We start from the raw sequence: 111,745 nt of genomic DNA, 5'->3' as shown, positions 1-111,745 counted from the left end.
TCCGGCTCGCGCGCGCCGGACCACTCCCGGATCAGCCGCTCCACGAGCGCCGCGTCGTCCGCGACCAGCCGCCGCTCGGGCAGCCACGGGCGCTGGAAGCCCCACACGTACGAACCGGCGCGGGTCTGCGCGAAGTCGGAGAGCATCGCCGAGCGCCACCGCCGCGGGTGCGGCATCGACGAGACGGCCAGGCGCCGCACCAGCTTGGGCCGCATCACCGCGGCCGTCCACGCCAGGTAGCCGCCCAGGTCGTGGCCGACCAGCGCCGCGTCCGGCTCGCCCAGGGACCGTACGACGCCCGTGATGTCGAGCGCCAGGTTCGCCGGGTCGTAGCCGCGCGGCGTGCGGTCGCTGCCGCCCACGCCGCGCAGGTCCATCGCCACGGCCCGGAACCCCGCGTCGGCGAGCGCGGGCAGCTGGTGCCGCCAGGTCCACCAGAACTGCGGGAAGCCGTGGAGCAGCAGGACGAGCGGACCGTCGCCCATCTCCGCGATGTGGAACCGCGCCCCGTTGGCGGCCACGTCGCGGTGCGTCCACGGGCCGTCGATCCGGACGGGGCCGCCGGGGGCGCCGGTACTGCTCTCAGGGACGGTCATACGGACGAGCGTGCCACAGCCGCGGCCTTCTCCTGGACGGCGGAAGTGTCGGGACGGGGGTGCGGCTTGACGTTCTGCAGCACCGCGGCGGTCTGCTTCACGGACGCCGCGGTCTTCTGCGGGCCCTTGCCGCGCTTCGCCTTCTTCGCGAACACGGCGCCGACGAGCCCCAGCAGGGCGGCCACGACGACGTTCACGCCGAAGGACAGCAGGAAGCACACCGACAGGTGCCAGCCGGTCCACGCGTGGAAGCCGTACGCGAGCGCGAAGCTCAGCATCGGCAGCGAGAAGAGCAGCACCAGCCCGGCCGCCCCGAACCCCAGGCCGCTGACGGCGCCGCGCTTGACGTCCTGTCGCAGCTGGGACTTGGCCAGCGCGATCTCGTCGTGCACGAGCGCGGACATCTCGGCGGTCGCGGAGGCGACCAACTGACCGAGACTGGGTTCTGCACCGTTCCCGGCGATACCGGTCCTCCCGGCGGGGTCGCTCATCGTCTCGCTCCCTCTCTCCCTCTACGGTCCGACCTCAGATCATGCCGGACGGTCGCCGTTCCCGCGCGCTGCCCCCGCCTGTTCGGCCCGGCGGCGGTGTTCCGCGGCCTTCCGCTCGTAGATCTCGGCGAGGCGGCGGTGGTGCTCGGGGTCGTCGACCTCGTAGACGTCGGGGACGCCGCTCAGGTCCTCGTCGCGCTCCTCCAGCTCGACCAGGGCCCGGTACTTGCGGACGCGGAGCTTCAGCAGGACCGTGGCGATCAGGGCGGCGATCAGCGACCCGGCGAGGACGGCCGCCTTGACCTCGTCGGTCAGCCTCGCGTCGCCCTCGAACGCCAGCTCGCCGATCAGCAGGGAGACGGTGAAGCCGATGCCGGCGAGGGTGGCGACGGCGAACAGGTCCGCCCAGGCCAGGTCCTCGTTGAGCTCGGCGCGGGTGAAGCGGGCGGTCAGCCAGGTGCCGCCGAAGATGCCGATCGCCTTGCCGACCACCAGGCCGAGGACCACACCCAGCGTCTCCGGCTGGGTGAAGACGTCGCCCAGTGCGTCGCCGGACACCGCGACACCGGCCGAGAACAGGGCGAACATCGGTACGGCGAAGCCGGCCGACAGGGGGCGCACCTGGTGCTCGATGCGCTCACCGGGGGAGTGGGCCTCGCCCTCGCGGCGGGTGCAGCGCAGCATCAGGCCCATGGCGACGCCGGCGATGGTGGCGTGGACGCCGCTGTTGTACATCAGGCCCCAGACGACCACGGCGAGCGGCACGTACACGTACCAGCCCCGGACGCCCCTGCGGAGGAGGAACCAGAAGAGGAGCAACCCGACGAGGGCCCCGCCGAGCGCGACGAAGTTCAGGTCGCTGGTGAAGAACACCGCGATGATCAGGATGGCGAAGAGGTCGTCGACGACGGCCAGCGTGAGCAGGAAGGCCCGGAGCGCGGACGGCAGCGACGTGCCGATGACGGCCAGCACGGCGAGCGCGAAGGCGATGTCGGTGGCGGTCGGGACGGCCCAGCCGTCGAAGGAGCCGCCGCCGGTGGCGTTGACCACCAGGTAGACGAGGGCCGGGGCGACCATGCCGCAGAGCGCGGCGACCACGGGCAGCGCGGCGGCCTTGGGGTCGCGCAGCTCGCCCGCGACCATCTCGCGCTTGAGTTCGACGCCTGCGACGAAGAAGAAGATCGCGAGGAGACCGTCGGCGGCCCAGTGCTCGATCGAGAGGTTCAGCCCGAGCGAGGAGGGCCCCACGTGGAACTCGCGGACCGTCTCGTAGCTGTGGCTCAGTGGGGTGTTCGCCCAGACGAGGGCCGCGACGGCGGCGAGGAGCAGCAGGACGCCACCGACGGTCTCGGTGCGGAGCGCGTCCAGAACGAAGGACCGCTCGGGGAGGGGCAGGAGGCCGAGGACCCTCCGCCCGGTGGTGCTGGTTCCGGCGTTGGTGCTGCCGGTGCTGCCGGTGCTGCCGGTGCTGCCGGTGCTGTTGGGGGTGGTGCCGTTGGTGTCAGGCGTCTTGGGCGCGGCCACGGTACGGAGACCTCCGGTGGTGTCGGCGGACATGGCGAATCACATGCCGACCAGACTTCCCGGCGCCCCTTTGGATTCTTATCGCTTTATTGGTGCGACGCACACCCTACAGGGAGGGCGCGGGGGCTTGTCCGACCATCATCACTTTAAGCGCGGAAAGGGCACCCGGCGCGTCGTCGCCGGGTGCCCTCCGCCGTGGCCGTGGCCGTGGTTGTCGCTGTGGCCGTCGCTGTGATCTGGTCGTAGCTGTGGCCGTGGAGCCGGCGGTCGGTCCTCTCGACCGGCGACCGGCCGGCCGGCTGTCCAGCCGACTGGCCGGCCGACCGACCGGCTGGCCTGCCTCAGTCCTCGCTGGGAGCGGCCGGCAGCTTGGCCTGGATGAGGTCCATAACGGACGAATCGGTCAGCGTCGTGACATCACCGAGCTGCCGGTTCTCGGCGACATCCCGCAGCAGCCGCCGCATGATCTTGCCGGAGCGGGTCTTGGGCAGCTCCGCTACCGGCAGGACGCGCTTCGGCTTGGCGATCGGCCCGAGCGTGGCACCGACGTGGTTGCGCAGGTCCGCGACGAGCGCGTCGGTGTCCGCCTCGGCCTCCGCCGCCACGTTGCCGCGCAGGATCACGAACGCCACGATGGCCTGGCCGGTCGTCTCGTCGGCGGCCCCCACGACGGCGGCTTCGGCGACCTTCGGGTGCGACACGAGCGCGGACTCGACCTCCGTGGTGGAGATGTTGTGGCCCGACACGAGCATCACGTCGTCGACACGGCCGAGCAGCCAGATGTCACCGTCCTCGTCCTTCTTGGCTCCGTCGCCCGCGAAGTACTTGCCCTCGAAGCGGGACCAGTACGTGTCGATGAACCGCTGGTCGTCACCCCAGATGGTGCGCAGCATCGACGGCCACGGCTCCGTGAGGACGAGGTAGCCGCCCCCGCCGTCGGGCACCTCGTTCGCCTCGTCGTCGACGACGGTCGCCGCGATGCCGGGCAGCGGCCGCTGCGCCGAACCGGGCTTGGTCTCCGTCACGCCCGGCAGCGGCGAGATCATCATCGCGCCGGTCTCGGTCTGCCACCACGTGTCGACGATCGGGCAGCGGCCCCCGCCGATGTGCTCCCGGTACCAGACCCACGCCTCCGGGTTGATCGGCTCGCCCACCGAGCCGAGGACGCGCAGGCTCGACAGGTCGAACTTGGCGGGGATGTCGTCGCCCCACTTCATGAACGTCCGGATCGCGGTCGGCGCCGTGTAGAGGATCGTGACGCCGTACTTCTGCACGATCTCCCAGAACCGGCCCTGGTGCGGCGTGTCCGGCGTGCCCTCGTACATGACCTGCGTCGCGCCGTTGGCCAGCGGTCCGTACACGATGTACGAGTGGCCGGTGACCCAGCCGATGTCGGCGGTGCACCAGTAGACGTCGGTCTCCGGCTTCAGGTCGAAGACGGCGTGGTGCGTGTACGCCGCCTGCGTGAGGTAGCCGCCGGAGGTGTGGAGGATGCCCTTCGGCTTACCGGTGGTGCCGGAGGTGTAGAGGATGAACAGCGGGTGCTCCGCCTCGAACGCCTCGGGCGCGTGCTCGGCGCTCTGCCGGTCGACGATCTCGTGCCACCAGACGTCCCGCCCCTCGGTCCAGGCCACGTCCTGTCCGGTGCGGCGCACCACGAGCACGCGCTCGACCCCGTCGACCCGGCCCAGGGCCTCGTCGACGGCGGGCTTCAGGGCGGAGGGCTTGCCGCGCCGGTAACCGCCGTCGGCCGTGATGACCACCTTGGCGTCGGCATCCTGGATGCGGGCCGCGATGGCGTCCGCCGAGAAGCCGCCGAACACGACGGAGTGCGCCGCGCCGATCCGCGCGCACGCCAGCATGGCCACGGCCGCCTCGGGGATCATCGGCATGTAGACCGCGACCCGGTCGCCCTTGCGGACCCCGAGCTCCGTCAGCGCGTGGGCGGCCCGGCTCACCTCGTCCTTGAGCTGGGCGTACGTGATGGCCCGGCTGTCGCCCGGCTCGCCCTCGAAGTGGATGGCGACCCGGTCGCCGAGTCCCGCCTCCACATGGCGGTCCACGCAGTTGTACGCCACGTTGAGCTTGCCGTCGGCGAACCACTTGGCGAAGGGCGGGTTCGACCAGTCGAGCGTCTCGGTGGGCTCGGTGGCCCAGCTGAGACGGCGCGCCTGCTCGGCCCAGAAGCCGAGCCTGTCCGCCGCCGCCTGCTCGTACGCGGCCGCCGTCACATTGGCCTGCGCGGCCAGCTCGGCGGGCGGGGCGAACCGCCGCTCCTCCTTCAGAAGGTTGGCCAAGCTGCTCTCGTTGCTCACGACATCTCCCATTCCCAGGGCGTCCGATGTGTCCCGGTCCATAGCTCACCAGCCGGATGCCCGGGTGACAAGGGTTTCCCGAGCATTGGTTTAGACCTCTCAGGCGGATGGGTGAGGGCGGGACGCGTCGGCCGACACGTGCGGTCAAGTGGCCTCCTCCCCCTCGGCGCCGGAAGGGCGGGGAGGAGAGGGCCACCCATCACCATCACGTCCCCACCCTGCCGCCGGTTCACCCCGGGAGCCTGTCCGGTGACACCCGGTCGGTCAGGCGCGGACCTCCTCCCGACGCGCCGATCCCTCACCGACCGGTGACACCGGACGGAAGACGTCGTCGGTTCCCTCCCGCTCCAGTAGGTACGCCTGCGCCTCCCCCACGTGGAAGTACATCCCGCGCAGCTCCAGCGTCCCCTCCGCGAGCCGCCTGGCGACCGCCTCGTGCTCCTTCAGGCGTTCCAACTGCTCCACCACGTTCGTCAGGCACAGCTGCTCCACCGTGTCGGCGAGCGGTCGCCCCGCCAGCCGCGGCGACACCCTCCCCTCGCCGCGCATCCGCTCCAGGCTCGGCAGCCCGTGCCGGAGCCACCGCCGCAGCGGGGACTGCGGCGGCCGCGCGGACGGCGACGGGTCGGTGGCGAGCAGCGCCTGCATCGCGCCGCAACCGGAGTGCCCGCACACCGTGATCGACCCCACTCGCAGCACGTCCACGGCGTACTCGATCGCGGCGGCCACCGAGTCGTCGCCGCTCTCCGCCCCGGGGAGGGGTACGAGGTTGCCGATGTTCCGCACGGTGAACAGGTCGCCCGGGCCGCTCGCCGTGATCATGCCGGTCACCAGCCGGGAGTCCGCGCAGGCCAGGAAGAGCTGCGGAGGCCGCTGCCCCTCGCGGGCCGGCTCGTCCCGTACGCGCGGCGCGGTGATCCGCAGGAGCGAGCTCAACCCGCTCGCCAGTCGACTCCCCTTCACCGCGCCGCTCTCCACCGGAAGCTCTCCGCGCAGGTGATTGCGCCAGGACGCCCGGGGCCGGCAGCACGTGTGCCCCTCGGCGGCCGGATCCGCGGTGCACGTACCGGACCGGTCGGTCAGCTCCGCATGGCCGCCGTGTGCCGACTGCGATGCCTGCCAGTCGTGCAGGGTCTCGTACGCGGCGTGGTCCATGAAGGACCCGTCCAGCTCGACCACCACCCGCGCGTCCGCCGGGATCTGGTGCAGCGTCCGGCTCAGCCGGGGCACGGCCAGGAACGTCAGTTGCCCCCGCACCCGCACGTGCTCCACGCCGTCCCGCTGCTCACGGGTGATCCGCGTCCCGGTCAGCCGGTGGAGGGCCGTCCCCGTCGCCACGGCGATCCCGATGGCCACGCCCTCGAGGACCCCGAGCAGGACGACACCCGCCACGGTCGCCGCGTACACCAGCACCTCGCGGTGGTGGGTGATCTTCCGTACGTGGGTGATGTTCACCATCTGGATGCCGACCACCATCACCAGCGCGGCCAGCGCCGGCAGCGGGATCAGCTCCAGCACGGGGACGAGCAGCAGGGTCGCCAGGACCACCCAGAAGCCGTGCAACATCGTGGAGTTCCGGCTGACCGCCCCCGACGCGACGTTGGCGGAGCTGCGGACGGCGACCCCGGTGATCGGCAGCCCGCCGAGGGAGCCCGACACGATGTTCCCGATGCCCTGTCCGGCGAGCTCCCGGTCGAGCCGCGCGCGCGGAACCGGTACCGACGGCTGCTTGCGGGCCGCGACCAGCTTGTCCACGGCCACCGCCGACAGCAGTGACTCGACGCTGGCGACCAGGGTGATGGTGAGCACACCGGCGATCAGCCCCAGCACCGGCCCCTCGGGCAGCCCCGGCAGCGCGTGGCTGTGCCACGAGGGCAGGTCCACCCTCGGCAGGGCCAGTCCCGCGAGGGACGCCGTCATCGCCGCGGTGGCGACCGCGACCAGCGCGGCCGGCACCACGCGCACGGCCTTTCCCCAGCGCCCCGGAAGCCGCGGCCACATGAGCAGCACCGCGATCGTGAGGGCGCTGACCGACAGCGAGGCCGGGTGCGGGTCCGCCAACTGGAGGGGGAGCTCCAGGGCGTTGTCGACGGCCGAGCTCTGCGGCGTACCGCCGAGGACGATGTGGAGCTGGGCGAGGGCGATCGTCACGCCGATGCCGGCCAGCATCCCGTGCACGATGGCGGGCGAGACGGCGAGTGCCGAGCGTGCCACGCGCAGGGCGGACAGGGCGAGTTGGGTGAGCCCGGCCAGAGCGGTGATCGCGCAGGTGGTGCGCCATCCGTACTGCTGGATCAGCTCGGCCGTCACCACGGTCAGCCCGGCCGCCGGACCGCTGACCTGGATCGGCGCGCCGCCGAACCGGCCGACGACGATGCCGCCGACGGCCGCGGCCACGAGCCCCGCCTGGAGCGGGGCGCCGGTGGCGAGCGCGATGCCGAGGGAGAGGGGCAGGGCGATCAGGAACACCGCGATGGACGCGGACAGGTCGGAACCCGCGATCCGGAAGCTCCGGCGGGTCGGCGGAAGGCCGTGCTCTTCGGGAAGGTCGGAGCCACCGGCTGGTCGGTCGGCCGGAGGGTCGGCGTCGTTCGTGCGCGGAGTGGTGTAAGAGCTCACGGTTCCCGTCTCCTCATGGACTTGAGTGGTCGCTGGACGTCCGAGACAACGTGGGGAACAAGGCCGCGGCGGATGCGCCGACAGGCGAGGCCAACTCAGGAGATTGCCAACTCTCGGTAAACGAACAGTAATGCAGAGTAAAGAAAAAGGCATTAAATTCCGGGCGAACGGAGCAAAGTTTCACCCGGTGAGGTGATTAGTCGTTCTATACGGCTCGTCATACCGTCCGTGCCCGGCTTCCGATGCGACGTTGGCGGCGCTCGCACAGGAACCCGGCGAAACGGAAGGGTGGGCCGATGAGGGCTGTCAGGAAGAGGATCACTGTCGGCGCCGTCGCGGCGGCGCTGATCACCGGTTTGGCGGGGTGCGGTGGCTCCGACGAGCCGTCCGGGGCCGGCGCCCGGGGACCCGAGAAGGGGGCCGGACCGCCCCAGAACCGCGTTCGGCTGATCGGTGACGGCTCCACCGCCTACACCGGTGCCCAGCCGGGCCTCAGCAAGCCCACCCGCCTGGTACCGGGCCAACGACCCCCGCAGTTCGTCGTCTTCTCGTGGGACGGCGCAGGAGAGGACAGTCAGAAGCTGTTCTCCCACTTCCGCGGCGTCGGCAAGCGGTACGGCGCGACGATGACGTACTTCCTCAGCGGCGTGTACCTCCTCCCCGAGGAGAAGGCCGCCCTCTACAGCCCGCCCGGCCACGCCCCCGGCCGCTCCGACATCGGCTTCAACGACACCGAGGGCATCCGCGACACCGTGCGCGAGCTCCGTGGGGCCTGGCTGGAGGGCAACGAGATCGGGACGCACTTCAACGGGCACTTCTGCGGCCCGGAGGGGGGCGTCGGAACCTGGTCCGTCGAGGACTGGAAGAGCGAGATCGCCCAGGCCAAGTCCTTCGTGAAGAACTGGAAGACCAACTCCGGCCTGGTGAACGAGAAGCCGCTCCCCTTCGACTACGACAAGGAGCTCATCGGGGCCCGGACCCCCTGCCTCGAGGGCCGTGACAACTTCGTGCGCGCCGCGAGCGAACTGGGCTTCCGCTACGACACCAGCGGCGTCAACAACCAGGTCTGGCCCAAGAAGGACGGGTCCCTGTGGGACCTGTCCATGCATCTCGTCCCCATCCCCGGACGGGACTTCGAGACGCTGTCCATGGACTACAACTTCATGGTCAACCAGTCCGGCACCGCCAAGGGCGACCCCGCCATGCACCGGTTCTGGGGCAACCAGATGCGGGACGGCCTGATCCAGGCGTTCAACCGCTCGTACCAGGGCAACCGCGCGCCCCTGATCATCGGGAACCACTTCGAGTCCTGGAACGGCGGCACGTACATGCGCGCCATTGAGGAAACGATTGCTCACGTCTGCGTGAAGCCCGAGGTCCGCTGCGTGTCGTTCCGTCAGCTCGCCGACTGGCTGGACGTTCAGGACCCGACCGTCCTCGCCAAGCTGCGGACGCTGAAGGTGGGACAGGCGCCGGCCGAGGGCTGGGGCCGCTTCCTCGCCGCCCCGCCGGCGAAGGCCTCGCCGTCGCCCGGCGGCGGGACCGCGGGACAGGCGGCCGCCCGCGTGACGGCGCCGTCCGGTACGCGCCGGGACGGCTAGACCGGCAGCCGCGTCACCGCTTCCCCCAGCACGAAGGCGGGGTCGACCTGCGCGGCCAGGTCGGCACCCGTCTTCGCGTTGCCCCAGCTCTCGGCGTTCTTCAGGTGGAAGTGCACCATCTGGCGCGTGTACCGCTCCCAGTCACGCAGCCCGTACGTCGCGTCGACGGCGTCCCGCAGTACGCGCAGGGCCTCCCGGTTCTCCGGCTCCAGTGCCCCGAACGGGCCGGACCGCCCCTTCTCCATGGACCGCACCCAATTCGACTGCCCGACCGCCACCAGCAGGTCGTCCCCCACCTCGTCCCGCAGGAACTCCAGGTCGTCCCGGCTCTGGACCTTGTTGCCGACGACCTTCAGCGCGACCCCGAAGTCCCGTGCGTACTCGGTGTACTGGCGGTAGACCGAGACGCCCCGCCGCGTCGGTTCGGCCACCAGGAACGTCATGTCGAAGCGGGTGAACAGCCCGGACGCGAACGAGTCCGAACCGGCCGTCATGTCGACGACGACGTACTCGTCGGGACCGTCGACCAGGTGGTTGAGGAACAACTCCACCGCGCCGACCTTCGAGTGGTAGCAGGCCACCCCCAGGTCCGCCTCGGTGAACAGCCCCGTCGCCATGAGCCGGATCACGCCGCCGTCCAGCCGCAGTGGACGGGCGCACGCCTCGTACACCGGGTTGTCCTCGCGGACGCGCAGCAGCCGTGAACCCTCACCGGGCGGTGTCGTCTTGATCATCGTGTCGACGGAACTGATCCGCGGATTGCTGCCGCGCAGGTACTGCTTGATCAGCGGCAGGTGCGCGCCCATCGAGGGGAGCGCCGCCGCCTCGTCCTCACCGAGACCGAGCGCGGCCCCGAGGTGCTGGTTGATGTCGGCGTCCACCGCGACCACGGGGGCCTCGGTGCTCGCCAGGTGGCGAATGAAAAGCGAGGACAGCGTCGTCTTGCCGCTGCCGCCCTTCCCAACGAAAGCGATCTTCATGTTCACCTACCGTAGTGGTTCGATGGCGTTGTGTTGCCTTCCCTTATGAGGAACGCCACTGGGGGTGGGTCGGTGTCGCGGGTGCGCGTAGCCTCGCTACTTATGAGTACGCATGCCGCCGACCCACTGGCCGCCCTCGCCGCGCTGCCGGGTGTCCCCGACGCCGTGGACTCCGTGCGCAAGGCCGTCGACCGGGTGTACGGGCACCGCGTGATGCGGCGCCGGAGCAATGAGATCTCCTCGGAAGCCGCCCTGCGCGGTGCGCGCGCCTCGGCGGCGCTGTCCGGCGCGGACTGGGCCCTGGAGGAGGTCCGCAGGCGCAGTGACTTCGGTGCGGACGCGGAGGCGCGAACGGTCGGCGCGGCGCTGAGGCTCGGTGTCGAGGTCGGACAGTTGCTCTCCATCTGGCGACAGTCGCCCCTCCGGGTCCTGGCCAGGCTGCACCTGGTGGCGGCCGGTGACGCGGCGGAGTCCGTGGGCCGGCCGCGGCAGGCCGGTGAGGCGGTCGACGAGCCGCTGGTCGAGGCCCCCCTGCCGGACGCGGCCGAGGTGGCCGCCCGGCTGGACGGCCTCGCGGAGCTGGTCGTCGCGGGCACGTCCGCCCCGGCGCTCGTCACGGCCTCCGTGGTGCACGGTGAACTGCTGGCGCTGCGGCCCTTCACCTCGTACAGCGGTCTGGTGGCGCGGGCCGCCGAGCGCCTGGTGCTGATCGGCAGCGGCCTCGACCCCAAGGCGATCTGCCCGGCCGAGGTCGGCCACGCCGAACTGGGCCGCGCCGCGTACGTCGCCGCCTTCGACGGCTACCTGTCCGGGACGCCGGAGGGCATGGCCCGGTGGATCGCCCACTGCGGCCGGGCCGTGGAACTCGGCGTCCGGGAGTCGACGGCCGTGTGCGAGGCGCTCCAGCGCGGCGCCGCCTGAGGCGGACGGCGACGCGTCCGGCGTTTTCGGCGGGCGCCGTACCGGCCCCGGTCGAAGGCGAGTGCCGAGCTCCGACAGGGTTGCGGCGGTACCGGTTCCGGTACCGCCGCTGGCACTTCCGCCGAGTTACCATGCGTCCTCGTTATGTGCCCATCAGGCGGGGAACTCTGCCCTACGCCTGGTGCGGCTGGCCCGTAATCGACGGGTCGACGTCGCGTGGGTGCTCAGTTTCCGTGCTGTTCGGTCCGTGGGGCCTTCCTGCTCAACAGATGATCCTCTCGGATGTCCTCGGTCTCGCGGGCCGTAACTCCTTTGTACTACCGGGGCCCGTGAAGCGAAAGACTTGACCGAATATCTTTACTTTTGCCTTCAAATACGGACAAGTCTCATGGAGGGCCCGGTTTTCATCGATGCCGACTGGCGGCGCCTGCTCGCGTACCAGACGAGCCCTGCCGTGGCCGCCGCGGCGCCGATCGCCGCGGCGGCCATCAGTGCCGGCCGCGGCGGCATCCGGAACGAGGGGAACCGCTGCTTCAGTCGGACGGGACGGTTGAAGACGAGGACCGGCCACTCCCGTGCCACCGCCTCCCGGCGCAGCACCCGGTCCGGGTTCACCGCGTGCGGGTGCCCGACCGCCTCCAGCATCGGCAGGTCCGTCGCCGAGTCGCTGTACGCGTAGCACCGCGACAGGTCGTACCCCTCCGACGCGGCCAGCTCCCGCACCGCCTCGGCCTTGGTGGGGCCGTAGGCGTAGTACTCCACCTCCCCCGTGAAGCAGCCGTCGTCACCGACCACCATTCGGGTGGCGACCACGCGGTCCGCGCCCAGCATCTCGCCGATCGGCTCCACCACCTCGGCGCCGGAAGTGGAGACGATCACCACGTCCCGGCCGGCGGCGTGGTGCTCCTCGATGAGTGAGGCGGCCTCGTCGTAGATGATCGGATCGATCAGCTCGTGCAGCGTCTCGGCCACCAGCTCTCTGACCTGCTGGACGTTCCAGCCCTTGCAGAGCCTGGAGAGGTAGGCGCGCATCCGCTCCATCTGGTCGTGGTCGGCGCCGCCCGCGAGGAAGACGAACTGCGTGTACGCGGTGCGCAGCGCGTCGCGGCGGTTGATCAGGCCGCCCTGGTAGAAGGACTTGCCGAAGGTCAGCGTCGATGACTTCGCAATGACCGTCTTGTCCAGGTCGAAGAAGGCCGCCGTGCGAGGCGAGGAGTGGTTTTCCACAAGCCAGAGCATAGGTGCCCGCCATTCGGCGTACGCTGGGGCGTGTGGGTTTGCCTGAGAAGGCTCTCGGGTACACCATGGAAGTCACGGATCGTTCGCGACCGTGCTAACCCGGACCGGCTCCTCCCCCCCCCCGAGTCGGCCGGAGAGACGACCCCCGCTCTCCCCCCCGGCGGGGGTCGTCGCATGTCCAAAGGGGTTTTCGCCCGCCGGTCCCGCTTCGGCATCCCCATCTCGTCTCCTTCGCGCTTCTGTGGCACCGGCCCCGGCCCGCCACTCGTCATCACTCAGAGTAGTCGAAGTGCTGCTCTATGGAAGTCGCTGGTATGGGTGATCGAGATATTCACAAGCGGTGGGTTGTCCACAGTTTTTGAACAAGATCCACTTTATTTCCAGAACCCCGTCACTGTGTTTCCGGCCGCGAAGCCGTGACGCGGAATCGCAGATCTCCCCGTCACGCCGGTGCGGCGCGACTCGGCGCCCGTGCGCGCCGAAAGCCGCGCGACCGCCGTGTGGACGGCGCGTGCGCACGACACGCGGGACGAAGTGCGGACACGGCGCCGGACGGGCGCCGTGGACAAGCGGAAGAGGGGGGCGGAGACCATGGCGGACTCCAGGACGTGTGACCGGACGCCGGACGTAGAGGGCCGACGGGCGGAGCCACTGATCGTGACCGAGGACGTCGAACTGCTCGACGACCTGCTCAGGCTGTGCGCCGCCGCGGGCTGCCAACCCGTGGTGCACCACGGGCCACCGGACCGCAAGACCGTGTGGGACGCGGCACCGCTGGTCATCGTCGGCGACGATGCGGCGGCACGCTGCCGGGGGATGTCACGCCGATCGGGTGTGCTGCTCGTGGGCCGGGACCAGGACGACGCCGGCGTGTGGCGGCGGGCCGTGGAGATCGGAGCGGACTGCGTCCTGCGGCTCCCGGACGCGGAGAGCTGGCTCGTCGACCGGATCGCCGATGTCGTCGAGGGCGTCGGACAGCAGGCGCTGACCGTCGGTGTGCTGGGCGGTCGCGGAGGGGCGGGAGCGTCGACCCTGGCGTGCGCCCTGGCCGTCAGCGCCGCCCGCGGTGGGCACCGCGCGATGCTCGTCGACGGCGACCCGCTCGGAGGCGGACTCGACGTCCTCCTCGGAGCCGAACGGGAGGAAGGGCTGCGCTGGCCGGATTTCGCCGCTTCCAAGGGGCGGGTCGCCGGCGCGGCGCTCGAGGAGTCCCTGCCGTCGCCGCGCGGCCTGCGCGTGCTGAGCTGGGACCGGGGCGACACCGCGGTGGTCCCACCCGAAGCCATGCGGTCCGTGCTCGCGGCGGCGCGCCGACGGGGCGGTGTCGTGGTGGTCGACCTGCCGCGCCGGGTCGACGACGCCACCGTCGAGGCGCTCGCCCAGGTCGACATGGGGCTGCTCGTCGTGCCGGGAGAGTTGAGGGCGGTCGCCGCGGCGAAGCGGGTGGCGTCCATGGTGGGCATGGTCCTCGACGACCTGCGCGTGGTGGCGCGCGGCCCGTACGCCGCCGGGGTCGACGAGGCGTGGATCGCCCAGGTGCTGGGGTTGCCGCTCGCCGGGGAACTGCCCGAGGAACCGCGGCTCCGGGCGACGCTGGACGGCGGAACCCCGCCCGGCGGCAGCGCCTCCGGTCCACTGGGGCGGTTCTGCTCCGCGTTCTGGGAGCGGGTGCTCGCCCCGGAGGCCGTGTCGTGACCGTCGGACTGCTGGAGGCCGTACGGCAGCGGCTCGCCGAGAGCGGCACCGAACCGACACCGGCCGGGGTGGCGGCGGCACTACGGGCCCAGGGAAGGCTCCTGGGCGACACCCAGGTCCTGGGTACGGCGGAGGAACTGCGCTGCGAACTGGTGGGCACCGGGCCGCTGGAGCCGCTGCTCGCCGACCCCGCGGTCACCGACGTGCTGGTGTCCGCGCCGGACCGCGTGTGGGTGGACCGGGGCGACGGCCTGGAACTGTCCGGCGTCTCGTTCCCCGACGCCGAGGCCGTACGCCGGCTCGCACAGCGGCTCGCGGCGGTGGCGGGCCGGCGCCTCGACGACGCCCGCCCCTGGGTCGACGCCCGGCTGCCGGACGGTACGCGGATGCACGCGGTGCTGCCGCCGATCGCGGTCGGTTCGACGTGCCTGTCCCTGCGCGTGGTACGGCCACGCGCCTTCACCCTCACCGAACTCGTCCGTGCCGGGACGGTGCCGCCACGCGGCGACCACGTCCTGCGGGCACTCGTCGAGAACCGCGTGTCGTACCTGGTCAGCGGTGGCACGGGAACGGGGAAGACGACGCTGCTGTCCACGCTCCTCGGGCTCGTCGGGGGACGCGAGCGGATCATCCTGGCAGAGGACTCGGCGGAACTGCGTCCCGACCACCCGCACGTGGTACGGCTGGAGGCCCGCCCACCGAACCAGGAGGGTGCCGGCCGGGTGACCCTTCGCGACCTGGTGCGCCAAGCACTGCGGATGCGACCGGACCGCCTCGTCGTCGGCGAAGTGCGGGGCGCGGAGGTCGCCGACCTGCTCGCCGCCCTGAACACGGGCCACGAAGGCGGGTGCGGGACGGTGCACGCCAACACTGCGGCGGACGTCCCCGCGCGCCTGGAGGCCCTCGGAACGGCCGCGGGGCTCGACCGGGCCGCGCTACACAGCCAGTTGGCCGCCGGCCTGTCCGCCGTGGTGCACCTGGTGCGCGCGCCGGGCGGTCGGCGGCGGGTCGCGGAGGTCCATGTGCTGGAGCGGGGGGCCGACGGGCTGGTCGCCACCGTGCCCGCGCTGCGGTGGGCGCCGACCGGCTTCACCGAGGAACGGGGCTGGGAACGGCTGCGCGCCCTGATCGGGGACGCGCGATGGTGACGGGCCGGCCGGTGCACGCGGCGGCGCTGTACGCGGGCCTGGCGGCGCGGCTCGGCGCGGGACGAGGCCGGGGGCCGCGCCGCGGGAGGCTGCTGTTCGAGGCCGGTGCTGCCCGCGTCGGTCCGCCACCGGCCGGTTGGTGGCCGGGGCGGTCGGCGTCACGGCTCCGGCCGGAGTGGCTGTGCCTCGCGGCCTCGTTCGTACCGGCCCTGCTGGGAGAGTCCCTGTTGCCGCTGCTCGCGGGCGTGGCCGCCGTGCCCCTGGTCGGCGGGCGGCTGCGCGCGCGGGCCCGTGCCCGGGAGCGGGATCGGCGTGCCGACGCTGTGATCGAACTGTGCGCCGCGGTCGCGGCGGAGCTGCGCGCCGGCAGCCAGCCCGCCCAGGCGCTGCGTTTCGCCGCCCGCGCCACCGGGGCGCTGGGAGGTGAAGAGCCCGCCGTCCTGGCCGCCGCGCGGTTCGGCGGTGACGTGCCCGAGGCGCTGCGCTGCGCGGCGAGGGCCGAGGGCGCCGACGGGCTGGCCGGTCTCGGGGCGTGCTGGCAGGTCGCCGTGGACGGTGGTGCGGGACTGGCCGCCGGACTCGACCGGCTGGAGGCGGCGCTGCGCGAGCGACGGGAGCAGCGGGAGCGGCTCCGTGCCCAGTTGTCCGGCGCGTGGGCCACCGTCGTCCTCCTCGCCCTGCTGCCCGTCGCGGGCCTCGCCATGGGAGCCGCCCTCGGCGCCGATCCGCTGGGGGTCCTCTTGCACACCCCGGCCGGTCTCGCCTGCCTCGCGGTCGGCGGGGCCCTGGAAGCGGCGGGGCTGTGGTGGGCCGGGCGGATCGTCAGGGCGGGGGAGGAACCGTGACCGGGGAGACCGGAGAGGTTGTCCACCACCTGTGGACGGCGCTCGTGTTGCTCGCGGGCATCCTGTGGACGGCGTGGGCGGTGGCCCGCGCACGGCGGGTCCGTCGGACACGCGGACGGCTCGCGGCCCTGGTGGCGGCCGAGTGCCCTCGCCGCCCCCGCCCTCGGTGGGCGGGCCGCGTCGCGGCCGTGACACGCCGGTGGGCGGGTCCGGTTGCGGCGGTGACGGCCGGGTGGGTGCTGTTCGGCGGGATCGTCGGCTGCGCGGTCGGAACCGCCGGGGCGTACGCCGTATGGAAGTGGCGCCGCCGCCCCCGCCCCCCGGCCATCGATGCCGAGGCAGCGGGCCGGCTTCCGCTCGCCGCGGAACTGCTCGCGGCGTGCCTCTCGGCCGGGGCCGGGCCCCGTGAAGCGGCGGAGGCGGTCGGCCGGTCGATGGGGGGTCCCGTGGGCGAGCAGCTCATACGGACCGCGGCGGAACTGGCGCTGGGCGGTGACCCGGGAGAGGCGTGGGGGCGGTTCGGCGGCATCCCGGGTGCGCGGCCACTGGCCCGCTGCCTGGAGCGGGCGGCCACCTCAGGGGCCCCGGCGGCGGCACCGGTGTCCCGGCTGGCCGCGGGACTGCGCGCCGACCGGGCCAGGGCCGCCGCGGCCCGGGCCCAGCGGGCGCAGGTGCTGATCACCGCGCCGGTGGGGCTGTGCTTCCTGCCCGCTTTCCTCGCGGTCGGCGTCGCGCCGGTCGTGATCGGGCTGGCCGGCCGGCTGCTGTGAGGGACACCGGCCCCTGGAGCCGGTGGCAAGGACACGAGTGGTACGAGACGAGGAGGTCGCCGTGTGGCACCGGATGGCGGAATGGACGAAGCGGCGCTGGACGAAGGCCCAGACGGGCATGCGACGGGACGCCGGCATGAACACGGCCGAGTACGCGATGGGCACGATCGCCGCGTGCGGCTTCGCGGCCGTGCTGTACAAGGTCGTGACGAGCGACGTCGTGTCGTCAGGACTGCGGTCGACGATCGAGAGGGCGCTCGATGCCCCGTTCTGAGAGGCCCCGCTCTGGGACGAAGCCCCGCTCTGGGACGAGGTCCCGCTCTGGGACGAGGTCCCGGCTCCCGGTGGCGCGCGGACCGGGGCTCGGTGACGGCGGAGGCGGCCCTGGCCGTGCCCGCGCTGGTGGTGTTCACGACGGCGCTGCTCTGGGGGCTCGTCGCGGCGGCCGCGCAGATCCAGTGCGTGGACGCGGCGCGCGCCGGGGCGCGGGCGGTGGCCCGGTCGGAGCCGGAGGCGTCGGCGGTGGAAGCGGCCCGGGCGGCCGCACCGGAGGGGGCGCGGGTGGCGGTGGAACGCGTGGGCGACCTGTGGCGGGTACGGGTCGAGGCGCCCGCGCCGGGGCCCGCAGCCTGGGGACTGGCCCTCCGCGCCGAGGCGGCCGCCCTCGCGGAGGACGCGGTGGGCGACACGGCCACGCGGGACGGTCCCTGAGGCGCGGCGACCGGGGCTCCGCGAGCGTGTGGACGGCCATGGCGGCGGGCGCGCTGTGTGCCGTGTTCGCCGCCGTACTCGCCCTGGGCCAGGCTGTGGCGGCCCGGCACCGGGCGGGCGGCGCGGCCGACCTGGCGGCCCTCGCGGCGGCCGATCACGCCCTGCGGGGCGCCGGAGCCGCCTGCGACGCCGCCGTCCGGGTCGCCCGGGCGCAGCGGGCGGAGGTGGTGCGGTGCACCCTGCGGGGAGAGATCGCGGAGGTGGCGGCGCAGGCGAGGTTCGGCCCGTACGCCCCGGTGGTCAGGTCACGGGCGGGCCCTCCGGAGGCGTGGCCGGCCCCGGCGGGTCCTGCGGAGCCCCCCGGAGGAGCTCGGTGAGGAGACGCACGGCGGCGCGCTTGTGCAACGGGTCGTTGCCGTTGCCGCACTTGGGTGACTGGATGCACGACGGGCAGCCCGCGTCGCACTCGCACGACGCGATCGCCTCACGGGTCGCGTCCAGCCAGGCGCGGGCGGTGTGGAAGGCCCGCTCGGCGAACCCGGCACCGCCCGGATGGCCGTCGTAGACGAACACCGTCGGCAGCAGCGTGTCGGGGTGGAGCGGGACGGACACTCCGCCGATGTCCCAGCGGTCACAGGTGGCGAACAGCGGCAGCAGACCGATCGAGGCGTGCTCGGCGGCGTGGAGCGCCCCGCCCAACTGCTCCGGGTTCACCCGGGCCGCGTCCAGCTGGTCCTCGGTGACCGTCCACCACACCGCCCGGGTGCGCAGGGTGCGCGGCGGCAGGTCGAGCTTGGTCTCACCGAGGACCTCGCCGGTCAACAGACGGCGGCGGAGGAAGGAGACGACCTGGTTGGTGACCTCGACGGAGCCGTAGCAGAGACGGCCGCTCCCCCACGGGATCCCGGTGTCGGTCTCCAGGACGGAGATGGAGGTGGTGTCGCGGGCGGTGGTGGAGTACGGCGGGTCGGCCTGTTCGACGAGGGCGACCGACTCCTCCAGATCGAGGTGGCGCACCAGGTACGTGCGGCCCTGGTGGAGGTGGACGGCTCCCTCGTGGACGGTGGTGTGAGCGGCCGAGGCGTCCACGGTGCCGAGGAGGCGCCCCGTGCCCTCCTCGACGATCTGGACGGGGCTGCGGCCCTCGCCCCGGATGTCGGCGAGGTCGGCGGCCCGCTCGCGGCGCGTCCAGTACCAGCCGGAGGCCCGCCGCCGCAGCAGCCCCGCGGCCTCCAGCTGTGGCAGCAGCTCCGGGGCGGACGGGCCGAACAGCGCCAGGTCGTCGTCGGAGAGCGGCGACTCGGCCGCCGCCGCGCACAGGTGCGGGGCCAGGACGTAGGGGTTGTCGGGGTCCAGGACGGTGGACTCCACCGGGCGGCGGAACAGTGCCTCCGGGTGGTGGACGAGGTAGGTGTCCAGGGGGTCGTCGCGGGCGACCAGCACCGCCAGGGCGCCCTCGCCAGACCGTCCGGCGCGACCCGCCTGCTGCCACAGGGAGGCGCGGGTGCCCGGGTAGCCGGCGATGAGGACCGCGTCCAGCCCCGACACGTCGATGCCCAGTTCCAGGGCGGTGGTCGCGGCGAGGCCGAGGAGCTCGCCGGAGTGCAGCGCCCGCTCCAGGGCGCGGCGCTCCTCGGGGAGGTAGCCGCCCCGGTAGGCGGCGACCCTGCGGGCGAGGGAGCGGTCGACCTCGGCGAGCCGCTCCTGCGCGATGACCGAGATCAGCTCGGCGCCCCGCCGGGAGCGGACGAAGGCGACCGAGCGGACGCCCTGCACCGCCAGGTCGGCCAGAAGGTCGGCGGTCTCGGCCGTCGCGGTGCGCCGGACGGGGGCACCGTTCTCGCCCTCCAGTTCGGTGAGCGGTGGTTCCCACAGGGCGAAGACGAGCTCACCGCGCGGTGACGCGTCGTCGGCCACCTCGCGGACGGGCAGGCCGGTGAGGCGGCTCGCGGCGACGGCCGGTTCGGCGGCGGTGGCCGAGGCGAGGAGGAACACCGGGTCGGAGCCGTACCGGGCGCACAGGCGGCGCAGCCGCCGCAGCACCTGTGCGACATGGGAGCCGAAGACCCCCCGGTACGTGTGGCATTCGTCGATCACGACGTAGCGCAGCGCGCGCAGGAAGGAGGCCCAGCGCGGATGGGACGGGAGTATGCCCCGGTGGAGCATGTCGGGGTTGGTCAGCACGTAGTTCGCGTACTGGCGGACCCACTCGCGCTCTTCGACCGGCGTGTCCCCGTCGTACACGGCCGGGCGGATCCGATTGCCGAGCGGGGCCGAGAGGGACCGCACGGCGCGCCGCTGGTCGGCGGCCAGCGCCTTGGTGGGGGACAGGTACAACGCGGTGGTGCCCCGGCCGTTCGCCGCCTCGGAGCCGTCCAGGAGCGTCGTCAGGACGGGCGCGAGGTAGGCGAGGGACTTCCCGGACGCCGTGCCCGTGGCGATCACCACCGACTCGCCGTCCAGGGCGTGCTCGGCGGCGGTCGCCTGGTGGGTCCACGGATGGCCGACACCGGCCTGGTGAATGGCATCGATCACTTCCGGCCGGACGCGATCCGGCCAGACGGCATGGCGTCCCTCTCTCGGGGGCAGGTGCTCCGTATGAGTGATGCGCGCAGCCCGGTTCGCCCGCGCGGCGAGCCGGTCGAGGACCGTACCGGGGGAGGGGCGGGCGTCCCCGTTCTCGGGGGAACGACTGGGGCGGTGATTCCTGGCCATCGGCACCGAGTGTGTCACCGGCGTGACGGACAATGCTCCCAAGGCGTCGTGCATGGTTGCTGGTAAGTGATTGAATGCCATCGCGGCTGGCGATCCGTCCCCTGACTCCGTCGGGGAGACCCGGGGGCGACCGCTCGATAGCAAGGTGCTGGAGGATCCGTGGACCTGTCCCTGTCGACTCGCAATGTGTCCGGCCCTGGTGGCGACCGTACGGTCGTCGAGGTCGGTGGCGAGATTGATGTGTATACCGCGCCCAAGCTGCGCGAGCAGTTGGTCGAGTTGGTGAACGACGGCAGCTACCACCTGGTCGTCGACATGGAGGGCGTGGACTTCCTGGACTCGACCGGCCTCGGCGTCCTGGTCGGCGGGCTGAAGCGCGTACGTGCCCACGAGGGCTCGCTGCGCCTGGTCTGCAACCAGGAGCGCATCCTGAAGATCTTCCGGATCACGGGTCTGACCAAGGTGTTCCCGATCCACACCACGGTCGACGAGGCCGTCGCCGCCACCGACTGACCAGGGCGACGACGCCCGGCCCCGCGCGGGCCGGACGCCGCCGCGTGTCGTCCACCGCGCCCGGGCCGCCCCTGCGGCGCCCGAGCGGCGGTGACCGGCGACACCGCGGGGCCGGGCCGGTGCCCGGTGCCTCGGTGGCCGGGGTGCCGCGCCGTCCCGAAGCCCGTGAAGCCCGCGGGCTTCACGGGCCCTGCCGGGTCCCGTCCGGGCGCTCCGGCGGCCCGGTGCCCCGGCGACGGCGGACGCCCGGGAGCCCGCGGACCGGATGCCCGAAGTCGCGGCGGCTACGCGCCGTCGCAGGCCCGCGCCGGGCTCCCGCCAGGGCCCGGTGCCGGGACCGCGACACCTCGCGCCCTTCCCGGTGAGGGAACGACGCGGAGCCGGAAACGGGCCCACAAGCCCCCTGGGCGGGGCGTGAAGGCCCGCTCGCAGGGCACATGACCTGTGGGAGGGCGCCGGGACCGCGCGGCTCCAGGACGCGCCGGAGGCGATACCGCCGCTGGTGGCCCCGCGCCCCCAGCGGTGCGGACGTGCCGGACGGACCCGGGACGTCCGGTGGAACGGCAGGGGTGCCGGGCAGCCGGCCCGGACCGCTGAGACGCACGCTCGTACGCCCGAGGGGGACCGCATGGCCACCGTTGAACTCCGCTTCAGCGCCCAGCCCGAGCACGTCAGGACCGCCCGCCTGGTGGCGGCCGCCGTCGCACGCCGGGCAGGGGTCGACGACGCCGTGCTGGACGAGGTCAGGCTCGCCGTCGGCGAGGCGTGTTCCCGCGCTGTCGGACTGCACCGCAGCAACGGTGTCACCGCGCCCGTCAAGGTGCGGCTGACCGAGGAGGAGAAGGCGTTCTCCATCGAGGTCGGCGACGAGGTGCCCGGTGCCGGTGTCGCGGCAGCCGACGCGGCCGGCGTGCCCGGCTCGCGCAGCGGCGCGCCGACCGGGGGCTTCGACGACGCGGAGGGCGAGGACCAGATGGGGCTCGCGGTGATCAGCGGGCTCGTCGACGACGTCGAGGTGTCCGCGGGGGAGCACGGCGGACTCATTCGGATGAGCTGGCCCAGGCCGGGTTCCGCGGAAGTCCTCTGAAAAGCCCGCCCGCCCCGTAATCCCCGTAAAGGCCCTGCTGAACAGGGCCTTTTTTCCTTTTCCGGCATCTTCCGGAGCCGTCCCTCCGGAGCCGGTTCCGCCACCCCGTCACCGCGCCCGGGTGGATTTCGGAAACGGATCATTTGCCGTCCGGTGGGACACGGTCGATCCTGTTCTTCGGCGCCCCGCACCGATCGGGTTCCGCTCGCTACGAGCCGTCCATGTCCTGAGCCGACGTCGAGGAGGACGCATGGCGGGGCTCCTCGACCCACAGCGGTTCCAGGACCCGGTGCCGCTCGCCGCCGCGGTTCTCACCGCGGGGAACCGGATCATCGTGGTCGTGATCGCCCTCGTGGCGCTGATCGCCCTGGTCGTCGCCCAGTTGCTCGTCCGCCAGGTGCTGGCCGCCGGCGAAGGCACCGAATCCATGAAAAGGATCGCCGCCGCGATCCAGGAAGGCGCCAACGCCTATCTGGCACGGCAGTTGAGAACCGTGGCGGTGTTCGCGGCCGTCGTGTTCTTCCTCCTCATGCTGCTCCCGGCCGACGACTGGTCCCAGCGGGCGGGGCGTTCGCTGTTCTTCCTCGTCGGCGCGCTTTTCTCCGCGGTCACCGGATACACCGGCATGCGTCTCGCCGTACGGAGCAACGTGCGGGTGGCGGCGGCGGCGCGCGAGGCCGCCGCAGTGCCGGGCGAACAGGGGAGGGATCCGACGGCCGTCTCGCACCAGGCCATGAGGATCGCCTTCCGCACGGGCGGTGTGGTCGGCATGTTCACCGTCGGCCTCGGTCTGCTCGGCGTCTGCTGCGTCGTCCTCGTCTACGCGGCCGATGCGCCCAAGGTCCTGGAGGGCTTCGGTCTCGGCGCCGCCCTGATCGCCATGTTCATGCGTGTCGGCGGCGGCATCTTCACCAAGGCCGCCGACGTCGGCGCCGACCTGGTCGGCAAGGTCGAGCAGGGCATCCCCGAGGACGACCCGCGCAACGCCGCCACCATCGCCGACAACGTCGGGGACAACGTCGGCGACTGCGCCGGCATGGCCGCCGACCTCTTCGAGTCGTACGCCGTCACACTGGTCGCCGCGCTGATCCTCGGCAAGGCCGTCTTCGGCGATCTCGGCCTCGCCTTCCCCCTCATCGTCCCGGCGATCGGCGTCGTCACCGCGATGATCGGCATCTTCGCGGTCGCGCCCCGGCGCGCCGACCGCAGCGGCATGTCGGCGGTCAACCGCGGGTTCTTCCTCTCCGCGGCCGTCTCGCTGGTGCTCGTGGCGATCGCCGCGTTCGTCCACCTGCCGGCCTCGTTCGCGGAGCTGGAGGGCGTCACCGACACCGCCGTGCGGGCGCACGACGGCGATCCCCGCGTCCTGGCGTTCGTGGCCGTCGCCCTCGGCATCGTCCTCGCCGCGCTGATCCAGCAACTGACCGGGTACTTCACCGAGCCGGGCCGGCGGCCCGTGAAGGACGTCGGGAAGTCGTCACTGACCGGTCCCGCCACCGTCATCCTCGCAGGGGTCTCCCTCGGTCTGGAGTCCGCCGTCTACACGGCCCTGCTGATCGGACTGGCCGTCTACGGGGCGTTCCTGCTCGGCGGCGCCTCGATCATGCTCGCGCTGTTCGCCGTCGCGCTCGCCGGCACCGGCCTGCTCACCACCGTCGGCGTCATCGTCGCGATGGACACCTTCGGGCCCGTCTCCGACAACGCGCAGGGCATCGCCGAGATGTCCGGCGATGTCCGGGGTGCCGGCGCGCAGGTCCTCACCGACCTCGACGCGGTCGGCAACACCACCAAGGCGATCACGAAGGGCATCGCCATCGCCACGGCGGTCCTCGCGGCCTCGGCGCTGTTCGGCTCGTACCGGGAGGCCATCGCCACCGCCGTCGCCGACGTGGGCGCCAGGGCCACCGAGACGACCCTCAGCATGGACATCTCGCAGCCCAACAACCTCGTCGGCCTCGTCTTCGGCGCCGCGGTCGTCTTCCTCTTCTCGGGGCTGGCCATCAACGCGGTGTCCCGTTCGGCGGGATCGGTGGTGTACGAGGTGCGCCGCCAGTTCCGCGAGCACCCCGGGATCATGAACCGCACGGAGAAGCCGGAGTACGGGCGGGTCGTCGACATCTGCACCAAGGACGCCCTGCGCGAACTGGCGACGCCGGGCCTGCTGGCCGTGATGGCGCCCATCGCCGTCGGCTTCGCCCTCGGCGTGGGCGCGCTCGGCGCCTACCTCGCGGGCGCCATCGGCACCGGCCTCCTGATGGCGGTCTTCCTGGCGAACTCGGGCGGCGCCTGGGACAACGCCAAGAAGCTCGTCGAGGACGGCCACCACGGGGGCAAGGGCAGCGAGGCCCACGCCGCGACGGTGATCGGCGACACGGTCGGCGACCCGTTCAAGGACACCGCGGGGCCGGCGATCAACCCGCTGCTCAAGGTCATGAACCTGGTGGCGCTGCTCATCGCGCCCGCCGTCGTCCGGTTCGGCCACGGTCCCGACGCCAGCGCCGGTGTGCGGGCCGTGGTGGCGGCGGTCGCGATCGTCGTCGTCGTCGCGGCGGTGTACGCGTCCAAGCGCCGCTCGGTCGCCGGGGACGGCGAGGACACGCCCGGGCGCTTCACCGGCTCCCCGGACAAGACGGCCCCCGTACGGTGATGACTGACCGCGCCATGACATGACACCTGGTCAGGTGGGGGAGGGCGGGGTGCCGCAAGACCGCGGACACGTGGCTCCGGGCCGTCTCGGTGAGCCTTCTCTCCCTTGGTGCAAACGGTGCAAAAGCGCATGCAGTGGCCACCCGGCACGCGGTTGCCGCCCACGTGGCGTGTATGTTCCGGGGCCGAGAGCCTCGGAAGGGACCGATCCGGTGAACAAGAAGCTTGCAGCCGTGCTGTCCGGTGGTGCGGTGCTGGTACTCGCGCTGTCGGGCTGCAGCAGTGACGAAGGCGACGAAGGCAAGGTGGACGCCTGGGCGAAGACGTTCTGCGACCAGGCGAAGCCGCAGATCCAGAAGCGGGCCGACGCCCAGCAGACCATCATCTCGACGGCGGCGGACGGCAAGCCCGCCGACGTCCAGGCGGCGGACTCGAAGGCGTTCCAGGACATCGCGGACACGGACAAGGCGCTCGCCAAGGCGGTCGAGAGCGCCGGCGTCCCGCCCGTCGAGAACGGCGAGAAGCTCCAGCAGGACGCCGTCAAGGAGCTCACCGCCACCGCCACCGCCTACGAGGGGCTCAGGAAGCAGGTCGACGCCCTCGACCCCAAGGACCAGCAGAAGTTCGCCGACGGCCTGCAGGGTGTCGCGAACGGCCTGAAGCGCATCGAGAAGATGGACCAGGACGCGCTGGCCAAGCTCCAGTCCGGTGAGTTGGGCAAGGCCATGGCCAAGCAGCCCGGCTGCCAGAAGGCCCGGGCGTCCGTCGCGCCCACCTCGACCGGCGGCCCCGCGGCCGAGCCCGGCGACGCCGCGCCCGCCTCCCCGTCCGCCGCGGCCTCCGGCCGAGCGTCGGCGAAGCCCTCCGCCTCGGCGAAGCCCTCCGCGTCAGCGAGCGCCAAGTCCGAGTAGCGGTACGCGCCCCGCCCGTCCGGCCCGGTTGTCCACAGGGAAGCCGGGCCGTTCGTCATTGTCCGTGGCGCCGGTCACAATGAGCGTGTGAGTACGACCAGCCTGACCCCCAGCCTCCCGGTGCCCGACCACGCCGACCGCCTGCGCGCCGCCCTCCTCGACGCCGGCTTCACGGCGGACGGGCTCCTCGACCGGCTCGGCGCGCCCGCCTACGCCGCCCTCGCCCGCAGCGAGACGGTGCCCGCCCTGCGCGCCACCCGCGGGGACGGACCGCTGGACACCCTCGTCCGCCTGTTCCTGCTCCAGCAGCGGGTGCCGCACGCGTGGGCGCGTGCCGCCCTCCCGCTGGACGAGGCGCTCGCGGACGGCTGGGCGGTGAAGGACGGGGACGGCGTCCGGGCCACGGTCGACGTGCGCCCGTACGGCGGCCCCGACGGCGAGGACTGGTACATCGTCTCCGACCTCGGGTGCGCCGTGGGCGGCGCGAGCGGAGCCGGAGGCAGGGGCGAGGGCGTCGTCCTCGGCGTGGGCGGCGCGTCCACCACGCTCGCCGGGCTCACCGTACGGACGCCCGTCGCCTCCGCGCTGGACCTCGGCACCGGCTCCGGCATCCAGGCGCTGCACGCCACGCGGCACGCCACGCGGGTGACGGCGACGGACCTCAACCCGCGGGCGCTGGAGTTCACCCGGCTGACGCTCGCGCTGTCCGGCGCGCCGGAGGCCGACCTGCGGGCCGGGTCGCTGTTCGAGCCGGTCGCGTCGGAGACGTACGACCTGATCGTGTCGAACCCTCCGTTCGTCATCTCCCCGGGCGCCCGGCTCACCTACCGGGACGGCGGGATGGGCGGTGACGACCTGTGCCGCGCCCTCGTCCAGCAGGCCGGGGAGCGGCTCAACAAGGGGGGCCACGCGCAGTTCCTGGCCAACTGGCAGCACGTCGAGGGGGAGGACTGGAAGGACCGCGTCCGCTCGTGGGTGCCGCGCGGGTGCGACGCGTGGATCATCCAGCGGGAGGTCCAGGACGTCACCCAGTACACGGAGTTGTGGCTGCGGGACGCCGGGGACCACCGGGCCGCCCCGGAGGAGTACCGGGCGCGGTACGAGGCGTGGCTCGACGAGTTCGAGGCGCGCGCGACCAAGGCGGTCGGCTTCGGCTGGATCACGCTGCGGAAGTCCGGCACGGACGAGCCGTCCATCGTCGTCGAGGAGTGGCCGCACCCGGTGGAGCAGCCGCTGGGCGAGACCGTGAGGGCGCACTTCGCCCGTCAGGACTACCTCCGGGCGCGGGACGACGCGGCTCTGCTCGCCGACCACTTCGTGCTCGCGCCCGAGGTGGTGCAGGAGCAGGTCGGGCTGCCGGGCGCGGAGGACCCCGAGCACGTCATCCTGCGGCAGAACCGCGGGATGCGGCGGGCGACCAAGGTCGACACGGTCGGTGCCGGGTTCGCCGGCGTCTGCGACGGCACGCTCAGCGCGGGCCGCATCCTGGACGCCATCGCCCAGCTGATGGGCGAGGACCCGGTCGTGCTGCGGGACCGCACGCCGCAGGCGATCCGCCTCCTCGTGGGGGAGGGCTTCCTGGAGCCCGCGCGGCCGGACGGCCGGGGCTGACGCGGAGCCGACGCGGGACCGGCGCGGAGCCGACGCGGTGCCGGGCGGGTGAACGGCCCCGGGCCCCGCGCCGTTCACCCGTAATTCGCGCTTCCGACGCCCGGAGGTGTCAGCCTCCCCGGGGGCGCCCCGCAGCGCGGCCCAGGCTCACGGTCCCACGGGCACGCGGCCGGCCACCGCGCACGGCCCGCGGGGCCCCGGGGACTGGTACGACGAAACGGGGTACGGGCATGGAGAGCGGACCGGCCATCTTCGCCGGCACGGCGTTCACGGTCTTCGGCGCGGGACTGCTGGTGTGGACCGTGGCTCGTGTGACGCACCGTGCACCAGTGGCACACGGGGTGAGTCCGGCCACAGCCGCCGCTTTCGCCGTCGGAGCCGGAGCGGCGTTCCTGGCCCTCGGCGTGTGGTGCTTCGGCCGGATCTGACCGGCATCGCCCCGGCCGGCTCCCGCAGCCACCGCGACCGGTACCGCCACGACCGGGGGCGTACACCCGCTGAGCAGGCCGAATCGGGTCAGGGCCGGCGATCGGCAGGGCCGGGCGGAAGACCGGGACGGACCGGTGGGGAGCCGGTCGCGCGGCGTGGGGCACCCCCGGTCGGAACGTGACCCTCCGCGTCATGACGGGAGTCCGGGCGGCAGGAATGCCAGAAGTCGGGTTACCGTTCGAGTGGCCGTTGCGGGCTTTCGCCGTTTGACACGGGGGCGGGTTGTACCGTCACACTCCGCAGCGACAGCAGCGTCACAGCCGTGGCGCAGTGCCCGCAGTGCCCGCGGTGCTCCCCAGGCGGGGCCGCACCGCGCCGTACACGCACCGAGCGCCGACCGGAGAGAAGAGCGAAGAGTTGTCCCCGACACGCGAGACCGCACAGGGCGGCCGCCGACTCGTCATCGTCGAGTCCCCTGCCAAGGCGAAGACGATCAAGGGCTACCTCGGCCCCGGCTACGTCGTCGAGGCGAGCGTCGGGCACATCCGCGACCTTCCGAACGGTGCCGCGGAGGTGCCCGAGAAGTACACCGGCGAGGTGCGCCGGCTCGGCGTCGACGTCGAGCACGACTTCCAGCCGATCTACGTCGTGAACGCCGACAAAAAAGCCCAGGTCAGGAAGTTGAAGGAGCAGCTCGCCGAGTCCGACGAGCTCTACCTGGCCACCGATGAGGACCGCGAGGGCGAGGCCATCGCGTGGCACCTCCTGGAGGTCCTCAAGCCCAAGGTCCCCGTCCACCGGATGGTCTTCCACGAGATCACCAAGGACGCGATCCAGCAGGCCGTCGCCAACCCCCGCGAGCTGAACAAGCGGATGGTCGACGCCCAGGAGACCCGCCGCATCCTGGACCGGTTGTACGGCTACGAGGTCTCGCCGGTCCTGTGGAAGAAGGTCATGCCCCGGCTGTCGGCCGGCCGCGTGCAGTCCGTCGCCACCCGGCTCGTCGTCGAGCGGGAGCGCGAGCGCATCGCCTTCCGCTCCGCCGAGTACTGGGACCTCACCGGCACCTTCGGCACCGGCCGCGCCGGCGACCCCTCCGACCCGTCGGTCCTGACGGCCCGCCTCGCCTCGGTCGACGGCCGCCGCGTCGCCCAGGGCCGCGACTTCGGCGCGGACGGCCGCCTCAAGGGCGACCAGGTCCTCCACCTCGACGAGGCGAACGCCCGCGCCCTGGCCGCCGCGCTCGCCGACACGCGGTTCGCCGTCCGCGCGGTCGAGTCCAAGCCGTACCGCCGCTCCCCGTACGCGCCGTTCCGCACCACCACCCTCCAGCAGGAGGCGAGCCGCAAGCTCGGCTTCGGTGCGAAGGCCACGATGCAGGTCGCGCAGAAGCTGTACGAGAACGGCTTCATCACCTACATGCGCACGGACTCCACGACGCTGTCCGACACGGCCGTCGCCGCCGCCCGCGCGCAGGTCACGCAGTTGTACGGCGCCGACTACCTGCCGGACGCGCCGCGCACGTACGCCGGGAAGGTCAAGAACGCGCAGGAGGCGCACGAGGCGATCCGCCCCTCGGGGGACCGTTTCCGCACGCCCGCCGAGACCGGACTGACCGGCGACCAGTTCAGGTTGTACGAGCTGATCTGGAAGCGGACCGTCGCCTCCCAGATGAAGGACGCGGTCGGCAACTCCGTCACCGTCAGGATCGGCGGCCGGTCCGCGGACGGCCGCGACGCCGAGTTCAGCGCCTCCGGCAAGACGATCACCTTCCACGGCTTCATGAAGGCGTACGTGGAGGGGGCCGACGACCCGAACGCCGAGCTCGACGACCGCGAGCGCCGCCTCCCGCAGGTCGCCGAGGGCGACCCCCTGACCGCCGAGGAGGTCACGGCGGACGGCCACGCGACCAAGCCGCCGGCCCGCTACACCGAGGCGTCCCTGGTCAAGGAGCTGGAGGAGCGCGAGATCGGCCGCCCGTCGACGTACGCGTCGATCATCGGCACGATCCTGGAGCGCGGCTACGTCTTCAAGAAGGGCACGGCGCTCGTCCCGTCGTTCCTCTCCTTCGCCGTCGTCAACCTGCTGGAGAAGCACTTCGGCCGGCTCGTCGACTACGACTTCACCGCGCGGATGGAGGACGACCTCGACCGCATCGCGCGCGGCGAGGCCCAGGCCGTGCCGTGGCTGAAGCGGTTCTACTTCGGCGAGACGGTGCCCGACAGCGGCTTCGCCGCCGGGGGCGCGGGCGGCGCGGCCGACGCGGGCAACGGCGACGGCGACCACCTCGGCGGCCTGAAGGAGCTGGTCACGGACCTGGGCGCGATCGACGCCCGGGAGATCTCCTCCTTCCCCGTCGGCAACGGCATCGTGCTGCGCGTCGGCCGCTACGGCCCGTACGTCGAGCGCGGCGTGAAGGACGAGGAGGGCCACCAGCGCGCGGACGTCCCCGCCGACCTGGCGCCCGACGAGCTGTCCGTGGAGTACGCGGAGGAGCTGCTCGCCAAGCCGAGCGGCGAGTTCGAGCTGGGCACCGACCCGGCGACCGGCCACACGATCGTCGCCAAGGACGGCCGCTACGGCCCGTACGTCACGGAGATCCTGCCCGAGGGCACCCCGAAGAGCGGCAAGAACGCGGTGAAGCCGCGCACGGCCTCCCTCTTCAAGTCGATGTCCATCGACACGGTGACCCTGGAGGACGCGCTCAGGTTGATGTCGCTGCCGCGCGTCGTCGGCAAGGACTCCGAGGGCGTCGAGATCACCGCGCAGAACGGCCGCTACGGCCCGTACCTGAAGAAGGGCACGGACTCGCGTTCCCTGGAGAGCGAGGAGCAGCTCTTCACGATCACGCTGGAAGAAGCCCTCGCGATCTACGCCCAGCCGAAGGCGCGCGGCCGCGCCGCCGCCAAGCCGCCGCTGAAGGAGCTGGGCACCGACCCGGTGAGCGAGCGCCCCGTCGTCGTCAAGGACGGCCGCTTCGGCCCGTACGTGACGGATGGCGAGACGAACGCGACGCTGCGCAGCGGCGACAGCGTGGAGACGATCACGCCGGAGCGGGGCTTCGAGCTGCTCGCCGAGAAGCGGGCGAAGGCCCCGGCGAAGAAGACCGCCAAGAAGGCGGCGGCCAAGAAGACCGCCGCGAAGAAGACCACCGCCGCGAAGAAGACGACGGCGAAGACGACGACGGCGAAGAAGACCGCGGCGAAGAAGACGGCCACCAAGACCGCCACGGCCAAGAAGGCGACGGCGAAGACGACGACGGCCGCCAAGGCCGGCGCCTCCGACGAGTAGGCGCCGGGGGAGGCGGGACGGACGGTCCCACAGGCCCGCCGGCGGACCCGCCGGGCGCGCCCGTGCCCTTCCCGGGACCCCGCCCGCGCCCTCCGGGCCGGTCCGCGCCCTTCCGACCGGTCCGCGCCCGGCCCCGTACCGCGACAGCGCGGCGCGGGGCGGGGCGGCGCGCGCCGTACCGGGGGCCGGCCGCCGTGTGATCGCGCGGCCGGTCGGGGCGTATGAGTGTCGGCCTGGGCGGATAGGCTGAGGGGATGACGCGAGCCGAGCAGCCAACGGCCCTGGGCCCCACCTCAGACCCCGAAGTCTCCGACGCCGCACTCGCCGCGGACTCCCGCGAGCGCGCCGTACGGGCGCTGCTGCGCAACCCACGGCTGCGCCGGTTGTGGAGCGCGTCGCTCGTCGGCGGCGTCGCCGACGCCCTCGCCCTGCTCGTCCTGGTCCTCCTCACCGTGCGGGCGACCGTCGCGGAGGAGACGCTCGGCGGCGGGGTGCGCGGCGCGGCCTTCGCGGTCGCCGCCGTCCTCGGCGCCCGCGCGCTGTCCACGCTGCTCCTCGGTGCCGTGCTGCTCGGCCCGATGAGCGGCCTCGTCGCGTCCGACGGCCCCCTCGACCGCCGCTGGACCATGATCGCCGCGGATGGTGTGCGGGTCGCGCTGCTGGTCGCCGCCCCGCTCTGGATCGTCTGGACGCCCGACCAGGCCGTCCTCCTGCTCCTGATCACCGCCTTCCTGGCCGGTGCCGCCGAGCGGTTCTGGACGATCGCCCAGGAGAGCGCAGCCCCCGCTCTGCTGCCCGCCCCGCCCGCCGGGGGCGCCGCCGTGCGGCCCCTGCCGGACCACTTGGGCACGCTGCGCCGGCTCTCGCTGCGCACCGGGTTCGCCGCCATTCCGGCGGCGGCCGCCGCCCTGCTGGTCACGGCCCTCGCCGGCAAGCTGCTGGCGCTCGGCGTCGACTGGTTCGCGACGCACCAGGCGGCGCTCGGCTCGTACGCGGCGGCCGGGCTGTTCGCCGGGTCCCTGTCGATCCTGTACTTCCTCCAGCTTCCCGACACGCAGACGCCGCGCCCCCGCTCCCCGCTGGAGGGCCTGCGCCGGCCGTCGACGGGCGCGGGAGCGGAGAAGGGCCGCACGGGCGCCATACCGCTGCTCGTCCTCGCCTGCGCCGCCGTCGCCGGAGCGGTCGCCTCCGCCGCGGCCGTCGCCGTACTGCACGCCGCCGAGCTGGGCGGCGGCCCCGTCGCGTACGCGCTGCTCGTCCTCGCCCTGACCGGGGGGACGGGCCTGGGCGTCCGCGCCGCCCGCGCCGTCCTGCCCGCCCTGTCCCGGCGCCGGCTCCTCGCCCTCGCGACCGCCGTCACCGGGATCCTCCTGCTCGTGATGGGCCTCGTGCCCGACACGGCGACCGTCCTGTTCCTCGCGCTCGCCGCGGGCCTGTCGGCCGGCGTCGCCGCGAACGTCGGGCACACGCTGATCGACCAGGAGACGGAGGAGTTCCGCCGGCCGCGCCTGACCGAGCACCTCCAAGCCGCCGTGCGGGTCGCCATCGCGCTCGGCGCGCTCGCGGCGCCCCTGCTCGCCGCGGCCATCGGCCCGCACCGCCTCGCCGACGGGGACGGCGTCTTCGCGCACGGCGGCGCCGCCTTCACGCTGATGCTGGTCGGCGCGCTGCTGCTGCCCGTCGCCGCGCTCGTCCTCGCCAAGACCGACGACCGGTCGGGCGTACCGCTCCGCCGCGATCTGCGCGACGCGCTGCGGGGCGCCGATCCGGCGCAGGCCCCGGCCCCCACCGGATTCTTCATCGCCATCGAGGGCGGCGACGGCGCCGGGAAGTCCACGCAGGTCGCGGCGCTCGCCGAGTGGATCCGCGCGAAGGGCCACGAGGTGGTCGTCACCCGCGAGCCGGGCGCCACGCCCATCGGCAAGCGGCTCCGCTCCATCCTGCTGGACGTCTCGTCCGCCGGCCTCTCCCACCGCGCGGAGGCGCTGCTGTACGCCGCCGACCGCGCCGAGCACGTCGACTCGCTGGTCCGCCCCGCCCTGGAGCGCGGCGCCGTCGTCATCTCCGACCGGTACATCGACTCGTCCGTCGCCTACCAGGGCGCCGGCCGGGACCTGTCCCCGACGGAGATCGCCCGCATCTCCCGCTGGGCGACCGGCGGGCTCGTCCCGAACCTGACCGTGCTGCTGGACGTGCCGCCGGAGACGGCACGCGAGCGGTTCACGGAGGCGCCGGACCGGCTGGAGTCGGAGCCGGCCGAGTTCCACGCGCGCGTACGGGCCGGTTTCCTCACGCTCGCGGCCGCCGACCCCGCCCGGTACCTCGTCGTGGACGCCGGGCAGGAGCCGGAGGCCGTCACCACCGTCGTACGCCACCGGCTCGACCAGCTGCTGCCGCTGTCCGAGGCCGAGATGAAGGCCCTGGAGGAGGCGCGGAAGGCCGCCGAGGAGGAGGCCCGCCGCAAGGCCGAGGAGGAGGCCCGGCGGAAGGCCGAGGAGGAGCGCCTGGAGCGGGAGCGCCAGGAGCAGCTCGCCCGGCTGCGCGCCGAAGAGGAGGAGCGCAAGCGCCGCGAGGAGGAAGAGGCGCGGCGCCGCGAGGCCGAGCGGCAGGCCGAGGAGGCCCGCCAGCGCGCGGCCGAGGCCCGGCGGCTCGCCGAGGAGGAGCGGCGGCGGCGCGAGGCCGAGGAGAAGGCTCGCCGCGAGGAGCAGGAGCGGCTGCGCAAGCGTGCCGAGGAGGAGGCCCGGCTGCGCGCCGAGGCCGAGGAGCGGCGCCGCGAGAAGCAGCGCAAGGCCGAGGAGGCCCTGCTGCGCGCGGAGGAGGCCCGCCGCCGGGCGGCGGCCGAGGCCGAGGCGGCAGCCGCAGCCGCCGCCGCTGCCGCCGCGGCGGCCCGGCCGGCCGTCTCGCCGCACGACGTGACGGTGCCGACCCCGGTCGTACGGCCCGACGAGATCACGCAGCCCCTGCCCGCGGCCCGCATCGACCTGCGCAAGGACGACGACGAGACGCAGCGCATCAGCATGCGCAAGGACGACCCGGCCCCGGACGTCGCCGAGACGGCGGTCCTGCCGTCCGTACGGGACGAGCGGCCGGACGACCGCGTGCCGCCCGGCTTCTTCCGCGACGAGGTCCGGCCCGGTGCGGCGCCCGAGCCGCCCGGCGCCAACGAGCGGACCCGCGAGCTGCCCCAGGTCGACGAGCAGGGCAGGCCGCGGCGCGGCCGTCCCGACTGGGCGGAGGAGACCCCGCTGGACGACCTGCCGTCCCTGGCCGACGAACTGCTCGGGGGCCAGGACGACGAGGGCGACGGCCGGGGCGGACGCCGCCGCTGAGGCCCGCCGCGCCCCGCTGGGGCGCGGACGCCGCGGCCGGACGTCGCCCGTACGTGGTGGTCGGATGTCGTGGCCGGGCCGTAGCAGAGGGCGCCGTGGTGGGACACCGAGGCCGGGCCGTGGCCGAACGTCCCGCCCGTACGCGGTGGTCGGATGTCGTGGCCGTACGCCGCCGTCGGACCGCGGCGCCGCCCGTGCCGCCGGAGCGGGCGGCGTTGTCAGAGGGCTCCGTCACAATGGGTGGCGCCGGTGGAAGGGCCGCGGCGTGAGGAGAAGGTGGTGACCCGTGCCCGTATGGGATGACCTGGTGGGCCAGGAGCGCGTCCAGGCGCAGCTCGCCGCCGCCGCGCGGGACGCGGACGCCCTCGTCACCGCCGAGGCGCAGGGCGCCGCGCCGCCCGACGCGGCGAAGTCGAAGATGACGCACGCCTGGCTGTTCACCGGCCCGCCCGGCGCCGGCCGGGACACCGCCGCCCGCTGCTTCGCAGCCGCCCTCCAGTGCGTCAGCCCCGACCGGGCGCTCGGCGGGGAGCCCGGCTGCGGTTTCTGCGACGGCTGCCACACGGCCCTGATCGGCACGCACGCCGACGTGGAGGTCATCCGCACGGACCTGCTGTCCATCGGCGTCAAGGAGACCCGCGAGCTCGTCCGGCGCGCGCAGCTCTCCCCGGCCGGCGGTCGCTGGCAGGTCATCGTCCTGGAGGACGCCGACCGCCTCACGGAGGGCGCGGGGAACGTCCTGCTGAAAGCCGTCGAGGAGCCCGCGCCCCGCACGGTCTGGCTGCTGTGCGCCCCGTCCCTGGAGGACGTGCTGCCCACGATCCGCTCCCGCTGCCGCCACCTCACGCTGCGCACGCCGCCGGTGGACGCCGTCGCCGACGTGCTCGTACGGCGCGACGGCGTCGACCCGGAGACGGCCGCCGCCGCCGCGCGCGCCACCCAGGGCCACATCGACCGCGCCCGCCGCCTCGCCACCGACGAGGGTGCCCGCGCCCGCCGTGCCGCCGTCCTCAAGCTGCCCCTGCGCGTGCAGGACGTGGGCGGGTGCCTCAAGGCCGCCCAGGAGCTGATCGACGCCGCGGGGGAGGACGCCAAGCAACTCGCCGAGGAGACCGACGTCAAGGAGACCGAGGAGCTGAAGACGGCCCTTGGCGCGGCTCAGGGGGGCCGCATGCCGCGCGGTACGGCGGGCGTGATGAAGGAGCTGGAGGACAAGCAGAAGCGCCGCAGGACCCGCACGCAGCGCGACAGCCTGGACCTCGCCCTCAGCGACCTGACCGGTTTCTACCGGGACGTCCTCGCCCTCCAACTCGGCACGCGCGCGGCGATCGCCAACGAGGACGTGCACGACGCGCTCGACCGGATCGCCCGCGACAGCACGCCCGAGTCGACCCTGCGCCGCATAGAGGCCGTCCTCGCCTGCCGTGAGGCCCTCGACCGGAACGTGGCACCGCTGCTCGCCGTGGAGGCCATGACCATGGCCCTGCGCGCCGGTTAACCCGTACGGGTAGGACGCGCGCGAACACCGGGTCGCGCACCGTCACCGCGCCGCTACTCTCCGGTGAATGCACCCATGTCGTCCGCTCCGCACGTCCGTGTCCGCCGTCACGCTCGCCCTGCTCCTCGCGGTGGGCTGTGCCGGGAGCGGTGACCCCGCGGGCGCCTCGGCGCCGCGCGCCACCGCGCCCGCCGCTTCCGTCGCGTCCACCGCTCCCACCGCGTCCCTCCCGTCCGACCCGGCCGCGCTCCGCCCGTACTACGCCCAGCGGCTGAACTGGCGCGACTGCGGGGCGCCGGGCTTCCAGTGCGCCACGCTCAGGGCGCCCCTCGACTACGCGCGGCCGGGCGGCGCCCGGGTCGAGCTCGCCGTCGCCCGCGTCAGGGCCACCGGCCCCGGCGAGCGCCTCGGCTCCCTGCTGGTCAACCCGGGCGGCCCCGGCGGCTCGGCCATCGGCTACCTCCAGGGGTACGCCGGGCTCGCCTACCCCGCCCCCGTCCGCGCCCGGTACGACATGGTCGCCCTCGACCCGCGCGGCGTGGCCCGCAGCGAGCCGGTCCGGTGCCTCGACGGGCCGGCCATGGACGCGTACACGCAGGTCGACCAGACCCCGGACGACCAGCGGGAGACCGGCCTGCTCGCCACGTCCTTCAAGGGGTTCGCCTCGGCCTGCGCGAAGAGGTCCGGGCGGATCCTGCCGCACGTGTCCACCGTCGAGGCGGCCCGCGACATGGACGTCCTGCGCGCCGCGCTCGGCGACGAGAAGCTCAGCTACGTCGGCGCGTCGTACGGGACGTTCCTCGGCGCCACGTACGCCGAGCTGTTCCCCTCCCGCACCGGCCGCCTCGTCCTCGACGGCGCCATGGACCCGTCCCTCACCGCCGAGCAGCTGAACCTCGACCAGGCGACCGGTTTCGACACGGCGTTCCGCGCCTTCGCCGCCGACTGCCTGACCCACCCTGACTGCCCCCTCGGCACCGCGTCGGTACGGGACGCCACCGCCCGGATGAGGACGTTCCTCGCCGGACTGGACCGCGAGCCGGCCCCCACCGGCCAGGACCGGACCCTCGGCGAAGCCCTCGCCACGATCGGTGTGATCACCGCCATGTACGACGAGGCCGCCTGGCCCCGGCTCCGCACGGCCCTCACGCGCGCGATGGACGGCGAGGGCTCCGGCCTCCTCGCCCTCGCCGACAGCTACTACGAGCGCGACGGCGACGGCGGCTACTCCAACCTCATGTCCGCCAACGCCGCCGTGAACTGCCTGGACCAACCGCCCGCCTTCACCACCCCCGCCGCGGTCGCCGCCGCCGTACCGTCCTTCGAGAAGGCGTCCCCCGTCTTCGGCCGCAGCCTGGCCTGGGCGTCCCTGGCCTGCGCGTACTGGCCGGTGAAGGCCACCGGCACCCCGCACCGCATCACCGCCGCGGGCGCGCCCCCGATCGTCGTCGTCGGCACGACCCGCGACCCGGCCACCCCCTACAAGTGGGCCCGCTCCCTCGCCGCCCAGCTCTCCTCCGGCACCCTCCTCACCTACGACGGCGACGGCCACACCGCGTACGGCCGCGGCAACGACTGCGTCGACACCGCGATCAACACCTTCCTCCTGGAAGGCACACCCCCGCCCCCGGCCAAGCGCTGCCGCCGGCCGTAGGCCCCCGGAAAAGGGCGTGCATGAGCACCCCCTCCACCTGTGTAGACTTGTCCTCGCTGCTGCACCCCCCAGGGGAGCGCGCGGTGTGCCGCCTTAGCTCAGTTGGCCAGAGCAACGCACTCGTAATGCGTAGGTCTCGGGTTCGAATCCCGAAGGCGGCTCAGTCGAAAGCCCAGGTCAGTCTTTGCTGACCTGGGCTTTCTCGTTCAGATCACGCGGCGTCGCCGTCGTGCGCGCTCGGCGCGCCTGTCCCCGGTCTCAGTTCTGGTCTCAGACGATCCCTTCTGCGGCGGCAGGAAGGCGTCCCCGACCCGCCGCATCGCGTCCTTCGACAGAGCCGACCTGCCCTTGACGTAACGCCGAGTCTGGCTGATCTGCGTGTGCCGGAGAATCTCCATGATGGTGGGCATGTCCACCCCCAGCTCGTTCAGGATCGTGCCGGCGGTGTGGCGGCTCCCGTCGTACAGGCGACGGTCACTGATCCCGGCCTCCTCCAGCAGTTCCTTGAACTCCTCCCAGTCGGCCCGCGGGTCCAGCGGCCGGCCGTCCGGCCGGGCGAAGACCACGTCGTGCTCCTGCCACAGCTCACCCGCGGCGGCCCGGGCGTCCTCCTGCTGCTGCCGGTGCTCGCGCAGGAACGGAACGAACGGCGGCGGGATCGGCACCGGGTTCCGACTCTTCTTCGTCTTCGGGCGGGTGAACACCAACCCGCCGCCCCGGCGCTCCGGACACGCGCTGGCGTGCCGCACGCAGTCCGCCGGGCACGGCTCGGGGCATCCCCGCTTGTAGCCCCGGTGGGTGGCGCACCGCGGCGGACACGGTTCGAACCGGTGCAGGCGGGCACCGCAGGCGCGCGGGTCGACGCAGCCGTGGCGCCAGGTGAGCCGCTGGAGCTGCCAGCGCGGGTGGAACAGCTCGTTGTCCAGGTCGACGTACTTCCACCGCAGCCCCAGCGTCTCCCCCTGCCGGAAGCCCATGCCGACGCCGACCAGCCACCGCATGAAGGTGGGACGCTTCCCCGCCGCTAGCAGGAACGCCTTGGCCTCCTCCATCGTGAAGGGGTTCGCCTCGGTCTCGTCGACGGTCGGCGGGTCCACGAGCGTGGCGACGTTCTCCACGATGATCCGGCGACGGTGTGCGATCTTCAGGGCACGCGACAGGATGCGGTGCACCTTCAGGATGTGGGACGGGGCGTGTCCCTCGGCCAGCATGTCGGCGTACAGCCGCTCCAAGTGCTCCGGGGCCAGCTTGTCGAGCCGGTGCTGGCCAAGACCCGGGATGATGTCGTTGCGCGTCTTGGACCAGTAGTCGTCCAGCGAACGCGGCTTGAGCTTCAGGCTCGCGATCGTGTCGAGGTATGTCGTCATCCACGCCTCCACGGTCGGCTTCCTGCCGGCCACGGGCGCGCGCCCCTCGTCGCGCTGCTTCTCCAGCTCCTTCACCTTGCGCTTGACTTCGGCCTCGGTCTTGGCGCGGCGGTGGCGGCGGTCCGGGCTTCCGTCGTTCTTGACGCCCATCGTGACGCGGCCGTGCCACCAGCCGTCCGCGCCTAGGTAGATGGTCGACTCCATGTTGGCCTTGCGGGGGCTCATGCACTCCTCCAGAAGGAAGCGGCCCCAGGATGCCTGGGGCCGCTTCGGCTGTGCTGTGACGTCAGGCGGCGGCGGGCATCAGCCCGGCCACGTACCGCTCCAGGTCCGAACGCCGGATGCGGCGGCAGCGGCCCACCTTCACGTAGACCAGGACGCCGGCCGCCATCAGCTCGTACACGGTGGACCTGCCGAGGCCGAGGGCCTTGGCGGCCTCCTCGGGCTTGTACAGAAGAGGCTCGACGGGGTGCGTCGGGGTGCTCATCAGAACTTGCCTCCTACCGAGTGGACGTGAGGGCTTCCGCCCTCCCTCCGTCAGATCCGCAACGTCCGCCACGCCGCCACATCGCAGGTCAGGGCCTTGATCGTGTGGCGGATAGCGGTTTTGTGGCGGATGGGTGCCGCCACACCGGGATGGTGTGGCGGCACGGGGCTGGGCCGGTTCGGTCAGCCGGTGGTGGTGAGCTGTGTGGCGGTTTCCGCGGGCGTGTGGCGGATGGGTGTGGCGGTTGCCGCCACGGATTCACCCCCGCTGACCTGCGGTGTGGCGGACGTTGCGGATGTTGCGGATTCTGTGGGGGGCGGGGGGCAGTACCGCGTCCAGGCGTCGATCAGGTCCTCGGCGTAGTAGCCCTTCGGGGTGCCAGAGGGGGTGCGGATGCCGCGGGGCTTGATGGGCTTGTTGGCCGGGGTGACGTACTGGGCCAGCAGCCGCGCGAGGATGCGGGAGTTGATCGGCCTGTCGTCCAGGTCGGCCCAGGGGGCGTCGTCCATGGCGAGGAGACATTCGAGGATGACGGCGGTGGGCATCCGGTCGGCGCCGCAGAACACCTTGTCGCGCAGGTCGGTCAGCAGCCGAACGCCGAGGGAGGCTTCGTCGTTGTCGTGGGCGGCGTGGACCAGCTCCAGGCACGCGGCCCGCGCCCGCGCCGGCCAGCGGCCCCCGGCCGCGTCCGCGACGGCCAGGAGCGGTTCCCACACGTCGGCGGGCCGGTCGGTGACCCCTTCGGGCATCTCGGGCCAGGCGTTGGCGACCTGGTCGCGGACGGTGTCGGCCCACGCGGCGAGCTGATCCCGGAGGGCGTGGCCCTGCTTCTCGTGGATGCGCTGCCGGTAGGGCTCGACCTTCTCGTTCGGCGCCCGCTTGCGCATGCGGATGATGACCGAGCGGGTCAGGACGGTGTCGGGCAGGGACCCGAGCCCGGCCATGGCGACCGCGCAGTAGGAGCCGAACAGCTCCGCGTTCTGGTTGGAGCCTTCCCCCACGCAGCGCAGGGCGCCACCGATCCTGCGGTAGCCGGCGTTCAGGAACCCGCGCAGCGCCTCGTCGGCTCCGGCCTTGGGGCCGAAGATGGTGTCCACCTCGTCGAACAGGACGGTGGGCAACCCGGCGGCGGAGTCGACCAGCCGGTACAGGGCGTTCGCAGACGCCGAGACGGTACTGACCGGCCGGGGGGTGAGGAGTTCCACGATCTCCAGCGCCCGGGACTTGCCCGACCCCGGCTCGGGGGAGAGGAACGCGATCCTCGGCGTGGTCTCGAAGCACTCCACCAGGTGCGCGTGGGCGTCCCACAGGGCGACGGCGACGTAGGCGGCTTCGGTGGGGAAGACGTTGAAGCGACGGTGGAAGGCTTCCACCTCGTCCAGCAGGGCCGCCCCGTCGATGTGCTGCTGGGTCATGCGGCGGTCCTTTCAGCGTGGTGGCGCAGGGGGCAGGCGGTGCGGTGGGCGGCGTGCTCCTCGATCAAGGCCAGGACGCGGCGGTGACCGACGGCGGAGCGGTTGCGACCGCAGGCACAGACGGACGTGGCGGTGGGCACGGCGCCGCGGCCGGGCGCGGTGACGTGGAGCATCGCGACGATGCGCCGGCCGTCGCCCGGCTGCGGCTCAGAGCTGAAGAGGACGCCTTCGGCGGCGACCTTCGGCGCACCACTGCCGCCGCGGGCGGGGGCCGGTTCGGCGGGGTTCGGGTTGGTCGGGGGTGTGGGTTGGCCTTCCAAGCGGGGGGCGGTGGGGGTGGTCATGCTGCCTCCCGGGGGCGGGCGGTGCGCAGGGAGCTGTCCAGGGCGCTGCGGATCGTGGCGCGGCACTCGGCGGCGGTGAGGCCGGCCGCCTCGCCTGCTCCTTGGAAGGCGGCCTCTGCCACGTGGCGGGGGAGGTCGCCCCACGCGACGAACCGCCCCACCTTGAACGCGCTGCGGTTCAGCGTCGTGTTCCGCAGCCCGTCCGGGGCCGATGCCACTGCCGCGCATTCGGCTTTCAGCGCGGCCAGGGCGGCGCGGCTGCCGTCGACCGCAGGCAGCCGCAACGGGCCCGCAGGGCGCACGGGAGCCGGACAAAGGATGCTCAGCAGCCAGGAGGGCAGAGGAGCCGCCTGCGAGGCGCACAGGGCCTCGTACCGTCCCGCTGGGGTGGTGCTGCCGGCGGCGACGACGTAACCGCCCCACGCCCGGGTGTCGACCGAAGTGGCCACCGTGCCCGCCGTGTTGGGCAGCCGGATTCCGTCCGGGGCGGTGAAGTAGAGGTGGGTTCCGCCGCTCGCGGTCCGCACCCTGTAGGTGGGCGGGACGGCGTGTCCGGCGCGCTCGCAGAGCGCCTGAAAGGTCGCCGCGCCGTCAGGCGCGTCCCCATTGCCCTTGTGCTCCGGGGTGTCCAGGTCGACCACGAGCAGCCCGGACGGACCCGCCGCAAGGCCGACGTTGAACGGCGCGGACGACCACGCCGCCCGAATCCGGCCGGGGTCGGTCGTGGCGCGCTGCTCCCACTTCACGTGCCCGCCCGTACAAGGGCCGGTGCGGGTGCAGGACTTCTCGCCGTGCAGGGCCGGAACCTTGCTGCCGGGGCGGAGGGGGAAGACGTGCCAGCCGCGGGCGACCGCGTCCAGGGCGGCGTTCAGCAGCGACACTCGACGAGTGTCGGCGTGTTGGGTCATGCTGGGTGAACCTCCAGTTCGGTGGAACGTGCTGGGAGTGAGGGCGGCCCCGGATCTTGGCGGATGTGGGGGCCGCCCTCGTGCTGTTACTGGTCGGTGGTGCGGTGGGTGGCGGTGAGGTAGAGCCGGACGCGGCCGGGGGTGCGGGTGGGGTACTGGCGGGCCGGCCCGGTGGTGAACACCTTCGCGAGGGCGGCGTGGATGTGGTCGGTGTCGTCGGGGGCGCAGATGATGCGGATCTCGAACACGGGGCTCCTCGGACGGGGCTGGAATCCGGGCTTTGGCAGGGCCCAGCAGGGGTGGTCACGGCCCCCTTTACCGGCGCTACCTTGCAGGTCAGGGGCCTCTACCTGCCCCTTGACCGGGGTAGAGGGCCCCCGCTACTTCACCGGCCCTCCGGAAGGTGCGGGGAGGGCCGGGCGCAGGGGTGTGATCTTGGGGTGGGGTAGTGGGGTCCCCCTCTACCCGAGGAGGATCTCGGCGGGGACGGCGGCTTCGATGTCGCGCCGCTGGTACCCGGCCTTGTTCTCCCCGGCGATCTTCACCTGCTTGCTGGTGCGCTTGACGCCGGCGGCTTCCAGTTCATCGGCGAGGCGTGCGGCGTCGAAGTCGCCGTAGGTGTCCTCGTCGATGTTGACCAGCCCGTTGAGGAGGTCGGTGGTGAACATCCTCGGGGAGTGCCGCATGACCTCCAGGACGTCGGAGAGGACCGGCGGGACCTTGACGCCGTGTGCTTCGGCGGCGGCGGTGACGTCGCCGGCGGCGTCCCCGGTGAGCTGCCCGGCCAGCTCGCGCAGGGTGCGGCCTTTCTGGCAGAGCTGGGCGAAGCCGGGGCCGTCGAGGTAGTCGGCCCGCACGGTCACGAAGCTCGCGGGCCCGGTGACCAGGACGCCGGTGCCCTTGTGGTCCTCCGACAACACGGAGGCGTCGGCTCCCTGGGCGGCTTTGCCCTTGCCGAGGACCATGTCGGAGGAGGTGCGGTCGACGACCTGGGTGCAGTACCGGATGGTGATGATCTCCCGCAGCTTCGGCGGCACACTCTCGGCGTCCGGCCTCTGACTGGCGAAGTTGGAGACGAACCCGGCGGCCGGCCCCCTCCTCGCGATCCGGCACAGGTTGTTGATGACCTGCTCGCGGTCGTCCTTCTCCATCGCGGTGAAGTACTCCTGCAACTCGTCGATGGTGACGAAGATGACCGGCAGGTTGTACTTCTCGACGATCTGCGGGGTGAGCTTGCCCTCCGGGCAGATGCTCGTCGGGAGCTCCCGCAGGATCGCGAACCGCCGCTCCATCTCGACCAGCAGCTCATCCAGCATGGTCTTGAGGGCTTCGATCGCGTCGTCCTCGGCGCCCATGACCAGGCGGTGGGCGACGGCCCGCATGGGCATCCAGTCGGCGCCGCCCTTGCCGTCCGCGACGTAGTGCCGCACCCACGGGTCCAGCAGCCCGGCCGCCGTCATCAGCCGCTGCGTGAACGTCTTGCCCCGGCGGGGCAGGCCGCCGAAGAACATGGACTGCCACATGACCGGCACGCTGATGCGGGTGCCGCGGGCGTCCTGCCCGAAGGGGATCGGCTCCCACACACTGAACCGCTCCGCCTTCGCCAACGGCGACGGGTTCGGCGTGCCGAGATAGGGGTCGTCGTCCGCGACCCACATGGACACCCTGCCCGCGTTGCCGCCCTGCGCGGCGCGGACGCGGGACATGATGACCTGGATCTCGTCCACGCCCAGCTCCTGCGCGATGACCTCGCGCTTGGCCAGGACGTCGGAGGCGGTCTTGCCGCCGCCGCGGGGCAGGTCGAAGATCACCGACCAGCCGCGGCCGTCGCGCACCGGGCCCATGACGCACGCCACCCGCGGAGCATCCTTCTCGTCGTCACCGCTCTTGCCGCTTTTGAGGAGGCCAGCGGCGCGCAACGCGTCGTTGAGCTGCTGCGCGGACATGTCCACCCGCAGGGGCGGCGCCGCCTGATCCAGCAGCCGCGCATCCTCCCCGCGCCCCAGGTAGCCGAGCGGGACCGCGACGGCCGCGGTGGCGCCGGCGGCGAGGACCGGTGGGGCGAGGACGATGCCGAGGGTGGCGGCGGCGACCGCGGTGCCGGCGGCGCCCCAGCGCCAGCGCCGGGCGGTGGTGCGGGCCCGGTGCGCCATCTGGTGCCGCACCGCGAGTTCGGCGTCCTCGGGCCGTGCCTTGAGCTGCGCGGCCAGCGCCCGGACGGTGGCGGTGTGGTCCTTGGCCCACAACACCGGCCACAGGCCCTTGCAGGCCCGGTAGAAGCCGCGCGCCACCAGCCACGCGGCCTTGATCGCGTACTTCGGGGTGCGGATCGAGTGGTAGGCGGCGTGCCAGCCGACCAGCCGCCCGAACGCGACGGCGTTCGCACGAATCGACGCGGCCGAGCGGGCCCACGCGGGCAGCATCGGCACGTCCGGCACGGTCAGCCAATCCGCCAGCGGGTTGTCGGCCCGGTCGACCGCCTCCACACCCGGGGTGGTGCCCTCGGCGGTCGGCTCGTCCTTGACCAGGGAGACGGGGCCCGCGGCTTCGCGGGCGGCGCGGTGCTCGTCGAGGCTGTAGACCGGCGCCTCGGAGGCCGGATCAGTCATGATGGAACCCTCCTGCCTGCCCTTCGGGGCAGGCGGATAAGGCCCGGGGCGGCCGACGATCCTTGGCCGGGTGACGGCCGCCCCGGGGCATGGCTACTGCTGCTGGTCGGCCGACTCGGTGGGGTCGGTGTCCAGGGCGGTGATGGTCGGGCAGGGGTGGGCGACCGGGGCGCCGCCGCCGGCGTGGCCGGTGCAGTGGCCGCAGATGGTGCCCCCGTCGTGCTCGATGGGGGCGTGGAGGGTACGCACGCGGTCGATGGCGTCACGGAGGGCGCGGAGGCGTCGGTCGGCGCTGCGCTGGCCGAGTTGCCTGGCCGCGACCTCCCGCATGATCGACTGTCGACGGGTCATAGAGGCTCCTTCGTGGGGTGGGTGGTCAGTGGGTGGAGCGGGCGCGGGCGTAGTCGGCGGCCGTGCACCCGGCGGCCTCGGCCGCGTCGGCCGCCACGTCCGCGAGGTGGGCGGCGTGCTGGGCGATGTCGCTGGTGATGCCGTGCTCGGCGCCGATGCGGACCATGTCCCGCCCGGTGGCGACGGCGAGCGCGGCGAGCTGCTGCTTGCGGGTCATGCAGACCCCTTCTCTGTGGCGGGGCCGGACGGTCCGGCTCCCTCCCGCCGCCCGGCCGCGTGGGGCAGGCGGCGAGGGGCAGCCGTCAGATACGCCGCAACTCGTGGGTGTGGGCGAGGACCGGGGCGATCCAGAAGGCGATCCGGTCCACGGTCCAGCGGCCGTTGGTGAGCGGGCCGGGCGGGACTTCGTCCAGGACGCGGCCGGTCCTGCCGACCGCGCGGGGGTCGTCCTCGCAGGAGATGATCAAAACCTTGTCGCCAGCCTGGAAGGACATCTCAGGCCCTCCCGCTCTGCCACACGGAGCGCAGGACCAGCAGCGCCACGACCAGAGCCACGGCGGAGACCGCGACGGCGATGACCGACACGGCGAGCGAGACGGCCAGGAACGAGCCGCCCACTCCCAGTGCCAGCCACCGGCCGGGGTGGACGGTCGAGTGCGGGGCGTGCTGGCAGACGGGTGCCGGCGCCGGCTGCTGGGCGTGCTGGGCGGCCTGGACGGCGGCGAGGACCAGGGCGTAGGTCTCGGACTGCTGCGCGGCAGCGGCGGCTTCGATGGCCGCGTGGTCGACGGGATGGGGCTGGGGGATCACGGGGTCTCCTCGTTGGGGTAGGCGCAGGGCACGCACATGCCGAGCGACCGGGGGATGCAGTACCCGGCATCCCGCCGGCACTGCGGGCAGAGGCGCCGCGCCGCCATGGCGCGCTGAAGGGCGGCGGCGCGGCCGGGCGTCATCGGACGGACGGGCCGGGCGAGGTCGACGCGGTAGAGGTAGGCGACCAGCGGGCCGCTCCGCCGGCGCGGCCGTTCGAGCTGGGCGGCCACCGGCTGGCCGCCCGGCCGCAGTCCGCGGGCGCGCAGTTGGCGGCGGGTGGCCAGCCCGTCCGGGGCCAGGCGCCAACGGTAGGTGGGGATGGTGTTCATCGGGCGTTCCCGACCAGTGCGGTGACGGTGGTGCGGCGGGCGGTGTCGGCGGCTGCGACCCGTGCGGCGGTGCTGTAGCGGGGGGTGTCGCCCTTGCGCCGACGGGGCGGAGCCGAGCGCTTGCGCGGCGCCTTCTTCGGCGCGTCGGAAGCGGGGGGCATTTGGTTCGCGACCTGCGGTGATGTGCGCCGGATCGGCACCACGTCGGCGCCGGTGGGAAGCACCCACTCCGGGGGTCGCAGTCCGGCGGTGATGCGCTCGCGCAGTTCGGCGGCACTGGGCCGGCGGGCGGCGGCCAGCGCCGTGGTGGAGCGGACCGCACGGCGGTGCAGGTCCGGCGTCATCCCGGGCTCGGCGGCGCCGTGCACGATCTCCCACGCACGCGCCCACGCGTCCTCGGCGGACAGCTTGCCGAACGGGGCGGCGGAGATCAGCCGGTCCGCGAGCCGGGCGACCTTGCGGTGATCCCGGCGCCGGCGCCGGGCGTGCCGGCGGAGCTCCCGCTCGTCGCCCTCCCCGGTCGCGGCCGACAGGGTCGACACCCACTGGCGGACCTCGAAGACCAGCGGCCCGAGCAGCGACACAGCGGCGAGCCCGGCGCCGGCCACGGTCGCGTCAGCCTCGGACAGGCCCTCGATGTGGCGGCCGTAGCTCCAGTTGATGGCGGCGGCGAACGCGGCGGCGGCGGCGACCAGGGCGCGCAGCAGCCACCGCACCCACCCCGGGAGCCCGCGTTCGTCGGCGTGCGCGACCCCGGCCGCCATCACCCACGCCGCCCCCTCAATCGCGAGAGGGAGCGGCAGCAGCATCGGGGAGATACCGACGAAGTGCATCACCTGCGCCGGGAGAGCGGCAGCCGCGGACGCACCGACCAGAGCCAGCGTCCCGGTCCGGTAGACGTTCCCGGCCGTCAGGGACTGCGCCCGCCGGGCGGCCCGCTCAGCACGGCGCCGCGCCTTGTCCTGGCGGCGCTGCTCGGCTTCGACGCGCCGCTGCTCACGCAGTCGGGCGGCGCGTTCGTCGGCCTCCCGCTGCCGGGCGGCCCGCAGCTCCTCGGCGGCCACGGCGTCCTGCCGGCGCTGCCGGGCGGCAGCCGCGGCATCCCGCCGGCGCTCTGCACGGTAGTCGCTCACCGGCCCGCGCCCTTCCGTGTGGTGCGGGTGCACAGCGGGCAGCCCTGCGAAGCGCCGGCCGGGGCCGGGGACACGGTGGCCAGCGCCGCGAGCAGCACCAGAGCGAGCGCCCCGACCACGACCGCCACGACCAGGAGCCGGGAGGCGACGGCGACCAGAGCGGCGACGGCCAGGTAGACCAGCGTCTCGCCGCTGGTGGCCAGGTGGTGCGCGGCCAGCGCCAGGCGGCGGTAGAGGGTCCTCATCACGCGCCACCCCCGATCCGCCGGCCGACCCGCGTGCTGGCCGTGTTCCAGTGGCGGTAGCCGGTGGTGGGGTGCTCGACGAGGCGGGCTCGCAGGTAGTCCGCGGACCACCCGGGGTCGTCCCCGCGGTCGAGGACGTTGGTGAGGGCGATCTGCGCGTGCGTCACGCGCTCGGTGAGAACGCGGGCACGGGCCTGGTCGTCGCCCACGGTCGCGGCGTACGGGATGGCGATCGCCTCCCGCACGGCTTCCAGCAGGATGCGCAGTTCGGCGGCACTCACGCGGCACCCCCGTGAAGGCCTGTCTCGGCGGCGTGGTTGATCAGCGCGACCCGGGCGGCCAGCGCACGGCGCCGGGCCCGGCGGATGCGGCGCTCGTCCAGCTCGCTCGGCGTGCGGTCGAGGGTGACGATGTACGCGTCCAGCAGCTCGACGTCCGCCAGGATCACCGGCATCTCGCGCTCGATCGCGTCCAGCTCGACGGCCGTCGGCTCCATCCACGGAGCGAACGCGGTAACGGCGTCCTGAACAGTGACGATGTGCTCCATTGGGTCGTGGTTCCTTTCGCAGGTGGAACGGCCCGAACAGCGGCCCCGGTGGTAGGACACCGGGGCCGCGCGCCGTTTTGGGGTGTGGGGTCAGCGGGCGTGCTTGGGGGACCAGCGGCCCGACTTCAGGTCGGTGTACTCGTCCAGGTACTCGTCGGTGGCGCGGCGCATGTCCTCGGCCAGACGGTGCTGACCGGCGGCCTTCAGCTCGCGCTCGGCCTTGCGGGAGGACTTGATGTCGGCCGTGATGTCGGCGGCGACCTGCTCGTCGGACAAGACTTCGGAGCGGCGGAAGAAGTGACGGGCGGCACTCATGCGGATCTCCTGGGGTGTGGTGGGCTCGGGGCTGTCCCGGCTCCCAGCGGCCCCGGAAGCGAGTCCGGAGCCACGGGCAGCCGTTCAGGAGGAGGAACGGGTGCTCTGGGCGGCGACCACCGCGAGGGCCGCGGCCACCGTGTCGGTCAAGGTGGTGCACACCGGTACGCCATGACGACGAGCCACGTAGATCAGGTACCTGTTGCGTTCCGGGTTGGGGCAATCCGGCGGGCAGCCGAGGACCGCCCGGCCCGTCGTGACGTCCAGGCCAAATTCCACGTTGGTCGTCATCCCGGGAAGGGCACGCAGATCGCGGGGGATCCAGAAAAGGATCGCCGTGGCACGGCCGCGGGCGTTGGTCTCCCAGTCGACCTGGTCCTCGTAGCGCTTCGCGCGCTGGCCGTGGCGGGACTCCGGGCTCAGGATGTTCAGCGGCTGGTCGCCGTTCCACTGCTCGGCTAAGGCGCGGATGGCGTCGGGCCGCCAGGACGGGACCGGTGCCCTCTTGTCCGGGGTGGGGCCGGCAAGGAACACCGACGGCCCGGCCGGGAGGGGTTCACGAGCCATGATCAGGTTGATGGTCACCGGCGCGCTCCCTTCCCGGCGGAGGCGCGGGCCGCGTGCTGCGGGGTCCACGGCAGGGGCAGGTCGTCGTCAGCCCGGCGAGGCAGCAGGTGAACGTGAAGGTGGAAGACACTCTGAGTGGCCTCGGCGCCCTTCGAGGTGATCAGGTTCGCGGCGGGGAGCTTGGCCATCAGCTCAGCGGCGCGGCGCATCACCGCGGCGGTGACCTCCGGGTCGGTACCGGCGTCCTCCACATGAACGCGCGGCAGGACCATGACGTGGCCGGGGGTGCAGCCGCGCCGACCGTGTTCATCGGCACGGGGCAGGATCGCGATGGCGTCATCCCACTCACGGACGATCGTTGCCGGGGCCTCCCCGGCAACGATGGAACAAAAGACGCAGGTCATTGACGGACTCCTACGGAATCGGGAACGGGCCGTCCGGCTCCCCTCAACCCCGCCCGTACGGACACCCCTCGCAAAGGGGCCCGGACAGGCGGAGGAGGCAACCGGCCCGCAGCCAGGAGCTGCGGGGTGGCGAAGCGTTCTACGGCCCCAGAGGGGCCCGCGATCTTTGCCCTTGTCTCACCACGCGCACGGATCACTTGGCCGCCCCGCAAGGGCGGCCCTGGAGAAGGTGCTTGCTGCTCGCGCGGCAGGGCCTACAGCTTGTCGCAGATGCCTGAAACATCCTCTGTTGAGTTTTCAATGACCGGCAGCTACTCGATGAGCGCGGTAACCCTGGGGCTCCCGTCGAGACGGGACTCACCGAGCACTGATGGCGTCTTTCTGGCAGAGCTCACCGAATCGACCTGACCAACCTGGCTAGCCTGGCTCGGATGGGAATAACGTAGCCATCCTGGCTAGCCATGTCAACACCTGGCTATGTTGACTGCCCTAATCGGCAGGGGAGGCCGTAGCATCGACGGCATGACGTTCACGCCTGAACCCCTGGATCCGGACGACGACCGGCCGCCGTACGAGCAGGTGGCGAGCAGTTTGAGCGCCGCCATCCGCACCCGGAAGCTGGGCCCCGGCGACAAGATCCCGTCACAGAAGGAGCTCACGGAGGCATATGGGTTCGCCCGCGCCACGATCCAACGCGCCCTTCGCGAGCTGGAGGACGAAGGGCTGATCGTCTCCCGCAAGGGGAGCGGCGTATACGTACGGAACCGCACCGAGCGGCCGGCAGGGCTGCGGCCGTACGTCGAGCAGGCGTTCGCGCGACAGAACGTATCGATCGACTTCGCGGGGTTCTCCAGCGAGACGCTGCACGGGGCGCTTCAGGAGCCGATCGACAAGATTCGGATCGGACGCCTGACCCCGTCGACCATCAACATCCGGATTTTGGTTCCGGACATGTCAGTGCCTCAAGCCGCACCTGTCCGGCGCGAGGACGGAAGTGACGACCCGCGGCTTCGGGCCCGCATGCACGACATGATGGTCAGCTTCACCCGAAGCATCTCCAACACGATGCACGAACTCAGCGTGCTCGGGCTGGTCAGTGAGGCGAAGGTCAGCGTGCGCGTCCACAGCGGAACGCAGTTCTTCAAGCTCTACGTGATCAACCAAGAGGACGCCTTCTTCGGGTACTACCCGATCCGGCCGAACAAGGTCGTCACCCAGGGCGAAACCATAGAGATCTATGACCTCGTGGGCGCTGATGCCACCTTGTTCCACTACTCACTGAACGAGGGTGAGTCGTCCAGCGGCGCCCAGCAAGTGAGCCAGGCGCGCATGTGGTTCGACAGTGTGTGGGAGACGATCGGAAGGGACTTTGACCCGAATGGGAAGTAGCACCCTCTCGGAAGTTCTCGGAGCCACCCGAGCAGTCCTCTTCGACTTCGACGGGCCCATCTGCGATGTATTCGCGGGGCGCCCGGCTCCCGATGTCGCGCGCCACCTCGCGGAGACTTTGGCGGGGTATGACGCGACCCTAGGAAGCAAGGCGCACGGCACCGACGACCCAATGGAAGTCCTCCGCCTTGCCCCGCAGGGCGGAGAACCCGCCCTGCGGGCGATCGAGGAAGAGCTGACCAAAGCTGAGGTGACAGCCGTCCGGTTGGCGGGCCCGCCCATCCCGGGCGCTGTGGCCGCACTCGAAGCGGCCCATGCCTCTGGCCGGAAGATCGCCATCGTCAGCAACAACTCGACGGCGTGCGTCCGGGCCTTCCTGATGCTCCACGGACTCCGTCACCTGGTAGATGCAGTTGTTGGACGAGCCCCGTACTGGCCGGACGCGATGAAGCCTGACCCTCACTCGCTGCTACTGGCCTCCAGCGAACTGGAGACGCACCCACACGACTGCACACTCATCGGGGACTCGGTGACAGACGTAGAGGCCACCAAGGCGACCGGCGGACGCTCTATCGGCTTCGCCAACAAGCCCGGCAAAGAGCGCTCCCTGGGCGATGCGGGCGCTGATGTGGTCGTAACCGCCATGACCGCAGTGGCCGAAGCTCTGGGCTCCTCCTAAGCCGTGAGCGGGCCTCTCTGGCCAACCTGTGGCCAAAGAGGCCCGTCTCGGAGGGCCCGAATGAGAGAAAGGCGAGGTCGCAAGGCTGGGTGACCTTGGTTGTCGACCGGTCTTGAAAACCGTCGCCGCCGAGGACGGTAGAACTTTCTTCCCCTACTTGCTCAAGTGCCCGCGCAAGGCGCGGGCTGGCCCCTGGGGCCCGGCCCCCCACACGCCTTCGGCGCAGGGGCCGACCCCTGGGGCCGCAACGAATTACGGCCCATGAGTCGAGCACCGCATAGCGCGGCCCACGGTCAAGACGATGCCTCCGGCGGGGGACCGGCCGGCACCGGGATGGAGGGGGCGCCGCTTCCGGCCGCGGGTCCGTAGGGGCGTGCGCGGGGAAGCTTCCATCCCGTCCACCGTCGACCCAGGCAGAGCCGAGCAGACACGGCACCGGGCGTCCAGGTCGTTCGTCCAGTTGGGCGCTCCACCTAGACGCCCGGCACCGCGCCCGCTCCACGGAGTGTGGGTCGACGGCGGACGGGATGGAAGCTGGGTTAAGTGGTGGGTGTTGGAGGGCGACGACTTAACCATGCAATTGCTTGAGCCGTTCATGGAGCAGCGGATAGTCAGACACACGACGGATTGGCTCAGGTTCGGCACCATCCAGGTCGACGGGGGCAGGTTTCACGGCGGCCAAGACGTCTGCTACAAGCCTTTTGAGGTCCTCGTCATCGAGAGCAACGACGTAACCACGCCCGTCCCTGGCAGTGTCGCGGCAGCGGCGCAGGAAGAGGTCCTTGTCTTTGAATGAGCGGCAAGAAAGGATACCGAACTGGCCACGGAGCGTTGAAAACCGAGAGGAGAGTTGATCAAGCTCCGGGTTAGCGACGTCTTTGCCGTAGTTCTTGCACTCGACAAACACATACCGACTTTGAATCCTATGCCGAGTCAGGTACCGGAAGAATCCGTCCCTCGCGGTATTTGTGTATGTGATGTCGATCCGCTTGCGCCCATCATGGATCTCACTCTCCTTGTCCGACATAGAGAGTGAGGGGTAGAAGATCGCAGTCAGCAGGGCTTCGACGGCATCGTGGTAGCGCGTTGCATCCGGCTTGCCGGGCGGAACGTCTAGAACTGCTTGCAGTAGCTGCTCGTAGTCGGGCATTGGTGTGTCTGCCGTGTCAGACAGTTCCCTGTGGGACAGTGGCTGGGGGGCCACTTCCCTCTTAATGGCCCGGTAGTGCTCATACACGGATGGCCGCTTAAGTGTTTCGCGTGTGACGTCAGGCTTTGTGCTGCCGTACTTCTGCTTGATCTGCTTTTTGGTGACAATGACCCTGCCGCGGGAACGAACTGTATCCGCGAGACCCCTAAGGGCGGCCTTAGCCTCCTCTTCTTGGAGCACTGGCACCAGATGGTTCCGATAGTACTCGCTGCGGGACATATGCATGGAGCGGCGTACGATCATCTTGGGCACCAGGAGCAACTTATTTCCATCGGGGGTCGGCAGTTCCGTAAAGCCGTTCTCCCACTCCAAGGTGTTGGGGTTCCAAACCGGTCCGCTCACGACACCCTCCTCCAGAGGGATGTCGAAGAGTTCCGCCATCTGCTGGGTGTAGGTGATGAGAGGGCCGCGGATAATATTTGTCGTAACGTCGGAGACGATGTCCATGTCGACACCGTCGATAAAGAACGCTGTATCTTCGAGGTCTTGGATTAGCCCAGTTTTCGCAGCTTCACTTTCCGCAAGCTTCTGCGCGAACGCGGCCCCCATTTTGCTTCCGAAACCCCTGCCTGCACTCGGACCACGCGAGATGCCCAGGTGCGTCTCATTGGGTTCCCGAAGTTGGCTAAGCAGGTAAACCGTTCGCCGCTTATCGTTCGAGCGAACGGAATCAAGCACGCTATCGAAGAAGGTTTCGAGCATTTTGAGGCATTGCTTGCCCCAGTCGTCCTCAAGATACCGGATCAACCCAGGATCTACGTATACTCGAATGTCATTTACGGTGTCCACGTCTACAAAATCAAGCGTGCCCTGGGTTCGCCCCAACCTGTAGTACTCGGAGACGCGTGCCATGACTTCCCCCTGCTTTCGTTAGACTGCCCGCCCCTGCGTATTTTCTCCTGGCTGGCCCCGGCTGTACAGCACGCGTCTGCTGCAAGCATCTGCGTGCCACAGGGTCACCATCAAGTGATGCTACGGCCCGCCACTGACAATGGTCTGAGGACGCCATCAAAATGGATCAAAAGTTCGATGCGACCGCAGCGCTACGTGCTCCTCGCAGCCAGTGGTACAGCAACGAAGTACAGCGACCTCCGCAACCGCTCATGATCGACAGCCATTCCCAGGAGCCGAACGGTGCCCTCTATGACCTCCGCTGACCGATGTCTGTAGAGCTACGGATCAGAAGGTGCGGCCGTGGTGTGCGCACCACGGCCGCACCAGAAGTGCACCAGGTGGGGCGGAGAACAGCGGTCAACAGCGGTTTCGTGCAGGGGTGCGACCCTACGTCGATGACAGCCGTTTCAGCAGGTCACAGCCCCAAAGCGGCCGTAGGCACCAGTGATTCCCAAGCTCATGGTGCTGCCCCCTGGCCGACGCCGGCAGAGCTGAGGGTGACCGTTGAGGAGCGCCGGGCCGTGGCAGGCGGTGGCGCCGTAGGCATCGTGCGACCGCGGGCCGCAGAGCCGGAAGGCGCAGGCGTCAGACGGTCTCAGTCGTGGTCTCAGAAGGCGGGTCGTATGTAGCCGTCCGTCGACATCCGGCACCGTACGAGATGCGGCGTGAGCTGCTGTTTTGCCGAGAGGGCGGACCTTCGTGGATGCTGGCGGAACGAGGTCGGACAACTCGTAATGCGTAGGTCTCGGGTTCGAATCCCGAAGGCGGCTCCATGATGAACCCCAGGTCAAGCTTCTGACCTGGGGTTTCTTTTTTCTGGGCTTCTGCGATCCGGTCTCGTCGGACACCTGGGGTCCATGTATCGCAATGGGTGGATCTGAGGTTGTCGGCCAGTGGCCGTTCCGCGCCGAGAAGCCGAGAAGTTCTGTTCTGGGTCTTTTGCTCCTCTTGCTGTTCTGTGTCGGGGTGTTCAGTCCGTTCCGGTGGCCCATGCCTGCAGGGGCGAGCAGACGTTCCGCGTCAATGCCTTGAGTGAGCTGACGGCGCCGTAGACCGTCTTGACGGCGGCCTTTCCGATCTTGCGGGCGGTGCGCCGCCGCTTGGTCTGGATGGCCGGGCAAGCGTCGCGTCGCTGGTGGCCGCGGGTCCGATCGGGTCGACGGGGATGTCCAACAGCGGCTGGAAGGCTGAGCTCGTTCGCCCTTTCGCCGACAACCGACCGCACGAGGGCCAGTCGGTGGCGTACTCCAGGGCGGCGAGCAGGTGGTGGGCGTGCTCGCCGGTGACCTGAGGGCCTGGCTGCACCTCCTCACCTTGGACGCGGGCAGCGATTCGTCCGGCGTCGGTCGAGGGGAACGTGAGGTTGTTGGAGTCCGAGGTCGTAAGGGGAACCGCCTGGTGGGCGTTCCGGTCGAGCGAGTCCTCGGCCGGGAACGGGCACTTCGCACGAATCGAGCCCGTCGCGCGGTGCGAGCCGCCGGGAAAGGGTGTGATCGCGCGAACGGTGCGTGAGCGGACCGATCGGTACCTCCTGGGCCGGGCGTCACGGCGCCGAGGAGGGGTTGGTGATCGGCCGGGAACACCGGACCGAGGGCGGTTGCCGATCGCCGCTCGACGTGGTCCTGCCGGTGTTCGTCGTGCGTGGTCCCGGGTTCGGATGCCGGAGGCGGGTCAGTCGGAAGCCCGGGTCAGATTTTTCTGGCCCGGGCTTTCTCGTGGGGTGGGGGTGGGGAGCCGTGGGTGGGCCGGCTCAGTGGGCGGTGGTCGTCTCCCCGAGGAAGCCGGTGAGCAGGGCGGTGGTCTGGGCGGGGCGCTCCAGGCTGGGGAGGTGGCCCGCCCAGGGGAGTTCGAGGTGGCGGGCGCCGGGGACGCGCCGTGCGAGGGTGGCGGCGATCTCGCGGAAGTCCGGCAGGTCGTGGGCGCCCGAGACGACCAGGCAGGGGGCCGTGATCCGGGAGAGGTCGACCCGTGCCGCGGAGGGGGCGAAGTCCTCCTCCGCGGCGGCCTGGACCTCGAACGCGTGCCCCTGCATGCGGCGCACCCGTTCCCGGGTCTCGTCGTCGGCCTCCGGACCCAGCCACGTCTCCACGTTCAGTTCGACGGCCCCCGCGATGTCGCCCGCCTCGAACAGGGCCTCCTCCCGCTCGTCGAAGGAGCGCAGCGCGGCACCGGGCACGTGTCCGGGCATCCCCGAGCAGAGGAGGGCCAGGCCCGTGACGGTGTCCGGGCGGGTCGCCGCCAGTTCGAGGGCGACCGCGCCGCCGTACGAGGCGCCGATGAGCGCGGCGCTTTCGACGCCCAGGTGTGCGAGGAGGTCCGCGACGTCGGCGGCGTCGCTGTACGGGCGGTCCGCCACCGGGGACCCGCCGTACCCCCGGAAGTCGCACCGGACGACCCGGTATCCGGCGTCGGCGAGGACCGGCCACTGCGGGTCCCACATGCGGCGGTCGCACACCGAGGAGTGCAGCAGCACCACGGCGGGCCCGTCCCCCGTCATGTCGTGGGCAAGCGTGTCGTAGGCAAGCGTCATCAGGCGGACGCTACGGGAGCACGGGGGGCCGCGGTACCGAATTCACCGGATGCTCTCGATGATCCGGGCGAAGCCCTCCTTTCCGCGGCCCGCGTCGATCTGGCGCTGGATGAGCCGCTGGACCATGTCGACCACCTCGGTGCTGATGCCCTGGTCGGAACTGGCGGCCAGGATGTCGTCGAGGCTGGAGAACTCCAGGCTCTGCTGTCCTTCGACCGTGTAGTCCCCGCCGTCGACGACGGTGGCGAACCCCTCGAACTCACCCGTCATGGCGGTCAGCCACGGGGCGGCCATGGAAGCGAACTCGCGTGCCGTCACACCGGCCGGCGCGACCATGGCGGCGCCGTGCAGGAAACCGGCGAACATGACGTACATGCCCGCGAGCAGGGCGAGGTCGTACAGGGAGGCCAGGCCGGCGTCCTCGCCGAAGTAGGTGCTCGCCCCCCACAGGCCGAGCAGCGGCTCGTACTGGTGGAAGACGTCGGCCGATCCGCTGTAGAGGATCGACGCCCCGGGCCGGCCGATCATGTGCGGTACGGCCATGATGCCGCCGTCCAGGTACGCGATCCCGGCGTCGGCGGCCCACGCGGCCAGTTCCCGCGACTGGGCCGGCGACGTCGTGGTCAGGTTGATCAGGGTGCGTCCGGCCAGCTCACCGGAGAGCGGGTCGAGCACCTCGTGGACCGACGCGTGGTCCAGCAGGCACGCGATCACCAACCGACCGGCCCGGACGGCGTCCCCCGCCGTGTCGGCGGCCGTCGCACCCTGCGCGACGAGGCCGTCCGCCTTCCCCGGTGTGCGGTTCCAGACCGTGGTCGCGTGGCCGCCCTTCACCAGGGCCTCCGCCAGGGCGCTGCCCATCGCTCCCAGACCGAGAACGCTCACCTGGACACTGTTGTCCTTCGTCATTTCGGTACTCCCCCTCGGGTTCGTCCTTCGTTTCGATCCTCTCTGCCGCCGGTAGAGTTGACCAGTACGGACTAATTAGTGGGGTACGCACCTGCGGGTAAGTACCAGTGGGCCAGTGCCCGTGGCGGGTACCTGCGGGCGAGTGCCCTTCGGCGAGGGTTCCTTGGAGGAGCGGATGGGCGCATCGGCGCGGCGTGGACCCTACTTCTGCGGCATCGACGCGGCGATGGACGTCGTCGCCGGGAAGTGGAAGTCGCTGATCCTCTGGGAGTTGCACCAGCACGGCACCCGTCGGTTCGCCGAGTTGCGGCGCGGCCTGCCGGGCGTCAGCGAGAAGATGCTGATCCAGCACCTGCGGGAGATGGAGGAGGACGGCCTCGTCCACCGCGAGGTGTACCACCAGGTGCCGCCGAAGGTCGAGTACTCCCTGACGGAGGACGGCGTCTCGCTCAACGCCGCCCTGGCCCCGCTGGGGGAGTGGGGCACCGAACGCATGCGGCGGATCGGGGCCGGGAGGGTCCTGGTCGACGGCGCCGCCGCGACGGGCCGGTGAGGGAGAGCCGAGGCGGTGGTCGATGAGGGCCGGTCGCGGGGGTGGCCGGTGAGGACCGGCCATGGGGGTGGCCGGGGCGGGGGTCACGCTGTGACCTGGGCGTCCGGGGCGGAGCGGGCCAGGACGGCCAGGGTCCGCAGGGCCCGTGCGAGGGTTTCCCGGGAGGGCGAGACGAGGCCCAGGCGGACGGCGTTGGGGGCGCGGTGGGGGTCCGCCGTGAAGGCCGACGCCGGGGTCACCGCGATGCCGTGGCGGGACGCCGCCGCCACGAACAGGTCGGCGCGCCATGCCGGGGGCAGCTCCCACCAGCAGAAGCAGGAGCGCGGGTCCGTGCGCAGGGTGAAACCGGACAGGCCGTCGCGGGCGAGGAACTGGCGGTGTTCGACCTCCTGGCGCTTCGCGCGGACCAGGGCGTCCACCGTCCCGGCCGACTGCCAGCGCGTCGCCGCCTCCAGCGCGTAGCCCGGCGGTGACCAGCCGCCCGAGCGCACGGCCGCCTCGACGGCGGGGGCCAGGGCGTCCGGTACGACGGCGAAGCCCACGGTCAGGCCGGGGGCGAGGCGCTTGGACAGGCTGTCCACGACGACCGTCCGCTCGGGCGCCAGGGCGGCGAGCGGCGGCAGGTCGTCGTACAGGAAAGCCCAGATGGTGTCCTCGATCGCCGGCACGTCCAGCCGCCGCAGGGTCGCGGCGAGGTCGGCGCGGCGGCCGGGGGGCATGGTGAGGGAGAGCGGGTTGTGGAGTGCCGGCTGCACGTAGACGGCGTGCAGCGGTGCGGTGCGGTGGGCGGCGGCGATGGCCTCCGGCCGTACGCCGTCCTCGTCCATGGCCAGCGGGACCACGGTCACGCCGAGGCGGCCCGCGATGGACTTCAGCACCGGGTACGTCAGTTCCTCCGCGCCCAGCCGCCCGCCCGGCGGGACCAGCGCGGCGACGGCGGCCGAGATGGCCTGGCGGCCGTTGCCGGTGAACAGCACCCGGTCCGGGTGGGGCCGCCAGTCGGCGCGGGCCAGGAGGTGGGCGGCGGCCGTACGGGACCGGGGGGTGCCGGTCGCGCCCACCGGCCGCAGCGCCGCGTCCAGGACGTCGGCGCGGAGCAGGCCGTCCAGTCCCTCGGCCAGGAGGGCCGCTTGCTCGGGGACCACGGGGTAGTTCAGTTCGAGGTTGACCCGCTGGTCCGGCGGGTCGCTCAGGGCGGGTGCGGCGGACCGGTGCTCGGTCGCCCGGACGAACGTGCCCCGTCCGACCTCGCCCACCGTCAGGCCGCGGCGGGCCAGCTCCTGGTACACGCGGACGGCCGTGGACGCGGCGATGCCGCGGTCGCGGGCGAACCGCCGCTGGGGCGGCAGCCGGTCGCCCGGTCGGAGCCGGCCCGCCGCGATCTCCGCCGCCACCGCGTCCGCCACGCTCCGGTAGTCGCTCAACTCGGCCCGCTCCCTCTGTCACCGAACATTGCACCGAGAGCAATGTTTTTATTGCTCCGAGTTGTTGAGTGTCAATATGCTCGAACCCTCGGCGGCGGAAGTGGGCGGGGGAGGCACCGTGGTGGAAGGCAGCGCCCTGATGGGCGTGTTCGTGATCGCGCTCGGCATGGTGCTCACCCCCGGGCCGAACATGATCTACCTCGTCTCGCGGTCCCTCACCCAGGGCCGTCGCGCGGGGGCCGTCTCGCTCGGCGGGGTCGCCGTCGGATTCCTCGTCTACCTGGTGGCCACGAACCTCGGCCTGTCCGTGCTGTTCGTCGCGGTGCCGCAGCTGTACCTGGCCGTGAAGCTGGCCGGTGCCGCGTACCTGGGCTGGCTCGCCTGGTGTGCGCTGCGGCCCGGCGGGGTGTCCGTCTTCACCCCGCAGGACGTGCCGCCGGACCCGCCGCGCAGGCTGTTCGCCATGGGGTTGATGACGAGCCTGCTCAACCCCAAGATCGCCATCATGTACCTGTCGCTCATCCCGCAGTTCGTCGACGTCGAGGGCGGGCACGTGCTCGCCCAGGGGCTCGTCCTCGGTGCCGTGCAGGTCGTCGTCAGCGTCGGGGTGAACCTGGTGATCGTCACGGCCGCCGGAGCCGTCGCCGTGTTCCTCGCCCGCCGCCCCGGCTGGCTGCGGGTCCAGCGGTACGCCATGGGAGCCGTGCTGGGCGCGCTCGCCGTCGGCCTCGCCGCCGACACCTCGGCACCCCGCGCCGCCGCGCACTGACGGCCCCGCCCGGTCCCGTGCGGCGGCCCGCCCCGCCTGGCCGCCGTGGGGCGCCCCGCGCCGCCCGGTCGACGTGCGGCGACGTGTCCCACCCGGTCGACGTGCGGCGGTGCGTACCGTCCGGCCGCCGTGGGGCGGCTCGTACCGCCCCTCAGTCGCCCGTGAACACGGTCCGGCGCGACGGCGCCCCGTCGTCCCCCGCGCCGCCGTCGCCGTCGTGCGGCCCGCCGGGATGGCGCGTTCGCGGCCCCACGCGCGGACGTCCTCGATCTGCTCGGGGTTCGTCCGGCTCAGCGGGGTCGCGTCGGCGAACTGGTCCAGCACGAACGACGGCCTGAGCGCCCCCGCACGTCGTTCGCCGTCGCCACGACGACCGCCCGCGAACCGGACTCCTGGAGCCGGAAAAAGAAGTGGCCGATGATGCGCTGCGGCACGCCCGTGCCGTCGTTCTGGCCGGCCGGGCCCTTTTCGATCCCGTCGATCCGCAGCACGCACGACGCGACCCGATCGGCCGTCCGCAGCGTCTCGCGGGGCCTGCCCTCCGACTCGCCCAGGTACGTGCCGCGGATCGACGCCGTGTCCAGCCGGCTCAGCGGCAGCCGCCACTGTGCGGCGACGGCCTGCGCCGACAGCGACTCGCCGCACCTCGGTACGCCCACCAGCAGCACTCCGCGCGGCGGGCGCAGACGCGTGCCGCGCGGATCGGTGTGCATCGGCCCGTACGTCCGGCGCAGCCGGTCGCGCGGGTTCGGCGGCGGACCGGGCGACTTCCGGCCGGCGCCGGGTCGAACCGGTGTCAGCCGGTCCAGAAGTCCCACCAGCGGGTCAGGACGAGCATGCCGACGACCCCGAGGTGCAGGACGGGCGGGACCCAGGGGAGGTCGTCGAGGAGGCGCCGGACCCCGTGCGGCGCGGGCAGCCGGCCGTGCCGCACGTTCTCCGCGGTGACGTGCCAGAACATCACGATCGTCGCGGTCCAGGCGAGGCAGCACCACAGGCACAGGGCGTTGATCTCGTACAGGGACTGCCACATCAGCCAGGTGCAGAAGCCCACCCCGAACAGCGTCCCCGCGTGGAGGCCGAGCCAGAACCAGCGCCGGTGGCGGGCGCCCGCCAGCAGCCCGGCGCCGACCGCGACGACCATGCCGTACGCGACGAGGCCGAGCATCGGGTTGGGGAACCCGAACACCACCGCCTGCTCGCTCTTCATGACGCTGCCGCACGACACGACGGGGTTGAGGCTGCACCCGGGGGTGAAGTGCGGGTCCTCCAGCAGCCTGAACTTGTCGAGCGTGATGACCCACGAGGCGAGCACGCCCGCCGCGCCGGTCACCACCAGCAGCCAGGCGAAGGCGCGGCCCGCCCCCGTCCTGCCGTCCTCCGGTGCCGTCGTCGGCGGCGGCGCGGCGGGGTGTGCGTGGGCGGGCGCGGGCCGTGTGTGCGCGGGTCTCGTGTGCGCGCCGCGGATCGTCGTCATGCTCTCCACCGGTCCTCTCGGTGTCAGGTGCGCACGCGCAGGACGGGGAGGAGGCAGTGCGCGCTGCCCTCCAGGAACCCCTCACCGGACACGAAGGCGCGCAGCTCCTCCGGCGGGACCGCCCGGCCCGGCACGGCCCGCGGCCACGGTCGGACCGCGATGATCAGGTACACCTGCCCCTTGGCGTGCGCGGCGCGCTGCCACTCCGGCGGGACGGGGCACCGCACGCGCAGGAACGGCAGCGTGAGCACGGCCTGTTCGGCCTCCACGAGCAGCGAGGACGAGAAGCCGCTGTCGCGGCCGAGGTCCACGAGCCGCTCGCCGATCGGCAGGCCCAACTGGTCCAACTGGGCCCGCATCGCCTCCTCGCCGGCCTCCGGGCCGTCCCGGCCGTCACCGAGCGAGTACACCATCAGCAGCGGGTCGCCCGGGTCGTCGGCGGTCGGCTCGCTGCACCAGGGGATGACGGTGAGCGTCCCCAGCGGGGAACGCCGGCTGTCCGGGGACACGGCGGTGGAAGAGGTCATGAGGCCGGATGCTAATGGGGCGAAAGGGAGCGACCCGGTGGTTTTTCACCCGTTCGGGTGTTACTCGTTCGGCTCGTTTCGCCTTGACGTGTGCAATCCGGTCTCGCGCTCCGGAAGGGTTCACCGGTGGTGCCGTCGCGCCCGCTCCGGGGCGCGCCCGTGTCGGATCGGGCAGGGGGAAGCCCGCGGGCTCCGGGGCGCCGGCGCTGGGTGCGCCGGTGCCCGGCGGGGCCCGCGGGCGGTGACCACGCGGCGGGTCGCGGGGTGCGGCGGGTCTCCGGGGCACGCGTGACGGGCACGGGTGCTTTCCTCACCCTCCCGCTCCCGCACCACCCCGCCCGGGGCGCGGACGGGGTGGGTCGCCCGGGCCGGGGCCGCCGTACCGGCACGCGCGCGTCAGCCGCCGATCGGCAGTCCGCCGAGCAGCGGCGCGGCCTTCCGCTGGGCGTCGAGCTCGCCGGCGGTGTCCGCGACCTTGCCGACCAGCTCGTGGTTGGTGACCTGGTCGACCTCGTCGGAGGGGACCGCCTCGGCCAGACCCCGCTTGCCCAGCGTGTCGACCGCTCCGTTCAGGCTGGAGGGGGTGAGGGTGTCGGCGGCGAAGGCCGGCGCCGCCACGCCCATCGCCATCACTGAGCCGGCGAGAACCGCGGCAACCTTCATGGGCTTCATTACGGGGAGTCCTTCCTGGAAAGGGCATCGTGCGGGGCAACTGACGCCTGGGGACCGGCACTTGGCAGGTCTCGGCGGCGCGCTTCTGCCCTCTGTAACGAGCCCCGGGCGCGCCGGAAACTCCGTACCGCGGGAATTCTCGCGTGCTGCACCCGAATGACGCGGGACGGTCTGGGCCTCGGACGGATGTGAAAAAACGACAAGACGGGGTCCGGTGTGGAGCCGGGGAAGCGGCCCCGGTCGTCGCGTGGCTGTCTCCGGAGGCCGGATCCGGCGGTCCGGCGCGGTCCGCGGGGCGGGCCGCGTCGAGGGTGCGTGAACCCCTCGCCGGTCGAGTCACGAACGAGTGAAGAGAATGGCGAAATGCCGCCGCAGGGGGGAAGGCGCGGCGCGGGCCCGCGCCGCGACCGGAGCCGCCGCCACCCGGGCTGACAAGCGGATCTGCCGACGAAGACGCACGAGTGCCGCGAGTGTCCTCGACGCTCCGCCTTTCCTTTGTCTGATATAAGTGCGTTCTGTTGCGTCGGTCCATCCCGGTGGGAGCTGTTTCCTTACTCCTCAAGGCGGAGAGCCCTATGCGGATTCCAGTGGTTCCAGCCGTGCGGCGCGGGATTGTCTGCGTCCTTTTCTGTGCCGCCCTGGCGGCCGCACTGCCCGCTGCGGCCGCGCCCCCGATGAAAGAGCAGCCGCGTATTCCGTTCGTCCAGCGCTACTACAAGCTCCAGCACGGCGGTCTGGTGCGCGCCGCCAATTCGGCGATCACCTGCCGGAAATCCGCCGCGAACGACTGGGTGGCGGAGATCCCCTGCCTTTCCGCACGCGGTGGTAAAGGCGACGCCGCCAACCATCGGTACGACATGTTCTACACGGACGTGGACGACGACCCGAACACGTTCAACTCCAGTCGCGCCGAGCTCGTCCTGCCCAAGAACGCGCAGGTCACGTACGCCCGGCTGTACTGGGGCGGCAACCTCCGGGTCGGTGAGCAGAAACCGCCGAAGGACAACGGGCGGGTCCTGGTCGCCGAACCGGGTGGCTCCTACAAGGACGTTCTCGCCGATTCCGTCATCGGCCACCGCACCGCCAACGGCGCCGATGCCTTCCAGGCCACCGCGGACGTCACGGAACTCGTCAGGAACTCCGGTCCCGGCATGTACACCGTCGCCCAGGTCAATGTCGCCATGGGGCGCTCCGCCGTCGGCGCCTGGGGAGGCTGGACGCTCGTCGTGGCGTACGCGAAGAAGGACGCCCCGCTGCGTCACCTCTCCCTTTGGGACGGATTCGAGACGCTCGCCGAGGGGCGCCGGTCGTTCCGCGTGGAAACCGGGCGGATGCGCGTTCCTATGGGCGGCTCCGGACGGCTCGGAATGATCACGTACGACGGCGATCGCGACATCGCCGGGGATTCCGTCGCGTTCGAACCGCACCCGCGCCGGACGGTGCCGCTCACCGATTCCGCGAACGCCCCGGACGGCGCCCTGAACTCGACGATCACCGACTTCGGCGAGGCGCGGATCCGGCGTGAACCCGACCATCGCAACACCCTCGGATACGACTCCGACGTGATCGACCTCTCCCCGGCGCTCCGCCGCGGCGCGAGCGACACCGCCGTGCGCATCGGTGCCGCACGCGACTACCTGTGGCTCGGCGCGCTGTTCGTCGAGGCCGACGCCCGCGCCCGCGACTGACCGGCACCAGGCCGTCCCGCCGTCGCCCGCCACCGCCTCGCCGCCCCCGCCACCACCCAGCCGCCACTCCGTCAGAAAGGGGCACGCGTGCGTCCTCCCCTCACCGCACTGCACGTCGTCCAGCCCGGGGACGGCGGGGTGGCCCGGGTGGTCGCCGAAGTGGTCGGCGCCCACGTGGCGCAGGGCATGCGCGTCGCCGTGGCCTGTCCGCCCGGCACCCCGCTCGCCGCCGCGGCCCGCGCCGGGGGCGCCGAGGTGCACCCCTGGCCGGCCCGCCGCGAACCGGTCCGGGACGTCGTCGCGGAGAGCCGCGCCGTCGCCGCCCTCGTCGCGCGCCTACGTCCCCGCCTCGTCCACGCGCACAGCGCCAAGGCCGGGCTCGCAGCCCGCCTCGCCGTGCGCGGTCGCCTCCCCACCGTGTACCAGCCGCACGCCTGGTCGTTCGAGGCCGTCGACGGGCCGACCGCCGTCCTGGCCCGCCGCTGGGAGCGGTGGGCCGCCCGGTGGACCGACCGGGTCATCTGCGTCAGCGAGGCCGAACGCCGCCGTGGCGAGCGGGCCGGTGTGCGCGCCTCCTGGACGGTCGTCCACAACGGCGTCGACACCGGCCGGTTCGGCCCGTACCCGACCGGCGCCGAACGGGCCGCCGCGCGCGCCGCGCTCCTCGCCGGGACGCCCGCCACCGCGCCCGTCGTGGTCTGCGTGGGCCGGCTGTGCCGCCAGAAGGGACAGGACCTCCTCCTGCGCGCCTGGGACGCCGTCCACGCGCGCGTGCCGCGGGCCCGGCTCGTCCTCGTCGGCGACGGCCCCGCCGCCGGCGAACTGCGCGCCGCCGCCCACCCGTCCGTCGTCCTCGCCGGGTCGGTCGCCGACCCGCTGCCCTGGTACCGGGCCGCCGACCTCGCCGTCCTGCCGTCCCGCTGGGAGGGCATGGCGCTCGCCCCGCTGGAGGCCATGGCGTCCGGCCGCCCGGTCCTCCTCACCGACGTCGACGGCGCCCGCGAGAGCCTGCCGCCCGGCCACGCCGCGCACTGCCTCGTACCGCCCGGTGACGTCGACGCGCTGGCCGCGGCGCTCGTCGGGCTCCTGCGGCGGCCCGTCCTCCGGCAGGTCCTGGGCCGCCAGGCGCGCCAGCACGTCCTCGCCCGCTTCGACGTGCGCCACGCGGGCGCCGCCATCGCCGACGTGTACCGAGAGGTGGCCGCCGGGCCGCGCCACCGCGAGCCCGGAGAGCCGACCCTCCCGTGACCACGGAAAGCACCAGCACGTCCGGGCCCCACACCGCCCGCCCGGCCGCCCTCGCCCCGCCGCGCGGCGGGACCGCGCGGACCGCCCCGCCGCGCCCCCGCGCCTTCCCGGAGGCCCCGTTCGCCGCCGCCCTGGTCGCGGCGGACTGCGCCGCCGTGCTGCCCGCCGCGGTCGCCCTCACCCCCGTCCAGCGGTCCGCGGCCCTGTTCCTCCAGATCACCGTCGCCGCCGTCGCCCTCCACGCGCGCGGGGGGCTGTACCGGCCCGCCGCGCTCGGCGCCGTACGCGCCGGGGCGTACCCCACCCTCCTCGACGAACTCCCCGCCGTCGCCGCGCGGCTCGCGTTCCTGTGGTGCGCGGTCGCCGCGCTGCTCGCCGCCCGGTCACCGGAGCTGGCCCTCGGCCCCGGCGCGCTCGCCGCCGCGTACGCCCTGCACCTGGTCTCCGCCGCCGTCCTCCGGGGCGCCGTCCACCACCGGCGCCGCCGCGTCGCCCGCGGCCAGCCGCGCGCCGCCCTCGTCGTCGGGGCCGCGCCCGCCGCGCACCGCCTCGCCGCGCTGCTGCACCAGCACCCCGAGTACGGCGTCCGCCCCGTCGGGCTCGTCACCCACGCCGCGCAGGACATCCCGCAGCCCGCCGACGCCGCGCCGCCGGGGCCCGCGCTGCCGGTGCTCACCTCCCCGGAGGACGTCCAGCGCGCCGTCATCCAGAACGGCGTCCGCGACGCCCTGTTCGTCGCCGGCGAGGACGGCACGGCACACCCCGGCCACGCCGCCATGCTCCGCCGGAACGGCTGCGCCCTCTGGATCGTCGGCCCCACCGCGCGCGAAGAGGCCGCCCCCGCGCCCATGGGGCGGCACCTGTGGGGGTACGAGTTCCGGCTCCTGGAACCTCCCGAAGCCCGTGCCGGGCGGCTGTCCAAGCGGGCCCTCGACATCGCCGGCGCCGGGCTGCTGCTGCTGGCCGCCGCGCCCGTGCTGCTGCTGTGCGCCGCCGCCGTACGCCTCGCGGACGGGCCGGGCGTCCTGTTCCGGCAGGAGCGCGTCGGGGAGAACGGGCGGCTGTTCACCCTCCTGAAGTTCCGCACCCTGCGCCCCGAGAACGAGCGCGAGGCCGCCACCCGCTGGAACGTCGCCCACGACGAACGGCTCAGCCCCGTCGGATCGTTCCTGCGCCGCTCCTCGCTCGACGAGCTGCCGCAGTTGTGGAACGTCCTGCGCGGCGACATGAGCCTCGTCGGCCCCCGCCCCGAACGCCCGTACTTCGTCGAGCGGTTCAGCCGCCTCCACGCCGGGTACGCCGCCCGCCACCGCATGCCGGTCGGGCTGACCGGCCTCGCGCAGGTGCACGGGTTGCGCGGGGACACCTCCATCGAGGACCGCTGCCGTTTCGACAACCACTACATCGACCACTGGACCCTCTGGCAGGACGTGCGCATCCTCCTGCGCACCGCCGCCACGCTGATCCGCCCGGCGGGTGGCTGATGGCCACGCCCGCCGCCCCCGCCCCGTACGGGTTCCGCCTCCCCGCGGCCGTGCGCGTGCCGTCGGCCCGGCCGGCCGCCCTGGCCCGGTGGGCGCGCCTCGTGCCGCTCCTCGCCGTCGTGGCGCTCCTCGCCGTGCCGCCCGGCAGCGCCCCCGCGTCCGGCGGCGGCACGGTCGCGGACGCGGCGTCCGGCGTCCTCGTCCTGTGGTGCCTCGTCCGCGTCGCCCGCGCGCGCGTGCGGCCCCTCACGCGGGTCGCGGCGGTCGTCCTGGGCCTGCCCGTCGTGGGGATCTGCGTCGCCGCCGTCACCGCCCACGACCCGGCCGCCGCCCTGCCCGGCCTCGTCCGCCACCTCCAGGTGTTCGTGCTGGTCCCGGCTGCCGTCGTGCTGACCCTGCGCGACCGGCGCGACCTGGTCGCCGTCGCCTGGGCGCTCATCGGCCTCGCCCTCGTCCAGGGCGGCGTCGGCGTCGTGCAGTACGCCACCGGGACGGGCGCCTCGTACCGGGGCGAGGACGTCCGCGCGGTCGGCACGTTCGGCCCGGCCGACGTGATGGGCATGGCGACCGTCGTCGCGTACGGCATCGTCGCCGCCGTCGGCCTCGCCCTCGGCGCGCCGGCCCGCAGCCGCGCCCGGGCCGCGGCCCTCGCCTGCGCGGCGCTCCTCACCGTCCCGCTCGTGCTGTCGTTCAGCCGCGGCGCCTGGATCGCCACCGTCCTCGCCTGCGCGGCGCAGCTCGCGGCGACCGGGGTGCGCCGCGCCCTGCGGGCGGCCCTGGCGGCCGGGGCGCTCGCCGTCGTCCTCGTCGGCGGCCTCGGCGTCGGCTCCGCGATGGTCCAGGAGCGGGCCGCCAGCATCACGCGGGTCGCCGCCGCGCCCGACCGGTCCGTCACCGACCGGTACGCGCTGTGGGCCGCCGCCGCCGGGATGTGGCGCGACCGGCCGCTCACCGGCGTCGGCCTGAAGGGCTTCCCCGCGCACCGCGACAGCCACGCGTCGCTCGCCCTGTCGTCGGGCAGCGACACGGGCGGCGCGGGCACGGCGTTCCGGAGGCAGCCGCTGCTGTCGCCGCACAACATGTACCTGCTGGTCCTGGGCGAACAGGGGCTGCTGGGCCTCCTGACGCTCGCGGGCGGCTGGCTGGTGCTGCTGGTGCGCGGCTGCCGCCGCCTCCCGGCCGCCCGCCGCACGGGCCGCCGCCTGGACTGCGCGCTGGTCGCCCTGGGGCTGCTGGGGTGGCAGCTGGTGGACTTCCTGTACGCCGACATCGGCGGCCCCTCCACGGTCGTGACGGCCGTCGTGCTGGGCGTGGCGGCCTGGTGGGGCCTGTCCGGCGGCTCGTCCGGCCCGTCCGGCCACCTGTCCGCCAGCCCGTCCGGCCCGTCCGACCATCCGTCCGGCGACCCGTCCGCCGCCCCGTCCGGCGGGGTCCCCGGGGGGCGCCCGTGACCGGGAGCACCGCCCCGCCGGCGGAGGAGGCGCGGTCCGGGGGCCCCGCGTGGGCGCCCTCCAACCGGTTCCTCGCGCGCGCGGCGCTGCTCACGGCGGCGCTCACCGCCGCGGGCGCCCTCCTGGGCCTCCTCCGCGACCAGCTCCTCGCCCGCACCTTCGGCGCGGGCCCCGACACCGACGCGTTCCTCGTGGCCTGGACGGTGCCCGAGTTCGCGTCGACGCTGCTGATCGAGGACGCCATGGCGCTCGTCCTCGTCCCCGCGTTCAGCCGCGCCCTGGCCCGGCGCGCCGAGGCCGGGGCGACCGGACCGGACCCGGTGTCGGGCCTCGTACGGTCCACGCTGCCCGGGACCGCGCTCGGCACCGCCGCGGCGGCGGCGCTCGTCGCCGCCGCCGCGCCCCTCCTCGTACCGCTGCTCGCGCCGGGCCTGCCGGAACAGCGGCTCGCGGTGGACTGCACCCGGCTCACCGCCACCTGCGTCCTGTCGTTCGCGCTCGCCGGGTACTTCAGCGCCGCGCTGCGCGCGCACGGGCGGTACCTCGCCCCGGCCGCGATCTACGTCGCGTACAACACGGGCATCGTCACGGCGGTCGTCCTGCTCGGCCCCGCCTGGGGCGTCCGCGCGGCGGCCGCCGGGGTCGCGGCGGGCGGCGCGCTGATGGCGCTGGTCCAGGCGCCCTCCCTGGTGCGGCGGCTCCGGAAGCGCGCCACCGGCGCACCGGACCGGGACGGGTCCGCGGCGGCCACGGGGGTGGTCCTCGCGCTCGTCGCGCCGGTCATCGTCTTCGCCGTGGGCCGCCAGTCGCAGGTCCTCGTCGAGCGGTTCCTCGCCGCGCCGCTGCCCGCCGGGGCGATCTCGCACCTCAACTACGCCCAGAAGGTCGCCCAGCTCCCGATGGTGCTGTCGCTGATGCTGTGCACCGTCAGCTTCCCCGTCATCGCCCGGGCCGTCGCCGCGGGCGACCGGGAGGCCGCGCGGCACCGCGCCGAACGGGACCTGCTGCTCGCCGGGGCCGTCGTCCTCGTCGGCGCGGCGACCGTCGTCGCCGCCGCCCCGCAGATCGTCGGGCTCCTCTTCCAGCGCGGCGCGTTCGACGCCGCCGACACCGCGGCGACGGCCTCCGTCATGCGCGTGTACGCGCTGGGGCTGCTCGGCCACGCCCTGGTCAGCGCGCTCGGCCGGTGCTACTTCTCCGCGTCCCGCCCGCTGTGGTTCCCCGCCGCCGCGATGGGCCTCGGCGTCGCCGCGAACGCCGCCCTGGGCGCCCTGTGGGCGGGCCGCTGGGGCACCTCCGGGATCGCCCTCGCCAACGCCGCCGGCATCACCCTCACGGCCGCCCTGCTCCTCGCCGGTACGGGCCGCCAGCAGGTCCCGCTGTCCGCCCGGGCCGTCGTCGTCGGCCTCGCCCGGCTCGCCGCCGCAGCCGCCGCTGCGACCGTCGCCGGCCGGCTGTGCGCCTCGTGGACCGCCGATCCCCTCCTCGGCGCGGTCCTCGCGGGCACCGCCGTCCTCGTCGTCTTCGTCCTCGCCGCGCACGCGCTGCGGGCACCCTGCGTGCCCCACCTCGCGCGCGTGGCGACGCGCCGCGCCCTCCCGCGCCACCGCCCCCTCCCGCGCCGCCGTCCCCTCCCGCGAAGGCACCGCCATGCTCCGACGCACCCCGCCGCCCCCCTGGATCGCGATGTACCACTCCGTCGACACCGACAGGGATGACCCGTACCGCGTCACCGTCACCCCCGACCGGCTCGACGCCCAACTGCGTTGGCTCCGCGCGCGGGGGCTGCGCGGCGTCGCCGTGCGCGACCTCCTCGCCGCCCGCGCGCGCGGGAGCGCCGCCGGACTGGTCGGGCTGACGTTCGACGACGGGTACGCCGACTTCCTCCACCACGCCGTCCCGCTGCTGCGCCGCCACGGCTGCACCGCCACCGTCTTCGCCCTGCCCGGCAGGCTCGGCGGCGACAACGCCTGGGACCCGCTCGGCCCCCGCAAGCCCCTCCTCACCGCCGAAGGGCTCCGCCGCTGCGCCGACGCCGGCATGGAGGTCGCCTCCCACGGCCTGCGGCACGTCTCCCTGCCGCCCGCCGACGACGCGACGCTCCACGACGAACTGCGCGGCAGCCGCGACCTGCTGCACGCGCTGACCGGCGAGCCGCCCGCCGGGTTCTGCTACCCGTACGGGCACGTCGACGCGCGCGTGGCGGACGCCGTGCGGGACGCCGGCTACGCGTACGCCTGCGCCATCGACCCGGGCGCCCTGAGCGGGGTCCACGCCCTGCCCCGCGTCCACGTCGGGCAGCGCGACACGGCCCTGCGGCTGCACGCCAAGCGGCGCCTGCACGCGCTGCGCCGCCGCGCCCCCGCCGGCCCGCCGACCGCCGGGGCCCACGCGTCATGAGGGTCCTGCACGTCATCACCGGCCTCGGCATCGGCGGCGCCGAGCAGCAACTGCGGCTCCTGCTGCGCCACCTGCCGGTCCACAGCGCCGTCGTCACCCTCACCGACCCCGGCCCCGTCGCCGCCGCCCTGCGCGCGGACGGCGTCCCCGTCACCCACCTCGGCATGCGCGGCAACCGCGACCTGACCGCCCTGCCCCGCCTCACCCGGCTCATCCGGCGCGGTCGCTACGACATCGTCCACACCCACCTGTACCGGGCCTGCGTGTACGGCAGGATCGCCGCCCGCCTCGCCGGTGTGCGGCACGTCGTCGCGACGGAGCACTCCCTGGGCGCCGTCCAGATCGAGGGCCGCCCCCTGGGCACAGGGGCCCGTGCCCTGTACCTGGCGACGGAACGGCTGGGCAGCGCCACCGTCGCCGTCTCCGACACCGTCGCCCGCCGCCTGGCCGACTGGGGCGTACGGCCGCACCGCGTCCACGTCGTCCCGAACGGCATCGACGCGGCGGGCCTCGCCCACGACGAGGCGGCCCGCCGCGCCACCCGCCGCCGGCTCGGCCTCCCCGCCGACGCGTACGTGGTGGGCGGCGTCGGCCGGCTGGTGCCCGGCAAGCGGTTCGACACGCTGGTCGGCGCCGTCGCGGAACTGCCGCACGACGTACGGCTCCTCCTCGTCGGCGAGGGCCCGCAGCGGGAGCGGCTGGAGCGGCTGGCGGCCGCGAGCGGCGTGGACGACCGGGTGGTGTGGGCGGGGGCCGTGACCCGCGACCTGCCGGCGCTGCTCTCCGCGATGGACGTGTTCGTGTCCCCGTCCGCCGACGAGGCGTTCGGGCTCGCCGTCGTCGAGGCGCTGGCCGCCGGGCTGCCCGTCCGGTACGTGGCCTGCCCCGCCCTCGACGACCTGCCGCCGGAGGAGGCGCCCGCCGCCCGGCGGATCGGCGGCACCGTCGCGGACGTGGCCGCGGCGGTGCGCGAGACCCGCGCCGCCCACGCGGCGCGCCCCGGACGCTGCCCGGTGCCCCCGGCGGCGCACCGCTACGACATCGCGCGCAGCGCGCGACAACTGACGACCCTGTACCGGACCCTCTACCGAGAAGCGAGTGACCGATGACCCCGCGAACCCTTCCCGTACGGCGCCTGCTCGCCGGGCTCGCCCGCCGGGCCGCCCGGGCCAAGCGCCCGGGCCGCGCCTGGACCGTGCCGGCCGCGGTACTGGCCGGCGCCGTCGCCGGCGGCGCGTACGGGCTGCTGAGCACGCCCGAGTACGCGGCCACCGGCTACGTCGTGGTCGTCCCCGGGGAGCGGTCCGATCCGGCCGGGGCGATGGGCCTGGCACAGGCGTACGGGCGGGTCGCCACGGACCTCGCCCTCGCCGGGGACGCCGCCGTGTGGGCGCGGGTGTCGCCCGCGACGCTCCGGGCGAGCGTGTCGGCCGCGACCTCGCCCGACGCGCCGATGATCTCCATCACGGCCCGCTCCGAGGACCCCGCGACGGCCGCCGCCATGGCGGACGGGGTGGCGCGGGCGCTGGTGCAGAAGGGCGCGCACGCGGAGGAGAGCACCCGGGTGAAGGTCGTCCAGTTCTCGCGCGCGACGACCCCGACGCGCCCCGTCTCGCCGTCGGCCCCGCTGGCGGCCCTGGTGGGTGGCGCCGGCGGCGGCCTCCTGGGCGGCCTGTCCCTGCTGGTCCGCCCGCAGCGGGACGCCGGGGCGGCGGACGGGGGCGCGGAGCGGGCGCCCGCCGCCACGGGACGGGGAGCCGCCGTGCCGGGGCCCGCTGTCGGCGACGCGTCGCAGACGGGGGCCGTATGAGCGCGGTCGGCACCCGCGCCCCGGCGGCCGGCGCGCGCCCGGCCGGGGACCTCACCGCCACCGTCTGCCGGGACGACCGGCACTTCGCCGCCCTCGCCGCCGAGTGGGCGGACCTGTACGGGCGGTGCTCCACGGCCACCCCGTTCCAGACGCACGCCTGGCTGCACTCCTGGTGGCTCTCGTACGGCAGCCCCGGCCGGTTGCGCGTCGTCCTCGTGCGCCGGGCCGGCGACGGGCGGCTCGTCGCCGCCGCCCCCCTGTGGCGCACCCGCGCGCGCGTGCCCACCCTGGCGTTCCTGGGCGGCGCCCTCACCGACTACGGCGACGTGCTCGTCGACGAGGGCCACCCCGGGGCCGTCCCCGTGCTGGCGACGGCGCTCGCCGGTCTCGCCGCGGGCACCGTGGTCGACCTGCGGGAGGTCCGCCCCGGCGCCGCCGCCGAGCGGCTCCTCGCCTGTTGGCCGGGCCCGCGCACCCGCCTGCCGGACTCCGTGTGCCTGGAACTGCCGCCGCGACCCGTCGACGAACTCGTCCGCCGGCTGCCGTCCGCGCGGGCCCAGCGGGCCCGGGCGAAGCTCCGCCGGATCGAGCGGGAAGGCGTCGAGGCGCGGCCCGTCCCCGCCGAGGAGGCGCCCCGCGCGCTGCGCCACCTGCTCGACCTGCACCGCCGCCAGTGGGCCGGGCGCGACGTGACGGAGGAGCACCTCACGGAGCGGTTCGCCGAGCACCTCGGCCGCGCCGTGCGGGCGATGGCGGAGAGCGGGCACGCGCGCGTGACGGAGTTCCTCGTCGGCGGCGACGTGGTGGCGGCCGACCTGACCCTGCTCTCGCCCCGGCTGTCCGGCGGCTACCTGTACGGCGTCGACCCGGTGCTGCGCTCCCTCAAGGTGGACGTGGCGACGCTGCTGCTGCGCAACGGCGTCCGGCTCGCCGGGGAGGCGGGCTGCGGCACGCTGAGCCTGCTGCGCGGTGACGAGCCGTACAAGCACCACTGGCGCCCCTCCGCCGTCCGCAACCAGCGGCTGCTGCTGGCGCGCCGCCGCGCGGCGCCCCTGCTGTGGCTGCGGGCGGCGCACGCGGGCGGGCGGTGCTGGGCGGCGGACCGGCTCCGCGACCGGCCCTGGGCGCGCCGGCTGTGGCACGGGCTCAGGACCGGAAGGGGTCTCACCGCTCCCGCCGGGCGCACGGGCCGGCGCCGAGCCACTTCCTGATCCGGGAGCCCAGGTCCACGGGCTCGGCGCACTCCGCCCCGTCCGTCCTGCCGGAGGGAGGCGCGGAGGCGGGAGGGACGGACGGGGGGAGCGGGGACCCGGGGAGCGGGGACCCGGGCGGCTGGGGCGGCCCCCCGGGCGCGACCGGATCGGCGGACCGGTCCGCCGGTGCAGGCTCCACCGGTGCAGGCCCCGTCTGTGCCGGCTCCGCCGGTGCCGTCCCCGTGCGCGCCGGCCCCGCCGCTGCCGGGACCAGTCCCGACAGCGCCGACCGGAACACCTCCGACGACCTCGGATTGCCCTGGCACTGCCACACGCCGTGCGGGCAGTAGTCGCTGATCGAGTGGTACAGCGGTTTGTGCACCTTCATCCATTCGAGCATCCGCCGCATGTACTCGGGATTGTCGCCGTTTCGGAACAGGCCCCACTCGGGATAGGAGATAGGCTTTCCGTGGGCGGCGGCGAATTCCACGTGATCGCGCAGCCCGTACGGTTCGTTCGCCTGTTCGTCGAATGTCCGGCCCGGTGGCTGGTCGTAGGAATCCATTCCCACGATGTCCACGACGTCGTCGCCCGGATAGCACTCGGTCCATGGAATGGCGTCCCGGCCCCGATTGGGTGCGAAGTCGAACCGGAATTCCTGGCCGGGCACCTCACGCATGGTGGTGACGATGCGCTTCCAGTACTCCTTCCACGCCTCCGGGTCCGGCCCGCACCGGTGGCCGTACGTCGATCCGTTCATCTCCCAGCCGAGGACGATGATCGTGTCCGGCACCCCCAGCCCCACCAGCCGCTCCGCGAGCGCGCGGAAGTGCTGGTCGAACAGGCCCTCGGCGCCCGCCCGCAACGTCCGCCTGACCAGGAAGTCCGGCAGCCGGCCCTCGTTGAGCTCCACCATCGGCACGTTGAGGACGAACATCCGGTCCGCGCGCGCCCGCCGCCACTGCGCCCAGTCCTCCAGGAAGCCCACCTGCCCGGCGATGTTGGACCAGCGGTCGCCCGGCAGGTAGGTGTGGCCGACCCGCAGCTCGGTGCCGCCCAGCCACGTTTGGAGCTCCTCCATGCGTTGGATTCCGGCGGGGCCGTAGTGGAGGTAGGCGCCCAGCGCCGTCTCGCCGGTCGCCACCGGATCAGGACCCGAACGGAATTCGTCGGCCCGCGCGGCCTGGGCCGTCATGACGGAACCCGAGACCAGCAGGCCGGCCGCGCACACCCCGATCCAGGCTTTCGTCCTTTTTCCGTTCCGGATGGTCATCGCCACTCCTCCGCCGGCCGCCGCGCCGTGTCACGCCGTTCATCACTCCGTCACCGGGCCATCTGCACCGAACGTATTCCGTGAGGGCCGGCCGGGAACCCGACCCGGCCCTTCCCTAGACCATCAGTGGATTTCATCGCCCGATCGGGGCATCGAGACGAGGACGTGCCGTGCCGCTCTTCGACACCCGGGTCGCCGCCGTAGTGGTGCGGCTCGACCGGAACCCGTTCCACCACGGCACGCTCGGCGCCGTCCGCTCCCTGGGCCGCGCGGGCGTCCCCGTCCACCTCGTGACCGGCTCCCCGGCGGAGCCCGCGGCGCGCTCCCGGTACGTACGGCGGTGCCACCTCCACCCCGCCGGCGACGGCCCCGCGGGCGTCCGCCGCACCCTCGCCCGGATCGCCGACGCGCTCGCCGGCGCGCCCGCCGTCCTCCTGCCCCTGGACGACGCGACCGCCGTCGCGCTGGACGGGCTGCGCCGCGAGCCGGGCGGCCCGGTCCGCAGGTTCCTGGTGCCCGAACAGCCGCCGGGGCTCGCCGCGCTCGTCGCCGACAAGGCGGCGCTCGCCGCGACCTGCCGCCGCCTCGGCGTTCCGCACCCGCGCACCCTCGCCCCCGCCGACGCCGACGAGGCCGCCGCCATGGCCGCGTCCCTCGGACTGCCCGTCGTGGCCAAGTGGAGCCGCCCGTGGTTGCTGCCCCCGGGCGCCGGACTGCGCAGCACCGTCCTCGTCCGCTCCGCCCGCCAGGTGCGGGACCTCCACGCGCGCGGGGCGGAGGCCGGCAGCGCCCTCCTGCTGCAGCGGTACCTGCCCGCCAGCCGGGACGGCGACTGGTTCTTCCACGCGTACTGCGACGGCGCCGGGGGGTGCCGCGTCGCCGGGACCGGCCGGAAGGTCCGCTCCTGGCCGGACGGCGCCGGACTGACCGCCGTGGGGACGTGGGCGCCGAACCCGGCCGTCGAGCGCCTGGCCCGCGGCCTGGTGGCCGCGCTCGGCTACCGGGGCGTCGCCGACCTCGACTTCCGCCGGGACCCGGACACCGGCGCGTACCACCTGCTGGACTTCAACCCCCGGCCCGGCGCCCAGTTCCGGCTGTTCTCCGACCCCTGGGGCCTGGACGTCGTCCGCGCCCTGCACCTGGACCTGACCGGGCGCCCGGTGCCGGACCTCGTCCGCTCGTACGGGCGCCGGTTCGCCGTCGAGAACTACGCCGCCCTGTCGGTCCTCGCCTCCCCCCGGCCCCGCACCCGCGCGCCCGGCCCGTCGGGCGGCCTGGAGACGGCCTGGTACGCGGCGGACGACCCGGCGCCCGCGTTCGCCATGGCCCGCGCCTGGGCGGCCCACCTGGCCCGCCACGCCTGGACGGTGCCGCGCCGGGCCTGGCGCGGCGGGGCGGGCCCCCGCGCCCCGATCCCGGCCCAGCCGTCGGCCCGCACCGCGGCCCCCCGCCCGGCCCCCTCCGACCCCTCCTCCCGACGATGACGAAAGCGGTGCGAGCGATGCACGACGACGACCTGGTGATCGTGGGCGCCGGCCCGTACGGGCTGTCGGTGGCCGCCCACGCGGCCGCGCGCGGCCTCGACGTGCGCGTCCACGGCCGGGTGATGCGCTCCTGGCGGGACATGCCGCCCGGGATGCTCCTGAAGTCGGAGCCCTGGGCGTCGGACCTGTCGGACCCGGCCGGCGCGTACCGCCTCGCCGCGTACGCCGCGACCCGTGGGGTGCGGGCGGAGCACGGCGTGCCGCTGCCGGTCGGGTTCTTCGCCGAGTACGGCGAGTGGTTCGCCCGGCGGGCCGCCCCCGCCGTCGACCCGCGCGCCGTCACCGCCGTGCGCCCCCGCCCGGACGGCGGGTTCACCGTGACGACCGAGGACGGCGAGGAGATGGGCGCCCGCACGGTGGCGCTTGCGCTGGGCGTCGTGCCGTTCGCCGACGTACCGGCCGGGCTGCGCCCGCTGCGGCCGCACCGGGTGACCCACAGCAGCGACCACGCCGACCTCGCCGCCTTCGCGGGCCGGGACGTGACCGTCCTCGGGGCCGGCCAGGCCGCCCTGGAGACCGCCGTGCTCCTCACCGAACTCGGCGCCCGCGCGCGCGTGGTGGCCCGCTCCCGCCGCCTCGTGTGGAACACCGTCCCGCCGCCGCTGCGCCGGGGCCTGCGGGAGGCCGCCCTCGCCCCGCACACCGGCCTGGGCAGCGGGTGGCGGAACGTGCTGTACGCGCGTGTGCCCGGCCTCTTCCGGCACCTGCCCGACACGACCCGCGAGCACCTCTTCGGCACCGCCCTGGGCCCTGCCGGCGCCTGGTGGCTGCGGCACCGCTTCGAGGCCGTGACCGACGTGCGGCTCGGGAAGGCCGTCGTGGCCGCCGCTCCGGCCGGACCCCGCGGCGACCGGGTCCGGCTCGTCCTCGCCGACGGCTCCCGGCCCGGCGCACCGACGGCGGAGGTGGAGACCGACCACGTCATCGCCGCGACCGGCTTCGCGCCCCGCCTGGACCGGGTGGAGGTGCTGCCGGAGGACGTGCGGGACGCCCTGCGCACCGTCGGCACGAGCGGCGCCCCGCAGGTGAGCGGCCACTTCGAGTCGTCCCATCCCGGGCTGTTCCTGGCGGGACTCCTCACCGCCCCGGCGTACGGGCCGGCCATGCGCTTCGTGTACGGCGCCGCCTACACCGCCGAGCGGCTCGTCCGGGGCGTCGAGCGGCGGCTCCGGGGGGCGCGGGGGCCGGCGGAGGCGCCGGGGGACCGGGCCGGGAGCCGCCCGGCCGGCGCCGGCGTACGCGCGCGGGGCTGACCACCCGCGCGCCGGCCGCCGACGCGCGAACGACCTCCGGCACCCGGGCGACCGCCGACGCGCGGGCGGCCGCGTGCCGGGTCCAGCGGGAGATCGGGTTCAGCCGGAGGCCGAGGCCGGGCGGGCCCCGGGCCGGGGCGCGTTCCGGTGGCGGGCGCTCAGCGCCCGGGCCACGCCGGGCGCCCCATGAGCAGCTCCCACTCGTGGTCCCGCGCGCCCGGGACCACACGGCCCTCCGACCGCCACTCCCGGGCGAGCGCCGCGAAGACCGGGGACGCGTCGGCGGCCCCGGGACGGGCCGCGGCCGACGCGGGGAGACCGGGGCGCGGAGCGGGGGGCACGCGCTCCCACTTGCCGGTGCCTGAGGCCATGACAACCCTTCCGTTCACGGCGCGTGTCGGATCCATCGCATCATGTCACATTCGCCTCGCCCGCATCCGAACCCCCGGAACGGGCCGGAGCCGCCCCGGTTCAGCGGTGCGGGAGGACCGCGAACCGCAGCCCGAAGTGGTCCAGGGTGCGTGGCAACGGCCGGTCGGGGCGCAGCCGCCCGGGCCGGTCCGGCAGGTACGCGTGCCGCTCCACGAGCGCGGCGAGCAGCGACGACGTCAGGAACAGCACCAGGTCCTCGCCCGGGCAGGCGCCGGGCCCCGCGCTGAAGGGGAACAGCCCGGCGGTGTCCTGCGCGGTCCCGTCGAGCCATATCTCGGGCGCGAACCGGTCCGCGTAGGGCAGCGCCCCGTCCCGGTGGAACAGCGGTGCGTAGACCAGGAACTCGGTCCCCGCGGGCAGCGTGCCGCCGCCCCAGTCGGTGTCCCGCACCGCCTCGCGCAGCAGGAAGGGCGTCGTCGGCCACAGCCGCACCGACTCCAGGACGCACGCGCGCGTGTACGGCATCAGGTGCGGCTCGGTCAGGTCGGTGACGGCCACCTCGTTGCGCACCTGCGCGTCCTGCGCCGTGTGGGTGGCCAGCAGGGCGAGGGCCCGGAACGCGGCGATGCCCGCCGCGTCGAACGCGAACAGCCAGTGCGGCACCTGCCCGGCCGGGTCGAGGCCCGGTGCGGCGGGGGTCGCGGCGAGCGCCGCGGCGAGGCTGCCCGCCTCGGCGCGACCCACGTGGGCGCGCAGCCGCTGCTCGAAGCGCTCCCGCAGGCCGGTGCGGCGCGGGGCGGCGACCGACCAGTTGGCAGCCGCGCGGAGGCGGCCCAGCATGGCGGTGAGCGCGGTGTCGTCCCGCGCGCCGTCGCCCAGGACGACCCGCCGCACGGTGCGGTCCCATGCGGCCGCGAAGTCGTCCCACGCCAGTTCGCCCGGGCCGGAGGCCACCGTCCGCAACAGTTGCCCGGTCTCCTCGCGCACGGTGCGCACCAGCCCGGGCGCGAGGCTGTGCAACTGGTTGCCGGTCTCCAGGACGGACTCGTTGAGGGCCCGCCGCCCGGCCCGCTCCGCGCCCCGGGAGATCAGCACCCCGTGCGGCTGGAACTGCTCCAGGGCGGCCCGCTTCTCGCGGGTGGCCGGCGAGTACGGGTCGGGGGTGCCCTCCAGGACGCGTACGGCGTCGTCGGCGCGCAGCACCAGCGCGAAGTGCCGTCCGGCCACGTCCGCGCGCAGGGGACCGGGCCCGTACCGCCGCCGCAACTCGCCGAGCAGGCCGATCGCCCGCCGGTCGGCCGCGTACCGCTCCGCCAGGGCCATGCCGCCGCGTCGCCGTACGATCACCCCGGCGGCGAGCGTGGGGGCCACCACCACGGCGGCGATCCGTGCCGCGTCCCGCGCCGAGACCCGCACGGCGCCCGTCTCCGTCGTCACCATGGCGCCCGAGTGCCCCCGCCCGGCGCCGGCATGCGCACCCCGCGAGGACGCGGCACGGGTACGCGAAAGACGGCGGCGCAGGGGCGCGGAAGACGGGGCGTGCGACGTGGTCACGGGCGCCGGGCGCGCGGCTTTCGGCGGGTCACGCGGGCGCGCGGACACGCCGACACCCGGTGGCACTCGGCCACCGGCGTGCCGGCGGGACTGGAGCGGGGCCGGGAGCGGTTCCCGGGCCGGAGGGGACGGCCCGGGAACCGCGCGGCCGGTGCGGGGTCAGCTGCCCGTCGTGGGCCCCCCGCTGCCGAAGCCGCCGCTGGGCGCCCCGCGCCACTTGCGGTCGTCGTCCGACAGGGGGGACGTGTCCGGCTCGGTGTTCTCGTGCTTCAGCTCGTACGGCATCATCCGCCGTTCGCTCTTCGGCACCTCGGCGGGCCTCCGGTGGCCCTCCACCTCGCCCGGCAGCCCGGCGTCCGGCGGCCGGTGCGGCTGCTCCTTGGGGGTCGGGGGCGCCGGCTCCCTGGACCAGATCCGCCGGCCCAGCCAGAACGCGCCGATGAGGAAGCCGACGAGGAGGATGCCCGCCACCAGCGGACCGATCCCGACGATGTGATCCTTCGCGGCGAATTCCGCGCTGTACGTGATGAGAGCGTCCATGGGGCACGCGTACCCCGCCGGGGGCGAACCAGACACCCCGGGCGCGCGGGCCCGGGGCGCGGCCGTTCGAAACCGTGTTCCGTTCGTACTGTCGTACTGCCGTCAATTCGGATACTCGGCTTTCCCGGCGACAGCACCTTTCGGGTGATCCAGCGCAACCCGGATGGCGCAATGGGGTTGAACAGGGCGACCCAAGACCGGGTCTCGACGAGAAGGATCGCATAATGATCAAGAAGGCTGTGACTACGGTCGGCGTTGCCGCTCTCACCCTCGGCGTGGGGGCTCCGATGGCCTCCGCCGTCGGTGACGACAACACGAACGTGAAGAACTACGGCATCTCCGAGCACATCTACAACATGGACTCGGACGGGTACATGAGCCCGCAGATCGGGCTCATCCAGAACTCGCTCAACGAGCCGTGCATCGCCCTGCCGGGCCAGGCCGACGTCCAGAACCTTCTGCTCAACATCGGTGTCCAGGACCTCCTCAAGGACACGCAGGACCAGCAGTGCACGGAGAACTCCACCGCGGTCAAGGGCGACAGCCCCTTCGCGGAGCTCCTGGAGGACGTCCTCTCCGAGAACGGTGCTCCCGTCGCGGAGAACGAGAACTGACGGAGCTCCCACCGGTGAGGGTGGGGAGGGGCCCCGTGTCCGCCGTGGCGGACGCGGGGCCCCTCGCCGTGCGCGCGGGGAGCGTGCCGAAACGTTCCTGTGGAGACGTGAAACATTCCCGGGGGGCCACCGCGTCAGTGGGGTGAACGAGGACAGCGGTGCGAAGGGGAGGGCATGAGAAGGTCCCGTACGGACGAGTTCCTGGAGTTCGCCGCCGCACGGTCCGGGCACCTCTTCCGGTCGGCCTGCCTGCTCACCAGCGGGGACACCCACCTCGCCGAGGACCTGGTGCAGGAGACGCTGGGCCGGATGTACGCGCTGTGGGGGCGCACCGGCCTGATGGGCCGGGCGGCGGCCCGGATCGACAACCCGGCCGGGTACGCCCAGACCGTCCTCGTCCGCGCCTTCCTGAGCCACCGGCGGCGCCGCTCGGCCGACGAGCGGCCGCTCGGCGAACTGCCCGACAGCGCCCACGCCCGCACCCCCGGGGACGACCCGGCACTCCGGATCGCGCTGCTCGGCGCCCTCGCCGAGCTGGCCCCCAAGGACCGCGCGGTGATCGTGCTGCGCTACTGGGAGGACCGCAGCATCGAGGAGACCGCCCGCGCCATGCAGGTCAGCTCCGCCGCCGTGCGCACCCGGTCGGTGCGCGCGCTGGCGCGGCTCCGGGAGCGACTCGGCGGCGGCATCGCCGAGTACGCCGCCCGCTGACCCGTTCGACGCACAGCCACGTAGACCACGGACCACGGACTGGATGGAGATTCGACATGCCTGCCGAAGAGAGTTTCGAGGGCGAGTTCGCCGTCGCCCTGCGCCGCACCGGCGACGGGTTCACGGCGGACGACGGGGAGGGCCTGGTGACCGGGGGACTGGCGCGCGGGCGGCGCCGCGTGGTGCGCCGCCGGGTCGGGGCGGTCACCGGGAGCGTGCTGGCGCTCGCCCTGGTCGGGGTGGGGGGTGCGTACGCGACGGACACCCTCGGCGGCGGGGGGGAGCCCGCCTCGGTCGCGGCGGCGCCGCCCGCCGTCGCGGGGAGCCCCTCCGCGGCGCCCGTCGACGCCGACGCGCTGCTCGAAGCCTTCCGCCGGGTGCTCCCGGCGGAAGGACGGCTGGAGGACGCCCACGCCCGCGGCACCGCCGACCCGCTCGGCCCGATGGCGAGCGGCGTCTACGACGACGGCCGGGGCAAGGCGGCCGTGAGCATCGGCTTCTTCCAGGCGTCCCCCGGCGACGAGAGCCTCTCCGAGTGCCCGGACAAGGCGCTCACCCCGTACGACGCCTGCACCACGGAGGACCTGCCCGGCGGCCGGCTGATGGTCTACCAGGGCTACGAGTACCCGGACCGCCGCGAGGACACGAAGAACTGGCGGGCCACCCTCCTCCGCGAGGACGGCCTGGTCGTCGACCTCAACACGTGGAACGCGCCCGCGCAGAAGGGCGCCGCCGTCTCCCGCACCGACCCGCCGTTCCCGCCCGCCGAGATGAAGCGGATCGTCACCCACACCGCGTGGGCGCCCGTCCTGGAGGCCGTCCGGCACCAGGAGGACGGGAAGCCCGAGGATGGCGCGTCCGGCTCCCCGGGGAAGTCCGGGCAGGCGCCGGGGCGTGACGGTTCCGCGGCGGCCGCGTTCAACGGCGCGGCCGTGCGGCCCACGCTGCTCTCCCTGCTGCCCAAGGAGCTCACCGTCTCCGACAAGGGCGGCCAGGACGAGTACGCGTACGCCGTCGTCGACGACGGCGAGGGCAAGAGCCTCGTCCAGGTCAACGCCCAGCCCGACATGCGCGACGTCGAGGGCGAGCTGTTCCCGGAGGGCGCGTACGAGACGCTGCCCGACGGCACCAAGGTCACCGTCCGACAGCAGCCGGGGGAGAAGGGCGGCGAGGGCGTCGTCATGTGGACCGTCGACACGATCCGCCCCGGCGGCTACCGGGTCGTCGTGTCCGCGTTCAACACCGGCGTCCAGCACGAGCCCGCCACGCGCGCGGAGCCCGCGCTCTCCCTCGACCAGCTCAAGGCCCTCGCGACCAGCGAGAAGTGGCTGAAGCTGATGAAGAAGTAGCGTCCCTCGGGCCGCGCCGAGGCCCGCAGTGTCGTCCCGGGCCGCGCCGGGCCGCGCCGAGCATCCCGCATCATGCCGGGGAGCGCCGGGCCGCGTCGGCTGCGCCGGGCCGCACGGGCCGCATTGGGGCGCGCCGAGGCATGTCTCGCGTCGTGCCGGGCCGCGCCGAGGCCCGCAGTGTCGTCCTGGGGTGCGCCGCGTCGCGCCGGGGCGCGCCGGGACCGGTCACTTCGCGTCGGAGTACCGCTCCACCACCGCCGTCGTGAACGGGAACCGCACCGGCGTGTCCCCGAAGGCGATCCGCCCGGCCAGGTCACCGGCCGCGCGGATCGCCGCAGCGACCGCTTCCGCCTCCTCGGCCGGGCAGTGCACGATCACCTCGTCGTGCTGGAAGAACACCAGCTCGGCCCGCATCCCCGCGATCGCCCGCCGCAGCGCGGCCAGCATCAGCAGCGCCCAGTCGGCGGCGCTGCCCTGCACCACGAAGTTCCGCGTGAACCGGCCGCGCGCACGGGCGTCCGCGCCCGCACCCGCCGGGGCCCGGTCGCCGTCCTGCGGGAGGCCCGCCTCCTCGGCCTCGCCGGCGCCCGCGGCGCGCGGGCTCGTCCGGCCCAGCCACGTACGGACCAGTCGGCCCTCCTCGCCCGCGCGGGCCGCGTCGTCGACGTACGCCACCGCGCGCGGGAACCGCCGCCGCAACGCAGCCAGGTTCTTCAGGCCGTCCCCGCTGGTCTGCCCGTAGATCGCGCCGAGCAGCGCCAGCTTGGCGTGGTCGCGGCTGCCCGAGAACGCCCGGTCCGACAGGCGCGCGTACAGGTCGCCGTCGTGTCCCGCCACCTCCATCAGCCCCGGGTCGCGGGAGACCGCCGCCAGCACGCGCGGCTCCAACTGGTCGGCGTCCGCGACGACGAGCCGCCACCCCTCGTCGGCGACGACCGCCCGGCGGATCACCTTCGGGATCTGCAGCGCCCCGCCGCCGTTGGTCGTCCACCGTCCGCTGACCGTGCCGCCCGGCACGTACTCGGGTCGGAACCGGCCGTCGCGCACCCAGTCCTGCAACCAGCCCCAGCCGTGCGCCGTCCAGATCCGGTACAGCGTCTTGTACGCGAGGAGCGGTTCCACCGCCGGGTGGTCGACCTCCGCCAGCTCCCAGCGGCGCGTCGACCGGATCTTGATCCCGGCCTCCGCGAACGCCTTCACCACGTCCGCGGGCAGGTCCGGCCGCACCGGCCGCCCGAACGCCGCCGACACCTCGGCCGCCAGCTCCGCCAGCCGGCGCGGCTCGCCCCCGCCCGCGTACCGCTCGCCCAGCAGCTCGTGCAGCACCTCCCGGTGCACGTCCGCCCGCCACGGCAGGCCGGCCCGGTGCATCTCGGAGGCCACCAGCATCCCCGCCGACTCGGCCGCCGTCAGCAGCCGCATCCGGTCCGGGTGCTCGGCGGCGCCGTGCCTGCGCTGCTGCTCCGCGTACACCTCCAGCAGGCCCTCGAACGGGACCTCCGGGCCGCCGGGGGCCGCGTCGAACAGCGGGGACTGCGCGCCCGGCTCGGCCGCCCGGGTGGGTCGGTCGGGCGGCACCGGGCGGTGGTGCAGCCGCGCCCAGGCGGCCGCCGCCGACCGGGGCTCGCCCAGCCGTCCCTCGTGGCCGAGGAGCAACTGCTCGGCGGCCTCGATGTCGTAGCACCGCTCGACGCGCACGCCCGCGGCGAGGAGCCGCGGATGGAGGTCGGCCGTGGACCGCCACACCCACCGGCCGACCTCCGGCCGCGACCGCACCGCCGCCACCAGGTCGGGCTCGGTGACGACGGGACCGGCGGGCAAACCGTCCCGGCCGAGGGGGACGAGCCTCGCACCGCCGCCCTCGACACCGTCCAGCGCCCACCGCTCGCTCACGGGAGCGAGTCTGGCACCCGCCACTGACAATCCCCCGCAGCCCGCGTCGGTCCCGGCCCGTCGCCGGGGCGCTCCTGCTCCCGCTCACGGGCACGGCGGACGCGGCGGGCACGGCGGGGACTCGAGGGAGCCCGGAGGGCCGAGAGCCCGAGGACCAGGAGGCCCGGGACCCACGGACCCGCAGGCCCGGAGCCCCGGGGCGCGACGGGCCGAGGTACGGCGGATCGGGGTGCGGCGGGGCCGGGGCGCGGCGGGGCCGGTCCTCACGGTTCGAGGGACCGGACCACCCGCGCCGGGCCGCCGACCGCGAGCACCCCGGCCGGCAGGTCCCGGGTGACGACGGAACCGGCGCCGACCACCGTGTCGGCACCGATCGTCACCCCCGGGCAGACGATCACCCCGCCGCCCAGCCAGACGTTGTCCCCGATCGTGATCGGCGCGGCCCGCTCCCAGCCGGCCCGCCGCCGCCCGGTGTCCAGCTCGTGCTCCGACGTGAGGAGCTGCACGTTCGGGCCGATCTGGACGTCGGCGCCGACCGTGATGGGGGCGCAGTCCAGGAAGACGGCGTTGACGTTGACGAACGTTCGGTCGCCGATGCTGACGTGGTACCCGAAGTCGCAGTGGAACGGCGGCCTGATCCGCACGCCCTCCCCGACCGCGCCGAGCAGTTCCCGCAGGATCCGCATCCCCTCCTCCGCCGGGGCGGGCGGCAGCGCGTTGTGGGCGGCGCACAGCGCGATCCGCCGTTCGGTGTCGGCGGCCAGTTCGGGGTCGTCGGGCAGGTACCACTCCCCGGCCAGCATCCTCCGCTTGTTCTCCCCCACGGCCCGCTCCCTCCGCCTCCGCCGCCCCGCTCCCGGGGGCCCGGCTCCCGGGGAGCCCTACCCCACCGCGCGCGCGTACACGTCCACCGCCGGGCGCGGCTCCCGGCCGAGCAGCCCGCGCAGGTGGCCGCGGGGCACGCCGGTGCCGTCCAGGAAGCCGTGGGCTATCGCCGAGTACGTGCCGAGGAGCATCGGCACCTGGAACGGCGCCGCTCCCGACGCCGCGATCGCCGCCCGGGCCGCGGCGAGCCCGTCACCCGGCTCGTACGTCCCCGACACCGCCGCCGCCAGGTCGGCGCCGCCCAGCGGGACCTCCCCGACCAGCTCGTACACCCGGCCGGTGTGCGGCGCCGGGTCGACGGCCACCTGGAACGCCGCCTCGGCCAGGTCCGCCCGAGCCACCGCCGCGAGGGCGCCCCCGCCGAGGGGCGCCGTGATCCGGCCGTCGGCGTCCGGCCCGGCGAGCGCCGCCAGCAACTCGGCGTACAGGCCGTTGCGCAGCACCGTCCACGCCGTCGGCGAGGCGCGCAGCCGCCGTTCGGTCCAGCGGTGGGGGAGGGCGTACGGCAGGTGGTCGCCGTCCCCGGAGAGGCTGGTGTAGACGACGTGCCGCACCCCGGCCTCCTCCGCCGCGTCGATCGCCGCCCCGTGGCGGGCCGTGACGACGTCGTCCTCGCCGTAGCCTGCGGAGACGAGCAGCAGGGTGTCCACCCCCGCGAAGGCGCCGGGCAGCGACGCCGGGTCGTCGAAGTCCACCCGGCGCGCTCCGGGCCGGCCGTCCGGCGAGCGGGTGCCGAGCAGGACGTCGTCGCGGCCCGCGGCGTGCCCGGCGACCAGCCCGCCGAGCCCGCCCGAGACACCGGTGATCAACAGCATGGGAATGCCCCCCGTTCCGTGGACGTGTGCGCTGCGACCATGGTGGTCGTGGTGGCGGCGTATGCATAAGGAGGCACTTTCATGTCCGTGGGGCACACGGAGGTAACCGGCGGGGACGCACCCGCCGGGTTGAGCTGCGCGGAGGACTGCGGCGTACGCGACGTGCAGGACCGGCTCGGCGACAAGTGGACGGTGCACGTCGTCGTCGAACTGGCCGGGGGCGTGCGGCGCTTCAGGGAGCTCCAGCGGCTCGTCCCGGGCATCTCGCAGCGCATGCTCACCCTCACGCTGCGCCGCCTCGAACGCGACGGCCTGGTCACGCGGACCGTGCGCCCCACCGTGCCGCCGCAGGTCGCGTACGAGCTGACCGCGACCGGGCGCGACCTGACGGGGCTGGTCAAGGCGCTCGTCGACTGGTCCCTCGCCCACCGCGAGGCCATCGCGGACGCCCGCCGCGCCTACGACGAGCGGGAGCGGCCGTGAACGCCGGGCCGGGCGGCGGGCCGACCGTCGAACGGGCCCTCGGCGCCGCCCTGTACGCGGACGGCACCGCCGCCCTCGACACCGCCGCGTCGCTGCTCGCCGCCGACCCGTCCGCCGACGCGGAGTTGGCGCGGCGCGGCGAGGAACTGCTGCGCCGGGCCTGGGCGCGCGGCTGGCAGCCCGCCGACGTGGTGCGGCTCGTCCGCCGGGACCTGGAGGCGCACCACGTGCGGCTCGTGTCCGCGCTGGTCGCCGCCGAGTCCGCCGGGTACGCGCACGTGCCGCCGCGCTGGCGGGACCAGCTCGCCGCGCTGGACACCGAGCCCTGGCGGGCCGACCGGTTCTCGTACGCGACGGCCGTACTGGAGCTGTACCGCCTGCTGGCCCGGCTGCCCGCCCTGGAGCCGGTCGCCCCGCCGCCGGGCACCGCCCCGCTGACGGCGCCGGTCGCGGGCGAGCCGCGCACGCTGGCCCGGATCCGCGCCCTGCTGGCCAAGGCGGAGGCGACGGACTACCCGGAGGAGGCGGAGGCGCTGACGGCGAAGGCCCAGGAGCTGATGGCCCGCCACAGCCTGGACGAGGCGGCCCTCGCCGCCCGCGCGCACGGCGGTCCCGCCCCGGACGAGCCGTCGGCCGTACGGATCGGGGTGGAGCCCCCGTACGAGACGGCGAAGGCGATCCTGCTGGACGCGGTCGCCGGCGCGAACCGCTGCCGCGCCGTGTGGAACGAGGAGTTCGGCTTCTCGACCGTCGTCGGCTACGAGGCGGACCTGGAGGCGGTGGAGCTGCTGTACACCTCGCTGCTGGTGCAGGGGCAGGCCGCGATGGCGAAGGCGGAGGCGGCGCAGCGGGCGGGGGGCCGGAAGCGGACGAAGACGTTCCGGCAGTCGTTCCTGCTGGCGTACGCGCAGCGGCTCGGCGACCGCCTGTCGGCCACGTCCCGCCGGGTCACCGCCGGGGAGCCGACGCTGCTGCCGGTCCTGGCGGCGCGGGACGTGGCGGTGACCGCCCGTACGGACCGGATGTTCCCGGGCGCCACGACGACCCGGGTCAGGGGCGCCACGGACCCGGCCGGCTGGGACCACGGCAGGGCCGCGGCGGACCGGGCCGACACGGGCCGCGCGGCGCCCTGAGCCGTACGCCCCGCAGCCGTCGCGGTCGAGGGGCGGCGGTGGTCGCGGGGCGGTGGTCGTCCTGCGACCGTGGTGGTCCTACGGCTGCGGCGGCAGCGACGGCAGGGGCGGGATGGACGGCAGGTTCGTGGGCAGGCCGCTGACGGCCGGCTTGGAGAGCGTGTCGGTCTTGCCGGAGTCCCAGGCGACGACCAGCCGCTCGCCGTCGGCGGAGCGGATCGTGCCCGACGCGCGGTCGGTGTCGCCGTCCTTGCAGGTGAGGGCGAGCGTCAGGGCGTCGCCCTCCTTCGCGGTGCCCTGGCAGACGTGCGCCTCGCTGATCACCACGGCCTGGCCGCCCTTGTTGACCGTCAGCGTGACCGGCTTGCCGTCCGTCGTCCCCAGCCAGGTGCCCTCGGCATCGGCGAGGGCCACCCCGGCGGCCTTCGAGGTGCCGGCGGACGGCGCGGCCGAGCCGCCCGAGCCGCCCGTCGCCGCGCTCTCGTCGTTCGAGCCGCAGGCGGTCAGCGCGACGGCCGAGACCAACACGGCCGCGACGGCCGCACCCTTCCGTACCAGCTTCTGCACGATCAAGTCCCCCTAGTCGGATGATCAGTTCGCGCCAAGCTACCAGGAAGGGCTCACAGCGCCATCGGGACGACGTGCGCCCGCCGGGCGGGGATCCGGCGTGCGCCTGCTCCCGCGGACGCGTCCGCGGGATGCCGGACGTCCGCACGCGGCCGCGGGGTCGGCCGCCCGCGGCGTCCCGGTCGCGAACCCGCGTGGCGCCGGCGTCGCGCGGCCGGTGACGCGATTCGGCCCGAACGGCCGGGCGTTCCGCCTCCGGGGTGCCCGGTCGGCGGATGAGCTCCTTGAGTTCGGCGCGACGGGCGGCGTACCGCTCGACGACGGCCCTGCGCCGGCCGCCCCGCCGCCGATGCCCTCCTTCGCCGTCAGGCCCTCACCCCCCCCGCGCGGACGCGGGCGCCGGCCGCTCCGCCGCCGATCGCGTCGACGGTCCTGATGCCGCGGGCGCCGAGGGCGAGCCGCACGTACCGGCCCTCGCCGGGGAGCCGGTGGTGCCCGTGCCGGACGGTGGGGCCGAAGCGGCGGGACGCGTACCGGCGGTACGTGTACCGGCGGGGGCGGGGGCAGGGCGCGGTCGCCGAAGCCCGGCGGGTGCCGGTCGGCCGGGCGCCGGTCGGCCGGCAGCGGGCGGAGAAGAGTGACCCACCTCTCGGGAAACTCTCTTGGTAATGGAAACCATTTCCATTTACTCTGTCCCCATGGCCCGCAACGAACTACGCCCGATCATCAAGCTCCGGTCCACCGCCGGAACCGGCTACACCTACGTGACCCGCAAGAACCGCCGGAACGACCCCGACCGCCTCACCCTGCGCAAGTACGACCCGGTCGTCGGCCGGCACGTCGACTTCCGAGAGGAGCGCTGACCGCCGTGAAGCCCGGAATCCACCCCGCGTACGGACCTGTCGTCTTCCGCGACAAGGCGGGCGGCTTCGCCTTCCTCACCCGGTCCACCATGACCAGTGACAAGACCGTGGAATGGGAGGACGGCCGCACCTACCCCGTCGTCGACGTCGAGATCTCCTCGGCGAGCCACCCCTTCTACACCGGCCAGGCGCGCGTCCTCGACACGGCCGGGCGCGTGGAGAGGTTCGAGCGCCGCTACGGCGCGGCCGGGGCCGCCGGGCGGCCCGAGGCCCGCTGATGCCGTCCGTCCCCCTCTCCGTCGCCCTCGTCGGCGGACTCCACTCCGACGCCCGCCGCGCCGCCGTCGACCGGCTGCTCGCCTCCGTGCCGGGCAGCGTCGCGCTCCACCACGACCTGTCCGCCGCCGTCGAGCGCGGCACGGTCGTCCGGACGGTCCGCGACGCGAGCGGCGTGCTCTCCACCGGCGAGGCGCCGCTCGTCAACGACTGCGCCTGCTGCACGCTCCGCGAGGACCTGGTGCCCGAGCTGGGGCGGCTCGCCGACGCCGGCCTGACCCGGCTGGCCGTCGTGGAGCTGTGGGACTCGGTCGAGCCCCGGGCGACGGCCGAGGCCGTGGCCGCCGCCGGGCTCGACCTGACGGGGGTCGCCACCGCCGTGGACCCCGCGCTGGTCCTCCCGTACCTGGGCAACGGCGACGACCTGGCGGACGCCGGACTCGCGTCCGCCGCCACGGACCGGCGGACGATCGCCGACACCTGGGCCCGGCAGGTGGAGTACGCGCCGGTGCTCGCCGTCCTGGACGGCCCGGACGCCGGCGACGAGGACCGCGCGCTGCTCTCCCAGCTCCACCCGACGGCCCGCCGGGTCGCCGTGCCGGACGGGGACCTGGCCACGGCCCTCCTGGCCGGGTTCGACGTGGAGGCCGCGGCCGCCGCCCAGCACCCGGCCTGCGCGCTGCTCCCGCAGGAGGCGGACGCGGCCGGCGTGGGCACGTACGTGTGGCGCGCCCGCCGGCCCTTCCACCCCGGGCGGCTGTACGCGGCGCTGGAGGACCTGGCCTGCGCCGCCGCCCGCAGCCGCGGCCGCTTCTGGCTCGCGGACCGGCCCGACACGCTGCTCGCCTGGGACGCGGCGGGCGGCGCCCTGTGCGTGGAGAGCGCCGGCCCGTGGCTGGCCGCGCTGCCGGACGCCGCCTGGGAGATGGTGCCGGCGGTGCGCCGGGCCGCCGCCGCGCTGGACTGGGAACCGGAGTTCGGCGACCGCTGCCAGCACCTCGTCTTCACCTCGCCCGGCCTGGACCGCGAGGGGCTCGCCGAGCTGCTCGGCTCCTGCCTGCTCACCGACGCGGAGTACGCCGCCGGCCGTACGGCCTGGAAGCGGCTCCCGTCCGCCTTCGACACGCTCCTGGAGGTCTGACCCCGTGCCCCCGCGCCGCTCTGCCGACCGCAGGCCGACCAAGGCCCGCCCCAACCCGCTGGACCGGGAAGGGATCACGTACATCGACTACAAGGACACCGACCTGCTGCGGAAGTTCGTCTCCGACCGCGGCAAGATCCGCAGCCGCCGGGTGACCCGCGTCTCGGCCCAGCAGCAGCGGCAACTGGCCAGGGCCGTGAAGAACGCCCGCGAGATGGCGCTGCTGCCGTACGCCTCGGCGGCCCGCTGACGCACCGCCGTTCCTCAAGGGGGCTCCCCCGCGCTCCGCGCGCGTGGGGGGCCTTTTTCCGTGTGCCGGGGGAAAGAGGGAGCCTCACGGGCCCGGTACGCGTCTCAGTAGTCGAAGGAACACCCGGCGTGCACGTGCATCTGCTCATGCATGTGCAGGTGAACGCAGCTATGATCCCAGATAGTTGACACCTGCAACATCACTCACTCATGTAACTCATGTGACTCGGGGAGCGTCCTGTGCACCACGTGTTGAACGTGTACAACGGCATGGCGGCCACGGAGCTTCACGGGGTCGTCTGGCAGAAGAGCCGGCACAGCAATTCACAAGGCTCGTGCGTCGAATTCGCCAAGCTCCCCGGCGGGAATGTGGCGGTACGCAACTCGCGGTTCCCCGACGGGCCCGCCCTGGTCTACACCCCCGCGGAGATCGAGGCAATGCTCCTGGGCGTCAAGGACGGGGAGTTCGACCACCTCGTCGGCGGCTGACGGCCCGCCCCCGCGCCGGGCACGGAAAAAGGGGCTCCGCGAACGGAGCCCCTTTTCATCGGCGGCGAGTCCCCCGTGGCCTCGGGCCGACGTCTCTTCCGGTGCGGCGCGCCGGCCCCGGCTACGGTTGGTCGGCGAGCCGGAACAGCGCCCAGACGACCTTCCCGTGCAGCGTCCCCGCCAGCGGGTGCCACCCCCAGCTGTCGCTGAACGACTCGACCAGGAACAGCCCGCGCCCCGACTCCGCCGAGAAGTCCTCGCCGGAGGTGCGCGCCGCGGGCGTGTCCGGGCTGGGGTCGCGCACCGCGCACACGAGCCGGCCCGCCCAGCGCATCAGGTGCAGCCGCACGGGCGGGTCGAGCGGGTGCTCGCGCGGGGTGTCGGCGGGCAGCGCGTGCCGCAGGGCGTTGGTGACGAGTTCGGAGACGACGAGCGCGACGTCGTCGAACCGGTCGCTGAGGTTCCACTGCGCGAGGGTCGTGCTGGTGAACTGGCGGGCGCCGCGCACCGCTTCGTACCGGGCGGGCAGGGCGCACGAGGCCGAGCTCGACAGGGACGCGGCGTCGATCGGGGGAAGCCCCTGCCTTAACGGCTCGAGCATGGTCGATCCATTCGTCCCCATGCGAGGCACTCCCCGGATTCGCGGCTGTGGTGCTACAACACGAACGACTACGCAGGTGCGCGGGGACCATGGTTCCGAAAGGGAGGGGCAGATGCAAGGGCAGATGCACGTGCACGCGCCCGAGGTGTCCTGCCCCGTGGCGGTTCTTGGCCATATCTTCCCCGGGTCGTTCCGGCGGCTGTGGCCGAAGTGGTCGCCGTTCTGTAATCGTTCGCGTACGGGGTGAAGCGTTTTGGTGGCAGAATCCGCTTCCTCGGGGCTCGGGGGTGCTCCGTCGTACACATCAGCGATGGGGAGGGTTGGAGACGTGACCGCGACTGAATCCGGCGGTTCCGTGGTGCGGCGCATCCTGCTGGGCTCTCAGCTGAGGAGGCTGCGCGAGTCGCGCGGCATCACCCGGGAGGCCGCCGGCTACTCGATCCGGGCGTCCGAATCCAAGATCAGCCGGCTGGAGTTGGGAAGGGTGAGCTTCAAGGCACGGGACGTGGAGGATCTGCTCACGCTCTACGGCGTGACCGACGAGAAGGAGCGCGAGGCGCTGCTGGGCCTCGTCCGGGAGGCCAACCTCGCGGGCTGGTGGCACAGTTACGGCGACGTGCTGCCCGGATGGTTCCAGACGTACATCGGGCTTGAGGGTGCCGCCTCGCTCATCCGCATCTACGAGGTCCAGTTCGTCCACGGCCTGCTGCAGACCGAGGCGTACGCGCACGCGGTCGTCGCCCGCGGGATGTGCTCCACCGCCTCGGCCGCCGAGATCGACCGCCGCGTCGCCCTGCGCCTGGAGCGGCAGAAGGTCCTCGTGTCCGAGCGCGCTCCGCGGTTTCACGCCGTTCTCGACGAGGCCGCGCTGCGCCGCCCGTACGGCGACCGGTCCGTCATGCGCGACCAGTTGAAGCACCTGATCGAGATGTCGGAACGGCCCAACGTCACGCTCCAGGTGATGCCGTTCAGCTTCGGCGGGCACTCCGGCGAGAGCGGCGCCTTCACCATGCTGCGGTTTCCCGAGTCCGACCTCTCGGACATCGTCTACCTGGAACAGCTGACGGGCGCCCTCTACATCGACAAGCGCGACGAGGTCGCCCAGTACGAGCGGGCCATGGAGAGGCTCCACGCGGACAGCCCCGGCCCGGAGGAAAGTCGGGATCTCCTCAGAGGACTCCTGCAACTCATTTGATACGTAAGTAGTATGACGTCCCGTCATAGATGCCCGGGAGCGGCCCTGCGGGCCACGCGGCTTCGGAAGGGATGTCATGTCCTACTTCAAAGATCTGGCCCTGCAGTACATCGACGGTGAATGGCGGGCCGGTGGCGGCTCGTGGGACATCATCGACTTCAACCCGTACAACGAGGAGAAGCTCGCCTCCATAACCGTCGCCACCGTCGACGAGGTGGACCAGGCCTACCGCGCCGCCGAGCGGGCGCAGGCCGGGTGGGCCGCGACCAACCCGTACACGCGGCGCGGCGTCTTCGAGCGCGCCCTGCGGATCATCGAGGACCGCGAGGACGAGCTGATCGAGGCGATCGTCGCGGAGCTCGGCGGCACGCGCGGCAAGGCCGCCTTCGAGCTCCACCTCGCCCGCGAGTTCATGCGCGAGGCGATCCACCTGTCGCTGCGGCCCGAGGGCCGGATCCTCCCGTCGCCCATCGACGGCAAGGAGAACCGCCTCTACCGGCTGCCGGTCGGCGTCGTCGGCGTGATCAGCCCGTTCAACTTCCCCTTCCTGCTCTCGCTGAAGTCCGTCGCCCCGGCGCTGGCCCTGGGCAACGCGGTGGTGCTCAAGCCGCACCAGAACACCCCGATCCTCGGCGGCACCATGCTGGCCAAGGTCTTCGAGGACGCGGGCCTGCCGCCCGGCGTCCTCAACGTCGTCGTCACCGACATCGCGGAGATCGGCGACGCGCTGCTGGAGCACCCGATCCCGAGGGTCATCTCCTTCACCGGCTCCGACCGCGTCGGCAGGCACGTCGCCACGGTGTGCGCCAACCACTTCAAGCGGGCCGTCCTGGAGTGCGGCGGCAACAGCGCGCTCGTCGTCCTCGACGACGCGGACATCGACTACGCCGTCGACGCGGCCGTCTTCAGCCGCTTCATCCACCAGGGCCAGGCGTGCATGGCCGCCAACCGCGTCCTGGTCGACCGGTCCGTCCTCGACGAGTTCACCGAGAAGTTCGTCGCGAAGGTGCGGACCCTGAAGACGGGCGACCCGTCCGAGCCCGAGACCCACATCGGCCCGCTCATCAACTCCTCGCAGGTCGAGTCGGTCATGAGCGCCATCCAGCAGACCGTCGCGGCCGGCGCCAAGGTGCTGGTGGGCGGCGTCTCGGAGGGCAACGTCGTCGCGCCGACCGTCCTGTCCGACATCCCGGCCGACGCCCCCGTCCTCACCCAGGAGATCTTCGGCCCGGTCGCCCTCCTCATCCCGTTCGACGGGGAGGACGAGGCCGTCCGCATCACCAACGACACCCCGTACGGGCTGAGCGGCGGCGTCCACACCCGCGACGTCGAGCGCGGCGTGCGGTTCGCCCAGCGCGTCCACACGGGCATGATCCACGTCAACGACGGCATCATCCACGACGAGCCGATCGTGCCCTTCGGCGGCGAGAAGCACTCCGGCGTCGGGCGGCTCAACGGCGACGCGACCGTCGAGGCGTTCACCACGCAGAAGTGGATCTCCGTCCAGCACGCGCGCAGCACCTTCCCCATCTGACCCGGCCCGCACACCCATCGAGGACAGGACCTGACCGCGATGGTCCCTAGCGTGAGGAGGTCAGGTCAGGGCACGACCCCACCGGAAAGGCGGTCCCTTCATGGTCGCTCTTGTCCCCGCCGAGGCGCACGGCGATGAGCGCGGCGCGCTGCTCTCCTTCATCGAGGCGCAGCGCGCCGCCCTCCGCCGCGCGGTCCTCGGACTGACCGAGGAGCAGGCGGCGAGCCGCCCCACCGCCAGCGAACTGTCGCTGTCGGGGCTGCTCAAGCACGCGGCGGAAGCCGAGCTCAACTGGCTGCGCCTCGCCCAGCAGCGCCCCAACGACAGGAGGCGCAGCCCGGAGACCTGGGCCGAGGGCTTCCGGCTGTCCGGCGACGAGACCATCCCCGGCGTGCTCGCCTTCTGGGACGGGGTCGTCAAGGAGCTGGAGGATTTCATCCGCACGGTGCCCAGCCTGGACGACACCTTCCCGCTGCCCGAGGCGCCCTGGTTCCCCAAGGACGGCCGGGTCTCCGTGCGGTGGATGGCACTGCACCTGGTGCAGGAGTTCGGCCGGCACGCCGGGCACGCCGACATCATCCGCGAGTGCCTGGACGGCAGGACCTCCTTCGAGCTGATCGAGATGGAGGCCGGCCGGGAGGCGTAGCGGACCGCCCGGGCCCGGGACGCCGAAGGCCCGCGCCGGTGGCCTGCGCCGACGGCTCGCGTCGACGGCCCGTGTCGGAGGCCGGTCGTGCTCGGCCCGGGGCCCCGCACTCCCGGGCCCCTCGGCCCTGGCGCGGCGCGTTCTCCCGGCGCGGGCGCGTCCTTGCCCGTACCCTAGTCAAAATTGACGTCACGGTACGGAGGGCAGGGACGCGAATGTCGGCGATCCGGCTGCTGGTGCTCGGCGCCGTGCGCCAGCACGGGCGGGCACACGGCTACCAGGTGCGCAACGACCTGGAGTACTGGGGCGCCCACGAGTGGTCCAACGCCAAACCGGGCTCGATCTACCACGCCCTGAAGCAGATGGCGAAGCAGGGCCTGCTGCGCGCCCACGAGACCGCGCCCAGCACCGCCGGCGGCCCGCCCCGCACCGAGTACGAGATCACCGAACAGGGCACCGAGGAGTACTTCGCCCTGCTCCGCCAGGCCCTCACGGCGCACGACCAGAAGCCCGACAGCCTCACCGCCGCCCTCGGCTTCCTCGTCGACCTGCCGCGCGCGGAGGCGGTCGGCCTGCTCCGGCAGCGGGTCGCGGGCCTGGAGCGCTGGCGGGCCACCGTCACCGAGCACTACACGCCGGAGGGCGGCCCCGAGCAACTGGGCCACATCGGGGAGATCATGAACCTCTGGCTCCACCAGGCCGACGCGGGCGCCGCCTGGACCCGCGGCCTCATCGAGCGGGTCGAGGGCGGCGCGTACACCTTCGCCGGCGAGGGCGACCCGTTCGTCGGCGTCCTCGCGGACGGCCAGGAGAACCCGTACGCGACGGGCTCCCGGCACCCCGGCGACCAGGGCTGACGCCCTCCTCGGAAAAGCCGCTTGCACCTCACGCGGCGTGAGGAACCAGGCTGGGGGCGTACCGAAGGAAGGAGCGGGGGACGATGAGCTACTCCGTCGGACAGGTCGCCCGTCTCGCCGGGACCACGGTGCGGACCCTGCACCACTACGACGAGATCGGGCTGCTCTCCCCGAGCGGCCGCAGCCACGCCGGACACCGGCGCTACGAGGACGACGACCTCGACCGGCTGCAGCAGATCCTGTTCTACCGGGAGCTCGGCTTCCCGCTCGACCAGGTCGCGGCCCTCCTCGACGACCCGGACACGGACCCGCAGGAGCACCTGCGGCGCCAGCACCGGCTGCTGACCGCCCGGATCGTCGAACTGCAGAGGATGGCCGAGGCCGTCGAGAACGCCATGGAGGCGAAGAAGATGGGCATCAACCTCACCCCCGAGGAGAAGTTCGAGGTCTTCGGGGACAAGGACCCCGAGCAGTACGCCGACGAGGCCGAGCAGCGCTGGGGCGGCACCGAGGCGTACCGCGAGTCCCAGCGCCGCGCCGCCCGCTACGCCAAGGAGGACTGGCAGCGCATCCAGGACGAGGCGAAGGACTGGGGCGAGCGCTACACGGCGCTGATGGAGGAGGGCGAGGAGCCGTCCGGCGAGCGCGCCGTGGCCATGGCGGAGGAGCACCGGCAGCACATCTGCCGCTGGTTCTACGACTGCCCCTACGAGATGCACCGCTGCCTGGGCGACATGTACGTCGCGGACGAGCGCTTCAAGGCGTTCTACGACAGCATGCGCCCCGGCCTCGCCGAGCACGTGCGGGACGCGATCCACGCGAACGCCGACCGCCACGCGTAACGGCGGCCCGCGCCGCCCCGCGCGCGGGACACCCGGGGCCCGGGGTCCGGGCGGCCCCGCGGCGGAGCGCCGCCCCCGGGCGGGGCACCCGGGACCGGGGCGGGGTGCCGGGCCGTGGAGGGGCTGCCGGAGGCCCACGGGCCCCGGGCGGCCCCTCCACCCCGCCCACCGGCCACGCGGAGTGACCGGAAGGGGCGGTATCCGGTCGTCCGGTTCGCTGCGCCGCCCGGGCCGCGCGCGCGGAGGGTCGGTGGAACCGAGGGCACGCCGGGAGCGTTGATACGTTTGGGCAGCCGTCCCCCGCCCATCGACCCAGGAGCCCGGAACCCGTGATGACCCTTGCGCTTGGCCCGGAGTGGCTCAGCCCGGACTACCTGATCTCCGAGTACGGCCTGCCCGGCATTCTGCTCATCGTCTTCGCCGAATCGGGGTTCTTCGCCTTCCTGCCGGGTGACTCGCTGCTGTTCACGGCGGGCCTGCTGGTCGCCGAGGGCAACTACATCCAGCAGCCGCTGTGGCTGGTCTGCACACTGATCGTGATCGCTGCGATCACCGGTGACCAGGTCGGCTACGCCATAGGCCGGTTCTTCGGCCCGAAGCTGTTCAGCCGCCCGAACTCCAAGGTCTTCAAGCAGGAGAACCTGGACAAGGCGCACGAGTTCGTCGAGAAGTACGGGCCGAAGGCGATCGTGCTGGCCCGTTTCGTGCCGATCGTGCGGACGTTCGCGCCGATCGTCGCGGGCGCCGGCCGGATGAAGTACCGGACGTTCATCGCGTACAACGTCGTCGGCGGCGTGCTCTGGGGCGCCGGCATCACCGTCGCCGGGTTCTTCCTGGGTCAGATCGGCTTCATCAAGGAGAACATCGAGGCGATCCTCGTCCTGATCGTCCTGCTGTCGGTGATCCCGATCATCATCGAGTTCGTGCGCGGACGCTCGAAGGCGAAGAAGGCCGCCGCGCTGTCCGGCGCGGCGTTCCCGGCCGACCCCGCCGCGCCCGTGCAGCGCGGCCGCCACGCCAGGCGCTGACCACCGCGCCCGGGGGCACCGGGCGCCGCACCGGCCACGCGCGGCCGGCCGGGGGACCGGCCGGCCGCGCGCCGTCAGAAGCCCCTCGTGCGCTTGGCCGCGCGGCGGGTCGCCGCCGTCGCCGGCGCCCGCAGGAACATCCGGGCCAGCTCGCCGCCCAGGTTCACGCCGATCGCGATGGCCAGCGCCAGCGCCGCCGCGCGCGCCAGCGACGCGAAACCGGCGTCCATGTTGTTCTGCGCGATGTTGAGGACGCCGTAGTACATCGCGGAACCGGGCAGCAGCGGCCCGATCGCCGCCGTCACGTACGGCAGCGACGTCGACCGCTCGTACCGCGCCATCAGCTGCCCGAACAGGCCCACCAGCCCGGCCGCCAGCGCCGTCGCCAGCATCGCCGACCCCCCGGCCGTCACCGCGACCGCCCCGAACACGACCCAGGCCACCGCGCCGTTCACCATCACGAACACCACCGTGGAACGTTCCTGCTGGAGCAGGACCGCGAAGGTCAGCGACAGCGCCATCGCCGCGAGGATCGACACCACCGGCCGCTCCGCCGGCGCGAGGGTCCCCTCCGGGCTCAGCTCCGCGCCCACCTGCACGCCCACGTACAGCGTCGTCAACACGCCCACCACGATCGCGACGAAGAAGTACACGACCTCCAGCAACCGCGCCGACGCGGTGATGTAGAAGCCCGTCAGGCCGTCCTGCACGGCCGCGACCAGCGCCCGCCCCGGGATCAGCGCGAACAGCCCGCCCGTGATCACCGCCGACGGCCGCAGCCCCGCGTGGAGCAGGCTCACCACCACGCCCAGCGCCGCGGGCGGCACCGCCGCCACCGCGAACTGGTAGAACTCCGGCAGCCCCCGCCCCGCCGCCAGCCACGCCAGCCGGTCGCCGAGCATCGCCCCCGCGGCCGCGATCAGGAACACCGTCACATCGCCGCCCAGCAGCACCGACGCCGCACCGGCCAGACCGCCCGCCGCCAGGGTCAGCACCCAGCCGGGGTACGGGTGCCGGTTGCGGCGGATCAGCGCCAGCCGCCGGTACGCGTCCTCCAGGGTGACGTCGACGTCCTCGGTGTTGATGTCCGTGACGAGCTGGTACACGGCCGTCAGCCGCGTGTAGTCGGTGCCGCGGCGCCGCACGATCCGGCTCGCCGTCACGGGGTCGTCCACCAGCGACGGCTGGTACGTGACCGACAGGAGCGTGAACGTGACCGTCGGCTCGCAGCGGTCCATCCCGTACGAGCGGCAGATCGCGAACATGGCCGCCTCGACGTCCTCGGCGCCCTCGCCCCCCGCCAACAGCAGCTCGCCGATGCGCAGCGTCAGGTCCAGCACGCGGGGCACGGCCGGGCCGGCGCCCTCCTCGTGCCGCTGCGCCGGCTCGGTCAGCGGACGCTCGCCCACCGGCATCCGCAGCATGGTCCGCATCCGGTCCTGCCACGGCGCGTCCTTCGACAGCCGGACCGCCGGCAGGCCCTGCGCGGGCGTGTACGCCGGGTGGGCCAGCCGCGCGTCGAACGTGGACGGCGGCGCGAACGCGGACCTCTCCGGCTCCCCGGACGGCTCCGCCGCGAACCCCTCCGGGACGGCGAACTCCGAACTCGGGTGGTCGTCCTCGGGCGGGCCCGGCGGCTCCACACCGGCAGGCGGGGTGAAGGCGCTGCGCGCCTCGTCCGGCTGCGGTTTGCGGTCCTCCTCCGGACCGTGCGGCTCCGCCACCACTGTGCCTGCCCACTCCCACTGATCGTCCGTCGCGTCGTCTCCGCCTGCCCGGGGCGCCGTGCCGTACTCCCGGTGCCGCACGCCTCCACGCGCGCGTGACGTGCCCGTTCCGCCCAGTATGGGCGTCCTTGCCCCGCCCGCACAGCACGGCGGGCGGCGCACCCGTGACGCTCGGGGTGCGCCGCCCGCCGGCGGAACGCGGTGAGGGGGCTGCCTCAGTGGGCGCCGCCCTGCTCCTTCAGGCGCTTGATGGACGCCTCGATCTCGGCCTCCGCCTCGGCACGGCCGACCCAGTCGGCGCCCTCGACGGACTTGCCCGGCTCCAGGTCCTTGTAGACCTCGAAGAAGTGCTGGATCTCCAGGCGGTCGAACTCGGACACGTGGTGGATGTCGCGCAGGTGCTCCATGCGCGGGTCCGACGCCGGGACGCACAGCAGCTTGTCGTCGCCGCCGGCCTCGTCGGTCATGCGGAACATGCCGATCGCGCGGCACCTCACCAGAACACCGGGGAAGGTCGGCTCGTCCAGGATGACCAGCGCGTCCAGCGGGTCGCCGTCCTCACCCAGGGTGCCCTCGACGAAGCCGTAGTCCGCCGGGTACACGGTCGAGGTGAACAGGTGGCGGTCGAGACGGATGCGACCGGTCTCGTGGTCCACCTCGTACTTGTTCCGCGAACCCTTCGGGATCTCGATGCAGACGTCGAACTCCACGGGTGGCTCCTCCAAGATCAACACAATGTCGGGTCACTGGACCGCCGTGATCACCGGGGTGCCGTGCTCGTGGCCCAGCTCAGTGGTTAAGTGTCCCTCACGCAACCGAGTGCTCGCGAAAGGGGCTGGTCAGCCGTGCTGGAGCGGAACGTGCTGCGGCTGGCCGCGGGCTCCGCCGCCGTCGGCGTCGCCCTGGCCGCCACGGTGGCGGGTCTCGCCGGTCCCTGGGACGGGGGTCAGCGTACGGCCGAACGCGACCGCGCCGCTGCCCGGGCCGCCACAGGTGGCGCACATCACGGCCGGGGCGCCGGGCCGGGCCCCTCCGTCGGCCGTGCGCCCGCGCCCGCGCCGAGCGCCCCCGCGGTCCTCACGCCCCTGGCGGCGCCCGCCCGCGTCCAGGACGCCCCCGCGCCCGCCCTCGCCGGGGCGCTCGACCCGCTGTTCCGCGACCCCGGCCTCGGCGCCCCGCGCACGGCGGCCGTCGTGGACGTGGCGACCGGCCGCCGGCTGTACGGGCACGGGGTGGCGGCCCCCATGCCCCCGGCCTCCACCATCAAGATCGCCACCACGGCGGCGGCCCTCTCGGCGCTGGGCCCCGACCACCGCCTCACCACCACCGTCGTCGCGTCGCGGGACGCCCGCACGGTCACCCTCGTCGGCGGCGGCGACCCGACGCTCGACGAGAGCCGCCTGAAGGCCCTGGCGGCGGCCACCGCGAAGGCCCTGCGCGCGCGGGGCGCGGCGCCCACGGCCCTGACGTACGACACCTCCCTGTACAGGGGCCCGGTACGGCACCGGATCGGCGTCAACGACAACATCGCCCCCGTCACGGCGCTCATGACCCGCTCCGCACGCCTCGACGACTCCACCTCCGGCCCGGCCCCGCGCGCGGGGGACCCGGCGGGGGAGACGGCGCGCGCCTTCGCGGAGCTGCTCGCGGCGCGGGGCGTCACGGTGTCCCCGGCTCCCCGGCCCGGCCGCGCCCCGCACCGGCCCCTGCGGCTCGCGGCGACGCACTCGGCCCCCCTGTCCACCCTGGTGGAGCGCACGCTGACGCACAGCGACAACGACCTGGCGGAGGCGCTGGCCCGGGCGACCGCCCGCGCGACCCGCCACCCCGCCGGCTTCGACGGCGCCGGGCGGGCGGTGCGGGCGCAACTGCGCGGGCTCGGCGTGCCGCTGGACGGCGCCGTCATCAGGGACGGCAGTGGCCTCGACCGCCGCAACCGCCTCTCCGCGCGCCTCCTCACCGCGCTCCTGGCCCGCGCCGCCGACCCCGCCCACCCCGAGCTGCGCCCCGTCCTGACGGGCCTCCCGGTGGGCGGCTTCAGCGGCACCCTGGAGGACCGCTACACGGACGGTTCCCCGGCGGCGGGCCTCATCCGCGCGAAGACGGGCACCCTGACGGGCGTGAACGCCCTGGCGGGCACGGCGGTGACCCACGACGGCCGCCTCCTGGCCTTCGCCTTCCTGGCGTCGAACACCCCGTCCCCGTACGAGGCCCAGCCGGCCCTGGACGCCCTCGCCACCGCCCTGACCGCCGCCCGGCCACGGCCCTGACCGCCGCCCGGCCCGCGGCGGCCCCCGCGTCCCGGCCCGCGCCCGCCGCCCCGGCCGCGCCCGCCCGCGTACGGTCCGCGTACGCCCGCGGGGTCACCCTTGTGGCGCGGAGCACGTACGGTTGACGCATGACGAGCATCGGTGGTGCCGAGATGGTCGACTGGAATCTCGCGGTGGCGACCGCGACCCGATTCGTGCGGCCCGGGCCCGAGGTGAGCCGCGACGAGGCCCGGGAGGTCGTCGCCGAGCTGCGGCGGCACGCCAAGGCCTCGGAGGAGCACGTCCGAGGGTTCACCCGCATGGTCCCGGAGGGGCACGAGCCCGAGGACACCCCCGTCCTCGTCGTCGACCGGGCCGGATGGATCCGGGCGAACGTGGCGGGCTTCCGCGAACTCCTCAAGCCCCTGCTGGACAAGATGGCGGAGCGCCGCCCGGGCGGCCCCGGCGGCGCCGTCCTCGGCGCGGTCGGCGGCAAGGTGACCGGCGTGGAGCTGGGCATGCTCCTCTCCTTCCTCGCCTCCCGCGTCCTCGGCCAGTACGAGACCTTCGCCCCCGCCACCCGCGAACTGCCCGCCGGGGAGAACGGCGGCGGCCGGCTCCTCCTCGTCGCGCCCAACATCGTCCACGTCGAGCGGGAGCTCGCCGTCGCCCCGCACGACTTCCGCCTGTGGGTGAGCCTCCACGAGGAGACGCACCGCACGCAGTTCACCGCCGTGCCGTGGCTGCGCGACCACCTGCGGAGCGAGATCCAGGCGTTCCTCGGCGCGACCGAGGTCGACCCGATGACCGTGCTGGAACGTCTCCGCGAGGCCGTCCAGACCTTCGCCGGCGCCCGGCCGGAGGCCGAGGAGGACGACGGCGGCCGTTCCCTCGTCGAGCTGGTCCAGACCCCGGAGCAGCGGGAGATCCTGGGCCGCCTCACGGCCGTCATGTCGCTCCTCGAAGGCCACGCCGACTACGTCATGGACGGCGTCGGCCCGCAGGTCGTGCCGTCCGTCGCGGAGATCCGCGAGAAGTTCCAGCAGCGCCGCGCGCGCGGGGCGTCCCGCCTCGACGCGGCGCTGCGCAAGCTGCTCGGACTGGACGCCAAGCTCCGTCAGTACCGCGACGGCGAGCGGTTCGTCCGGGCCGTCGTCGACGAGGTCGGCATGGCGGGCTTCAACCGGGTGTGGACCTCCCCGAACACGCTGCCCACGAAGGCCGAGATCGCCAGGCCGGCGGAGTGGGTGGCGAGGGTGCACCGCAAGGGGGAGTGAGGAAGCGGAACCGGTGTCCCCGGAACGGAGCCGCTCCAATCACCCATCCGAGGGACCGTGGGCGACGGATAGGCGTGCGATGCTCGGGTAACGGCTGTGTTCTGTCACCATCGACGCACGCTGAGTGACGGCCTGAGTGACCGAACCCTCCGTTCCGACCGTTAAGACTCCGACCGAGGCACCCCCCAACTTCCACGAAGGGCACCGGACATGGGTCCCCATCCTGCGGTCGCGGCGATACGCCTGGCGGTTCGCCGCGTACTCCACGACGTACTCAACGAGGTCTCCCGGAACACCGCCGCCCGCCCCGCGGCGGCAGCTCCCGCGCACCCGGACGCCACCGGCCCCGAGCGGGCCGCGCGCGCCGGCACCGACCGCGCCGGCGAGCCGCCGCTCGTGCTGGTCGCCTGCTCCGGCGGCGCCGACTCCATGGCGCTGGCCTCCGCCCTCGCCTTCGAGGCGCGCAAGCTGGCCGTCCGCGCCGGCGGCATCACCATCGACCACGGCCTCCAGCCCGGCTCCGACCTGCGCGCCGCCGAGGTCGCCTCCCGGCTCAGCGCCCTGCGGCTCGACCCGGTCGAGGCCATCACGGTGACCGTCGGCCGCGAGGGCGGGCCCGAGGCGGCCGCCCGCGACGCCCGGTACGCCGCCCTGGACGAGGCCGCCGAGCGCCTGGGCGCCGCCGCCGTCCTGCTCGGCCACACCCGCGACGACCAGGCCGAGACCGTGCTCCTCGGCCTCGCCCGCGGCTCCGGCATCCGCTCCCTGTCCGGCATGGCCGCCGTCTCCGGCGCCGCCGGCCGCTACCGCCGCCCCTTCCTGCACCTCGACCGCCAGACCGCCCGCAAGGCGTGCCTGGTCCAGTCCCTGCCCGTCTGGGACGACCCGATGAACGCCGACCCGGCGTACACGCGGTCCCGGCTGCGCCACGAGGGCCTGCCCGCCCTGGAGAAGTCGCTCGGCAAGGGCGTCGTGGAGGCCCTCGCCCGTACCGCGCAGCTCTGCCGCGACGACGCCGACGCCCTGGACCGCTGGGCCGCCGAGGCCGACGCCACCGTCCGCGACGAGGCCGGCCTGCTGGAGTGCGCCAAGCTGTACGCCCTGCCGCCCGCCGTGCGCCGCCGCGTCCTGCGCCGCGCGGCCATCGCCGAGGGCGCCCCGGCCGGGTCGCTGTTCGCCCGGCACGTCGAGGAGCTGGACCGGCTGATCACGGGCTGGCGGGGCCAGGGCGCCATCAACCTGCCCGGCCGCGTCGTCGCCCGGCGCCAGGGTGGCAGACTGGTCATCCGGCAAGGCTGACCGAAAACCGGCCGAGGCATCGGTCAGGAGGCCGTCCAGGCCGGTCCAGGCTGGCGCAGGCTGCAACGAAAGTGACCCGGGTGAACCAGAACGACATGGGTGCCGACCTCAAGTCGGTGCTCATCACCAAGGAAGAGATCGACGCCAAGCTGGCCGAGCTGGCGTCGAAGATCGACGCGGAGTACGCGGGCAAGGACCTGCTCATCGTCGGCGTCCTCAAGGGCGCCGTGATGGTGATGGCGGACCTGGCGCGCGCCCTGTCCACCCCCGTCACCATGGACTGGATGGCCGTCTCCTCGTACGGGGCGGGCACCCAGTCCTCGGGCGTCGTCCGGATCCTCAAGGACCTGGACACCGACATCAAGGGCAAGCACGTCCTGATCGTCGAGGACATCATCGACTCCGGGCTGACCCTGTCCTGGCTGCTCTCCAACCTCGGCTCGCGCGAGCCGGCCTCCCTGGAGGTCTGCACGCTGCTGCGCAAGCCCGAGGCGGCGAAGGTGGCGATCGACGTGAAGTGGATCGGCTTCGACATCCCCAACGAGTTCGTCGTGGGGTACGGGCTGGACTACGCCGAGAAGTACCGCAACCTCCCGTTCGTCGGGACGCTCGCGCCGCACGTCTACGGCGGCTGACGGCCCGGGGCCGCGGCGACCCGGGAACCCTGGCCGCCTCCTCCGCGTTGGACGTGGGGAAGGCGGCCACGGGCGACAATGCTGGGGTACCGTCCGAAGAACAGCTTTTTTCCACACCCGTGCTGACCCAGACGCCAGCACGTAGTCTCACACTCTCACAGCAGCATTTACCTACGGGCAGGAGGGACGGGGCGTCATCGCTCCGTATGGATGGACGTGAAGCGATACTTCCGTGGGCCGGTCATGTGGATCGTGCTGGCCGTCCTCGCCGTGGTCGTGTTGATGCAGGTCGTCGGCTCGTCGGGCGGCTACAAGACGGTGGACACCGGCAAGGTCGTCCAGGCGATCGCCAAGAACCAGGTCGACCAGGTCAAGCTGACCACCGGCGACGAACAGATGATCAAGGCCGACCTGAAGGACGGCCAGAAGATCGACGGCAGCGACAAGATCCAGGCGAGCTACATCGGGACCCAGGGTTCCGACCTCGCCGCGACGCTGCAGCAGAAGTACGAGGCCGGTGAGATCGAGGACGGCTACACGATCTCGCCGACGAAGCAGAGCGCCTTCGTCTCCGTGCTGCTCTCGCTGCTGCCCTTCGTCCTGATCGTCCTGGTCTTCCTCTTCCTGATGAACCAGATGCAGGGCGGCGGCTCCCGCGTCATGAACTTCGGGAAGTCCAAGGCCAAGCTGATCACCAAGGACACCCCCAAGACGACGTTCGCCGACGTCGCCGGCTCGGACGAGGCCGTCGAGGAGCTCCACGAGATCAAGGAGTTCCTCCAGGAGCCCGCCAAGTTCCAGGCCGTCGGCGCCAAGATCCCCAAGGGTGTGCTGCTCTACGGCCCGCCCGGAACGGGCAAGACGCTCCTGGCGCGCGCCGTCGCCGGCGAGGCGGGCGTCCCCTTCTACTCGATCTCCGGCTCCGACTTCGTCGAGATGTTCGTGGGTGTCGGCGCCTCCCGCGTCCGCGACCTCTTCGAGCAGGCCAAGGCGAACGCCCCGGCGATCGTCTTCGTCGACGAGATCGACGCCGTCGGCCGGCACCGCGGCGCGGGCCTCGGCGGCGGCCACGACGAGCGCGAGCAGACCCTGAACCAGCTGCTCGTCGAGATGGACGGCTTCGACGTCAAGGGCGGCGTCATCCTGATCGCCGCCACGAACCGCCCGGACATCCTCGACCCGGCCCTCCTGCGCCCCGGCCGCTTCGACCGCCAGATCGCGGTCGACCGCCCGGACATGCAGGGCCGCCTGGAGATCCTCAAGGTCCACCAGAAGGGGAAGCCGGTCGCGCCCGACGTCGACCTGGCCGCCGTCGCCCGCCGTACGCCGGGCTTCACCGGCGCCGACCTGTCGAACGTGCTGAACGAAGCGGCGCTCCTCACGGCGCGCAGCGACAAGAAGCTCATCGACAACCACATGCTGGACGAGGCGATCGACCGCGTGGTCGCGGGCCCGCAGAAGCGGACCCGGATCATGTCGGACAAGGAGAAGAAGATCACCGCGTACCACGAGGCCGGTCACGCCCTCGTCGCCGCGGCGTCCCCGAACTCCGACCCCGTCCACAAGATCACCATCCTGTCCCGCGGCCGTGCCCTGGGCTACACGATGGTCCTGCCGGACGAGGACAAGTACTCGACCACGCGCAACGAGATGCTCGACCAGCTCGCGTACATGCTGGGCGGGCGCGCCGCCGAGGAGCTGGTCTTCCACGACCCGACCACGGGCGCGGCCAACGACATCGAGAAGGCCACGGCCACGGCCCGCGCGATGGTCACGCAGTACGGCATGACCGAGCGACTCGGCGCGATCAAGTTCGGCGGCGACAACACCGAGCCGTTCCTCGGCCGCGAGATGGCGCACCAGCGCGACTACTCCGAAGAGGTCGCCGCGCTGGTCGACGAGGAAGTCAAGAAGCTCATCGAGACGGCGCACAACGAGGCGTGGGAGATCCTCGTCGAGAACCGCGACGTCCTCGACAACCTGGTCCTCCAGCTCCTGGAGAAGGAGACCCTCGGCAAGGAGGAGATCGCCGAGATCTTCGCCCCGATCGTGAAGCGCCCGCCGCGCCCGGCGTGGACCGGCTCCTCGCGGCGTACGCCGTCGACGCGGCCGCCGGTGCTCTCCCCGAAGGAGCTGGCGCTGACCAACGGCGCCACCCCGTCGACGGCCACCACGGCCACGCCGGTGGAGACCACGAAGGCCACCGACGCGGTCCCGGAGGACCGTCCGGAGTCCTGACCCCGGATCCCACCCGGAATGGATGCCGCGCCCCCCAGGTTCTAGCCTGTGGGGGCGCGGCGTTCGCGCACTCAGGGAAGACGGAACGAGGCACACATGACCGACGCGGTGACGCTGGACGGCGAGGGCACGATCGGCGAGTTCGACGAGAAGCGCGCCGAGAACGCCGTGCGCGAACTCCTCATCGCGATCGGCGAGAACCCGGACCGGGAGGGACTGCGGGAGACGCCGGCCCGGGTCGCGCGGGCCTACCGGGAGATATTCGCCGGCCTCTGGCAGGAGCCGGAGGACGTGCTGACCACGACCTTCGACCTCGGCCACGACGAGATGGTGCTGGTCAAGGACATCGAGGTCTTCTCGACCTGCGAGCACCACCTGGTGCCCTTCCGCGGCGTGGCCCACGTCGGCTACATCCCCTCGACCTCCGGCAAGATCACCGGCCTGTCGAAGCTGGCCCGGCTGGTGGACGTGTACGCGCGCCGCCCCCAGGTGCAGGAGCGGCTGACCACGCAGATCGCCGACTCGCTGATGAAGATCCTCGAACCGCGCGGCGTGATCGTGGTCATCGAGTGCGAGCACATGTGCATGTCCATGCGCGGGATCCGCAAGCCCGGCGCCAAGACCCTCACGTCGGCCGTGCGCGGCCAGCTCCGGGACGTGGCGACCCGCGCCGAGGCGATGAGCCTCATCATGGCGAACTAGCGGCGCACGGCCGCGCGCGGAGCCACGCGGGGCGTACGCGGGCGTGGACGGCCCGGCGGGGGCGGTGCCCCGGCGGGGGCGGTGCCCCGGCGGGGGCGGTCACGCCGTCGTCGGGGAGGCGCCCGGGGGCTCGTCGTCCTCGGGGAGCCGGCACACCCGCTCCAGGAACAGGGCCGCCGCGACCACCGCGATGCCGGCCAGGACGGCGAAGCCCGCGTAGAGGGCCTGGTCGCGGCGGGCCGGGACGTCCAGGGAGCCCAGCAGGAAGACCCCGGTCCCCCCGTACATTCCGCTCACCGCGGCCGTGACCAGCGCGCTGGCCTGGCCGAAGACCACCGCGCGGGCCGCCAGCAGCGGCTCCACGCCCTTCGCGCCGGGGCGGCGCTCCCGCTGCGCCTTCAGGCGGGAGCGCAGGGACAGCGCCGTCGCCGCGAGGACCGCCGCGATCGCGGCCAGCACGATCGGCGCGGCCAGCGGGACGCTCGGCAGCGTGCCGAACGCGTCCCACAGCCGGGCGCCGCCCCAGGAGAGGACTCCGGCCACCACGAAGAGTCCGGCCAGTACCTTGACCCTCAGTTGCTTCACCGGTGTCCTTCGCGTCTGTCGGTGCTGTTGCCTGCCGTTCCGTACGGGCAACGGTCAGTCGGGGAGGCGGAGTTCCAGGTCGCCGCGGACGGTGACGCCCTCCTGGGCGACACCGGCCAACAGGTCCGCGACCCGGCCCGCCCCCGGGAGCTGGGCCTCCGGCTCCACGTCCAGCCACGGGCGCAGCACGAAGGCCCGCTGGTGGGCGCGCGGGTGGGGCAGGGTGAGGGCCGGGTCGTCGGAGACCTCGTCCGCGTACGTCACGATGTCCACGTCGACGGTCCGGGCGCCCCACCGCTCCGTGCGCACGCGGTCGAAGGCCTCCTCCACGGCGTGCGCCCGCTCCAGCAGCGACGAGGGGGGCAGCGTGGTCTTCACCACCACCACGGCGTTCAGGTACGGGGGCTGGGCGTCCGGCTCGACGCCCCAGGGCTCCGTCTCGTAGACCGGCGACACGGCCTTGACCCGCACGCCGGGCGTGTCCTCCAGGGCGTCGATGGCGCCCTGGAGGTTCTCCAGGCGGTTGCCGAGGTTGCCGCCGAGGGAGAGGACGGCCAGCCTCGGGTTGGTCAGCGTCGTGTCGGCGGCGTCGACCTGCTCCGTCACGGAGGCGGGCACCGGCTGTACCGTCGGGTCGCTGGGCGTGCGGTTCATACGCGGCTCCGGGTGATCGTGATGGTCACGTCGTCGAACGGGACGGTGATCGGGGCGTCCGGCTTGTGCACGCACACCTCGACCTCCTGGACACCCTCGTGCTTGAGGCACCGCTGGGCGATGCGCTCGGCCAGCGTCTCGATCAGGTCGACCGGCTCTCCCCGCACCACGTCGACGACCTCCTCGGCGACGATGCCGTAGTGGACGGTCTTGGTCAGGTCGTCCTCCGCGGCGGCGGGCCGGGTGTCGAGGCCCAGTACCACGTCCACGATGAACGTCTGGCCCTCCTCCCGCTCCTTGGGGAAGACGCCGTGGTGCCCGCGGGCCTTGAGGCCGCGCAGTGCGACACGATCCACGCGAATCACTCCTGCTGTCGTAGGTCTGGGCGGCTCCCGGCCGGGTGCGGTCGGTCCGGTCGCAGCCCCTCGAATCTACCCGCGGCCACCGACACGGCCCGCACACGGTCCCGCCGGCGGTTTCCCCACGGCCCGTCTACCCGCTCGGAGCGCTCACACCGCGCTCTCGTCGTCCTCCTCGTCGTCGGATTCCGCCAGGACGGGCGAGCCGTGGTGGGACCAGACCTTCCAGCCGTCCGGGGTGCGGCGGAACACGTTCGTCGCGACGACCAGCTGCCCGACCAGCGGGCCCAGCTCGGCGCCGTCCTCGGCGGGGCCGCCGCTGAGGATGTTCTCCGTACAGGTCACCACCGCCGTGTCCGCCGCGACCGACACCTTCACATCGGTCAGGAAGAACTGGATGTACTCGGTGTTCGCCATGATCAGCGCGTACGAGCGGAGGACCTCGCCCCGGCCCGACAGCACCGGCCAGCCCGGGTGGACGCAGGAGATCCCGCCGTGCCGCTCGTCCAGCCACAGGTCGGCGACCGCTTCAAAGTCGCCCTGCTCCACCGCCTCGTAGAAAGCGGTGTTGGCCCGCTCGACCGCCTCGGTGTCCGTGCGGGCGCCGCTCACGAGGTGGCGCCCTCGACGGCGCGGGCCACGCGGACCGCGTCCGCCGTCGCGCGCACCTCGTGGACGCGTACGGCCCAGGCGCCCTCGTGGGCGGCGATCGCGGAGACCGCGGCCGTCGCGGCGTCCCGCTCCCGCGCCGGCGGCGGGGCGTGCCCCTCCCCGGCCAGTACGCGGCCCAGGAACCGCTTCCGGGAGGCGGCGACCAGCAGGGGGCGCCCGAGGGCCCGCAGCTCCGCCAGGTGCGCCACGAGGGCCAGGTCGTGCTCGGCCTGCTTGGCGAAGCCCAGACCGGGGTCGACGATGAGCCGTTCGGGGGCGACGCCGCCCGCGACGACGGCCTCCACGCGCGCGTGGACCTCCGCGACGACCTCGGCGACCACGTCGTCGTAGACGGCGAGGCCGTTCATGCCCTCGCTGAAGCCGCGCCAGTGCATCACGACGAACGGCACTTCGGCGGCGGCGACGGACGGGACCATGTCCGGGTCGGCCAGGCCGCCGCTGACGTCGTTGACGAGCACGGCGCCCGCCTCCACGGCCCGGCGGGCGACCGACGCGCGCATCGTGTCGACGGAAACGGTGACCCCTTCCGAGGCCAGGCCCCGTACGACCGGCACGACCCGCCGCAGCTCCTCGTCCTCGTCCACCCGGCTGGCGCCCGGGCGCGTCGACTCCCCGCCGACGTCCACCAGGTCCGCGCCCTGGGCGACCAGCTCCAGGCCGTGCTTGACGGCGGCGGTGGTGTCGAACCAGCGCCCGCCGTCGGAGAAGGAGTCGGGCGTCACGTTGACGACGCCCATGACCGCGCAGCGGTCCCACTCCGGCAGCCCCTGGACCGTACCCCGTCCGCGCAACGTACTCATGCCCCCAGCCTAGGCCCGCGCGGGGGACGGGGTGCCGACCGGGCCGGGCCCCCCGGGTCCGGCCGGGTGGCGGCCCGCCCCGGGCGCGGGCGGGGCCTCAGGCCGCGCGCACGCCCTGCCCGGGCGCGACGTGGGCGCAGGGGCGGGCCGGGCGGGCGGCGCGGCGGCGGAACGGGCGGGGCGGGGCCACGTTCACGAAGCCCTCGGCCTGCATCGCGGCGAAGCCGATGCGGGGCAGGTCGCGCGTGGTGCGGTACACGACGAAGCGGGGCTCCCAGCGCGGCTGGAACTTCGCGTTGAACTTGTACAGCGACTCGATCTGGAACCAGCGGGACAGGAAGACCAGCAGCCCGCGCCACACCCGCAGGACCGGGCCCGCGCCCAGCCTCTCGCCGCGGGCCAGCGCCGAGCGGAACATCGCGAAGTTCAGCGACACCCGTGCCACGCCCAGCCGTGGGGCCGCCTGGAGGGCGGCGACGATCAGCAGTTCGTTCATGCCGGGGTCGGCGGACCGGTCGCGGCGCATCAGCTCCAGGGACATGCCGTCCGGCCCCCACGGCA

At 73.6% G+C, this 111,745-nt stretch carries 108 protein-coding genes, 1 tRNA gene and 2 pseudogenes (2 of these 111 running past the window's edge); 57 read left to right on the top strand and 54 right to left on the bottom strand.

All coding sequences use genetic code 11. From position 1 onward, the window contains the following. The 5 genes from AC07D6_RS25225 to AC07D6_RS25205 form a co-directional block, all read right to left on the bottom strand. Window positions 1-596, bottom strand: partial view of an alpha/beta fold hydrolase gene (locus AC07D6_RS25225; protein WP_315879876.1) — the 5' portion only. 343 nt of this gene lie to the left of the window's left edge; only the first 596 of its 939 coding nucleotides appear in the window; the start codon lies at window positions 594-596; the stop codon falls past the left edge of the window. Next, entirely contained in the window at window positions 593-1,087 is a 495-nt protein-coding gene (locus AC07D6_RS25220; protein WP_315879877.1) for a phage holin family protein, read from the bottom strand. Before AC07D6_RS25220 ends, AC07D6_RS25225 begins: the two co-directional genes overlap by 4 nt. A gap of 39 nt (window positions 1,088-1,126) precedes the next feature. Continuing rightward, the gene (nhaA, locus tag AC07D6_RS25215) at window positions 1,127-2,644 is read right to left on the bottom strand and encodes a Na+/H+ antiporter NhaA (RefSeq protein WP_479047894.1); all 1,518 of its coding nucleotides are present in this window, start codon (window positions 2,642-2,644) and stop codon (window positions 1,127-1,129) included. A gap of 308 nt (window positions 2,645-2,952) precedes the next feature. Then, window positions 2,953-4,968: an acetate--CoA ligase gene (acs, locus tag AC07D6_RS25210; protein WP_479047891.1), complete on the bottom strand. Its 2,016-nt coding sequence runs from the start codon at window positions 4,966-4,968 to the stop codon at window positions 2,953-2,955. Window positions 4,969-5,190: 222 nt separating this feature from the next. Then, a complete protein-coding gene (locus tag AC07D6_RS25205) occupies window positions 5,191-7,545 on the bottom strand; it encodes a bifunctional SulP family inorganic anion transporter/carbonic anhydrase (RefSeq protein WP_479047888.1) in 2,355 nt (784 codons plus the stop codon). Window positions 7,546-7,841: 296 nt separating this feature from the next. On the opposite strand from AC07D6_RS25205, the gene AC07D6_RS25200 reads away from it, so the two are divergent. Next, the gene (locus AC07D6_RS25200; RefSeq protein WP_315879881.1) at window positions 7,842-9,146 is read left to right on the top strand and encodes a polysaccharide deacetylase family protein; all 1,305 of its coding nucleotides are present in this window, start codon (window positions 7,842-7,844) and stop codon (window positions 9,144-9,146) included. On the opposite strand, the gene AC07D6_RS25195 is transcribed toward AC07D6_RS25200, so the two are convergent. Continuing rightward, window positions 9,143-10,126, bottom strand: coding sequence for an ATP-binding protein (locus AC07D6_RS25195; protein ID WP_479047885.1), 984 nt, complete (start codon window positions 10,124-10,126; stop codon window positions 9,143-9,145). The two genes, AC07D6_RS25200 and AC07D6_RS25195, sit on opposite strands and share 4 nt — an antisense overlap. Window positions 10,127-10,228: 102 nt before the next feature. On the opposite strand from AC07D6_RS25195, the gene AC07D6_RS25190 reads away from it, so the two are divergent. Next, entirely contained in the window at window positions 10,229-11,047 is an 819-nt protein-coding gene (locus tag AC07D6_RS25190) for a Fic family protein (RefSeq protein WP_479047883.1), read from the top strand. A gap of 369 nt (window positions 11,048-11,416) precedes the next feature. Here AC07D6_RS25190 and AC07D6_RS25185 read toward each other — a convergent pair whose 3' ends face one another. Continuing rightward, on the bottom strand, window positions 11,417-12,286 hold the full coding sequence (locus AC07D6_RS25185; RefSeq protein ID WP_315879884.1) for an HAD family hydrolase: 870 nt from the start codon (window positions 12,284-12,286) through the stop codon (window positions 11,417-11,419). Between the two features lie 591 nt (window positions 12,287-12,877). Here AC07D6_RS25185 and ssd point away from each other — a divergent pair. From ssd to AC07D6_RS25150, 7 genes are all read left to right on the top strand, one after another. Next, a complete protein-coding gene (ssd, locus tag AC07D6_RS25180; RefSeq protein WP_479047880.1) occupies window positions 12,878-13,981 on the top strand; it encodes a septum site-determining protein Ssd in 1,104 nt (367 codons plus the stop codon). Further along, a complete protein-coding gene (locus AC07D6_RS25175; protein ID WP_479047876.1) occupies window positions 13,978-15,129 on the top strand; it encodes a TadA family conjugal transfer-associated ATPase in 1,152 nt (383 codons plus the stop codon). The genes ssd and AC07D6_RS25175 overlap by 4 nt, the downstream gene beginning before the upstream one ends. Further along, the gene (locus AC07D6_RS25170; protein WP_479047873.1) at window positions 15,123-15,974 is read left to right on the top strand and encodes a type II secretion system F family protein; all 852 of its coding nucleotides are present in this window, start codon (window positions 15,123-15,125) and stop codon (window positions 15,972-15,974) included. Before AC07D6_RS25175 ends, AC07D6_RS25170 begins: the two co-directional genes overlap by 7 nt. Further along, window positions 15,971-16,744: a type II secretion system F family protein gene (locus tag AC07D6_RS25165; RefSeq protein WP_479047871.1), complete on the top strand. Its 774-nt coding sequence runs from the start codon at window positions 15,971-15,973 to the stop codon at window positions 16,742-16,744. The genes AC07D6_RS25170 and AC07D6_RS25165 overlap by 4 nt, the downstream gene beginning before the upstream one ends. A gap of 73 nt (window positions 16,745-16,817) precedes the next feature. Beyond that, window positions 16,818-17,018, top strand: coding sequence for a DUF4244 domain-containing protein (locus AC07D6_RS25160; protein WP_479047960.1), 201 nt, complete (start codon window positions 16,818-16,820; stop codon window positions 17,016-17,018). 92 nt (window positions 17,019-17,110) lie between these two features. Then, on the top strand, window positions 17,111-17,455 hold the full coding sequence (locus AC07D6_RS25155; protein ID WP_391653933.1) for a TadE family type IV pilus minor pilin: 345 nt from the start codon (window positions 17,111-17,113) through the stop codon (window positions 17,453-17,455). Between the two features lie 38 nt (window positions 17,456-17,493). Next, window positions 17,494-17,832, top strand: coding sequence for an Rv3654c family TadE-like protein (locus tag AC07D6_RS25150; protein WP_479047867.1), 339 nt, complete (start codon window positions 17,494-17,496; stop codon window positions 17,830-17,832). Here AC07D6_RS25150 and AC07D6_RS25145 read toward each other — a convergent pair. Further along, on the bottom strand, window positions 17,756-20,251 hold the full coding sequence (locus AC07D6_RS25145; protein WP_479047864.1) for a DEAD/DEAH box helicase: 2,496 nt from the start codon (window positions 20,249-20,251) through the stop codon (window positions 17,756-17,758). The genes AC07D6_RS25150 and AC07D6_RS25145 overlap by 77 nt on opposite strands. Before the next feature lie 78 nt (window positions 20,252-20,329). Between AC07D6_RS25145 and AC07D6_RS25140 the strand changes: the two genes are divergently transcribed. The 11 genes from AC07D6_RS25140 to AC07D6_RS25090 all read left to right on the top strand — a co-directional run bounded on the left by AC07D6_RS25140 (window position 20,330) and on the right by AC07D6_RS25090 (window position 37,300). Then, entirely contained in the window at window positions 20,330-20,683 is a 354-nt protein-coding gene (locus AC07D6_RS25140; RefSeq protein ID WP_003967428.1) for an STAS domain-containing protein, read from the top strand. Window positions 20,684-21,311: 628 nt separating this feature from the next. After that, on the top strand, window positions 21,312-21,770 hold the full coding sequence (locus AC07D6_RS25135; protein WP_315879890.1) for an ATP-binding protein: 459 nt from the start codon (window positions 21,312-21,314) through the stop codon (window positions 21,768-21,770). A gap of 250 nt (window positions 21,771-22,020) precedes the next feature. Then, window positions 22,021-24,417, top strand: coding sequence for a sodium-translocating pyrophosphatase (locus AC07D6_RS25130; RefSeq protein ID WP_479047861.1), 2,397 nt, complete (start codon window positions 22,021-22,023; stop codon window positions 24,415-24,417). A gap of 211 nt (window positions 24,418-24,628) precedes the next feature. Then, window positions 24,629-25,327, top strand: coding sequence for a small secreted protein (locus tag AC07D6_RS25125; protein ID WP_315879892.1), 699 nt, complete (start codon window positions 24,629-24,631; stop codon window positions 25,325-25,327). A gap of 87 nt (window positions 25,328-25,414) precedes the next feature. After that, window positions 25,415-26,938: a DUF7059 domain-containing protein gene (locus AC07D6_RS25120; protein ID WP_479047858.1), complete on the top strand. Its 1,524-nt coding sequence runs from the start codon at window positions 25,415-25,417 to the stop codon at window positions 26,936-26,938. Window positions 26,939-27,168: 230 nt separating this feature from the next. Beyond that, window positions 27,169-27,366 carry a hypothetical protein gene (locus tag AC07D6_RS25115; RefSeq protein ID WP_315879894.1) on the top strand — a complete coding sequence of 66 codons (198 nt, stop codon included), beginning with the start codon at window positions 27,169-27,171 and terminating at the stop codon, window positions 27,364-27,366. A gap of 418 nt (window positions 27,367-27,784) precedes the next feature. Then, a complete protein-coding gene (gene topA, locus AC07D6_RS25110; RefSeq protein ID WP_479047855.1) occupies window positions 27,785-30,658 on the top strand; it encodes a type I DNA topoisomerase in 2,874 nt (957 codons plus the stop codon). Between the two features lie 254 nt (window positions 30,659-30,912). Further along, window positions 30,913-33,987: a dTMP kinase gene (gene tmk, locus AC07D6_RS25105; protein WP_479047853.1), complete on the top strand. Its 3,075-nt coding sequence runs from the start codon at window positions 30,913-30,915 to the stop codon at window positions 33,985-33,987. A gap of 286 nt (window positions 33,988-34,273) precedes the next feature. Beyond that, window positions 34,274-35,485: a DNA polymerase III subunit delta' gene (locus AC07D6_RS25100; RefSeq protein WP_315879897.1), complete on the top strand. Its 1,212-nt coding sequence runs from the start codon at window positions 34,274-34,276 to the stop codon at window positions 35,483-35,485. A 67-nt stretch (window positions 35,486-35,552) separates the two neighbouring features. Beyond that, a complete protein-coding gene (locus AC07D6_RS25095; protein WP_479047850.1) occupies window positions 35,553-37,139 on the top strand; it encodes an alpha/beta hydrolase in 1,587 nt (528 codons plus the stop codon). 87 nt (window positions 37,140-37,226) lie between these two features. Next, window positions 37,227-37,300, top strand: a tRNA-Thr gene (locus AC07D6_RS25090). Between the two features lie 45 nt (window positions 37,301-37,345). Here AC07D6_RS25090 and AC07D6_RS25085 read toward each other — a convergent pair. From AC07D6_RS25085 to AC07D6_RS24995, 19 genes are all read right to left on the bottom strand, one after another. Further along, complete coding sequence (locus AC07D6_RS25085) at window positions 37,346-38,731, bottom strand: tyrosine-type recombinase/integrase (RefSeq protein WP_479047847.1); 1,386 nt, start codon at window positions 38,729-38,731, stop codon at window positions 37,346-37,348. Window positions 38,732-38,792: 61 nt separating this feature from the next. After that, a complete protein-coding gene (locus AC07D6_RS25080) occupies window positions 38,793-38,993 on the bottom strand; it encodes a helix-turn-helix domain-containing protein (RefSeq protein ID WP_479047846.1) in 201 nt (66 codons plus the stop codon). A gap of 182 nt (window positions 38,994-39,175) precedes the next feature. Continuing rightward, window positions 39,176-40,408: a DUF3631 domain-containing protein gene (locus tag AC07D6_RS25075; RefSeq protein ID WP_479047844.1), complete on the bottom strand. Its 1,233-nt coding sequence runs from the start codon at window positions 40,406-40,408 to the stop codon at window positions 39,176-39,178. Then, complete coding sequence (locus AC07D6_RS25070; protein ID WP_479047842.1) at window positions 40,405-40,752, bottom strand: hypothetical protein; 348 nt, start codon at window positions 40,750-40,752, stop codon at window positions 40,405-40,407. Before AC07D6_RS25070 ends, AC07D6_RS25075 begins: the two co-directional genes overlap by 4 nt. Beyond that, window positions 40,749-41,660, bottom strand: coding sequence for a bifunctional DNA primase/polymerase (locus tag AC07D6_RS25065; protein ID WP_479047839.1), 912 nt, complete (start codon window positions 41,658-41,660; stop codon window positions 40,749-40,751). Before AC07D6_RS25065 ends, AC07D6_RS25070 begins: the two co-directional genes overlap by 4 nt. Window positions 41,661-41,746: 86 nt before the next feature. After that, window positions 41,747-41,908, bottom strand: a complete 162-nt coding sequence (locus AC07D6_RS25060; RefSeq protein ID WP_479047837.1) for a hypothetical protein — start codon at window positions 41,906-41,908, stop codon at window positions 41,747-41,749. Between the two features lie 213 nt (window positions 41,909-42,121). Further along, window positions 42,122-44,269: an FtsK/SpoIIIE domain-containing protein gene (locus AC07D6_RS25055; protein WP_479047836.1), complete on the bottom strand. Its 2,148-nt coding sequence runs from the start codon at window positions 44,267-44,269 to the stop codon at window positions 42,122-42,124. Window positions 44,270-44,362: 93 nt separating this feature from the next. Then, window positions 44,363-44,620, bottom strand: a complete 258-nt coding sequence (locus AC07D6_RS25050) for a hypothetical protein (protein ID WP_479047834.1) — start codon at window positions 44,618-44,620, stop codon at window positions 44,363-44,365. A gap of 25 nt (window positions 44,621-44,645) precedes the next feature. Continuing rightward, entirely contained in the window at window positions 44,646-44,837 is a 192-nt protein-coding gene (locus AC07D6_RS25045; RefSeq protein WP_479047832.1) for a hypothetical protein, read from the bottom strand. Window positions 44,838-44,922: 85 nt separating this feature from the next. Next, window positions 44,923-45,114, bottom strand: coding sequence for a hypothetical protein (locus AC07D6_RS25040; protein WP_479047830.1), 192 nt, complete (start codon window positions 45,112-45,114; stop codon window positions 44,923-44,925). A 1-nt stretch (window position 45,115) separates the two neighbouring features. Then, a complete protein-coding gene (locus AC07D6_RS25035; protein WP_479047827.1) occupies window positions 45,116-45,430 on the bottom strand; it encodes a hypothetical protein in 315 nt (104 codons plus the stop codon). Then, window positions 45,427-45,762 carry an RRQRL motif-containing zinc-binding protein gene (locus AC07D6_RS25030; RefSeq protein WP_479047824.1) on the bottom strand — a complete coding sequence of 112 codons (336 nt, stop codon included), beginning with the start codon at window positions 45,760-45,762 and terminating at the stop codon, window positions 45,427-45,429. Before AC07D6_RS25030 ends, AC07D6_RS25035 begins: the two co-directional genes overlap by 4 nt. Continuing rightward, the gene (locus tag AC07D6_RS25025; protein ID WP_479047821.1) at window positions 45,759-46,895 is read right to left on the bottom strand and encodes a hypothetical protein; all 1,137 of its coding nucleotides are present in this window, start codon (window positions 46,893-46,895) and stop codon (window positions 45,759-45,761) included. The genes AC07D6_RS25030 and AC07D6_RS25025 overlap by 4 nt, the downstream gene beginning before the upstream one ends. After that, window positions 46,892-47,140, bottom strand: a complete 249-nt coding sequence (locus AC07D6_RS25020) for a hypothetical protein (RefSeq protein ID WP_479047818.1) — start codon at window positions 47,138-47,140, stop codon at window positions 46,892-46,894. Before AC07D6_RS25020 ends, AC07D6_RS25025 begins: the two co-directional genes overlap by 4 nt. Beyond that, entirely contained in the window at window positions 47,140-47,421 is a 282-nt protein-coding gene (locus AC07D6_RS25015) for a hypothetical protein (protein WP_479047817.1), read from the bottom strand. The genes AC07D6_RS25020 and AC07D6_RS25015 overlap by 1 nt, the downstream gene beginning before the upstream one ends. Next, on the bottom strand, window positions 47,418-47,687 hold the full coding sequence (locus tag AC07D6_RS25010) for a DUF6284 family protein (RefSeq protein ID WP_479047815.1): 270 nt from the start codon (window positions 47,685-47,687) through the stop codon (window positions 47,418-47,420). Before AC07D6_RS25010 ends, AC07D6_RS25015 begins: the two co-directional genes overlap by 4 nt. A gap of 90 nt (window positions 47,688-47,777) precedes the next feature. Continuing rightward, window positions 47,778-48,002: a hypothetical protein gene (locus AC07D6_RS25005; protein ID WP_479047813.1), complete on the bottom strand. Its 225-nt coding sequence runs from the start codon at window positions 48,000-48,002 to the stop codon at window positions 47,778-47,780. A gap of 84 nt (window positions 48,003-48,086) precedes the next feature. Next, window positions 48,087-48,587, bottom strand: a complete 501-nt coding sequence (locus tag AC07D6_RS25000; protein WP_479047812.1) for a nucleoside 2-deoxyribosyltransferase domain-containing protein — start codon at window positions 48,585-48,587, stop codon at window positions 48,087-48,089. Beyond that, a complete protein-coding gene (locus AC07D6_RS24995) occupies window positions 48,584-48,973 on the bottom strand; it encodes an HIT family protein (protein WP_479047810.1) in 390 nt (129 codons plus the stop codon). The genes AC07D6_RS25000 and AC07D6_RS24995 overlap by 4 nt, the downstream gene beginning before the upstream one ends. 522 nt (window positions 48,974-49,495) lie before the next feature. On the opposite strand from AC07D6_RS24995, the gene AC07D6_RS24990 reads away from it, so the two are divergent. Both AC07D6_RS24990 and AC07D6_RS24985 read left to right on the top strand, forming a co-directional pair. Beyond that, window positions 49,496-50,362: a winged helix-turn-helix domain-containing protein gene (locus AC07D6_RS24990; RefSeq protein ID WP_479047808.1), complete on the top strand. Its 867-nt coding sequence runs from the start codon at window positions 49,496-49,498 to the stop codon at window positions 50,360-50,362. After that, complete coding sequence (locus AC07D6_RS24985) at window positions 50,352-51,041, top strand: HAD family hydrolase (protein ID WP_479047806.1); 690 nt, start codon at window positions 50,352-50,354, stop codon at window positions 51,039-51,041. The genes AC07D6_RS24990 and AC07D6_RS24985 overlap by 11 nt, the downstream gene beginning before the upstream one ends. A 568-nt stretch (window positions 51,042-51,609) precedes the next feature. Here AC07D6_RS24985 and AC07D6_RS24980 read toward each other — a convergent pair. From AC07D6_RS24980 to AC07D6_RS24970, 3 genes are all read right to left on the bottom strand, one after another. Beyond that, window positions 51,610-53,103 (bottom strand): hypothetical protein, encoded by a 1,494-nt coding sequence (locus tag AC07D6_RS24980; protein ID WP_479047803.1) that lies wholly within the window; start codon window positions 53,101-53,103, stop codon window positions 51,610-51,612. A gap of 1,792 nt (window positions 53,104-54,895) precedes the next feature. Further along, window positions 54,896-55,675, bottom strand: a complete 780-nt coding sequence (locus AC07D6_RS24975) for an alpha/beta fold hydrolase (protein ID WP_479047802.1) — start codon at window positions 55,673-55,675, stop codon at window positions 54,896-54,898. Between the two features lie 42 nt (window positions 55,676-55,717). Continuing rightward, window positions 55,718-56,584 carry an NAD(P)-dependent oxidoreductase gene (locus tag AC07D6_RS24970; protein ID WP_315879900.1) on the bottom strand — a complete coding sequence of 289 codons (867 nt, stop codon included), beginning with the start codon at window positions 56,582-56,584 and terminating at the stop codon, window positions 55,718-55,720. Window positions 56,585-56,759: 175 nt separating this feature from the next. On the opposite strand from AC07D6_RS24970, the gene AC07D6_RS24965 reads away from it, so the two are divergent. Further along, on the top strand, window positions 56,760-57,137 hold the full coding sequence (locus AC07D6_RS24965) for a winged helix-turn-helix transcriptional regulator (protein ID WP_315879924.1): 378 nt from the start codon (window positions 56,760-56,762) through the stop codon (window positions 57,135-57,137). An 83-nt stretch (window positions 57,138-57,220) separates the two neighbouring features. Here AC07D6_RS24965 and AC07D6_RS24960 read toward each other — a convergent pair whose 3' ends face one another. Then, complete coding sequence (locus AC07D6_RS24960; RefSeq protein WP_315879901.1) at window positions 57,221-58,561, bottom strand: aminotransferase-like domain-containing protein; 1,341 nt, start codon at window positions 58,559-58,561, stop codon at window positions 57,221-57,223. Window positions 58,562-58,679: 118 nt separating this feature from the next. Here AC07D6_RS24960 and AC07D6_RS24955 point away from each other — a divergent pair, with 118 nt between their 5' ends. Beyond that, complete coding sequence (locus tag AC07D6_RS24955; protein ID WP_479047958.1) at window positions 58,680-59,330, top strand: LysE family translocator; 651 nt, start codon at window positions 58,680-58,682, stop codon at window positions 59,328-59,330. A 290-nt stretch (window positions 59,331-59,620) separates the two neighbouring features. Here AC07D6_RS24955 and AC07D6_RS24950 read toward each other — a convergent pair whose 3' ends face one another. From AC07D6_RS24950 to AC07D6_RS24935, 4 genes are all read right to left on the bottom strand, one after another. Then, entirely contained in the window at window positions 59,621-60,043 is a 423-nt protein-coding gene (locus AC07D6_RS24950) for an AAA family ATPase (protein WP_479047799.1), read from the bottom strand. An 83-nt stretch (window positions 60,044-60,126) separates the two neighbouring features. After that, a complete protein-coding gene (locus AC07D6_RS24945) occupies window positions 60,127-60,807 on the bottom strand; it encodes a vitamin K epoxide reductase family protein (protein WP_315879903.1) in 681 nt (226 codons plus the stop codon). Between the two features lie 23 nt (window positions 60,808-60,830). Then, window positions 60,831-61,334 carry a DUF5949 family protein gene (locus AC07D6_RS24940; protein ID WP_315879904.1) on the bottom strand — a complete coding sequence of 168 codons (504 nt, stop codon included), beginning with the start codon at window positions 61,332-61,334 and terminating at the stop codon, window positions 60,831-60,833. A 396-nt stretch (window positions 61,335-61,730) separates the two neighbouring features. Continuing rightward, window positions 61,731-62,006 carry a hypothetical protein gene (locus tag AC07D6_RS24935; RefSeq protein WP_479047796.1) on the bottom strand — a complete coding sequence of 92 codons (276 nt, stop codon included), beginning with the start codon at window positions 62,004-62,006 and terminating at the stop codon, window positions 61,731-61,733. A gap of 674 nt (window positions 62,007-62,680) precedes the next feature. On the opposite strand from AC07D6_RS24935, the gene AC07D6_RS24930 reads away from it, so the two are divergent. The 9 genes from AC07D6_RS24930 (at window position 62,681) to AC07D6_RS24890 (ending at window position 73,298) form a co-directional block, all read left to right on the top strand. Then, a complete protein-coding gene (locus AC07D6_RS24930; RefSeq protein WP_479047794.1) occupies window positions 62,681-63,694 on the top strand; it encodes a DUF3344 domain-containing protein in 1,014 nt (337 codons plus the stop codon). Window positions 63,695-63,781: 87 nt separating this feature from the next. Further along, the gene (locus tag AC07D6_RS24925; protein WP_315879907.1) at window positions 63,782-64,942 is read left to right on the top strand and encodes a glycosyltransferase; all 1,161 of its coding nucleotides are present in this window, start codon (window positions 63,782-63,784) and stop codon (window positions 64,940-64,942) included. Next, a complete protein-coding gene (locus AC07D6_RS24920; protein ID WP_479047790.1) occupies window positions 64,939-66,426 on the top strand; it encodes an exopolysaccharide biosynthesis polyprenyl glycosylphosphotransferase in 1,488 nt (495 codons plus the stop codon). Before AC07D6_RS24925 ends, AC07D6_RS24920 begins: the two co-directional genes overlap by 4 nt. Beyond that, a complete protein-coding gene (locus AC07D6_RS24915; protein ID WP_479047788.1) occupies window positions 66,426-67,877 on the top strand; it encodes an O-antigen ligase family protein in 1,452 nt (483 codons plus the stop codon). The genes AC07D6_RS24920 and AC07D6_RS24915 overlap by 1 nt, the downstream gene beginning before the upstream one ends. Beyond that, the gene (gene murJ / locus AC07D6_RS24910) at window positions 67,874-69,595 is read left to right on the top strand and encodes a murein biosynthesis integral membrane protein MurJ (RefSeq protein ID WP_479047785.1); all 1,722 of its coding nucleotides are present in this window, start codon (window positions 67,874-67,876) and stop codon (window positions 69,593-69,595) included. The genes AC07D6_RS24915 and murJ overlap by 4 nt, the downstream gene beginning before the upstream one ends. Then, complete coding sequence (locus AC07D6_RS24905; protein WP_479047783.1) at window positions 69,528-70,277, top strand: polysaccharide deacetylase family protein; 750 nt, start codon at window positions 69,528-69,530, stop codon at window positions 70,275-70,277. The genes murJ and AC07D6_RS24905 overlap by 68 nt, the downstream gene beginning before the upstream one ends. Continuing rightward, window positions 70,274-71,386 carry a glycosyltransferase gene (locus AC07D6_RS24900; protein WP_315879912.1) on the top strand — a complete coding sequence of 371 codons (1,113 nt, stop codon included), beginning with the start codon at window positions 70,274-70,276 and terminating at the stop codon, window positions 71,384-71,386. The genes AC07D6_RS24905 and AC07D6_RS24900 overlap by 4 nt, the downstream gene beginning before the upstream one ends. After that, entirely contained in the window at window positions 71,383-72,087 is a 705-nt protein-coding gene (locus tag AC07D6_RS24895) for a YveK family protein (RefSeq protein WP_315879913.1), read from the top strand. The genes AC07D6_RS24900 and AC07D6_RS24895 overlap by 4 nt, the downstream gene beginning before the upstream one ends. Next, the gene (locus AC07D6_RS24890) at window positions 72,084-73,298 is read left to right on the top strand and encodes a GNAT family N-acetyltransferase (RefSeq protein ID WP_315879914.1); all 1,215 of its coding nucleotides are present in this window, start codon (window positions 72,084-72,086) and stop codon (window positions 73,296-73,298) included. The genes AC07D6_RS24895 and AC07D6_RS24890 overlap by 4 nt, the downstream gene beginning before the upstream one ends. Here AC07D6_RS24890 and AC07D6_RS24885 read toward each other — a convergent pair. Then, the gene (locus AC07D6_RS24885) at window positions 73,252-74,553 is read right to left on the bottom strand and encodes a glycoside hydrolase family 26 protein (protein ID WP_479047778.1); all 1,302 of its coding nucleotides are present in this window, start codon (window positions 74,551-74,553) and stop codon (window positions 73,252-73,254) included. The two genes, AC07D6_RS24890 and AC07D6_RS24885, sit on opposite strands and share 47 nt — an antisense overlap. Window positions 74,554-74,723: 170 nt before the next feature. Between AC07D6_RS24885 and AC07D6_RS24880 the strand changes: the two genes are divergently transcribed. Together AC07D6_RS24880 and AC07D6_RS24875 are read left to right on the top strand one after the other, a co-directional pair. Then, window positions 74,724-76,037 carry a carboxylate--amine ligase gene (locus AC07D6_RS24880; RefSeq protein ID WP_479047776.1) on the top strand — a complete coding sequence of 438 codons (1,314 nt, stop codon included), beginning with the start codon at window positions 74,724-74,726 and terminating at the stop codon, window positions 76,035-76,037. Between the two features lie 17 nt (window positions 76,038-76,054). Next, the gene (locus AC07D6_RS24875) at window positions 76,055-77,350 is read left to right on the top strand and encodes an FAD-dependent oxidoreductase (RefSeq protein WP_479047774.1); all 1,296 of its coding nucleotides are present in this window, start codon (window positions 76,055-76,057) and stop codon (window positions 77,348-77,350) included. Between the two features lie 158 nt (window positions 77,351-77,508). On the opposite strand, the gene AC07D6_RS24870 is transcribed toward AC07D6_RS24875, so the two are convergent. The 3 genes from AC07D6_RS24870 to AC07D6_RS24860 form a co-directional block, all read right to left on the bottom strand. Next, the gene (locus AC07D6_RS24870) at window positions 77,509-77,721 is read right to left on the bottom strand and encodes a hypothetical protein (protein ID WP_315879918.1); all 213 of its coding nucleotides are present in this window, start codon (window positions 77,719-77,721) and stop codon (window positions 77,509-77,511) included. Window positions 77,722-77,821: 100 nt separating this feature from the next. Then, window positions 77,822-79,162, bottom strand: coding sequence for a cytochrome P450 (locus AC07D6_RS24865; RefSeq protein ID WP_479047770.1), 1,341 nt, complete (start codon window positions 79,160-79,162; stop codon window positions 77,822-77,824). A gap of 273 nt (window positions 79,163-79,435) precedes the next feature. Then, window positions 79,436-79,816, bottom strand: a complete 381-nt coding sequence (locus AC07D6_RS24860) for a DUF6479 family protein (RefSeq protein WP_479047768.1) — start codon at window positions 79,814-79,816, stop codon at window positions 79,436-79,438. A 224-nt stretch (window positions 79,817-80,040) separates the two neighbouring features. Between AC07D6_RS24860 and AC07D6_RS24855 the strand changes: the two genes are divergently transcribed. From AC07D6_RS24855 to AC07D6_RS24845, 3 genes are all read left to right on the top strand, one after another. Then, complete coding sequence (locus tag AC07D6_RS24855) at window positions 80,041-80,430, top strand: rodlin (RefSeq protein WP_479047766.1); 390 nt, start codon at window positions 80,041-80,043, stop codon at window positions 80,428-80,430. Window positions 80,431-80,604: 174 nt separating this feature from the next. After that, window positions 80,605-81,141 (top strand): SigE family RNA polymerase sigma factor, encoded by a 537-nt coding sequence (locus tag AC07D6_RS24850; protein WP_479047764.1) that lies wholly within the window; start codon window positions 80,605-80,607, stop codon window positions 81,139-81,141. A gap of 56 nt (window positions 81,142-81,197) precedes the next feature. Further along, entirely contained in the window at window positions 81,198-82,490 is a 1,293-nt protein-coding gene (locus AC07D6_RS24845) for a hypothetical protein (protein WP_479047762.1), read from the top strand. 225 nt (window positions 82,491-82,715) lie between these two features. On the opposite strand, the gene AC07D6_RS24840 is transcribed toward AC07D6_RS24845, so the two are convergent. From AC07D6_RS24840 to AC07D6_RS24830, 3 genes are all read right to left on the bottom strand, one after another. After that, window positions 82,716-84,383 carry a bifunctional 3'-5' exonuclease/DNA polymerase gene (locus AC07D6_RS24840; protein WP_479047760.1) on the bottom strand — a complete coding sequence of 556 codons (1,668 nt, stop codon included), beginning with the start codon at window positions 84,381-84,383 and terminating at the stop codon, window positions 82,716-82,718. Window positions 84,384-84,646: 263 nt separating this feature from the next. Beyond that, the gene (locus AC07D6_RS24835) at window positions 84,647-85,207 is read right to left on the bottom strand and encodes a sugar O-acetyltransferase (RefSeq protein ID WP_479047757.1); all 561 of its coding nucleotides are present in this window, start codon (window positions 85,205-85,207) and stop codon (window positions 84,647-84,649) included. Window positions 85,208-85,264: 57 nt separating this feature from the next. Further along, window positions 85,265-86,083, bottom strand: a complete 819-nt coding sequence (locus AC07D6_RS24830; RefSeq protein WP_479047754.1) for an NAD(P)H-binding protein — start codon at window positions 86,081-86,083, stop codon at window positions 85,265-85,267. Between the two features lie 81 nt (window positions 86,084-86,164). Between AC07D6_RS24830 and AC07D6_RS24825 the strand changes: the two genes are divergently transcribed. Together AC07D6_RS24825 and AC07D6_RS24820 are read left to right on the top strand one after the other, a co-directional pair. Beyond that, entirely contained in the window at window positions 86,165-86,566 is a 402-nt protein-coding gene (locus AC07D6_RS24825; RefSeq protein ID WP_479047751.1) for a winged helix-turn-helix transcriptional regulator, read from the top strand. Continuing rightward, on the top strand, window positions 86,563-87,699 hold the full coding sequence (locus tag AC07D6_RS24820; protein ID WP_479047749.1) for a DUF2786 domain-containing protein: 1,137 nt from the start codon (window positions 86,563-86,565) through the stop codon (window positions 87,697-87,699). The genes AC07D6_RS24825 and AC07D6_RS24820 overlap by 4 nt, the downstream gene beginning before the upstream one ends. Before the next feature lie 78 nt (window positions 87,700-87,777). Here AC07D6_RS24820 and AC07D6_RS24815 read toward each other — a convergent pair whose 3' ends face one another. The 3 genes and pseudogenes from AC07D6_RS24815 to AC07D6_RS24805 form a co-directional block, all read right to left on the bottom strand. Next, window positions 87,778-88,266 (bottom strand): hypothetical protein, encoded by a 489-nt coding sequence (locus tag AC07D6_RS24815; protein WP_315875951.1) that lies wholly within the window; start codon window positions 88,264-88,266, stop codon window positions 87,778-87,780. Between the two features lie 67 nt (window positions 88,267-88,333). Beyond that, window positions 88,334-88,609 (bottom strand): annotated as a pseudogene (locus AC07D6_RS24810) (uS14 family ribosomal protein); the annotation flags it as partial. A 22-nt stretch (window positions 88,610-88,631) separates the two neighbouring features. Continuing rightward, window positions 88,632-88,898: pseudogene (locus AC07D6_RS24805) on the bottom strand (hypothetical protein); the annotation flags it as partial. 66 nt (window positions 88,899-88,964) lie between these two features. Between AC07D6_RS24805 and rpmG the strand changes: the two are divergent. The 5 genes from rpmG (at window position 88,965) to AC07D6_RS24780 (ending at window position 91,284) form a co-directional block, all read left to right on the top strand. Next, on the top strand, window positions 88,965-89,129 hold the full coding sequence (gene rpmG, locus AC07D6_RS24800) for a 50S ribosomal protein L33 (protein WP_026252351.1): 165 nt from the start codon (window positions 88,965-88,967) through the stop codon (window positions 89,127-89,129). A 5-nt stretch (window positions 89,130-89,134) separates the two neighbouring features. After that, window positions 89,135-89,407, top strand: a complete 273-nt coding sequence (locus AC07D6_RS24795) for a type B 50S ribosomal protein L31 (RefSeq protein WP_315875950.1) — start codon at window positions 89,135-89,137, stop codon at window positions 89,405-89,407. Beyond that, window positions 89,407-90,546, top strand: a complete 1,140-nt coding sequence (locus tag AC07D6_RS24790) for a CobW family GTP-binding protein (protein WP_479047745.1) — start codon at window positions 89,407-89,409, stop codon at window positions 90,544-90,546. Before AC07D6_RS24795 ends, AC07D6_RS24790 begins: the two co-directional genes overlap by 1 nt. A gap of 4 nt (window positions 90,547-90,550) precedes the next feature. After that, a complete protein-coding gene (rpsR, locus tag AC07D6_RS24785) occupies window positions 90,551-90,796 on the top strand; it encodes a 30S ribosomal protein S18 (protein ID WP_479047742.1) in 246 nt (81 codons plus the stop codon). Between the two features lie 269 nt (window positions 90,797-91,065). Continuing rightward, entirely contained in the window at window positions 91,066-91,284 is a 219-nt protein-coding gene (locus AC07D6_RS24780; protein WP_315876110.1) for a DUF397 domain-containing protein, read from the top strand. Between the two features lie 121 nt (window positions 91,285-91,405). On the opposite strand, the gene AC07D6_RS24775 is transcribed toward AC07D6_RS24780, so the two are convergent. Then, a complete protein-coding gene (locus tag AC07D6_RS24775; protein ID WP_315875947.1) occupies window positions 91,406-91,906 on the bottom strand; it encodes an ATP-binding protein in 501 nt (166 codons plus the stop codon). 289 nt (window positions 91,907-92,195) lie between these two features. Here AC07D6_RS24775 and AC07D6_RS24770 point away from each other — a divergent pair, with 289 nt between their 5' ends. The 6 genes from AC07D6_RS24770 to AC07D6_RS24745 all read left to right on the top strand — a co-directional run bounded on the left by AC07D6_RS24770 (window position 92,196) and on the right by AC07D6_RS24745 (window position 97,987). Further along, window positions 92,196-93,080, top strand: coding sequence for a helix-turn-helix domain-containing protein (locus AC07D6_RS24770; protein ID WP_315875946.1), 885 nt, complete (start codon window positions 92,196-92,198; stop codon window positions 93,078-93,080). 76 nt (window positions 93,081-93,156) lie between these two features. Beyond that, window positions 93,157-94,614 carry an aldehyde dehydrogenase family protein gene (locus AC07D6_RS24765; RefSeq protein ID WP_315875945.1) on the top strand — a complete coding sequence of 486 codons (1,458 nt, stop codon included), beginning with the start codon at window positions 93,157-93,159 and terminating at the stop codon, window positions 94,612-94,614. Between the two features lie 100 nt (window positions 94,615-94,714). Continuing rightward, entirely contained in the window at window positions 94,715-95,260 is a 546-nt protein-coding gene (locus AC07D6_RS24760) for a DinB family protein (RefSeq protein ID WP_315875944.1), read from the top strand. Between the two features lie 215 nt (window positions 95,261-95,475). Beyond that, on the top strand, window positions 95,476-96,117 hold the full coding sequence (locus AC07D6_RS24755) for a PadR family transcriptional regulator (RefSeq protein WP_315875943.1): 642 nt from the start codon (window positions 95,476-95,478) through the stop codon (window positions 96,115-96,117). An 83-nt stretch (window positions 96,118-96,200) separates the two neighbouring features. Further along, window positions 96,201-96,959: a MerR family transcriptional regulator gene (locus tag AC07D6_RS24750; protein ID WP_315875942.1), complete on the top strand. Its 759-nt coding sequence runs from the start codon at window positions 96,201-96,203 to the stop codon at window positions 96,957-96,959. A 332-nt stretch (window positions 96,960-97,291) separates the two neighbouring features. After that, entirely contained in the window at window positions 97,292-97,987 is a 696-nt protein-coding gene (locus AC07D6_RS24745; protein WP_315875941.1) for a VTT domain-containing protein, read from the top strand. 74 nt (window positions 97,988-98,061) lie between these two features. Here the strand turns inward: AC07D6_RS24745 and AC07D6_RS24740 are convergent, their stop codons facing one another. Both AC07D6_RS24740 and AC07D6_RS24735 read right to left on the bottom strand, forming a co-directional pair. Continuing rightward, a complete protein-coding gene (locus AC07D6_RS24740; RefSeq protein ID WP_315875940.1) occupies window positions 98,062-99,714 on the bottom strand; it encodes a threonine/serine exporter family protein in 1,653 nt (550 codons plus the stop codon). Between the two features lie 215 nt (window positions 99,715-99,929). Further along, entirely contained in the window at window positions 99,930-100,424 is a 495-nt protein-coding gene (locus tag AC07D6_RS24735; protein WP_315875939.1) for an inorganic diphosphatase, read from the bottom strand. Window positions 100,425-100,559: 135 nt separating this feature from the next. Here AC07D6_RS24735 and dacB point away from each other — a divergent pair, with 135 nt between their 5' ends. The 6 genes from dacB to folE all read left to right on the top strand — a co-directional run bounded on the left by dacB (window position 100,560) and on the right by folE (window position 108,114). Further along, window positions 100,560-101,984, top strand: a complete 1,425-nt coding sequence (gene dacB, locus AC07D6_RS24730) for a D-alanyl-D-alanine carboxypeptidase/D-alanyl-D-alanine endopeptidase (RefSeq protein WP_479047733.1) — start codon at window positions 100,560-100,562, stop codon at window positions 101,982-101,984. A 128-nt stretch (window positions 101,985-102,112) separates the two neighbouring features. Next, a complete protein-coding gene (locus AC07D6_RS24725) occupies window positions 102,113-103,240 on the top strand; it encodes a zinc-dependent metalloprotease (protein ID WP_315875937.1) in 1,128 nt (375 codons plus the stop codon). A gap of 210 nt (window positions 103,241-103,450) precedes the next feature. Beyond that, window positions 103,451-104,539, top strand: a complete 1,089-nt coding sequence (gene tilS, locus AC07D6_RS24720; protein ID WP_479047729.1) for a tRNA lysidine(34) synthetase TilS — start codon at window positions 103,451-103,453, stop codon at window positions 104,537-104,539. A gap of 95 nt (window positions 104,540-104,634) precedes the next feature. Continuing rightward, window positions 104,635-105,174, top strand: a complete 540-nt coding sequence (gene hpt / locus AC07D6_RS24715) for a hypoxanthine phosphoribosyltransferase (RefSeq protein WP_037947448.1) — start codon at window positions 104,635-104,637, stop codon at window positions 105,172-105,174. Window positions 105,175-105,384: 210 nt separating this feature from the next. Further along, window positions 105,385-107,412, top strand: a complete 2,028-nt coding sequence (gene ftsH, locus AC07D6_RS24710; RefSeq protein ID WP_315875935.1) for an ATP-dependent zinc metalloprotease FtsH — start codon at window positions 105,385-105,387, stop codon at window positions 107,410-107,412. A 96-nt stretch (window positions 107,413-107,508) separates the two neighbouring features. Next, on the top strand, window positions 107,509-108,114 hold the full coding sequence (gene folE / locus AC07D6_RS24705; protein WP_315875934.1) for a GTP cyclohydrolase I FolE: 606 nt from the start codon (window positions 107,509-107,511) through the stop codon (window positions 108,112-108,114). A 99-nt stretch (window positions 108,115-108,213) separates the two neighbouring features. On the opposite strand, the gene AC07D6_RS24700 is transcribed toward folE, so the two are convergent. From AC07D6_RS24700 to AC07D6_RS24675, 6 genes are all read right to left on the bottom strand, one after another. Continuing rightward, complete coding sequence (locus tag AC07D6_RS24700; protein WP_315875933.1) at window positions 108,214-108,699, bottom strand: DUF3180 domain-containing protein; 486 nt, start codon at window positions 108,697-108,699, stop codon at window positions 108,214-108,216. A 54-nt stretch (window positions 108,700-108,753) separates the two neighbouring features. Further along, a complete protein-coding gene (gene folK, locus AC07D6_RS24695) occupies window positions 108,754-109,353 on the bottom strand; it encodes a 2-amino-4-hydroxy-6-hydroxymethyldihydropteridine diphosphokinase (protein WP_315875932.1) in 600 nt (199 codons plus the stop codon). Next, complete coding sequence (folB, locus tag AC07D6_RS24690; RefSeq protein ID WP_315875931.1) at window positions 109,350-109,709, bottom strand: dihydroneopterin aldolase; 360 nt, start codon at window positions 109,707-109,709, stop codon at window positions 109,350-109,352. The genes folK and folB overlap by 4 nt, the downstream gene beginning before the upstream one ends. A 153-nt stretch (window positions 109,710-109,862) precedes the next feature. Further along, on the bottom strand, window positions 109,863-110,324 hold the full coding sequence (locus tag AC07D6_RS24685) for a nuclear transport factor 2 family protein (protein ID WP_315875930.1): 462 nt from the start codon (window positions 110,322-110,324) through the stop codon (window positions 109,863-109,865). Then, window positions 110,321-111,184 (bottom strand): dihydropteroate synthase, encoded by an 864-nt coding sequence (folP, locus tag AC07D6_RS24680; RefSeq protein ID WP_479047724.1) that lies wholly within the window; start codon window positions 111,182-111,184, stop codon window positions 110,321-110,323. The genes AC07D6_RS24685 and folP overlap by 4 nt, the downstream gene beginning before the upstream one ends. A gap of 97 nt (window positions 111,185-111,281) precedes the next feature. Then, a protein-coding gene (locus AC07D6_RS24675; RefSeq protein ID WP_479047722.1) for a phosphatidylglycerol lysyltransferase domain-containing protein crosses the window boundary here: on the bottom strand, window positions 111,282-111,745 show its end. The gene runs 1,366 nt beyond the window's last position; only the last 464 of its 1,830 coding nucleotides appear in the window; the start codon falls outside the window, past its right edge — the gene reads right to left on this strand; it ends in the stop codon at window positions 111,282-111,284.

The organism is Streptomyces sp. NPDC045287 (genome assembly GCF_056432325.1).
The sequence above is the reverse complement of the archived record's forward strand: the minus strand, read 5'-3'. Positions and strand labels throughout refer to the sequence as shown.

Coding starts and splice junctions, on each gene's coding strand:
- AC07D6_RS25220 (WP_315879877.1), bottom strand. CDS start 1,087: ATGAGCGACCCCGCCGGGAGGACCGGTATCGCCGGGAACGGTGCAGAA.
- nhaA (WP_479047894.1), bottom strand. CDS start 2,644: ATGTCCGCCGACACCACCGGAGGTCTCCGTACCGTGGCCGCGCCCAAG.
- acs (WP_479047891.1), bottom strand. CDS start 4,968: ATGGACCGGGACACATCGGACGCCCTGGGAATGGGAGATGTCGTGAGC.
- AC07D6_RS25200 (WP_315879881.1), top strand. CDS start 7,842: ATGAGGGCTGTCAGGAAGAGGATCACTGTCGGCGCCGTCGCGGCGGCG.
- AC07D6_RS25195 (WP_479047885.1), bottom strand. CDS start 10,126: ATGAAGATCGCTTTCGTTGGGAAGGGCGGCAGCGGCAAGACGACGCTG.
- AC07D6_RS25190 (WP_479047883.1), top strand. CDS start 10,229: ATGAGTACGCATGCCGCCGACCCACTGGCCGCCCTCGCCGCGCTGCCG.
- AC07D6_RS25185 (WP_315879884.1), bottom strand. CDS start 12,286: ATGCTCTGGCTTGTGGAAAACCACTCCTCGCCTCGCACGGCGGCCTTC.
- ssd (WP_479047880.1), top strand. CDS start 12,878: ATGGCGGACTCCAGGACGTGTGACCGGACGCCGGACGTAGAGGGCCGA.
- AC07D6_RS25170 (WP_479047873.1), top strand. CDS start 15,123: ATGGTGACGGGCCGGCCGGTGCACGCGGCGGCGCTGTACGCGGGCCTG.
- AC07D6_RS25160 (WP_479047960.1), top strand. CDS start 16,818: ATGGCGGAATGGACGAAGCGGCGCTGGACGAAGGCCCAGACGGGCATG.
- AC07D6_RS25150 (WP_479047867.1), top strand. CDS start 17,494: ATGGCGGCGGGCGCGCTGTGTGCCGTGTTCGCCGCCGTACTCGCCCTG.
- AC07D6_RS25145 (WP_479047864.1), bottom strand. CDS start 20,251: ATGGCATTCAATCACTTACCAGCAACCATGCACGACGCCTTGGGAGCA.
- AC07D6_RS25135 (WP_315879890.1), top strand. CDS start 21,312: ATGGCCACCGTTGAACTCCGCTTCAGCGCCCAGCCCGAGCACGTCAGG.
- AC07D6_RS25130 (WP_479047861.1), top strand. CDS start 22,021: ATGGCGGGGCTCCTCGACCCACAGCGGTTCCAGGACCCGGTGCCGCTC.
- AC07D6_RS25115 (WP_315879894.1), top strand. CDS start 27,169: ATGGAGAGCGGACCGGCCATCTTCGCCGGCACGGCGTTCACGGTCTTC.
- tmk (WP_479047853.1), top strand. CDS start 30,913: ATGACGCGAGCCGAGCAGCCAACGGCCCTGGGCCCCACCTCAGACCCC.
- AC07D6_RS25095 (WP_479047850.1), top strand. CDS start 35,553: ATGCACCCATGTCGTCCGCTCCGCACGTCCGTGTCCGCCGTCACGCTC.
- AC07D6_RS25085 (WP_479047847.1), bottom strand. CDS start 38,731: ATGAGCCCCCGCAAGGCCAACATGGAGTCGACCATCTACCTAGGCGCG.
- AC07D6_RS25080 (WP_479047846.1), bottom strand. CDS start 38,993: ATGAGCACCCCGACGCACCCCGTCGAGCCTCTTCTGTACAAGCCCGAG.
- AC07D6_RS25075 (WP_479047844.1), bottom strand. CDS start 40,408: ATGACCCAGCAGCACATCGACGGGGCGGCCCTGCTGGACGAGGTGGAA.
- AC07D6_RS25070 (WP_479047842.1), bottom strand. CDS start 40,752: ATGACCACCCCCACCGCCCCCCGCTTGGAAGGCCAACCCACACCCCCG.
- AC07D6_RS25065 (WP_479047839.1), bottom strand. CDS start 41,660: ATGACCCAACACGCCGACACTCGTCGAGTGTCGCTGCTGAACGCCGCC.
- AC07D6_RS25055 (WP_479047836.1), bottom strand. CDS start 44,269: ATGACTGATCCGGCCTCCGAGGCGCCGGTCTACAGCCTCGACGAGCAC.
- AC07D6_RS25050 (WP_479047834.1), bottom strand. CDS start 44,620: ATGACCCGTCGACAGTCGATCATGCGGGAGGTCGCGGCCAGGCAACTC.
- AC07D6_RS25045 (WP_479047832.1), bottom strand. CDS start 44,837: ATGACCCGCAAGCAGCAGCTCGCCGCGCTCGCCGTCGCCACCGGGCGG.
- AC07D6_RS25040 (WP_479047830.1), bottom strand. CDS start 45,114: ATGTCCTTCCAGGCTGGCGACAAGGTTTTGATCATCTCCTGCGAGGAC.
- AC07D6_RS25030 (WP_479047824.1), bottom strand. CDS start 45,762: ATGAACACCATCCCCACCTACCGTTGGCGCCTGGCCCCGGACGGGCTG.
- AC07D6_RS25020 (WP_479047818.1), bottom strand. CDS start 47,140: ATGAGGACCCTCTACCGCCGCCTGGCGCTGGCCGCGCACCACCTGGCC.
- AC07D6_RS25010 (WP_479047815.1), bottom strand. CDS start 47,687: ATGGAGCACATCGTCACTGTTCAGGACGCCGTTACCGCGTTCGCTCCG.
- AC07D6_RS25005 (WP_479047813.1), bottom strand. CDS start 48,002: ATGAGTGCCGCCCGTCACTTCTTCCGCCGCTCCGAAGTCTTGTCCGAC.
- AC07D6_RS24995 (WP_479047810.1), bottom strand. CDS start 48,973: ATGACCTGCGTCTTTTGTTCCATCGTTGCCGGGGAGGCCCCGGCAACG.
- AC07D6_RS24990 (WP_479047808.1), top strand. CDS start 49,496: ATGACGTTCACGCCTGAACCCCTGGATCCGGACGACGACCGGCCGCCG.
- AC07D6_RS24985 (WP_479047806.1), top strand. CDS start 50,352: ATGGGAAGTAGCACCCTCTCGGAAGTTCTCGGAGCCACCCGAGCAGTC.
- AC07D6_RS24980 (WP_479047803.1), bottom strand. CDS start 53,103: ATGGCACGCGTCTCCGAGTACTACAGGTTGGGGCGAACCCAGGGCACG.
- AC07D6_RS24975 (WP_479047802.1), bottom strand. CDS start 55,675: ATGACGCTTGCCTACGACACGCTTGCCCACGACATGACGGGGGACGGG.
- AC07D6_RS24970 (WP_315879900.1), bottom strand. CDS start 56,584: ATGACGAAGGACAACAGTGTCCAGGTGAGCGTTCTCGGTCTGGGAGCG.
- AC07D6_RS24965 (WP_315879924.1), top strand. CDS start 56,760: ATGGGCGCATCGGCGCGGCGTGGACCCTACTTCTGCGGCATCGACGCG.
- AC07D6_RS24950 (WP_479047799.1), bottom strand. CDS start 60,043: ATGCACACCGATCCGCGCGGCACGCGTCTGCGCCCGCCGCGCGGAGTG.
- AC07D6_RS24945 (WP_315879903.1), bottom strand. CDS start 60,807: ATGACGACGATCCGCGGCGCGCACACGAGACCCGCGCACACACGGCCC.
- AC07D6_RS24940 (WP_315879904.1), bottom strand. CDS start 61,334: ATGACCTCTTCCACCGCCGTGTCCCCGGACAGCCGGCGTTCCCCGCTG.
- AC07D6_RS24935 (WP_479047796.1), bottom strand. CDS start 62,006: ATGAAGCCCATGAAGGTTGCCGCGGTTCTCGCCGGCTCAGTGATGGCG.
- AC07D6_RS24930 (WP_479047794.1), top strand. CDS start 62,681: ATGAAAGAGCAGCCGCGTATTCCGTTCGTCCAGCGCTACTACAAGCTC.
- AC07D6_RS24915 (WP_479047788.1), top strand. CDS start 66,426: ATGGCCACGCCCGCCGCCCCCGCCCCGTACGGGTTCCGCCTCCCCGCG.
- AC07D6_RS24905 (WP_479047783.1), top strand. CDS start 69,528: ATGCTCCGACGCACCCCGCCGCCCCCCTGGATCGCGATGTACCACTCC.
- AC07D6_RS24900 (WP_315879912.1), top strand. CDS start 70,274: ATGAGGGTCCTGCACGTCATCACCGGCCTCGGCATCGGCGGCGCCGAG.
- AC07D6_RS24895 (WP_315879913.1), top strand. CDS start 71,383: ATGACCCCGCGAACCCTTCCCGTACGGCGCCTGCTCGCCGGGCTCGCC.
- AC07D6_RS24890 (WP_315879914.1), top strand. CDS start 72,084: ATGAGCGCGGTCGGCACCCGCGCCCCGGCGGCCGGCGCGCGCCCGGCC.
- AC07D6_RS24885 (WP_479047778.1), bottom strand. CDS start 74,553: ATGACCATCCGGAACGGAAAAAGGACGAAAGCCTGGATCGGGGTGTGC.
- AC07D6_RS24875 (WP_479047774.1), top strand. CDS start 76,055: ATGCACGACGACGACCTGGTGATCGTGGGCGCCGGCCCGTACGGGCTG.
- AC07D6_RS24870 (WP_315879918.1), bottom strand. CDS start 77,721: ATGGCCTCAGGCACCGGCAAGTGGGAGCGCGTGCCCCCCGCTCCGCGC.
- AC07D6_RS24865 (WP_479047770.1), bottom strand. CDS start 79,162: ATGGTGACGACGGAGACGGGCGCCGTGCGGGTCTCGGCGCGGGACGCG.
- AC07D6_RS24860 (WP_479047768.1), bottom strand. CDS start 79,816: ATGGACGCTCTCATCACGTACAGCGCGGAATTCGCCGCGAAGGATCAC.
- AC07D6_RS24855 (WP_479047766.1), top strand. CDS start 80,041: ATGATCAAGAAGGCTGTGACTACGGTCGGCGTTGCCGCTCTCACCCTC.
- AC07D6_RS24850 (WP_479047764.1), top strand. CDS start 80,605: ATGAGAAGGTCCCGTACGGACGAGTTCCTGGAGTTCGCCGCCGCACGG.
- AC07D6_RS24845 (WP_479047762.1), top strand. CDS start 81,198: ATGCCTGCCGAAGAGAGTTTCGAGGGCGAGTTCGCCGTCGCCCTGCGC.
- AC07D6_RS24830 (WP_479047754.1), bottom strand. CDS start 86,083: ATGCTGTTGATCACCGGTGTCTCGGGCGGGCTCGGCGGGCTGGTCGCC.
- AC07D6_RS24825 (WP_479047751.1), top strand. CDS start 86,165: ATGTCCGTGGGGCACACGGAGGTAACCGGCGGGGACGCACCCGCCGGG.
- rpmG (WP_026252351.1), top strand. CDS start 88,965: ATGGCCCGCAACGAACTACGCCCGATCATCAAGCTCCGGTCCACCGCC.
- AC07D6_RS24790 (WP_479047745.1), top strand. CDS start 89,407: ATGCCGTCCGTCCCCCTCTCCGTCGCCCTCGTCGGCGGACTCCACTCC.
- AC07D6_RS24780 (WP_315876110.1), top strand. CDS start 91,066: ATGGCGGCCACGGAGCTTCACGGGGTCGTCTGGCAGAAGAGCCGGCAC.
- AC07D6_RS24775 (WP_315875947.1), bottom strand. CDS start 91,906: ATGGGGACGAATGGATCGACCATGCTCGAGCCGTTAAGGCAGGGGCTT.
- AC07D6_RS24770 (WP_315875946.1), top strand. CDS start 92,196: ATGGGGAGGGTTGGAGACGTGACCGCGACTGAATCCGGCGGTTCCGTG.
- AC07D6_RS24765 (WP_315875945.1), top strand. CDS start 93,157: ATGTCCTACTTCAAAGATCTGGCCCTGCAGTACATCGACGGTGAATGG.
- AC07D6_RS24760 (WP_315875944.1), top strand. CDS start 94,715: ATGGTCGCTCTTGTCCCCGCCGAGGCGCACGGCGATGAGCGCGGCGCG.
- AC07D6_RS24755 (WP_315875943.1), top strand. CDS start 95,476: ATGTCGGCGATCCGGCTGCTGGTGCTCGGCGCCGTGCGCCAGCACGGG.
- AC07D6_RS24750 (WP_315875942.1), top strand. CDS start 96,201: ATGAGCTACTCCGTCGGACAGGTCGCCCGTCTCGCCGGGACCACGGTG.
- AC07D6_RS24745 (WP_315875941.1), top strand. CDS start 97,292: ATGACCCTTGCGCTTGGCCCGGAGTGGCTCAGCCCGGACTACCTGATC.
- AC07D6_RS24725 (WP_315875937.1), top strand. CDS start 102,113: ATGACGAGCATCGGTGGTGCCGAGATGGTCGACTGGAATCTCGCGGTG.
- tilS (WP_479047729.1), top strand. CDS start 103,451: ATGGGTCCCCATCCTGCGGTCGCGGCGATACGCCTGGCGGTTCGCCGC.
- hpt (WP_037947448.1), top strand. CDS start 104,635: ATGGGTGCCGACCTCAAGTCGGTGCTCATCACCAAGGAAGAGATCGAC.
- ftsH (WP_315875935.1), top strand. CDS start 105,385: ATGGACGTGAAGCGATACTTCCGTGGGCCGGTCATGTGGATCGTGCTG.
- folE (WP_315875934.1), top strand. CDS start 107,509: ATGACCGACGCGGTGACGCTGGACGGCGAGGGCACGATCGGCGAGTTC.
- folK (WP_315875932.1), bottom strand. CDS start 109,353: ATGAACCGCACGCCCAGCGACCCGACGGTACAGCCGGTGCCCGCCTCC.
- folP (WP_479047724.1), bottom strand. CDS start 111,184: ATGAGTACGTTGCGCGGACGGGGTACGGTCCAGGGGCTGCCGGAGTGG.